The organism is Sulfobacillus thermotolerans, assembly GCF_039623705.1.
In the GTDB taxonomy this organism is placed as follows: Bacteria; Bacillota; Sulfobacillia; order Sulfobacillales; family Sulfobacillaceae; genus Sulfobacillus; species Sulfobacillus thermotolerans.
In genome coordinates this window covers 1,724,988-1,840,330 of the sequence record NZ_CP133983.1, presented here as the reverse complement: position 1 = coordinate 1,840,330, position 115,343 = coordinate 1,724,988, and the positions used below count along the sequence as shown (strand labels likewise).

Here is a 115,343-nt window from a genome sequence, read left to right as displayed (position 1 = left end):
GTTCGCAAAGATTTTCATTAAAAAATGCCGCAAGATGTGCTCTTGCGGCTCATTGGCTCTATCCCTCATAGCCCGCCCTTCTGAGAACGTCTGGGCCGGGCTCAATACCAAAACGGCGCTCCGCCTGCACAATGCGTTGCCAGATTATCCGGCGGTCCTCCTCGGACAACACCTGGTACACATCCATTTGCGGAAATCGACTAGCAGCGTTGCGAGCATGCTCAGGGGTGTCGATGGGCAGCGCATACCACTGCGGAATCGCATAGGCGCTGCGCTCAACAGGATATCCTTTGGGAGGCGTGCGGTGCGCTCCTTCCGGCAGCTTGTCATTGGCAGGCGGCACGGTCTCCGACTCTATAGGATCCCACATATCCTTATGGTGCTGCGATGGATGATCCATATTTCGTCCCTCTTTCTTACTCCCATCACGCGTTTTGGCCCGCCGCGGCCCTTGCCTCTTTTGACTGTGGAGGGGGCACAACGACGACGGGCAGAGCACTATGCGTGACTAACCAGCGAGGAAAACTTCCCAATAATCCTTCAATAAGATGCGATCCGCGGTGTTGTCCCACTAAAATCGCCTCCGCCTTCTCGCGTTGGGCAAATTTATACAACGCTTCGGCTGGCCCGCCTTGCCCAGGTTTCAATTTCAAAATGTGCCATTCGGCAGCAAGGTGCAAGTCAGACGCTTTGTGCAACACGTCTTCCTTTATCTTTCGCGCTTCTTTATTCCACTCATTGCGAAAGAACTCGGCGTCTTCTGCCATTTCACCCTCATAAGAATCGACCGCGTACTCCCGGTAAAAGGCCATAATATCCTCAACATCAACACACAACACCGTCCCTGACGGGGCAATCATCTTCGCTGCTACATCCAAAGCTTGCATGCAAGCCGGGGATCCATTAATTGCGACAACAACACGGTTCATCATATACACCCATCCTTTTAACCGATTCCCTCGCCTATCCTTCTTGGGCCTAGCAATGCCCATGACGTTAAAGAGGTCAAGCATCCAATGACAGAAGAACAGCACAGGGAATTTAATACCATTCCTGAAGCCATAGAAGATCTTCGGCAAGGCAAGATGATCGTGGTTGTCGACGATGAAGATCGTGAAAACGAAGGCGATTTGGTCATGGCCGCCGACTTTGTGACGCCTGAGGCCATCAATTTCATGGCACAATGGGGGCGCGGACTCATTTGTGTTCCCATGACCAAAGAACGGCTCGAAGAATTACAAATCCCCTCGATGGTAGGGGCACCCGATGAATCCATGGACACCGCGTTTACTATCTCCGTCGATGCCAAGAACACAACCACAACCGGCATCTCGGCCCATGACCGGGCAGCCACCGTTCGGGCCCTTATTGATCCTTCGAGCAAACCCGAGGATTTTGTGCGCCCCGGCCACTTGTTTCCGCTCCGTGCGAAAGATGGCGGTGTATTAAGACGCCCCGGCCATACCGAAGCCAGTGTGGATTTAGCGCGTCTTGCCGGGTTGACTCCGGCCGCTGTTATCTGTGAAATCATGGACGACAATGGTACCATGGCCCGCTTGCCACGCCTCCAAGAATTTCGGCGCGAACACGGGCTCAAGCTGATTACCATCGCCGACCTGATTCGCTACCGACGCCATCAAGAAACCCTCTTTATCCGCGAAGGTCGAGCCCAACTCCCCACCCTTTACGGAACCTTTACCGCCATTGCGTATACGGAAAAGGAAACGAAAGATACGCATTTGGCGCTCGTAATGGGTGACGTCGCCAATGGCGAACCGGTATTAGTCCGGGTCCACTCGGAATGCCTCACAGGTGACGTGTTTGGATCCAAACGGTGTGACTGCGGAGACCAGTTGGATATGGCTTTGCGCATGATCGCCCAAGAAGGGCGCGGCGTCTTATTGTACATGCGCCAAGAAGGCCGAGGCATCGGCCTGGCCAATAAGATCAAAGCCTATGCCTTGCAAGAAGCCGGTTACGACACCGTCTCCGCCAACCAAGCTTTAGGATTTCCCGCCGATTCCCGGGACTATGGCGTGGGCTCGCAGATATTAGCTGATTTGGGCGTACGGAACATGCGCCTTCTGACCAACAACCCGAAAAAGTATCACGCGCTAGGTGGCTATGGCTTACGCATTGTTGAGCGGGTTCCTATTCAATCCCCACCTCGCGAAGAAAATGCCTTTTATCTCGAAACCAAAAAAGTCAAAATGGGACATTGGATGGACTGACGGTTCCAGTCTCCCATCATTATACGAAAAGCGAGGTCTCATACTGCCGTGTCAGAACATCAAGGATTTCTCACCACGTATTCCAGCCAATCATGGGCGATTGTCGTGAGCCGCCGGCCCAGACGCCCGCGCCCAGCCGTTTGTTCTCGCGCTAACACGACTGCCCCTTCCGGAACGTGTTCGCGGCGCATCCGCTCGCGCAAGACCTGGTTTGTTGACCCCACACGAGCCAGCTGGGTCAAATCCGCTCCAAGCCACCTTGGCTCCTTACTTTTCATCGGATGCTCCCCCCACAAATCCAATTCATGAGCCGGGTGACCGGTTGATTAGCCACCGCAGCAAGCAACCCCTGGATGTGACCCACGCCCGGAATCGTGAGCTGCGGATCGATTTCCGCCAAAGGCTCTAGCACAAACCGCCGTTGAGCGAGACGGGGATGCGGCACTTGTAATTGCGGTTCGTCAATACGCTCTTCCCCCCACAACAAGATGTCAAGGTCTAACGTTCTGGGCCCAAACCGCTCACCGCGCTCGCGCCCGCAAGCCGCTTCAGCCGCCTGCATTTGGCCCAGCAAACGCTGCCAATCCCACAAGGTATCCAGACACAGAACAGCATTCAAATAATCGGGTTGGGACGGTCCACCTTGCGGAGCTGTCCGGTAAATCCCCGAACACCCCGTCACCCGCCCCGCGCCCTGCAGCCATTCCAATCCTAGGGCAAAACATCCTAACGGATTGCCCAAATTGCCCCCGAAGCCGATATACACCTTAGGCATCACGCCAAATCTCCACTTCTACGTGCCCCAACACGCCATCAACAGGCGGCGCCATTTTGCGAACGCGCACCCGCACTGCTATCACACGCGGCAATGCCAGTACCTCGTCAGCAATGCGTTGCGCCAGGGTCTCCAATAAATTGACCGGAGGAGCTGCCATCACGTGATTGATGCGGCTGACCACCATAGCATAGTTAATGGTTTCGGATAGCTTGTCCTGTAACGCCGCACTGCGCGTATCGAGCCCTATGTCGACATCGACTTGGAAGGGTTGCGGAATATTTTTCTCGTGGGGTAACGCGCCGTGTTTCGCTTGATATTGCAAATCCTTCAACCGAATCCAGTCACTCATGATATTGCCACCGATCGGCCACCGCGACCGCATCGCGCGTGAGCGCAACATTATGTACACGCATGACATCGACGTGGTGCATCGCTGCAATGGCACACACGGTGGCTGTGGCCACATCCCGCTCTACGGGAGGCTTCCCCGTGAGTGTGCCCAAGAAGCGCTTGCGACTCGGACCTAGCAACAATCCCGCTCCCATCCCAGACAACGCGGGTAAATGGCGCAAGACTGTCCAACTGGCCGCACCGCTATACGCAAATCCTAGACCAGGGTCAAGCAAAATCCGGTCGTCGGCGATGTGATAAGCCCGAGCGCGTTGCAAGCCTTGAACAAAAAATTCCTCCATCTCGCCAAGATCCACCACGCCATCGGGCCACGGAACGGGTCGGTTAAACATCATAATATAGCCGGCGTTGCTATCCGCCAGCACCCGAATCATCTCCGGATCCCCTTGAAAGCCTTGAATGTCATTGATAATATCCACTCCCAAGGCAATCGCCCGGCGCGCGACTTCAGCCTTTTGGGTATCGACGGAGAGTCGCACGGCAGGCCAACGGGCCCGGATTTGGCGCAAGGGCTCTTCCAATCGGCGCCATTCCGTTTCGACATCGACGGGCTGATATCCTGGGCGAGTCGATTCTGCGCCGACATCAATGATGTCGGCGCCGTCGGCAATGAGTTGAGCTGTCTGATCCACAGCTCGGACCGGATCGTCGTAGCGTCCCCCATCCGAGAAGGAGTCCGGCGTCACATTGACAATCCCCATCACATAAGTCCTTGAACCGAGATGTAAGGGACGGGTTCCACAGCGAAAAATGCGCGGGTTACTCTCCACGGCGCACCTCCTGGGCTCGTTGCCGATCATACACGACGCGCCCCGCCACAATGGTCTTGTCCACGACACTGCGGTACTCAAAAGGATGGCCACTCCAGATCACCACATCCCCATCTTTACCCGGATCCAAAGAGCCTAGGCGGTCACCGACGAGACAAAAATCGGCGGCATTTTGGGTGATGGCCCGCAGCGCCTCGACTTCTTCTAGCCCCTCCCGCACCGCTAGCGCCGCAGAGACCACCAAGTATTGCACCGGCACCACAGGGTGGTCTGTGATTAACGAAATTTTGACCCCAGCGCGGGCTAAGATGCCCGCTTGCGCAAAGCCCCGTTCGCGCACTTCGGGTTTGACGCGCGCGACAAGACCCGGGCCCAACGACACAGGGACGTTATACGCGAGCAATGCATCCATCACTTTGAAGGCTTCTGTACCATGTTCAATGATTTGCTGTACCCCAAATTCTTGGGCGATGCGCAACGCGGTTAAGATGTCGTCTGCTCGGTGCGCATGGGTCCGCAGTGGAATGTGCCTCTCCAACACTTGAACCATGGCTTCTTGATCCAGGTTACGCTCCGTGTGAGGATCATTTTCCAAGCGTTTGCGGTAATTGTCGGCAGCGATAAATGCCTCACGCAGAGCTTTAGCCACGCCCATGCGCGTCATTGGAAACTTCTTGTCGGTGCCGTAGACGCGTTTGGGGTTCTCCCCCATCGCACTTTTCATGCCCGAAGGTGCTTTCAAAATCATATCCATAACATTGTGTCCGACAAGCCTAAGCGTCGCACCTTGTCCCCCAACGACATTGCCACTGCCAGGCGTTACCCACGCTGCCGTGATGCCCCCTTGAATCGCATCGCGCAACGCAACATCCGCTGGGTTAAAGCCATCAATAGCCCGAATCCCCGGAGTCACGGGATGCGTCATTTCATTGCCATCGGCTCCCTCGCGTCCCTCACCGTCATTGAAGACGCCAAGATGGGTATGTGAATCAATAAATCCCGGCAATACGTATTGTCCATGCGCATCAATGACTTGGGCATGCTCTGGCACCCATACGTCTGTGCCGACGGCGACAATCTGTCCATCATCATAGCAGCAAGTCGCCTCCATCGGCTGCCAAGTGCCAAATTGCTTCAGTCTGCCCCAAAGGAGCCTGCAGTTGAATCACTTTGGTGATATGCTGGTCAGCGAGCCGGTAGACGGCCAGCTGCTGGTTATCCACAAAATATAACGCGCGGCGGACAAAAACCAAATCGTCAATGATAGTCCCGGGCACGCTCACAGTTTTCCAAGGATTAGTGGATTCGATAATCCGATTGCGGTAAGAATCAGCAATCCAAAAATCCTTGTGCGCATAGGCAAAGGCCAGAGGACCATATTGCTGACCGTCAAGGCCTCGTGCTACGCCCACATGGGTTGGGCCGGCTCCAAAGGGCGCCTGCCACACGATCCGCGCCTGATCATTCATTTTCCAAAACTGCACCCGGTGCATCCCTTTTGCTACGACTCCCATAGCCAGGCCCAACACCGCCACCGCAATTGCTGCCTGTCGCCGCCTGTTTGCCACCCGCCTCCCCTCCTCCTTCACGTTATGCGTGCATCCCAAAAGACATGTCCTCGTGGCAAAAAAGACATCACCCAAAATCCTTTGTTTTTTTGCTGCAACATCGTTACACTAGGAGAAAGGCCAAAGCTCACCGCGGTACTTTGAGACGCTTTGGCTGTTTGTTGCTGGAAAGAGGAGAAGAACAAACGCGTTACCGAAGACATCCAGCGCGACCCGGGGACCTACCCGCCCAAGCGCACCAGTGGGACGAGTTCTTCAATCTGCTAACCGACCGGATGCTTGTGGGCGTGGACTTGCATACGGACCGATTTCTTTATGCCAATGCGGCTTTGCAAAAAATGTTGGGCTATTCGGCCCAAGAATTGCAGTCGCTCTATGTTTGGGACGTCTTGCAAGAACCCTATAAATCCCAGATTCAGGCGTCCATTGCCCTAGGACTGCAAGATCCCAACCATGTCACAGCCACCCTCATTAAAGCCGTGCGCAAAGATCAACAGCCTATTTGGCTGCAAGCCTATGCCACTTCGGTGTTTTATCAAGGACGCATGGTACGCCTCGCCAACTATATCGATATTACCGAAACTATGGCCTTAAAAGAGCAAATGGACCAGGAAGCGGCCACCTTTTATCAAGTGCTAGATGCCATCCCTACTCCCGTCGTCATTGCTCGCGAAAAATTTCTTTATGTGAATCCCGCTACGGTGACGTGGTGTGGATATACGCCCGAAGAGTTCACACACATGCACTTATGGGATGTTCTCGCCGTAAGCGATGATCTGCGTCACCGCATGCAGATCAACATTCAAAGACGGCTAGCGGGCGAATCGTTTACCGAAGAATATCCCCCCATTCAAATCAAAGGGCGAACCGAGCGACCCATCTGGGCCCGGATAGCGTCTCGCACTTTGTGGCACAACCACCAGTGGGTCATCTTAGCGGTCGCTTCCGATGTGACAGAAACTGTTCTGCAAGAACATCAACTGTGGCAGGAAAAAGAACGCTATCGTACCTTATCGGAAGTGGATAGCCTCACCGGGATTTACAACCGCCGGATGTTTGACCGGGCCTTGCAAGCCATCTTACACGAGCACGCCTTAGGCCGCAGACGTCCCGTGCTGATCATGTTTGACTTAGACAACTTCAAACAACTCAATGATGCTCTCGGCCATCATACGGGCGACCGCGTGCTTCGCGAAGTTGTCCGGATCATCCGCAGCAATTTACGCAGCAGTGACATCTTTGCGCGCTATGGTGGAGAGGAATTTACCATTATTATTCCCGACACGTCTTTGGACGCAGCCTATCAGTTAGCCGAACGTCTTCGCACCGCAACACGCCAGCACGACTTTCATATTGGTACCGCCGTCACCATTAGCTTGGGCCTCACCGCACTAGAGCGTGAAGATACCCCGGAAACGGCCATTCACCGCGCCGATGCGGCTCTATATCAAGCCAAACGACTGGGCAAGGACCGGGTCGAGAATGGCTAATGCTTGGAAGCGCCCCAGCGGGGATAGAGATTCCACGCATTGGATTTATCAGGCGCATAGGTATCAATCACCACTAAATAATCGCGCGCCCGGGTCAATGCTACATAATACAAGCGTTCGCGTTCCGCGTCTTGGCGCACGCGTTCTTCTTGCTCTAATGCTTCCCAATCGCGGCTGAGAAGATCCTTACTGGCTAAGGCAATCCGCCCTTGGGACAAACGCAAACCCGGATGCGTTGCCCGAGGACGTGAGTGCCAATTGGCCACGATGACAATCGGCCACTCCAAGCCTTTCGCTCGGTGCACCGTGAAAATATGAACCGCATCATTCTCTGTGGGCAACGGCCCTTCCTCTTCTTTATCGCGTAGCTGAACCTTACGTTCCAACCATTGGCACAACTTATCAATACCCCAAAGATCCCCTAAGTCACGGCTCAAATCCGCAAGTTTTTCAAGATTAGCCAAAGCCCCCGCGTCTTGACGCGCGCTGAGGGCCGCAGGTAGTCCACTCCAATCATAAAGGGCCCAAAAAAAATCTTCAGCCCGCCATGCCCACCACTGTTGGTGCCAATTCCGCAATTGCGCTAAGGCCCGAAGAACCGCCGGATGGCCTTGGGCATTGGCCTCCAGATAAGCAAATGTTCCGCCTAAACGGCGATGCTGGGCCAACTCTCTATGCGAAATGCCCACCCATGGAGAACTCAGCCATGCGACAATGGGCAAGACAGCCTGCGGCTTGCGCAATGCCGAGAGAAACTGCTGAAATCCGCGCACTTCATCCCGTTCAAAAAACCGAATGCCGCCTTCGGGTGCCACCGCTAACCCCGCTTGTGTCAAGACGTCTTGATAAATGCTCATGCCCGTCCGGTTGGGAATCAACAGCGCCACATCGCCTAAAGTAGCCATGCGCGTGGCCCCATTTTGCGGATCTAAAATCGCCAGCTTTTCGCTGACCACCCACTGCTTTAGCCATTCAGCAATGAGGCGGGCTTGAAAAAGTCGTTCGTCATAGGCTGAACCGTCGGTAGGTCCCCCTTGAACGATAAACCGCGGGGCTTCATCAGCTGGCATGTACGGGACAAGGGGTGTATATGGAGCGACATAGGGACGGGCGGGGTCTAGTTGCTGTGGCCAATTTTCCGTAAAGAGGGTATTGACCGGTTCAATGATTTCAGGACGCGACCGAAAATTTTGCACAATATCAAGCAGCAAGGCCCCTTGCTGCTGCAACTGAGCACGTACCATTTGATAGGTTTCCACGCTGGCACCACGGAACCGGTAAATGGACTGCTTGGGATCCCCCACCACAAACAAAGAACCTGCAGGCACCGGTGCCTTTGTCCAATCGCCTTGCCATGATGGATTCAAGGTCCGGATGATAATTTCTGCCTGCACCGCATCCGTATCCTGAAACTCATCCACCATAATCATGTCGTAGTCCCGCTCTTCGCCACGCCCCCTCCGCAAAACGTGGCGAGCTTCCCACAACAAATCATCAAACGTGAGTTGCCCTCGCTGCCAGCGAAAATCTTTCCAAAATGGCAAGAACCCTTGCGTCATAAGCGATAAAAATTCGGCGAGGAGGTAGTCAGCGAGGTGCTGCCGAAACGCTGCCAGGGACTCTTTCAGGTCTGCCACCCACTCCTTTTGTTCCGCCAGCGCTGAGGCCTCGGCCCACTTCTTGCGGTTTCCCTTCGGTGCCCCCACTTGCCAACTGGCCAAGGCCTTATACCATGCGGCACGGTCCAGGGTTTTCAGCGAACGCATAAACCGCACAATGTCATAGATTTGCAGACGTCCTTGATCATCCTCCGCCGCCAGATCCTGAGCCCGCTGCATCCATTTTTCGCCCGTTGCCAATAGCTCATCGACCCAATCCAATCCGGGCTTGGTGGCTGAATAGCTAGGAATGTCCGGCTCTTGGCTAAGCATTTTCGCCATGGTATGAAACCGTTCAAAGGGCAAGCCCAAGCCTAAGATCGTACGCGTGCATTCCGCTGCTGTCCCATCCGACGCTAACCAGGCGCGAAAAGCCTGATCAAACAACTCATCTTGCTCATACGGATCCATGACCCGAAAATTGAGCGGCACCGCGGCACGAGGCCCCATGCGCTGCAAAGTCCGCATCGCAAATCCATGAATCGTGGTAATCGCGGCCCCAGGCAATTGCTCCAAGGCCCTTTGGGCTAATGCCGCCTCGAGAGGATCCCCCTCGCGGATGACGTCCTCAAGGCGCATCGCCAACCGGGAGCGAATTTCATCAGCAGCTTTTTCCATAAAAGTGATCAAGGCGATTCGGTCCAAAGACATCCGTTGGTGAACCACGGCGTAAACGGTGCGCGCCACCATGAGCGTTGTCTTGCCCGTTCCCGCTCCCGCTTCAACCACAATATTATGGCGGAAATCCGTGATAATGCGGTCGCGGGTTTCTTGATCCACGACGCGCGGACGCTGTGCTTGGCTCACCCTTGTTGATCCTCCCATAATGTCCAATATGCGCCCTCTGTCTCATGTTTGCGGCGCGCCTCTGCCTTAATGTCGCCTGGGCACAATCCCGTGTACGGACATAACCGGCACGGATCCGCCGTTAATTGCGGCAGGGGCAAAAAGTCGCCCGCCACCATGCGCTGCGCCATGGCTGCCAAAATATTTTCGACCCGCCCGCGCGGCATTTTCGCCACGTCTAAGACTTTTTCTTGGAATTGATTGTGCAAAGACACGCCGAATAGACGCGCGCTCACCGTAGCCCCCGGCACACTCTGCGCCAAGGCTTGGCGGTACAAGGGCATCTGCAAGTTGTCTGGACGCACATGATTGGGATCAGATAAGGTTCCCGTTTTATAATCTGTAATGAGAAGTTCTTGCGTTTTCCACCCATCAATGCGGTCAATACGCCCAGACAATTGCCATAACACATCTCTGGCCTGCACCGTAAACTCAACTGGATACTCTGTCAGAAACGGTTTAGATGGCCGTACCAAGGGCCATACTTGCCACAATTCGCGGACAATGTCGTCTCGCGCATTCTCTAGCACGGGCCCTACCGGAGATCCCGACCCCATATCCATGGCAGACACCTCATTGACCCACGCGTACAACACATCCAGCGTCAGCTCTTGTCCGTAGGTCACCATTTTCTCTAAAACCGCATGGACCCATTGGCCGCGTAAGGCCGCAGGCACCGCCAAACCATCTTCGGGGGAATCTGCAGGAATTTGTAAAACACGTCCATAAAAAAATGCCAAGGGACAGGTACCAAATGCCTCGAGAGCCGAGGGAGAGGCTTTCAAAGACACCAATTCTTGCGCAACGTCTGTGCCGATCCGCCCTGTATAGTCGTCAAATGCCTTGCTGTCATAGTGGCTGCGGTACCATAAAGCCGACCGCCCATCGTCTTCTGGCCTAACTGACTTTAGGTCTTTGGGGTTGATCGAGACGGGTTCTGGATTAATGCCTATAGGCCATAGGGCATTGCCGTCCTCATAGCCAAACCACCACAGTTCACGAGCCCCTGATTCTTGGAGCAAATGCATGAGATGCAGGTCTTGATCACGACCATGGGTAGATGCCGGCAACCCAAAGTCTTGGGCCAAATGCGCCGGCCATAAGGGATCGGGGCTAGGTGCGCGGGGAAATGTCCCCTCCTCGGCGGCCACCACCGTTATCACAGACGCCGTCAAGAGCCGGGCATTTAAGCCGTATGCCCACCTGAGCCCCTCCTGCGCGCGTTGAAAGGCTGGCTGAAAGGGCAACAAAGCCCACATCTCATCCAGTAAATCCGCATTGGGCCGCCATGGCCAGTGATCGAACAAAGCCCAATCATCTGCTCCTTTAAGCGACCGTGTCAGAGCCTCGAGTCCATGAAATGCGGCGGCTTGTTGCACCAACGCGACCACCTCTGTCCACGAAGAGGCTCGGTGAATGTCCTCCGACCACCGTTGTGCAAACTGCCCGGCTTCTTGGGCCCCGGTTCCGTGCACTGCCATCACTTCCAGCCAATTCCTGTGGTCCGCATCATCGTGGGTATGGCGGACAATGCGCCAAAACGCCTGCCAGACATTACGAGCAAGCCGATACGGCCCAGCGTCCTCCGCTACAACCACCCCGCGGCGCTTGGCAAATTGCAACAAAGGTTCAGGCTCTTGGCCTGTCACAATGAGCAGATGATCCTCTGCGCCTTGGGCTTGCAAATGGCCGGCCACCTTCTCCAACAACGGCGTCCCCTTTCTCACCCGTACCCCCAATTCCCGTGCAGAAGACCTGTGCGCGGGGATTTCCTCAATCACCGCGCCTTCCTCTCGCCACGCATTGACCCATGGCTCGGCAAGTTGATTGCTATAATGCTGCAGCCATGGTGTATAGACCGTAAGCGGATAGCGTGCAGCTAGGGCCTTGATAAATTGCCATTGCGCAGCATGAGCTTCCACATAGCCGTACAGGACTAAAGATTGCCAAGGGCGAACACTTTTCACGGTCTGCGCATATTGATATACCCTCAGTTCATCGTAAACCCGGGTGGGTATAACCCCTTCTAACCACTGTGTAATTCGGGGCCAGTCAATCCCACCTGAGGCGGGCAGAGAAATATGGCGACGGCGTAGTTCTAAAGCATGACGGACAATGCTAAGATAGATACCCGGGACATCAAGGGGCAAACTCTGGGCAAAATCACGCGCTAACAAAAAGGCGAGCGCTTTTTCCATCCCGATCGGTGCAACATGGACACCCTGAGGCAATAACGATCGCGCCAAGTCCCACAAACTGATGATTTCAGGGAGGTGACTCTCTTCAGGTTGGCGCAGTTGGTCAGACAAGAACACCGCGAGTGTCTGATTGGGCACGACAAGACCCCACGGCTGCGTCTGTTGGCGGGCTTGGTTGGTCAACCGTTCCAGTAAATCGGACGCAGAGCCTAGGACAAGTCTTACCACGGGCTTCCCCCTCCTAAGGTGTCAAGCTTTCTTTATATATACGCGGTATGAGACAGAATCCCTGCGCAATGTCGGGATAGAAAAGAGGCGCATGTTCATGATTCGGATGATTGCATGTGACTTGGATGGCACCTTGCTCGATGAGGCAGCACACGTGCGCCCGCAAGCCGCGCACGAACTGCATCAACTCTGGCTCCAAGGGCTGCACGTCGTCGTCGCGACAGGCCGAAGCTGGCGCACCGCGGTACGTGTTCAGCGCGAGCTTGGTATCTCAGGTCCCATTGTCGCGCATAATGGAGCGTATGTCTTCAACCCCGCGCTGCCCCAGCCTGATCTCTACCGGCACGGCGTCCCGATCACGAGAACGCAAGAAATGATGCGTTGGGGATTTCGACACCACGCGCACCTGCGCTGCTATTTGGGATATGCCAACCCTGTCCTATTCACGCAATTTCCTCCCGACTATGACGTATGGCAAAAACCCGAAGACCAAGTAATCACGGAGGACACCGCCATAGAAACTGAGCCTTTGGAAATTTTAATGCTAGGTAACCGCAAGGTCACACAATTTATTGATGATTTTGGCTATCAAGGCCCCGATTATGAATTGACAGTCTTTAGCCATATCGGTTACCAAGAGGTCAATATCTGTGCGCCGCGTGTGACCAAGGCCGAAGGCCTCCAACATTTAGCGCACCTATACCACATCAAGCCACATGAAGTGCTCGCCATTGGCGACGGCATGAACGACCTTCCTATGCTGCAATGGGCCGGCGTAAGTGTCGCGGTCGGCGAAGGGCTCGAAGCCTGCCATCAGGTGGCAGACTACATTACCCCTGTCCCTTGCTCTGATCCCGTCTCCGCCGCTCTCTCGTGGGCATGGCGAAAGCACTTGCTGCGCCCGCTTCCCACCTAGGGGCGGGAAGCGGGCCAGCATCATGAGACAATGATGCCACGCCCCAAGCCTAGTTCATTCAACACTTGCTGTCCTGATTCACTCAGCATCGCAGCGGCAACAACTTCGATATCGGGCGCTGGAGAACGGTCATCCTCAAGCGTCGGCACCATCGTGCGCACCCATTCATAGACCTTGCGGGTCGCAGGCGCCAGCAAGGTCGGTCCAATTAAATCCGCTGCCTGCGCACCCGCCAACAGCTCAATCGCCAGCACATAGCGCAAGTTCCCCACAATCGTTAACGATTTGCGCGCTGAGGTCGTCCCCATGGAGACATGATCCTCTTGGTTTGCTGACGTTGGGATGGAATCCACACTCGACGGATGAGCCCACACCTTATTCTCTGAGACCAGACTCGCCGCTGTGTATTGAGCTAACATCAGTCCGGAATGCAATCCCCCATGGGTGGTAAGAAATGCTGGGAGTCCGGACAACGTGGGATTGACCATGCGCTCAATGCGGCGTTCACTAATGCTGGCCCATTCTGCGGCCACGATCCCTAAATAGTCCAAGACCAATGCCAGCGGTTCCCCATGGAAATTGCCCGCCGAAATGACCATATCCTCGTCGGCAAAAAGAAGGGGATTGTCTGTCGCGCTATTCAACTCCGCGGTCACTACGTCAGCAATATGGGCTAAACCCTCGCGTGCGGCCCCATGCACTTGTGGTGTGGTTCGCAGGGAATAGGCATCTTGCACCCGCAATTGTCCAGGGCTCGTCGTCAATTGGCTACCGTGCAGCAAATCCCGCAGATGCTGCTGCACCAAAGCCTGGCCAGGATGAGGACGTACACGGGCAACGGCGGGATGAAATGCCAAGGGAATCCCTCTAAGCACATCGATACTCAAAGCCGCTGCCGCATCCGCCCAATCGGCCAATCCTGTGGCTTCGTGGACAGCTAACACCCCCATCGCTCCCATCGCCTGGGTGCCATTAATCAAGGCCAACCCTTCTTTGGCTTCTAACACTAAAGGTGTCAGACCAGCACGTTCCAAAGCTTTTGCACCCGGGAGCACCTGTCCTTGGTAGGTGGCCATGCCTTCGCCAATGAGCACTAAAGCAAGGTGGGCCAATGGCGCTAAATCCCCACTGGCCCCAACCGACCCTTGGGATGGAATCACGGGAACGACGTTCTTATTCAACAGGTTCACCAGTTGCTCTACGACCACGGGGCGCACGCCCGAATATCCCTTGGCTAAAGCATTAGCGCGCAGCGCCATCATGCCCCGAACGACCGTTTCAGAAAACGGCGTGCCCACCCCCGCACTATGACTGCGTAACAAGTTCACTTGAAGGGTCTGCCTTTTATCTGCAGGAATAACCACCTCGCTAAATCGGCCAAAACCGGTCGTGACGCCATAGACCGTACGCTCTTCATCCAGGTAACGTACTACCATATGACGGGAGGCCGCCATGTTCATGGCGGCCTCCGGGTCTAACTCCACAGGATCGTAATGTTTTGCAATAGCATAGGTTTGGGCTATCGTTAAGCCCTCCCCCGATAACGTGACATGGGGCATGGCTTTAGTCCTCTCTTCTCGATTTATGGATTTTGCGGACGAATCACCGAGACGGCACGCTGCGGTTCTTGTAGATGCGTGCTCCGCGCTTGTTGAATATCTTCCAGGGTAACGTGTTGGACGGTATCCATATAATCATAGATATCAATCCCACGGAAAAAGAGACTATTATACGCATAGGCAAGTTCTTCGGGGTTTTGAAACAATCCGATAAACTCTCCCATTTCCCGCCGTTTGGCGCGATCTAAATCCTCTTGGGTTAAGGGAGCCTTCACTAGCCCCTCAACCAACCTGGCTTCGAGTTTTTCGGGATCCGGCGTTTCTCCACCCAAGGCGCTAAACCCAAAGGTCGTAGATCCACCATAACGCGCATAAAAGCGGTCATTAATCAGACCCTCACGATACAATTCTTGAAACAACCCGGAACTTTTGCCACAGAGCATTTGCCACATCAAGCCATAGGTGATTTCCCGGTGCAAGAGAGCCTTACCAGTTAGCCCGACCTCAGCATCCTTATATCCCATCACAAACAAAGGCATCGAGACCACCATCGTTTTTTCCACATGCTTCTGATGGACGGTGGATGGTTCTTCCGGATACACCGCCACCACGGGACCTTGAAAGGCATATCCTTTTGGCTCTTGGTTGCTCCGCACCCAGTCGATAATCTCAGATGCATCGACATCGCCAATCACAAGAAGAATCATATTACTGGGGTGATAAAAAGTCTGGTAACACGTATATAAATCCTCTGGCGTAATCGTGCGAATCGATTCCACACTGCCCGCGATGTCAATACGCACGGGATGATTCACATAAAGCGCCTTCATCAAATTCGAATGCAGTCGATCCCCTGGCATATCCAGGTACATGCGAATCTCCTGCTCGATGATGCCCTTCTCTTTATTGACGTTGGCTTCTGTAAAATAAGGACTTTGAACAAAATCTAACAAAACCGTAAGGTTCTCTTTCACGTGGCTCGTCGTTTGAAAAAGAAAGGTCGTAGATGTGTAGTCCGTATAGGCATTAGAGGAGGCGCCAAGCCGCGCAAAATCATCAAACGCATCACCCCCGCCCTCTTTCTCAAACATTTTATGCTCCAAAAAGTGGGCGATGCCGTCCGGGACTGTAATAATATCGTGCGTCTTGGGATCATGAAATGCGTTGTCTATCGACCCATACCGGGTCGCAAAAGTCGCAAAGGTTTTGTGAAAGCCCGGGCGGGGAATCACAACGACGGTGAGCCCCGACGATAAGACGGTCTGGATGCGCTTCTCGCCAATCGCCGCATTTTCGAGCGTCTGATTCATAACACTCATTGGGCCTCCTCCTGTCTCTGTACGTCTTCGGCTTGGGTTAAAAAGAAAATCGTGTCGAGGCTCACGGCCTTTGCCACCTCTTGGACTTGTTCCCGTGTTACATTATGTAAGGCTTGAATGAGCGCCGTGCCCGATTGACCACCGCCCATGAGAATTTGTTCTAGTTGGCGTGCAATGATCTGACTGGGATTGTCTTCTTCAGACAAAATATCGTTTTCAAAAGCACGCAACGTAAACTCCCATTCTTGTTCGCTAATCTCGCCTTGCGCCATAGCATCGAGCTGTTCACCAATAATTTGAATCGCAGGGTCAAAATCCTCAAACTCGATCCCCGCTCCAATCAGCATCGCCCCTAAAGCAGCATCAACGCGGGCATATGCATAGTATGCCAACGACGCCTTTTCCCGTACATTCAAGAACAGCTTGGAATGAGGAAATCCCCCCAAAATGCCCGCGTACATCATCAAAGCCGGATACCGCAGATCCGTTAACGTAATTCCGGTATGGTATCCCATATTGACCTTGCCCTGTTGAACGTTTTGACGCTCAATCAACGTCCGGTCATGAAATCGTTGCGTGTAAGGAGCGATAGGTTCCAACATATCTGCTTGACGCGTTTGATAGCGGGCCATAAACCGCTCAATGGTTTTAGGGTCCACATCCCCTACGGCAAACAAGACAAAGGGTTTGTGCCCCTTGACGGCTTCATAATGGCGGAAGAGACTTTGCGGCGTGATGCGGTCGAGCTCGTCGATCGTCCCTAACTTCCGCAGACCAAAAGCCCGTCCGTCCGCCATTTGTTCAATCAGACGGGTTAAGGCATATTGTCCTTTATCATTAATCAACGATTGAATCTGCCGGCGCAATAAGTCTTTTTCTTGATCCACGATAGCCGGAACAAAGCTCTCCCCCTCCGTTAGCGGCTGTTCGAGCACCTCGTACAAAAATTCCAATCCTTGTGTTAGCGTATCGGGATGACCGGGCAAATACTTGCCGTTGACAATTTCCAAATGAAAGGACAACAACTGTTTGTCGCCCATCTTGCCCACGTCCGCTCGAAACGATGCCCCATATAACGATTCCAAAGTTTGCTCCATGCGTTGGAAGGTCGGCCAGCTTGTCGTGCCCCGCTGCATCACATGGGGCAACAACGCTCCTAAAGCGGCCTCCTGACGGCTTAATTGATTAATCCAAAAGGCATGCAAGGTAATTGTTTTGAACCGCTTGGTTGGAAAACAAAACCAGCCCGTGCCCTGCTCCATCGTGCCGATAAACGCTGTTGCTTCCGCTGTGGACAATCCATCCACTCCTTTCCGTCTTACCATAAGAATAGCCTGAAACCCCGTGAAATATCACGAGTTTTTCAGGCTACCCACTTAAATGGCCACTTCGCGACCTTTCACAATGGACTCGAGTTCATCGGCCAATAAGGTTTCCTTTTCCATCAAGGTTAAGGCCAGACGATTTAAGGTCACCCGGTGCGTCATTAAGATGTGCTTCGCGCGTTGATACTGTTCCGTGACAATTTGCTGCACTTCGCGGTCAATCGCCGACGCTACATCTTCTCCATAGTCGCGATCGCGTCCAATATCTCGTCCCAAAAACACTTGATCTTGCTTCTCCCCATAGGTCATGGGGCCCAACTCATCCGACATTCCATATTCGGTAATCATCTGCCGAACCATGGATGTGGACTTCTCGAGGTCGTTTTGCGCTCCTGTGGAAATCTCCCCAAAGACAAGCTCTTCCGCCGCTCGTCCTCCCAATGCCATCGCGACCTGATCGAGAATCTGCGACTTCGTGACCAAATACCGGTCCTCATCGGGTAAGGGTAGCGTGTAGCCCATCGCCATGCCTCGCGGAATAATCGTCACTTTGTGCACCGGATCCCCGTGGGGCACCAACATTCCTACCAAGGTGTGACCCGATTCGTGAAAAGCCACGGCCTTTTTTTCCTTTTCGGTGACGATCCGGCTCTTTTTTTGAGGCCCTGCCATAATGCGCTCCGCTGCTTCCTCAAAGTCACTCATGTGAATTGTGCGCTCCCGGCCCCGTGCCCGGCTTCTCCTGCCACCGCTTTGGCTAATAACGTCTTGCCGGTACCTGGAGGTCCCGATAACAAGATGCCTTTCGGAATACGGGCTCCCAATTCCAAGTACTTTTTAGGATACCGCAGAAAATCCACGACTTCCTGCAGCTCTTGCTTTTCTTCCTCTACCCCCGCCACATCAGCAAAGGTCACCCGGTTATGGTCATCGGTGTGCAATTTCGCTCGGGATTTCCCAAACTGCATGACCCGATTGCCCCCACCTTGAGTTTGACTGAAGAAAAAGTACAACATAAAGACAATCAAGAGCAGTGGCAAAATGTTGCCTACAAGGCTCAACCAAAAGGACGTCGTCGCAGGCTTCATAATGTTCACGGTGACATGGTCATTTGTCAGCGTGTTGGACAACGACGCGGTCCCACCCGTCGCGTATGTCGTTTGAAACTGTTTGCCGGTCGTGGTGGTCGCATAAACCACATGGGTTTGAGGATCCACACGCACGCTGCTGACCTGTCCGCTATGTGCCATGGACAGAAGACGGCTGTATGATTCCTGGGGCGTTGTAGACGATTGTCCACTCATTAATTCCCACAACGTAACAATGAAGAGCACCGCCAATACAATGGTCAGTCCTCCTCTAAGCCATCGATTTGTCAAGAAACGGCCTCCTCTCGCACGATTGCGCCGCAAGCGGCGTGCATGGGCCAAGTTGCGTTATTATACCACAATATTATATTCCTTCTTTAACCGGGAAATCCCCTTGAAAATACTCAATCTGATGACACCGGCCACCAATTTTGCATCGCGCTGCTTCCGCCGTTACCAATCCCGCTACCGCTAACACCTGACGGTCATCCTCTGCCGCCACAATGACGGGCCACAACCGTCGTTGGGACCAGGGAAGTTTGGCATCCACAAAAATGTCTTGCAGTTTCTTATGATGACCGGCCATCCCCAAGGGCTCGATACGGTCACCTGGTCGCCACGCCCTCACCTTTAATGCGCTCCATCGGTCCGCATTAATGAAAGTGGCCGATGCCTGGGGTTCCTTATAGAAGGTTTGTGAGACGACTAAGCGTCCTCCAGGCAACATGAGACTTCCCTGCAGCGGCAGCTCATGAGATGGCCATAACGTGTGGATAGCCGCACTATCCCCGGCAATTAGCCAATCACCCTGGGCATTTTGCCAGACGCGAAAGCGCTTAGGCCACTGGGCCATGCCATCACGCGCCTGTCTTATATGTTTTCGACTCAGTCTTAGCCCCCGAACTTGACCAATCCGCCGCATGACATCGGCCTGGACAGCAGGCAGCAACAGGCCAAAGGCTTTGGGTAAGAGCAGCGGTTCGGCACGCACATCGATATTCCAAGATAGCAGAAACTGCTCGGAGCTTTGGGCAATCACCTGATATTCTTCCTGCGCCCGCTCAGCCAGCTGCGCTAAGGTCGTCTCAATTTGCGGATTGAACCGAGTCTGTAAAAGCGGCAGTAATTGCCAGCGAATGCGGTTTCGAAGCCAATATGGGTCTTGGTTGGTCGGATCCTCCCGCCATGACACATCGTGCGCTTGCAAATAATCGCGCAAACTCCCTGGGCTAAATGTGAGGAGAGGACGCACAATATCTTGGGTTTTTTCTCGCATCCCCTGTAATCCTTGAATTCCTGTCCCTGTAATCAGACGCATCAGCACGGTTTCGGCTTGGTCGCGCTGGTGATGTGCCACAGCAATCCAAGCATCCGGTCCTGCCTGTTGGCGGTACGAACGCAAAATCCGGTAGCGTTCCCGCCTTGCAGCCATCTCCCATGATTCACCACGTTCGCGCACAATGTGAATCGCCTCTACTACCACGTCCATGCCCAAACGGTCGCGCACCACCTGTTGCACCCACGCGGCATCGTCTGCGGAATTCGGCCGCAGATTGTGATCGACATGGACGGGTTGCAACGTCACCGGCCACTGCGGATTAATTCGCGCCAGGAGAAAAAGCAGCGCTAAAGAATCTGCGCCGCCGCTGACGCCGACGATAATCGTAGCCCCTGGCGCCCATAACCGACGCGCGGTGTCCAAAAATCTTTGTTCGATTGACAACACACCCATCATTCGCAGTCCTCTCACGCAAGCGGCCTTCATCGACTTGTAGTATAAAAGTCGACCGCATTTGGTGCAAATGCACCCCTAGCGGCGTGAAGCTTTTAAAGGAACAGGAGGGATATGTTGCCATTCCCTAGGTTCTGAGATGCTTGGGATCCGGCTCGCTTGGCGATGGCCCTTTATCTGGACGACCATCACAGCGGCATCGTCGCGCCCGTCTTGATCGTGGCCCAGCATATAGCTCAAAATAGTTTCCGCCATGACTTGCGGATTGGCTGTAGGCATTTCTTGCAACAATTTGGACAACGTTTCCTCCGCATGCGCATCGGCACCTTCCAGCACCCCATCGGTCACCATGACGATAAGGTCGCCGGGATCCAGCGTATGATAAACAGGCTCCACGTGGACTTCTTGCAAAATACCAACAGGTACCGCGTGAGAACGAATGATTTCCACGCGGCGATTTCGGCATAGAAATGTGGGGGCTGCCGCCACCTTAACCATCTCGGCCCCCTTTCCCACGCGGTCAAGCACAATGCCCGCAATCAAGCCCACAGGCGCCAATCGCCATTGTCGAGATGCTAAGATTCCCGCAAGAAATCCTCCCACTACAAGGATCCCGAGCCCGCCGCCAGGACCTGAACCCCTGACGGCCAATGTAAAACCCAAGTCGAGAATATAACGACCCATAATGGCTAAAGGATGTTCTGGCGCAGCCTCGTAAGACGGTTTTTCGACGAGGTGAGAAACGCGGAAGGACCGCCCATCTGCCGCCCAATTCCCGTAAACGATACCGTAACGGCTCGCCTCTTCCCGCGTGACAGGCTGGACCGCTAGGACCGACAAACCGGGCTCCCAGTGGTCGATTAATTGCTTGAGCACAGGAGGCTGACCTTGCATCACATCATCCCCCAACAGAACCGCAAACGGCTCTAATCCCACGTGGCGTTTCGCCGATAAGACGGCGTGTCCTAGACCCAACGGCTCTTTCTGTCGAATAAAATGCAAATCCGCGAGCTTGGAGACATTCATGACAACGTCCAACAAGTCCTGTTTCCCACGGCTCTTTAAATACTGCTCTAACTCGGGGGTTCTGTCGAAATGGTCCTCAATACTCCCTTTATCGCGCCCAATGACGACCAACAAGTCGTCAATCCCCGACGCTACCGCTCATCGTCCCAGCCGATATCGGCGGGCAATACAAATACATTTTGCGCTTGCTCCATAATCCCGTGGTCCACGGAAATCTGAGGCAGGGCCGGAAATACCGTATCTAAGCGCTCCGGGTGCGCCCATAATTCTTCAATTCCCTGACTCAATTCGGGAATATGCTCTTCCACGGCAACCAAAAAGTCATTGGCCCGAAAGACGAACATTCCCGAATTCCACATAAAGTGTCCCGATTGCACCATCTCTTGGGCCGCCTCCACGGGTGGCTTTTCGATAAACCGCTTGACACGGAATATGCCGTGAGAGACTTCTGCCCCTTGTTCTATATAACCATATCCGGTTTCAGCGTGGGTGGGCACGATGCCAAACGTGTAAAAGCCGCCGTGAACTTCGGCGGCATTAAGCGCCATCTCGGCTAGTTTTTGAAACCGTTTCTGATATTTAATCATGTGATCGGACGGCAACACTAAAACAACCGCGTCCGCATCTTTTCCATAAATTTCGCGAACCGCCCATGCAATGGATGGCGCCGTATTGCGCCCAACCGGTTCTCCTAAAATGAAAGAGGATGGAACATCGGGCAAATTCGTCTGGACTTTTTCCACGTAATCCCGGCCCGTGACCACCAAGGTGTTTTCTGGTCCGATGAGTGAACGCACGCGGTCCCGAGTGCTACGAATCATGCTGTGATTGCCCATCAATGTCAAAAATTGTTTAGGATGCATCATCCGAGACAGCGGCCAAAATCGCTCGCCCCGTCCCCCTGCCAAAATAATTAACCAACGTGCCATAGTGTGTGCGACTCCTTAGTGCGCCACCGCCATTAATGCTGTTTGGCCTGCCGTCTTACCGCAATCGGTTATAGACGGTCTGCGCAATCCTTATGCTCCTTAACTAAATGTAACATATTCTCCCTCATGGCTCAGCCCTTGTCTCCGCCATTTTCGGTCATCGCAATAATCCGCGTCAAGAGCATGGACGATGGCGGCTAACAGTATATAATAAGAGATACTGTCTAGCGGAAGGGGGGCACGGGGTGTTTTTAAACAGCTATGACCGGTCATTGCAGTCGATTAAAGACCGGGTAAATCTTTTGGGACAAGAGGTTTCCCGCATGCTGGAACAAGCACTCGCGTCCCTCTATCATCAGGACCAAGAGCTGGCGACATGGGTTTTAAACCATGACGACAGCATTGACGATGAAACCAATCAAATCGAGGAAGATTCTTTGCAGCTTATTTCCTTGCAGCAGCCCCGCCAAAAAGACCTCCGAATTCTTGCCGCAGGACTACGCAATGTCCGCGACTTGGAGCGCATTGCCGATTATAGTTGTGATATTGCGGAAGTGACTCACCGATTAGCGCGACAACCCTATTTCAAAAAACTGGATGACCTGGCCCGCATGGGGCATAAAGCGCTTGTCATGGTCAACCGTGCGCAAGAAGCCGTGCGCCTGCGTGACCAAGACATGGCCCGGGACGTTTTTTGGCGGGACGATCAAGTGGATGACTTGTACCGCGCGTTGCACGACGAAATGTTGCAGGTTATGCGCCAAAATCCCGATGCTATCGAACAAGCCAGTAATTTATCATTAGTGGCTCGCTACCTTGAACGTATTGCTGACCATGCTGTGAACATCGCGGAAATGGCCGTGTTTGTGGAAACGGGCGATCGTCGTCCTTTTCGCCTGCTGCCACACCATAATCCCGAATACCCGAAGGACTAACCGATGACAGCCAGTTGGATTTCTCTTGTCGGCGGTATGGCGCTTTTTACTTTTGGTCTCTCTCAAACTAGTGACAGCCTGAAACGGCTAACCTCGAGTTGGCTGCGTTCTCTGCTCTTAGTCATGACTAAAAACCCTCTGGGGTCGATGGTTCTTGGGCTCGGCGCCACGATGCTAGCAGGCTCTTCGAGCGCTATTACTGTCATGGTGGTCAGTTTTGTCAGCGCCGGACTCTTGGAACTACGCCAAGCCCTGGAAGTTATTCTCGGCGCTGCGATCGGCACGACGTTAACCGTTCAGCTTATATCGTTCAACTTTATTCGCTATGCGCCCATTCTCGTTTTTGCGGGCGTGGTCATTGGCATCATTCAACGCGGACGGGACAACGCCTCGTTAGGTTCGCTAACATTAGGGTTCGGGCTCATTTTCTACGGCATGATGGTGATGATTTCCGCTGTGCATACGCTTTCCACCGTTCCCACTGTGCGCTTCGCCCTGGCCCGGCTTGATCATAATGGACTATTGGCATACCTGCTCGCGATGATCTTCACCGCCTTGATCCAAAACTCCGCCACCGTCATTGCGCTCGCCATTACGTTTCGCATTCATGGCCTTATCAGCTTGCCCACGGGGCTCATCATCGTGTTAGCCGCCAATGTCGGCTCCACAGCCGCCGCACTCTATAGCGCCTGGCTTGGCGGTTCCCGCAGCGCTAAACGCACGGCGGGTGCATATTTTCTGATGAAGTTGACAGCCTCTTTAGCGGCTGTCTTGGCACTGCCATGGTTGGAAACCGCTGTGCGGTTTATCGACCACAGCCCTGGACGTCAATTGGCTGATGCACATTCTCTCTTCAATGTGGCACTCGCCTTCATCTTTCTACCCTTTTTGGGGCCATTGTCACATCTTATGGAACGTTTGTGGCCCGACCTCAAACCCGAGCCTATCAGTGTCCTGCTCGAAGACGATGCGCTAGATGATCCCGCGGAAGCGTTAGCCCGGGCGTCTCAAGAAATTCTTCGCATGGCCCAGATCATTCATGAACACATCATCGCATTGCTAGCTGATTACTTAGAGAATCCTCAAGAGACCATCGCGCGCACGATGCGTCAAGCCGAGTCTGATGTGGACCTGCTGCACCACGCCATTACCCACTATCTTTTCCAGCTGGCCCAAGGGACCTATTTGACCGAAAGTGACCTCTCAGCTCAAGTTCGCTTCCTCTATTTGGCCAACCATCTTGAGCACTTATCCGACACCGCCATCAAAGTCATTAATACCCGCGATAAACTGGTGCGTCGCAATTTTGTCTGGCCTCCCTCTTTATGGGAAGATACCGCCAGGCTGCTTGACCGTTTGCACACCCAGTTCGACCGCTTAACGCAAGCTATTGCCCATGATGACGATGCCCAGGCACTTCAATTAGTGCAAGAAAATCCCGAGATCTTGCGACAAGAGGGAAAGATTCGCCTGCGCATCCTCACCCAAGTCGACGAATCGCAATTACCCTTTACCTCAGCACTGTTAGAACTCTCCGATGACTTATCCCTACTAACCGGACGGATTGCCGCGGTGTCACGGGCGTTACTGGGTATTATCTAATCCGCTCTGAGGCTGCGCATGAAACCATAGCGTTTTAGCCAACATATCCCCGAGGTGATATCACGTTGGCTTATGATGATCAAGCGGTTCTGCGCGATATTCAAGCCCTTGCCAAGCATTTATTGCAAACCCTAGACGCGTGGCTTGCTCTGCAAAGTGAAGGCCCCCTAGCATTAACGCATTACACCCCAAACGTCCACGCCGCTTACAACCGAATCAAATCAGGGTTTGGCACCAGCCCGGATGTCCTCTTGCGGTGGCTGCAAGTGCCCGCATGTGCCCCTGAAAAAGTCTTAATAGCCAGCATCGACGGGTTATCCGATACGCAAATGGTCGATCAGGATATTGTGGCTCCTCTGTTAACAACCCATGAGGATCCGGCGTCGTGGGGCGAAAACACCTTAACTCCTGGCCATATTCACGCTGAGGATTCTTGGGATACCATCATCCGAGCCTTAGCCGCGGGCAACACGCTGATCTTTGCCCCAGGTTTTCCAAAAGTTTGGATCGTGGACACCGTCACCTATAAACAACGGGCGATCTCGCGTCCGCAGACGGAAATTGGTGTTAGAGGGCCGGAAGATGCGTTCAACGAAGTCCTTTTAACCCAAATGAACCAACTACGTCAACGCATCCTAGATCCATCGTTGCGTTTTCATCAAATGGTTTTGGGCGAACGCCAGCATACCCCGGTGGCTATAGCCTATCTCGACGGCCTAACCAATCCGGCTCTCGTCGAAACGGGGATCGCACGGTTGGAACAAGTCAAAATTTCAGGAAGGGCTAATGCTACCATGATTTCGGGTCTCATTCGCGATCATCCCCGGTCCATATTCCCCACCATGCGTTCAACAGAACGTGTCGATGTGGCATGTTGGCGCCTTTTGGAGGGAAAAATTCTGATCTTGGTCGATGGCGATCCTTTTGTGCTGATTGCTCCCGCTCCCCTAGCCGATTTTTACCGTACGTCCATGGACTACGCAGAAGTATGGTACGATAGCTCGTTCGTGCGCATTATTCGTCTGCTAGGGTGGATTTTGGGGGTCTACTTCCCCGCGCTGTACATTGCCCTGACTCAAGTGAACACCAATTTGGTACCCGCACCCTTGCTGGCCATAACACTTGGAAGCCATGCGGCGCTGCCTTTTTCGCCCTTTGCAGAAGCCGTGCTAATGGTCATAATTATAGAAATCCTACGGGAAGCCTCTTTGCGTCTCCCGAAACCCATGGGCACCACCATCGGCATCATTGGAGCGATTGTCGTCGGCACTGCTGTGGTGAAGGCCGGTTTTGTCAGTCCCCAAATCATCGTCATCATCACGTTGACCGCTCTGAGCTTTTACACGGGGCCTGTCTACGATTTGACCGGATCCTGGCGGTTAATCAATATGGCGCTTTTAGTCACTGCCGACATCTTTGGCATCTTTGGGATCGTGCTGCTAACGATGACGCTCATTGGCTCCTTGATCCAGATGACGTCATTTGGCACGCCCTATTTTGTGCCCTATGCCCCATTTCGCATAAAAGACTTTAAAGACTATCTCGTGCGCGCTCCCTATGACATGTTGCGGCAACGCCCCAGCTCAGCTCGCCCGCTCAACACGGTGTTAAGCCGTCACGGCAGCGTCCAAGAAATTCCCCACTTACGTCAAACCCAAAAGGAACGGCCGTGATCCGGTTGATAAGAAAATGGCGCATCGCCATTTTAGTGACGCCACTGCTCTTTCTATTGACGGGTTGCTGGGATTCTAAGCCCATTGACCACCAAGGGATTGTGTTGATGCTGAGTATTCGCGCGTCCAAAACACCTGGGCAATACCATTGGCGATTCGTGTTCCCCAACGTCACCTTAACTCCTGGTGCTTTGAGTACGATAAAACCCGATGAGGAATATTACGATATTGCTGTGATGGCTCCTAATTTCGCGGATGCCGTCATGCACGCCCAAGAAAAATCAGCCCGCGCCCTTTATTTGGGACAGCTTCAGGGAATCATCTGGAATAATCGGCTCACTTTTCGCCAGCTGTGGCCGCAAATTAACGCCATCAATGCCGCGGGCACCATTCCTAAAACTTTTTGGGTGATGGGCGCGGACGGTCGCCCCTTAGCCGAATATATGAACTATGTGTCTCCTCAAATCGTTGCGCCCCGCATTGCGCTCGCCGCGTATTTTAACTGCATTCGGTGCTCCCCCATACAACTTGGCATGCGCGGGTGGAAATTCTGGTCCAGTGCGGTTTCGCAAGGCATTAGTCCTTATGTACCCATTGTGGAGTTGAAACAGCAGAGCTTAACCGTGCGCCAAATCGACGTCTATCCTCCCAGTGGCGGACCACCGGTAATGTATTCACCCCTACAGACCCAAGGATTCGGCTACCTAACTGGCAAGGTGCAACGTCTAACGTTGTCCGTTCCGTGGCATGGACAAACCGTGAGCATCAGCCGGATCAGCGATACAAGGTCCCTTCATACGTTTCAGACGGCAAGCGCTATCAACGTGCGTGAGACCTTGCACGTCAAAGGCTTCATTGATGATATTTCCGGTCAAAATCGGGTGACGTTGCAAGACGAACGCTCCATCTCGCACCGTGCCGAACAAACCCTTTTGCACTTATGTCTGTCCACTATTGCCTATGCAAATAAAACCCATACGGATCCCTTTGGATACGACCGCAGCGAAGCGTGGTTTCATCCCCACGCAGGGTTTCTCCCCATTCATGCCACGTTAACGGTCGTTGTCACCCTCTATGGGGAGGGATTAATGCGATGAGCCGTTTTGTCGAGTCTACGGTTGAACCGATAGGAGCGCTCGAATATTTCTTCTTGGTGGCGTCGTCCATTGTCACCGGCGCGGTGTACATTTGGCCGCAAGCCCTCATGACCGCCTCCCAATCACAATCGGATTGGGCGGTCGTAGGCAGCATCTGTTTGGCATTGGGCATGACAGGACTGGGGTTAATCTGGATTCAGCTCACACCTCCCGGCATTTTGGTCGACCGCCTAGGATACGCATGGGGACCCTTGCGGTGGATTTTACTGCTGATCCATGCCGTGTTATGCCTCGTATTGGATACGGCCGTCTTGACCTTATTCACCCAAATGCTGGCCGCGTCATTTTATCCCGCCACACCTTTATGGATGATGAAGGGATTGATTATTGCCGAAGCCGCTTGGTTCGCTTCGCGTTCCCTTTCAAATTTTTCTCGCAATGTGCAGTTTTGGTTTCCCGTCTTTGCCTTCACGTTTTTTATTTTAGCCGGGATGGGTCTAGGCCACGTAGAGGCGTGGTGGGCTTTTTTGCCCCATGCTCTCAAAGATACCGGTCCTGTAGGCCAAGGGATTGTAGCCACGTGGTTTTTATGGAAACAAAATGAAGTCACTGCCACGTTATCGCATTTTATCCGCCCCCAGAATATCGTCATGATTCGCCGTGTTACCTTAGGGGCCATTGCCTTTCAAACATTGGTGGTGATCTTAGTCTATCTCATTACCGTCGGCACCTTAGGCCCTCAAGCGGTCATCTTGTTACGGTGGCCACTCGTCTACGTACTCAGCAACTTGAATGTCTCGACCTTTTACTTAAGCCGGCCAGGACTCATCATTTTGCTGCTATGGACCGGCAGTATGGTCTTTTACCTCGCCAGCAACCTCTTTTGCATGGGCATCAATTTCTCCCGTCTCATAACGGGATCTTACAAGAGCACGATGCCCACCACTCTTATTATCGCCATCATCATGATGGTGGGGTCCTGCTTTATCCATACCCCGACACAATCCACCCATTTAGTGGTCGATTTCTTTGACCCTATCGATCTCGGCTACAGCTTCGTCGTTATTAGCTTGTCCATCCTTTTGACACTCATCGTCACTAGCTGGCGACGACATCACCCGAAATCGCCGCCCGCCTAAGCATCTGGCATGCGAATGTGGAGGAGCAGCAGATTTTACCGCCGCTCTCCTAAATCACTCAAAAGCGCCTCAAAATCGCGGACAATCCGCTCCTCCCATCCTGAGAGCAACTGGTGGAACCCTTCTTCAAGATAGCGGCGCATGTCTTGTGGCGGTACCACATTGCGCCCCGGTTCACGTTCTGATGACCGACCAGAGCCCTGGCGCCCTACCAGAGCCATTCCAGTCATCAGCGCCAACAGCACAACATGGGGCCAATCTTCTTCGCGGTAGGTTTGCAACTTCTCAACTACGCTGCGGTTAATAGGGACTTCCGTCAGCACGTACCTGTCATGCCCCGTGGATACGATCTTGATCGCCATCGCCCTCGTCCTCTCTTGCCACCACTGCTTCTAGGCTGTCATTCTCATAGGGTTCGGTGTTTTCGTCTGGTAAATCGATGTTCTCAACGACACGAGCTTCTTGCCCCTTGTCTTGATTCCACAAGGGTTCCAAATACTCCACCACACGGACGAGACGACTTTGCCGAAAGAGGAGAAACGACACAATCGCATCCTTGCGGTGAGATGACAGGCCCCAATCATGCGGCACCGAATCGACCAAGTCGATGAGAATCAAAGCGCTCAGGCGCTGCCATGGCCAGCACCGTTAAAGGCTTGACGGCGGGAAACTGACGACGAAAGCGATGCAAATCGGAGGGAAGCCATTTGGGGCCATAAGGAAAGATAAAGCCGTGATCGGTGACAACGAGGCGTTGATGGTGCGCCAAAATATGCGAGTATTTCAAGTCTAAATTGAACAACCATGACTCCAGCAAGGCCACTAAGGGCAATTTGTCGAGATTATGCAAAGTCCCCACGGTACTAGGCCTGACTGGTTCCGCATCCTTTAAAAACTGGGTCCCAAATTGCAAGCCCGGATGCCATCGAGAGCGCACCAAAAAGGGTAAATGCCCCAGTTGATCGTGCTCAATCCGCACCAACCGAACCGCCAAAAAAGGCGCGTCTAAGGCTTGCCCGAGTAAGGTACCAATCCAGTCGCCGGCTAAACTCCGGTTGGATTGCGGATTTAATTGCAGCTTGACGTGCACAATCTCCCCACTGTGGGTCCGCAATAGAACCGGGCGGGATCCGCCATGTCCTCCACTCCCCACGTATCCTACCGCCTCAACCACCGGAACATTGCGCCATACTGCGATCATATTGTAGGTCTCCTTTTCCAAGCCGGGGTGTCATAGAGTGTCAGGAGTCCGCATACCTATAAGGACGAGAAAGGAATGGTGCTGATGCCAAACAATGGACCGGATGAAGCCACAAAGCCCCACACCATGGCGTTTCCCAAAGAGGGGAATCTTTCCACCGACCATGCCCCGCTCCGGGGACGTTGGAGCGAGCGCACGGTGCCAGAACCCTCTGTCCCCGTGGAAGAAAGCCGTCAAGGCAGCCCGTCAGAACCAGTAGCGCCACCGGAACCGGAGTCTGCTGACCCTGAGCCGGAAATGCCTACGGACGAGATACAGACGCCGCCCACCATTCCCAATCCTGCGGTGCCGTTGGTGGAGGACCTCCGCCATTTGATTCGGACCCTGGATGCGCTCGCCTCCGCGTTCGAAACGATTGACACCTTGCTGCATCAAGACATTGGCGCACAAGCGCCCGCCTCCTCTAGTGAGGCCTCTGAGCCCCGTCCTACGACAGCTTTTGCGGACATCTTGACCCGTCCCAATGCACGACCCGATTTACACAGTGTTCTGCGTCAATATCTTCTGCGTTAAACCCATCAGATAACGTACCAGGAGGCCGAGGTTGCGGATGATGCCCCATCCGCATGACGGATTGAGGCACCGTCTCCGCAACCTCGGGTCTGACCACAGGCTTTACGACCGAAAGCGCAGCAATAGGGGCAAAATACCCTCAAGAAACGGAACCCGATCAATCCCGACCACATTCGAAATGGGGATAATCACCCGGTCTTTGAGCCCCAATGGAACCCCCGCAGCTGTCGCATCGCGCAACACGATGAAGTCGGTCCCCACTTCAGCGAGGTTACCGACTAGCGTCAAGGCATTGTCCACAGCGTTAGACACACTGACACGCACAACATCCCCCACTAATGAAGCCAAGTACGCATTAAAACTCGAGGGCACAGGATAATCGTCCGATGAACAGCTTTCGGACCGGGAAGATTCCCCGCGTTCCCCTAGTAGTAGCAATAGGGGCAACAGGTCGCGTTGGTTGTTCAACAGGAGCAGCGGCAAGATATCTTCGAATGGCATGCTGGAATTATAACTCACGGAAGTGCCTCCTTATTTCAGAACTAAACTGGATAGTGCGCCCAAGGGGAAGCGCTGATTTGTGGTGATGCTGTAAAATATGTGAGCCTTTGGCAAAAGGTGCACCGGCTGACCCTCTTGGTCATCCCTTCTGTTTTATCCAGGTGACTCAGCAAGCGTTGGACCGCTTCTGGCAACGCCTATTGGACGGTCGACCATGGGTCGTGGTGATGATCGATGGGTGACGTGTGGCCGACTATCTGGTCGTGGGGCCTTAGGGATGGATGCGGATGGTCACAAACGCGTCTGGGGATTCGTGGAAGGGCGAAAATCACACCGTGGTCACGGCGTTATTGCAGGATTTCACCACACGCGGCCTGACGGTCGCGGACGGGTTGCTCGTGGTGATCGATGGTGCGAAAGCGGTGCGTGCGGTCTGGGATGATTAGGTCCTGGTCCCACGTTGCCCAATGCACAAGCCACAGCATGGGCTCAACCCACCCACAGAGGTTCTGCAGTCGGTTCGTTGTCCTCATCCTTCCCATGCGCAGTTCGGGGGTCGCATCTTGGCGTAACCGGATTTCATCACCGAGTCAGTAGTCGACTCGTCACCGCCCCTTGGTGTTGTCTCAATTCGAGGTGTCCACAATTTAGACTAACATCCATTGAAGTCAATCGGTTAAGGCCAAGAGAGCCGTCGTGAGAGTCCCAAACGCCCGGGTCGTAGGTTACCATCGGGGTCAATACGGTGACGACAACAATCTTCTTATGCACGTCCAATCCCGCTCCTTGTGGGACGACACCCTCGAGATCCATCACGCTCACCCCTCCTTGGTTAGATCCGGAGCCATCAAGAACTCTCCTGTGCGTGCTACCCGACATCAGCGTAAGCCAACGGAGCGCAACAATCGGCGGTGCTCGTCCTTTTCCGAACACTAAACTTAGGAGAGGAATAGGGGCTTCTGCATCCTCCTGTCGCAATAAAACGGTCCTATTCAATCGTCACACTGTTGCCGCCCGTGAATATCATGCGAGTGTACCAGATTTTTCCCGGAAAGGAGGTGTTCCCCAATGAGCGACTCGTCGCGACATTCCTACAGTCACTCGCATCACAGCCGCCGCCACTGCCGGCGCGAACCCAGTTTTTTGATATGGTGGCTCTTGCTGTCCCAGCAACGGCCTTGCCACTCGCACCGTAGGAGCTGCTCTTCTTCTAGTCATATGATGCATGCGTAACACGACTAGAGGAGTGTCTTGAGGACTTGCGTGCAGGGGGGAGCGCCGATTCCTAAAAGACATTGCCGATAGGCTTCCGGGTCAGTACCAAAACCAGAGGGCATCACCCCTCTGGCTTTTTTCTTTCCCTCCGTCGTTGATGTCTGGAAATCCATTAGTCAAGGAGGAATCCCAATGACGCAACGCATCGCCTTAGCTCCAACAGATCGCCAGAAATTATGGCGGGGACACGGCCCCCAGATTTTGTGTCGACGTCCTCATCCATCTTGTCTTAATGGGGTCGACAATAACGTGGATTTAAGTGCCGTAGGCCCTTGTTTAAAACAGCATGGCTATTCCTTTGTGGGACGCTATTTAGGAGGGCCATGCTACCAGTTCACAGCGCTTTCTCTAAGAGAGGCACAGGCTCTATCTGAAGCTGGCTTATGGTTGGTCAGCATTTACGTTGGCGCCAATGCGGTGCGCCGTTTTTCATGTGGCATCCAGTCCGTAGAACAAGGACGTCATGACGGCCAAGAAGCGGCCGCCTTAGCCCAACAGGTCTCACAGCCCCGACATACCGCCATTTATCTTAATCTTGAACCCCAACAAATCACGCCCCTTGAAACCTGGCTCACTTATGTCGACACATGGATCCAAACCGTTGCCGACAGCGGCTATGTGCCAGGCGTCTATTCATCGACGTCGCAGCTCAAACGCATTCATGAATTGGTCGGAGTCAACGCAGCCGTATTGTATTGGGTAACAGGGGGCCGAATTAAGGCGCCGCATACACCGCCGCCTTGTCCCCAAGAATTTTTGTCCTTTGCTCATCTCTGGCAGTATGTTCATCAGGTTTCGGTCTGCGATATTCCTTGCATGGATATCGATAGCGCGGCCAGTCCTTTGGGCATGTGGTCGTTGCCATAGGCGCTCCAGTTTTGTCAAAGCCGGCATAAAACGAACCATGGGCGCACACCCTAGCGACAAAAGCGAGAGGAGTATGCGGGTGAGAGTCGTATTAATCGTAGGACTGTGCGTCATTTTGGCCACTCTTATAGCCATCGCCGCGGCGCTCGTCGGCACACGCCTGCTGGCTCGCCGTGTTGAACACCTCTTAGGATCCTCGCCACGCACTAGTATATTGGAACTCTTTTATAGCCTCCAGGCTTGGTCCTGGCGAGAGATTATCTTGACCATGCGGCGGGCGCAGTCGGGCAAAGTCGCCGAACACCCCATGGACTCGTTTGTCTTAAGTCCCTCGCTCCTAGACCAATTGGCGTTTGACCCTGCTACATTTCACCCGAACGCCCATCCGCATACCCACAATATTTCACTCACCACCCAGATAGGTCCCCGCGCCAAGCGTCCTCTGACGCTTCGGTTGCCCGTGTTAATCGCGCCTATGGGCTACGGCATTGGTCTGGCCGCCGACACAAAACTTGCTTTAGCCCAAATTTCTTCTGTCATTGGGACGGCAGCCTCATCAGGTGAAGGCCCCTTTCTCCCAGAAGAACGCGCCTATGCGCAACGCTGGATTTTGCAATGGTCTAAAGGGCCGTGGAACCATAGCCGAGCGGTGATTAAATTAGCCGATGCGATTGAGATTCATTTAGGGCAAGGCGCAGAAGCCGAAATTGCGGTCCACAAAACCCATCATCTTCCCCGACGTCTCAAACGGATGGCCGGCCAACATCAAATCGTTTTTCATTCCGGGATTCCCCGCGATTTTTTTCGGTTGGTCCCCTACTTACGCCGGATTAACCCAGATGTGCCCATTGGCGTAAAAATTCCAGCCAGTCAACATTTGGAAGCGGATCTGGCTATCCTCACCGCCCTCTCCTTAGACTTCATTACCATAGATGGGTCTGAAGCAGGCAGCGCAGGTAGTCCTGCCGTGATTTCTGATCATTTTGGCATTCCCACGGCTTCCGCTGTCAAACGGGCCAGGGATTGGCTCATCAGCCGACACATCGAGGGGGTAAGTCTCATCGCCTCTGGCGGCGCCAAAGGGGCTGCGGATATCGCCAAACTGTTGGCCCTTGGCGCTGACGCGGTCGATGTCGGGTCCGCCGTTTTATTTGCCATGAGTCACGGTCAAGTGGAACGGTTGGTGCCGACCTTTTTTCAAGGCCCCAGCGCGTTGGTTTTTGCGGATTCGCCGAAGCATCGCCACCCCCGCCTTGATATCGGCCAAGCGGTATTGCATGGCACACACTGGTTTGAAGCCACTGCGCAAGAGCTCCAAGTCATTTTACAGGCGCTAGGGCTGGGCGATGTCCACGATTTAAGCCGCCAAGCCTTGATTGCGCGCACCCTAGAAGCCCAAACTCTTTTGGAACTCCCCACCAGTCAACACGTACCTGGCGAATCCGGCCTTTCCCAACAAGTATCCTCGCTGGCCACGGAATATCAACGCCTTTTGACCAGTCTGACCGAACAATTTGCTTTACTCACGTCCCCACGGAGCGTACACCGCCATGCATAAAGTGGTGGTGTTGGGCGCTCGTTTTGGCGGATCGGCCACCGCCTATTGGCTACACAAGTTATTTCCCGCCCGCGAACTCGAGGTCACGGTCGTCGACCAATGGACCACCATGACCTATCGTCCCGCGCTTGTCACAGCCGCAGCGGGGCATCCTGCGTTGGCTGATCAGTGGCACATTGCCATGAAGCAGCGGTGTGAGAAAGCCGGCCAACACTTTGTCCGCGACACGATTATGCGTATTGACCCGCACCAGCAACAAGTCCATCTGGCAAGCCGTGCCCCATTGTCTTACGACACCCTATTTATTGCCACGGGCACCGATCCGGGATGGAAAACCATCCCGGGCTTAGGCGCTGAGCGCGGTGGAGTGTGCGAAGATTATTTGGCGCGGCAGTCGGGTGACCGCTTGCACCGTGCCGCGCGTTCCATCGTCTTAGCCGTGGGTCCTTTAGCCCAGGCCCCGGACGATACGCCGAGGCTGGCAGGGTCTTTAGATGCACCCGCGTTTGAAATCAGCTTCCTTACTGACGCTTGGTTGCGGCAACAAAATCGACGTCAGAATGTGAAGCTGACCATTATTACCCCTGCCTCCGTCCCCGGGGAAGCCTTTGGGCCTAAAAGCCAGGCATTGTTAGCGCGCTTCTTAGCCCAGCGCCACATCGACCTCATCACCCAGGCCCAATATCATCACGTGGAACATGACGCGATTCATTTGGTTGGTCATCTTGCAGTCCAAGCCGACCTCATGATCTGGATTCCTCCCTATCATGGGTCAGAACTCTTGCGCGTTAGCCAGTTAGACGATGGCTACGGCTGGTTTCCCGCCGACCCTTTTTGTGTCCATGAAAAGTGGCCCAATATTTACGGCGTGGGCGATATCAGCCGCACAGCATTGCCCAAACTCGGACATATTGCGATGATGCAAGCCCGCACAGCGGTTCATCACTTTTACGCCCTGCGCCATCATGGCACCCCTAAGCCGTTTAATCCCTACGTTTTGCATGTCGTGTGGATGGGACGGGGCCAAGGGCTGCTTACCCTGAGCAATTGGCTTTATGGTAAAGGGCATGAATGGGCCCATCCCGGCGTTTCCTCCGCCCTAGCCAAATCACTATTTGACTATAGTTACAAACTATTTTCGGGATGGATGCCCATTATGCCCTAATATCTTAGGGACTGACTAAGAGCAAAACGCTCGAAACCGCGACGACCCCTAAGACAACCCAGCGAAAGTAGCGGACATTAATCTTTTTGTGAAGATATTGACCGGTGCGTGCGCCTAAAATGATAGTGAGAATCGACGGAACGGCCATGCCAATCTCTGACCAGTGCAGCAGCCCTGTGAGACTAAAAGTCACCATCTTAAGAGCCGTCATCACGAGGTACAAAAAACTCATGCCTCCCACAAAATACACGGGAGGGGCATTCTCAGACAAAACATAAGGCGAAAGCAACGTGCCGCCAATGTTGGACAACGTACTCACGACGCCCGCCACCAAACTCAAGGGCACCCCAACCCACACGGGAAATGCCGCCTGTTTCTTCAACAGTACGCCCCCAAGCACGGTAAACAACAAAAAAAAGACCGCAACGCCACCTATTACCATCCGCAAGAGTTCCTCAGACAAATGCGCCACAATCCCGGTCCCGCCCATAATGCCGATGATAATCCCAGGCAGCACCCACAAGACCCGGCGAGTCCGAAAGGTACGGCGGTAAATCCAAAAGGTCACGATGGCGTTGGCTAAAAACATGGGCAATGTCGCCGCAATGATTAACCGGGCAGGGAAAAATAAGGCCAGCATGGGCATCACTAAAAGTCCGCCGCCCACGCCCAAAGTGGCTGTCGTCAGCGAGGCGAATAACCCCGCAATGGCAAGTACCACCACAATAGTTGCCATGAAGAGCCCACCTCTTTTCCCGCATCGCTCTAATTTTACCATGTCCCGCAAGACGACCCCTTACGGCCATTTCAGCCTGTATCGTTTTCCCCCAACCCACCTGGTCCAAAAAAGGGGGTCATGGTACACTAGCTAGCGTAAAGGAGGATGTTCGTGCCTATTTCTTTATCAGCAGCGCCTGATGACGCCATTCGCCGCGCGCTTTTGCAACGGCCCGCAGGATACTGGGACTTTCCGGCTGCCAACACGAAAGAATGGACCCACGGATATCACAGCTATCCGGCCATGATGATTCCCCAAGTGGCCAGGCATTTGATTCAGCTAATTCGCACGCATCAACCCCAGATCCGGACGCTCTTTGATCCCTTTATGGGCAGCGGCACAAGCCTTGTCGAGGGGATATTGCAACACTTAGCCGTGACCGGTTCCGATTTAAATCCGTTAGCGCGCCTTATCAGCCAAGCGAAAACCACCGTGTATGATCCCGGCTGGTTGGCACAGACGATCCCTGACGTGTTAGCGTATGCTGCAAGCTTGTCCGTATCAGAAGCCGATTGGCCAAAGTTCGCCCATCTGACGTTTTGGTTCAAAGAACCCGTCATCGCGGCGCTTATGAGGCTTCGCCGCGCTATTGACGACGTAGTCCCCGCCGGTCTTCAGCCGTTTTTCTGGGTCGCCTTTTCGGATACGGTGCGGTGGACATCTAACAGCCGCAATGCCGAATTCAAGCTCTACCGTCTCGATGCCAAACGCCTAGAGGCTTGGAATCCCGATGTTTTCGCGGTCTTTCGCAAAGTCCTTAACCGCAATGAAATCGGCAATCGTCAACTCGCATCACAAAAGCCATTGCCGCCTGTCAGACTGCATGCGGCCAACGCCATGAACCTGTCTGCGTTTGCTGATGCATCATTCGACTTAGTGGTGACGTCTCCCCCTTACGGAGACAGCCGAACAACGGTGGCCTATGGCCAATTTTCTCGTCTTTCACTGCAGTGGCTAGGCCTTGACGCAAACGAGGAGCGTCCGGCTCCCCACCAGTTGGATCGATCCTTATTGGGCGGGCAACCGACCGATGCGCTTGCCAACACCTTACCCTCACCAGTCCTCCAAAAAGCCTTAGGCCAAATTGCGGCCCGTGATCCACGCCGCGCCCGCGAAGTGTTGGCCTTTTATCAAGATCTCGACCAAGCTCTTGGTGAAATCGCCCGCGTACTGCGTCCGGGAGGCTATCAATGCTGGGTGGTCGGCAACCGTATCGTCAAAAACGTTCAACTGCTCACCGACCACATCATTATCGAACTATCAGAGCGGTACGGTCTAAAACCCATCGTCAACGTTACCCGGTCAATTCCTCTGAAACGCATGCCCAAAGAAAATAGCCCGACGAATACTGCCGGGCAAAAAGTGGCGACCATGAATGGCGAGCAAATCTTCATCTTGCGTAAGATCTAGAGGTGTATAATCAAGATTGCTTCAAGCGTTGCCCTTACCGTTCTCAGTTTCCATCGGTTTTTTGTTGGGCACGGGGCATCCTGGCATTCATCACCACGTGTTCTGGTGTGCCTACCCCTTCGCGAACCCTGTACAAACGCCGATCAGTCAGTGAATATTTTTGTTGAATTCTGCCTTCTTTCTGTCATCTTGGATCACTTGAGGCGTAACACCAACCGCCCATGTCGGGGCGATTCCGACTAAGCCTGCTACGTTTTTGTAATTGTTGGTATACGTTCCCATCCTTCCGCATACAATAACCGTATTCGATGGTTGACAAGATCGGAAAGATAACACATGATGCAAAAAACGGAATCATCCGCTGTATTGTAAAGAACATGGAATGCCACTCGCAGATTGTGAATGGGCCAGTAAGCGATTTCAGTAAATAATCTGAGAACACACAGGTACAGCTTGATTTACCGATCACACGCCATGTGATAGCAGTAAGGGGGATGTCATATGCCGCAGCGCGTGAATATTCCTGAACGCTTGCCGATCTCAATCGATCCGGACAGGTTGACAACTCTTTGCCATCGCTATGGGATTCGGGAATTGGCGCTTTTTGGTTCGGTATTACGGGATGATTTTACGTCTCAGAGTGACATCGACGTGCTCTATGACGTGGAACCCACATCACCCATCCGATCTCTGTTTGACGTCGGGCGTTTGGCGTTAGACCTAGAAGAGCTATTGGGGCGGCGTGTCGATGTGGCCAACAAGCAACGCCTCTATCCCGTGTTGCGCGACGAAATTCTTGCGACACGGCGGGTGATTTATGCCGAAACGTGACAACGTCAGGACGTTGACCCATATCGAGGAAGCGGTCCAACGGATCAAGCGCTGGACGGAAAGAATCTCGCACGAAGAATTTTTGGATGACGAAATCCGGCAAAGCGCGGTCATACGTCAGCTTGAAATTATCGGGGAAGCAACGGGGCGACTAACGGTGGAATTTCTACGTGCTTATCCTAATCTGCCATGGAATGTCATGAAAAGCATGCGCAATCTGCTCATACATGGGTACGACGAGGTCGACATCGATATGGTATGGACGACAGCCACCACGGACATCCCCCAGATTCATCCACCACTCCAAAAGCTTATATCAGAGGTTCGCGACGGCTAATCTCTATTCGTGTAACTCCATCATTTTGCAACGCACATGGAAACCCTAATACACGCGCATCTTCTCTTCCCTCAATCCAGAGCAGAGTCCTCCATATTCATAACGGCTTTCCCTCAGACCCGATGTAAAAGAACAAGAAGAAAAGGACGAAGAATGGATCGCCGTCTTTCGCCTCTACCTACCGCCCACATCCCCCCTCTCAACCACCCATCTGACCGCGGATGGCCCCATGCATTGCATGATTTCTTGTAGTTCAACAACGAAAGCGCCCGGGTCACATCGAACACGGACGCTTTCGTCACTTCTTGCACCATGGCCACGTCGTACGTCGAAGCGACGACCAGGTGTAGCTTATATCCGAACCTCTAGCTGCCATAACCCGTATCCCCCGTCATGTGATGGGGCAAAATTCTTCATGGCTTACTTTGTATCCCCTATCCCTCACGATTTCCCAGCGAAAAACTTCATCTCGCCAAAGACGAGGCTTAGGTACATGGCCCGTTGGTAGCGAGCAGAAGACATTTCGCCCACCCTACGAGTTGTCGTGACCATCACCGAAGCGGATGGGTCCGGCGCATGGGACGAGATATAACCTTCTCAGGTCCTTTGGCGTGGGCCTTGGCGGTATGGGATTGTTGATGGCGCCAATACCGACGCAACATGGGCCGAATCCTTGAAAACTTCAATATACACACTTTACCCTGTGAGGAGTACAATGCATGAAGCACCATGCGTCCCCTCCACTGCTCCCACGCCGTCCACAACCGTTCCACATTGACGGTCAGCCATGCCAACGCAATCATCCCGACAATTAAAAGACCCACCATGGCAAGACCAGGCCAGATATGGGTGGTAGACGGATTATATGAGGAAAATGCTTCCGCCATCCTCGAACACTCCCTTGCATTCGTATATATTTAGCATAGTCCGTGCAACACTAACGCAATACGGCCACTGTGCCTGTCATCGAAGGTCCAATGAGACCGTTCACGGCATGCATCGTGCCCGGTCTGCCTGGTTCCAAAGCACTAGGCCCAAATGCACTCGTCTGGACTATGTAGTACGGGTCGACAAACGGAGTATAATCAATGCAATTGCAAGCAGGTTGCAAAAAGGAGGATGTTCCCATGGCTGATGTTGTCATTGCAGGGAGTGGCTTTGCCGGACTCACCGCTGCCATTAAGCTCAAACGGTTGCTGCGACACAGCGGGCACCGTATCACAGTGGTAGCCCGTGATGCCACCTTTGTCTATCGCCCATCTTTAGTCTTATTAGCCTTTGGTAAAAAGTCGCTAAAAGATATTACTTTTGATTTGCGTACAATTTATAAACGGACTCGTATTCATTTTGTCGAAGCCGCCATCACCTCCATCAACCCCGAAGCGCAAACCCTTATGACGGATCAAGGGCCTATCAAATACGATAAACTCATCGTGGCCTTAGGGGAAAAACTCGCCTATGACGAAGTACCGGGCTTGCGCGAATACGGCTATAACGTGTGCACACCGGACGGTGCTTTGGCCCTTAAAGACGCTCTCACCCGCTATCACGGCGGACCGACTGTGGTGGGATGGGCCCAAAACGTGCAAACCGGCGGACCCGCCTTTGAGGTGGCCTTAGAGCTCGAAGAATGGATGAAAGACCACAAAGTGGCGGGGTCCATCGATTTTGTTGACCCTTTACCCAAACTCTGGGCCCCTGCAGGACCAGAAGCCACAGAATTTTTAACCAAAGTTTTTGCTGAACGTCACATCACGCGGCATGGTCCCGTTCAAATCAAAGAAGTCAAAGCCGACCGGGTGATCTTAAGTAATGGGGAAGAACTGCCTTCCGTTTTAACGATTATTACGCCTCCCTTTCGCGGAGAGGATGCCCAAAAATCCTTGGCCGGAGATAACCCCCGCGATTGGCTAGAAACCGGTAAGGATATGCAAAGCGTGCGTTATCCTGATATTTATGTCGCGGGTAGCGCTGTGGCCTTTGAAGGGCCCAAACAAGGCCACACCGCGATGCTGCAAGCCGAGACGGCGGTGTACAACCTCACCCAAGATTTGCTAGAAACTGGTAAACCCCATAAGCTTTATGACCATGAAATGAGTTGTGTGCTAGATCTTGGTACGGGTGAAGGTTTATTTGTGCGGCGTTCGTTGTGGTCACAAGAACATCAAGAATTTAAAATCGGCCGACAATGGCCGCTAGCGAAAGCCGCCTTGGCTTACACGTTTGTGCACACTCCCGTGTTCAAAAAATGGGGCTTGTCCATGCCAAAATAGCTGTCCGAAAATCGAGCCGCCCTGGGTGTCCGTGGCGGCTCGCTCCTTAGAAACCCCAAAACCCGGTGGTGAGGCCCCGGCCATACATGGCCCAGAGAAACAAGTTTAAGCCAAAAAACCACCACGCTTCATTAAATTTGCCGTGGCCATAATCATGCGCCAGCACTTCGCGCAATTGCCTGCCTGGACCCAAACCTCGCTCCACGAGGACCGTTAACAATGCCATGAGGCCATAGAGAATATGAAAGATCACTTTCGGACGGCCCCCCATTAAAAACAAGGTCATCCCAAAGAGCCCTAAAAGCACCGTAATGATTTGTACGTACGCCTGATATTGCCAAAACTTCGCCGGCAATTCCCCCGTTTTACGCTGACGATATGCCGCGACGACAAGGCCTGTAGCGCCCAAAAACCCGGTGATGGCACAGGTGACGTGGGCTACTAAAACGATCGTATAAACTGTTGCCGTATCTATTCCTTCTTTCTCAATACGCATGCTTATGACCTCTTTCATCATACGCCATTAAATACAGTCTCTGAAAGAATAATGCAGGCTTTGTCTAGTCCATGAATTGCTAGGATTCGATCCCCTCGGTTTTGGACAGATTAGGGTTAGTAGCGTATTGATAGGAGGTGGCTTATCTGTGGGAAAACCGCACGTTGTTGTGCTGGGTTCGAATTTTGCCGGACTCGGCGCAGCCCAAAAAATCCGGGAGTTTGCCCGCGATTCCGTTGATATTACGGTCATTGATCGCAAATCCTACTTGTTATTTGTACCGAATATCGGGATCGAAGTCTTAGAAGATCGTAACCCGATGTATTCCATGCATATGCCATTAATTCCTGCGATGAAGGAAGATCATTTGGACTTTATTCTAGGTGATGTCCAAAATGTGGACGTGGATGGTCAATGGGTAGAATATCTCCCGGTGGAGCGCCTAGGCGCTACGGTGGCAAAAATCCACTATGACTACTTAGTTATCGCCGTCGGTGCCCGTCTGGCCTATGACAAAATCGAGGGGTTTGCCGAATATGGTCATACCGTCAGTGATACATACTACGGCAACCGTCTGCGCCATTATCTCTATCATGATTATCAAGGAGGCCCCATCGCCGTCGGATCCGCCCGCTTTCACCAGGGCACCAAAACTCGTGATTTGATTCCCACCGCCGAAGCCGCTTGTGAGGGTCCGCCCGTCGAAGTGATGCTCAGTATGGGGGCTTGGCTTGAATCTCATAATCTCGGTGGGCCTGATAAAGTGACCGTCTTTACTCCGGCCGAATGGATTGCGGAGGACGCCGGCCAAGGCATTGTCCATGCCCTGTTGTCCAAAGCCGGGACCATGGGCTTTCACTATGTCAACAATACCCACGATATTAGCCGTATTACCCAAGACGGCATTGAGTTTGCCCATGGTCCCAGTATCGAAGCGGAGCTAAAAATTGTTTTTCCTGACTGGGTGCCCCATGCCTTTTTGAAAGACTTGCCCATTTCCGATGACGTTGGCTTTGTTTTAACGGATATGACCATGCGCAACCCCAAATATCATAATGTCTTTGCCTGTGGCGACGCTGCTGCGGTCACTGTACCGAAACTGGGGATCCTCGCTCATATGGGAGCGGACGTTGTCGCGCATCAAATTGCCAAGGACCTGGGCATGATGAATGCCCGTAAAGCTGACGAACCAATGCGTCCAATCGTGGACTGTATAGGCGATATGGGCCACAATCAAGCGTTTTATATCAGTTCCAACACCTGGTACGGTGGAGACCGGGAAGTCTTCCGTATGGGCCACGTACCTTTTTTGCTGAAACTGCAGTATAAAGAAATGTTTTTCCGGACCAAGGGTAAAGTGCCCGACTGGGGGATTCCGGTGGCCGACTTTTTGACCGAAATGCTGACGAAGGGGTGATATGATGAGTGATACAGCCACCTTACAGGCCAAAGACATCCCCAACCTAACCCAGGACCAATGGCAGGGTTTGGCACAGCTCGGAGATCTTGTCACCGTCGTCAACAAGCTTTTAGCAGGACCTGCCGGCGCCGTAGCGACGGAATATCTCGCCCAAGGAGCAACCTTCCTGCCAGATGGGGCTCTGCCCGCCCTACGTGAAACGATGGAGGTTTTAGCGAGTCTACACGAGCAAGGCATTATCACCCAAATTGGCACGCTGCTTGGCCTTGCGACCACGATGTTGACGCAAGACAACCTCAACCAATTCTTCGTTTCGCTATTGGATATGGCCCAAGAAACATCCTTTGCGGAAGTCTTAAAAGCTTCCATTAAGGACGCTGCGCGCCAATCGGCCCAGGAGAGCGAGCATTTGGGCGGCTTTTTGGGGTTAATGCGCGTGATGCAAGACAAAGAAGTGCAAACAGGATTGCGGATGATGGGGGTTATGGCGGGCAAGCTCGCGCCTCTCTTCCGACACCGAGCACTTCCGCAGCAAAAACACGAACACAAATAAAATGAGCCCAGGCGCCCCTTACGGGGCAGCCTAGGCTCCTCTTTATTCTTCTACCATTTCACTGGAAGCCCCTAATCCAAAAGCGGTATGAATAGCCTCAAGCGCTTGTTCGGCATGTTCACGGGCAATGATGCATGAAATCTTAATTTCAGATGTTCCGATCATTTGAATATTAATTCCTTGGCTAGCCAGGGCTTGGAAGATACGCGCGGCAACTCCAGGCCGTCCTAGCATTCCTGAGCCAATGGCGGAGACCTTGGCCACATCGGTGTCAATGACAAGCGACTGACCTCCTAGTTGACGGAGGCAGTCCTCTACAATGGGCTCAGCACGCCTAACATCTTGCTCTTCAATCGTAAAGGCAATGTCATTGAGCTGATTATGGGAGACAGCTTGAATGATGAGTTCTACATTCACCCCATGCTCAGCCAATTGCCCAAAGAGCAAGGCCGCCACGCCGGGTGCATCCGGCACGCCGATTAAACCGATTTTCGCAATATGGCGGTTTAACGCCACCGCGGTGACAGCCGGTTTCTCCATGTTGTCCGCTTCCGCTATCACAGTGCCGGGGTCATCACTGAACGTCGACCGCGCATAAATGGGCACCTGCTGGCCCTTGGCAAATTCCACGGCTTGCGTTTGCAATACTTGCGCGCCTTGACTGGCGAGCTCCAACATTTCATCATAGCTTAACGTTCCCAGGGGCGTTGCGGATGGTACGATACGTGGATCGGCCGTGTAGACTCCCGCTACATCGGAATAAATTTCACACCGGTCGGCGCCTAGCGCATTGGCCACCGCAATGGCGGTCAAATCTGAGCCCCCGCGCCCAAGCGTAGAAATGTCTCCCGCCTCCGTAATCCCTTGAAAGCCCGCGACCACTGGTGTTAGGCCTACCGCTAAGGCATTGCGTAACTCTTTGGGGTCAACGTGTTCAATGCGAGCTTTGCCGTAGTCATATGTGGTCACGATGCCTGCTAGCCGTCCAGAAAACGACTTAGCCGGAATCCCCATGTGTTCGAGCGCCATCGCCATCAGCGCACTCGACTGCGTTTCTCCTGTCGAGAGCAATTGGTCCATTTCACGGGCAGAAGGTACCGCACTCATTTGTTCTGCCAAACTGACTAAAGCGTCTGTGCTGTCCCCCATCGCGGATACCACCACCACCACTTGATACCCTTGGTCCACCGCCTGTTTCACTTTGCGCGCCACGTTGAGCAAATGTTCAGCGCTGCGCAAGGAGCTGCCACCGTATTTTTGCACAATAAGCATGTCATTCGTCACCCTTTACAAACTTTTCGTCTATAATAACAAAGTTAGAGCCTGACATCGCATGACTTTGCATATTTTTTCACATCAACAGCCATATATTGCGACGCTGGGTTGGGACGTTCTCTTCTCCCGCATTATTGGAGCGGAATCAGGATGGGTTAAACCGGATCCCCGAATTTTTGCCCAGGCTCCTACCATTGATTGCCATATCGGCGATAAAGTGGCGCAGGATGTTCTGGGCGCACGGCGTGCCCATATTACGAGTATTCACCTAAGCCGTCGGTCAGGCGATCTCGGAGGATGGGAACCCCTTTCGCCATCCGTACTCCGCCCGGATTTCACCATCTCCTCGCTCCAAGCCCTTCCCAATTTGCTAGAATCATGGAGTGGGATTCATGCCAATAATTCAAATTAAAAAGGGAGGAGCGGGAAGAAGGGGTCACTCTTCCCCGTACATGCGATGAATGATCTGGTGATTGGCGGCAAACGTTTTGTGCATGAAACGATAATACGCGTGCGGTTTTGTGAAACAGATGCGAACCGCCACGTCAGTCAAGTCTCTTATGCCATATACTTTGAACAAGCCCGCACAGAATTTTTTGATGCGCTGATGGACGAAGGGTTTGATTGGTGGTCGTCGCAGTTCTCGATGGTTCTCGCCCACCAATCCATTACGTACTTAGCCCCTGCCTTTTATCGTCAAACCTTGCGCATCTATACGGGAGTCAGTGCCATTGGACGGTCCTCGCTTGGTCTATATCACCTCGTGGTGGATAGCGAATCGGGCACGCTCATTGCTAATCAAGATAGCACGGTCGTTCTTGTGGATGCTCTCACCCAAAAAAGCCACTCGTGGCCAGATTCCTTCCGTACTAAGATAACCCCCTTATTGCCCGAATCATGAGGCGAGAAGGACAGGCCAATCCTCGATACCGTCCAAAACATGTGAATAACCTTGGGAGGAAGCCCGTGCTGCGTAAATCCCAACGCCCCACACGCCGCGCGACGATATCATTTTAGGGTGTTTCCAAGACATCGCAGATTGACGAGAGTTCATGATTCATTACCTTAGGAAGGTATCCGGCAAGATACCTTCCCAGGTAATGAATAACACCGCCTAGGAAAATCCTTGTCAATCATATAACGGCAACTGCGGCAGGAACTGGACCTTATAGTTGATGTAGGAAGGATCACGGATTCTAGGATTGAGCGGACTCGTCATTACTAAGCGTTCTATCGTAATCGAAATGGGGGCAGGATATGATTGTGATGCCTTACCGCTACGCGTTTATCGTTTACGGGGCCGCGGCAATTATGATCGTAGCACTGCTGTTGCCGACGCGACAGGGGTTGCGTTCGCGGTACTGGAGAACTCGGTCTCAGACCACGAGCAAAAGAGTGACCTCCATGGTATCAAAGGTCGCGCTGATCGGTCTCGTCGCCTGGGCGGCCTTGACTGGAATCGCAGATTATAATCCTCATGGACAGCCCACCCGAATTCACGGCATATTCAGGGGGGAGTCGAGTTCCCAGTATTTTTGGAACTGGAACGATCCCGTAAGCTACAAAATCGGCGATACATGGGTGTCGTTCAAGCACACGACCTTTGATCCAACATCAGTGGATCGCGTATGGTTGGGGACCGACGGTACGGCGACAATCCTGAAGGCCTATCCCGTTCTTGGGAGCCCAGTGCCGGTGGTCACCTCCTTCAATCAATACCCCGCACGCAACGAAAAATGAGGCAACGTGATGAACGATCAGGCTGAAATCAGACGCGTTCATATTCATCGGCGGGATACCCTACATTAATATTTAGGCGCCGCGGGCTTTTGATACCCAAACGGCCACTTCCAATTTAACCCATAGACACTCTGGAAGAGCGGCTGGGCTTTGGGATCTTGAATCTTGAAGTACTGATCATAAATGGCGCGTGCAACAAACCCCGAATCGGCTCCCCAGTTGCCTTCCCGGATATACACTAAAATCAAAATGGTTGGGTGAGGCATGGGACCATACGTGAGGAAAAAGGCGTTATAGTTGTTGGACTGGCCCACCACCTGCGCCGTTCCGGTTTTGGAAGCGACGGGCACGGGAAGACCCGCAAGCGCCCCATACCCGGTTCCGGACACTCCCTTAGCGATGTTGGGATCTTGGGCTGACATCTCCATGCCAACATGAACCGTATGAAAGTCTGAATAGGGAACATTCACCTTGCCCTGCACAACGGGTTTAAAGGTCTTAACGACTTTCCCGGTAGGAGTCGTAATTTCACTGACCAAATGCGGCCAATACAATGTCCCCCCATTGGCAATGGCCGAGTCGGCTCGGGCCAAAGCAATCAGCGTGTAGCGGGCAATCCCCTGGCCGATGACGGTGTTTAAGTTCCATCCCCACGTCCAAGGTCCCTGTCCTGATGCCGCCAACCGCTTCGGTGTCGGAATCTGGCTCGTTATTTCATCCGGCAAGTCAATCCCTGTGGGCTTATTCAGCAAAAATGTCCGCATCCAGTGGTCCATAGTCTGAATGCCCATATCATAGCCCATGTAGTAGAAAAATACGTCGTCTGACAGTCCTAGCGCTTGCTCGATATTTAACCATCCAAAGCCTGGCGCATACCAGTTGCCAAAGGCATGGTCTTTCGGGAAATAGCCGGGATCAAAAATTTCCGTCGTCGGGGTCACCACGCCTGATCCTAAGGCTGCAATCGCCATAATCGGTTTGAAGACGGAACCCGGAGCAAACCATCCCGAAATGGCCTCATTGATAAAAGGGCTAATGCCTTCTTTCACGAGCGGACTGGACATTAACTTAGCATAATAGCTGCTGTATTCCTTGGGATCAGTCGGAATCAGCTTATTCGGGTTATACGTGGGCAAACTCGCCATCGCCAAAATGTCCCCGTTATTGGGGTTCATGGCAATCACCGCGCCTTGCACTGCGCCCGTACTATGGGAAAATGGCACGCGTGAATTTTGCATCGCCTTCATGACAAACGCTAAGGAGTTTTGCGCTGTCTCCTCAAGTCGCCAGTTAATAGTCAAATGCAGGGTATCCCCAGGAACCGGTCCCGATTTGCTTAACAGCTTCTGCAGTTGACCTTGACGGTTAACCTCGGCATACTCGCCTCCCGCATGCCCATGCAAATATTGATTGTATTCTTGTTCAAGCCCGGCCGCGCCCACAATGGACGTCATCGAAAACCCTTTATTTTTTAACTGCTGATACTCCGCCGCATTGATACGTGACGTATAGCCAATAATATTCCCCATGAGATTGCCGTAGGGATAATAACGAACCGCAATCGGCTGGATGCGTAAGTTCGGCAAGTTATTGATATTCTCTTCGATCTTGGTCATTTCCGCCGCCGTCAGTCCAGAGGTAATGACCAGAGGATCATAAGCTGGCAACTGAGCTAGCTGTTGGGCAATGACCTTTTTGAGAGAAGCCGGGGATTGCCCCAACTCTTGGCTCAGCAAGTTGAGTTCCGCAGACGGCATTGGTTGTCCGTTGGCGAGGTAGTACAGTGTCCAGGACGGCCGAGACGTGGCGACTACCTTGCCGTCCGCAGTCACAATATTACCTCGAGGCGCTGGAATAGGTAGCTTGCGTAACGTATCAGCTTGCGCCAACGTCTGATAATGGGCGCCCTCTTTGACTTGCAGATACCAAAACCGCGTTCCGACCACTCCAAATGCGGCCGTAACCAACGCCATCAAGACGATACTGCGGTTACGGGTCTGACGGTTGACCATGCGTGGTGTCCCCCTTGTTGTCTTCTCTACTTATTGTAAACGGTTTGTCTTCATTCTTGTTGGCCCATAAAAAATTACCACCAATCCCATTTCTCAACGTTGATAACCTTATACAAAACCAATATGAGAAATTCCTCAATGCCATAAACCACAACAGGCCCAAAGTAAGAAGTCTTTGCCCAGACAGCAACCGAGGCAGGAGAAACTCACCGCCGAGCTTAACCCGGCATTAATAGCCCGTAATCACTGTTATCCGTTGCACTAGTACGACGGTTGCTCCGTACGCAGCAGACAATTTCCGGAAAAATGCAACAAAAATTCCCGTTTAGCAGGAATTCTTTAGTGCTTTAGCGAATTACCGACAATCCACAGAGAGTTCTCACAAGAGCTCCCGAAGGAAAGGAGGAGGATCTATGCGCAAATGGACTATGCTGGGAGCTCTCAGCATTCTATCATTGGTTGCCGCTGGTTGCGGATCCGGGTCGGACTCGACCCCTACCACCGCATCTCCGCAATCAGGCGGCACCGTCGTCATTGCGCTGGCCGCGCAAACGTCACCTAACTGGTTTTTTCCTGAATTGTCCTTGACCGCGGACACAACGGTTAACTCGGAAATTGATGATATGAGCTACGAGCCTTTGCTGTACTTTAACAGCAAAGACCAGTTTGATCCCCGTCACTGCCTGGCATCCTCTGTCACCTGGAATCGCCAGGGCACTGTGTATACGGTGAAATTGAACAAGAAGTGGCATTGGTCCAACGGGCGTCCGGTGACCGCCAAAGATGTGGTCTTCACATGGCAGGTCATGAATGCCGGCAGCCAAAGCAATGTCAATTACGCTTGGTCTTTTGCCGGGTCAGGATCGGGCGGTGTACCTACCCTATGGAAAAGCGTCGTAGCCACAGGTCCTTACACCATACAATTCACCCTGCAGCATCCCAGCAGCCAACAATGGTTTGTTCGCAACGGAATTGGTCAAATCTACCCAGTGCCTGAGTCAGTGTGGGATAAGTATCCAAATAATATGAGCAAGGAAATGCAGTTCATCCAAAACGTGTCGAATGCCCCCAATAACGCCGTTTACCAAGTCGTGGATGGTCCCTACCAATTTCACTCCTCGGCGACCAATAGTTATTGGGCTTATGTTCCCAATCCCCATTACGATGGCCATAAGTCCTATGTCAAAAAGGTCATCTTTCAATACGAAACGTCCTCATCGGCGGAATTTACTGCACTCAAAGAAGGCACCGTCAACTACGGCTATCTTCCTGCCGCTTTGTTGGGTGTACGCAATGAATTGACCAATGACGTACTGACTCCTTTATATTCGCTAGGATTTAACTACATCCAACTCAATATGAGTCCCAAAGCCCCAGACGGCGTTGGAAAGGCTTTTGATGAACTGCCTGTCCGCCAGGCGCTGCAATTAGGTGTCAATCAGCCGGGGATCATTGACGCCGTCTATCACGGCTACGGTGTGATTGATGACACGACCTTGGCGCCCAAGCCCCAGAACATGTTTGTCGATCCGGCATTAGCGCATGACCCGTATGCCTACAATCCAGCGCGCGGCAGAAAGATTCTAGAAGCAGCGGGGTGGCACGAAGTCAACGGCGTGATGACTAAACATGGTATCAAGTTGGAGTTCACGATGTTTGCCGCGTCCGGCAGCACCAGCTACGACCATATCGACCAAATCCTACAGCAAGGCTGGGCTCAGGAAGGCATCGTGTGCCATATCGAATATCAGCAGTTCAATACGGTGGTCAGCTATAGTCCTAGCAACGCCTCTCAATGGCAAGTCTTGAACTGGAATGGCGGATGGGGATACGCTTCCGGCTATCCTTCTGGGGGTGTGCTGTTTAAGACAGGAGCGGCCGAAAACTCCGGTAGCTATTCCAGCCGAACCATGAATCATCTGATTGACGCCACCTATGCTCCCGGAACAACCAAACAAGCTATTCAGCGGATGTATGCCTATGAAGATTATGCGGCTAAGCAGTTACCCGCAGTGATTTACTTGCCAGAGTTTCCCGCGTTGGTGGTGCATGCCAAGAATTTACACGGAACATTGACAGACTACAACCCGATTGGGGGCGTGATCTTTCCCAGTCATTGGTGGATTTCGCATTGACGTTCGTTGCAGTATGCGCGCCCTCAGAGTGTTTCTGAGGGCGTGTACTTTCGACCTTACGCCGTAGGTCTCCTTATTCCGCGCTGTGAAACCCTTCGGCACCGTAAGCGCAGCCCTGGATTCCCGTGTTTAGGCCCGCTGGCTCAAAACCCACCAAGTCGGCCTCCGCATCACTGATCCTGCTCAATACCTGCTCCCCACCTGGCAAACCATCGATCAATGCGTGCTAAACGGTCTATGGCCCGAGCAGGCTGCGAATCAGCTTCATGATGCTCTTTAGGATAAATCACCAGCTCCGTGGGTACGCCTCGCTTCTTTAACGCCACATAAAGCTGTTCGGCCTGGCTCAACGGACAACGCCAATCCCACTCTCCTGCGGTAATCAGCAGAGGTGTCTTGATTGCTGTCAAGGCACTAGCCGGGGAGGAGTCATAGTATTGTTGCGGATTTTGCCAGGGAACGCCCATGTCATCTTGCCACCACAAATGGCAGTCGTCGGTACCAAAGGCCGAGCGATAGTCAAACAAGCCATGTTCGGTAACAGCCGCACGAAATCGGTTCGTGTGGCCAACGGCCCATGTCGTCATAATGCCTCCCATGGAAAATCCGGTGCAGTAGAGACGGTTCGGATCAACCCATCCTTGTTCCACCACATAGTCGACACCACACATCACATCATCATGCTCTTTGGGTCCCCATACGCCTTGGATTGCCTGGCAAAAGGCTTCTCCATACGACGTAGAGCCCCGGTAATTGACCTGAAGGACCACAAAACCGCGCCCCGCCCAATATTGGCTGTCAAACTCAAACTCCGGCGCATCATAAGACATCGGGCCCCCGTGAATGGATACTAATAGAGGAGCGGGGCCTTCGCGACGGTCAAAATCTGGTGGGAACAGCACTAAGGCCTCAATCATCGCTCCATCGTGATCCGGATAGCGAATCCATTGAAAGGTTCCCAATTTGCGCTGCGACAGCCACTGGCTGGATCCTTGACTTAATTGCGGCCCTAGACCGTCTGGCCCCCAGACAAAAATCTCCGGCCCCGTGTGGGGCAAGCCCATAAGCAGCACCACCGTTTCGGAGCACACATCAAAGCTATAGACTGTACCCATACGTTCTGTAGGATACAACACGTCCCAGGTGCCATCCATGGAGAACGCCACCAATTTTGCTTGACCAGCCATCGACGCCACCGTCAACAGCCGTCCGTCGCGGTGCCAACGCAGCGGTCCATCCACGGTGCCATCAAAAGACGGCGATATCTGTATCATGGCACTATGTTTCACGGGCACGGGATAGACACGCGCATTGGCGACAGGATCTCCGTTCCAAACATCGGGGACAATTCCGCCAATCGTCCGCCATCCTTGTCCAATATACTGTGACAAATCCTCCACCCGTTCTGCCTTCTCTAGAGAAATGCGCCATAGCCGCGGCAGCACATAGTTGTTTTCCGGTTCGGCGGACGAGATGAACCAAACCTCCTGCCCGTCGGGACTAAAGATGCCTTGCTGGGCGTCGACATCACCCCACGTCAGTCGGTAAGTTTGGTCCTCGTGGAGATTCATCAGCCATAAATCGGTGCGTCGATTGTTATCCGCGTCACCCGTTCGATTAGATTGAAAAAGAATCCATTGCCCGTCGGGCGACCACCGCGGCTCCAGTTCACTCGCCTGGCCAAAGGTTAGCTGGCGCACCGCGCCAGTCTCGCACTCGAGAAGAAACAGGTGGGTCTGCACCCCATCAAGGTATCCTTCCCCATCGTACTTATGTTGCACACGATCTAGCACCCAAGGCCCGGGTCCTTTCTTGTCTTTGAGACTTTTAAGATAAGCCGCCTCCTCCTCAGAGGGATCTCGGCTCGCAAATACGATGCGGCGGCTGTCGGGAGCCCAATCAAACGAGGCCACTCCTTGGTCCCGGTTGGTCAATTGCCGTGGCTCGCCGCCCCACTGCATGTCGTACACCCAGATTTGGTCGACGGCGTCCTTGGTCTGCTCCTCCCCACTAGACCCCCTCTTATAAGTCAGATCCGGCGAACGTTTTGACAAAATCGCGAGATATCGGCCATCGGGAGACCATCTGGGCATCCGGTCAGTCACATGATGACGACTCAATTGATGGGGCCTTTCCTGTCCATTCGTGGCTGTCACCCACAAATTGTTTGTATAATCGTTTTCATCTTTAAGAACCTGCTGCTGGATATAGGCCACCAAGCGCCCATCCGGTGATAATGCAACTTCTTTCACCGGCTTCAATAAATAGAGGTCATTTAGCGTGAGGGTCCGCATCATCATTGTCTTTGTCATAAATCGCCTCGCTTTGCGTGGGTCAGCCAGCTAGCCGTCTATGAAGACCATGCGAGTGTCGCACCGTCCCTGTGATTTCCCGCACAGATTAAGCGGCTAACAAAAAAACCCGCTCAAACTCCGCGGGTTAAACTTTTAAAAATATGGTGCCGGGAACCGGACTTGAACCGGTACGACCATCCCTGGCCGGAGGATTTTAAGTCCTCTGCGTCTGCCTATTCCGCCATCCCGGCAGGTGCCTAGTGGCTTGCGCCGCGGCCACCTCGTTTAGATTCTGTATTTCGGCGCAAATCCTGCAGACGATCTTCACTGTCTTTCATAAATCGCTGCATCTTGTCTTCAAAAGTGACTTGAGGAGCCGCACGCCGTTCACGGTCCCTGTGCCCGCCACTTTCGCGAGACGATTCACGGTGAGCGGGTTTAGGCTGCGCTTGGCGAATAGATAGCGCAATCTTGCCATTAGGATCCATTGAAAGAACTTTGACTTTAACCTTGTCATTTTCTTTCAGATAGTCCTTAATATCCTTGACGTATGCATCAGCAACTTCCGAGATGTGGACTAACCCTGTCTTTCCCGTGGGTAAAACAATGAACGCTCCAAACGGTGCAATTCCACTGACCGTTCCTTCAACAATCTGCCCAACTTCAAGTTCAGACGGCATACGTCGTATATTATCCTCCTATAACTCTCAACTCACCGATCAATGGGTTCATTATACGGTGTGGAGCTTCTGGTGTCAACGCATGAAGAGCTGGTAAATCCTTTATTGTTGGCCTATTTCCGGATTCGGAATCGGCACTGTGCCTGTAATCATGCCTTTTAGGACGGAGGGATTTTTAATTTGGCTAATGTCTGCACGCAAGACATTGTTTTTCGCTTGGGTTTGAGCGATTTGCTGTCGCAATACCTGTTCATCGTGATTCAACACCCAAATATGCAGGACCGATTTGATCGACCAAAACATCAAATAACTTAAAACAAAAATCGTCACAAATTTTTTCCAACGAAACCTTATCCGCTTATGTGGGACCACGGCCATTACAATTCATCCTCCTCCATCTCCTCATCACCGCCCATCACCCCGAGCGGGTCGCCGGCAATAATCAGCACCACTTGATAGCCTTTGGTTTTGGCGCGGTTATACAAAGTCGCAACCGTCGCTGGCGCCAACCCCAGCCGTTTGGCGATAGCTTCGCTTGAGACCCCCGTTTCTTTCAAGGCCACGACTTGGCGTTCACGAAAAGACAACTTCTCCATACCGCGAATTTCTATTTGCATAGTAAATCCCCAAGTTATCCACAGATTGTGCACAAACTGTGTACAGATTTATTACAAAACAATGACAGGTCTATTATAAGGGAGCTTGGCCATCCATGCACTACATTTGGGGTGGATTAGCGGGAGGTAATTTTTTTGACCGTCTAACACGCCAATGTCGCCCTAATGCTGTCAGCCGCTGTCCTATAAACCGGACGGGCACCGTAAGATAAAAGACCACGCGGGCCTGAAAAAAAATCACCGGCGACACGATCTTGAGGACCCAAGGGGCAGCAAGCCATGCCCATAAGCCATAACCTATGGCAATAAGGAGCAAGCTCCACACATGGAATACACCCCAGTCCGTCCACAAATAGACGGCTAAAATGATAACCGCCGCCAAGACAAACCACAGCCAGTCCATAATGTGCCCAAAGATTTTCCACCAGTGCCATTGGATGCGAAAAGCGCCATAGACGGTTGATAACAAGCCTAGGGCCATGCCGGTTAAGAGCCAAGATGCCATCACTGCTGCTGGATTCACCGTGGTACACCCCCCTTTAACGCCACAGGCGGGTCCATGTGTTTTCGGATTTCCCTGGGCGTTTACGGGAATAACTCAACGCATCGACTTCTCCTTCTGCAACGAAGTGGCCCGATTCGAGATCCAACTGTAAGATGCGCAAGCCTCGGCCCTTTACCGTCATCATGCCCATATCCGTAGAAAGAATAATGGCATCGTCATCAAAGTTTTCCACGTGCTGCACACCTTCAATCGTCAGTTGCGCACGATTGACCAATTGAACCAGATGCGCACGGTTCTTCTCATGCCTGTCTTCAGCCATAGGGGGCCCCCGCTTTCCATAGTCGGTGTCATTTTGACGTTATGCCCCCACAAGGCACTTTAGACCTCCCGGTATAATTCCGCAGCAGCTTTTGCAGGCACGTTCTCGGCAATTTTTTCAATGACAACCCGGCGCACGCCTGAGGGAAGTTGCAATTCCAACTCGTCGCCGACATTCACCTCATGGCCCGGTTTCACCACTTTTCCATTGACGATCACATGCCCGTGTTCACAGACTTCTTTCGCCAACGTCCGGCGCTTGACCAACCGGCTGACCTTTAAATATTTATCAATGCGCATACGTCCACGTTGCTCCTTCCCGAAGAAAAAAGCCCTGCCGTAGCAGGGCTAGCACACCAAGACAATTATTTAGCAACCGAGTCTTTTAAGGCTTTCCCTGCCTTGAATGCGGGCACTTTACCTCCGGCAATTTCCAAGGTATCTCCTGTCCGAGGATTCCGTCCCACACGGGCTGCGCGCTCCCGCACTTCAAACGTGCCAAATCCCACCAACGACACTTTTTCTCCCTTGGTTAGCGCATCTTCAATAGATTCCACCATGGCGTTTACGGCACGCTCCGCGTCCTTTTTACTCATCCCTGCGCGCTCTGCTACATCTGTAACCAAATCTGCCTTGTTCACTCTAATCCCTCCTGCAAATTCATAAAATCATCACGGCTTTTCCTGATCCGTCACCGGGTGACTGTCTCTTTCCTGACTGGCGAAGGCCAGACGTTTCCACAATGCCCACTCAGCATCCTGCTGATGCTGACGAGCCACATCTGCCACAGCCCATGCGGCATCGGCCAGAATTTCTTCTAGTGTCCCCTCTTGATTGGAAATATATACCTTCAAAAGCTCTGAAACCGCTTGAAATACGCGCGTTTGCGGCTTAAGTCCTCGCTTGGATAGACGCTTTGCCCAGACCAAACCAGGAAATGTCCACTCCGCGTCATGCGGTCTGGAAGGCTCTAAGGCCTTTAAACGTTCCCACCGGTCGTTAATGGCCTCGACGCTTTTCGCCGGATCCTTGGCAAACACATGTGGATGCCGCCTCACCAGCTTAGCCACTTGCGTTTGCACCACATGGTCAAACACCTCAGGCGAAGCGAGGGCACTATGAAAGACCACTTGAAATAACACATCGCCCAACTCGTCGTAAAACGCCTGACGGTCTCCCGCCACCAAAGCTTCAGCAGCTTCATAACTCTCGTCGAGCAAGTAGCGGAGTAGGGATAGGGAGGTTTGTGACTGGTCCCACAGACATCCCCCCTGAGGATCAAGCAGCCGCTGCATCACATGTTCCAAGGGGCCACACGATGTGGGATTGCCCGGCAATTTAAGTCGGTCATGCAAATGAAGGGTTATGTGCTGTACGTCATGCCAGGTAATAGGATACGGATCGCCCTGGTGGGGAAAAACTATCGCTGAGGAATCGCCGGGAAAACGGTCACCAAACAACACCTGGATATCTGGACCAGAGAATGGGCCTTCAATGAAAAACCCGTCAGACACACTATCTGATGTGCGTAGTGCCCATTCAGACAAGTTCCAGGCTCCTCTCCCTGAGCGATAACTCAGTATACCAGGTTATCCCTGACATACCAAAGAATATAGGGTTTTGGGCTATTCCCGCAAGCTTTTTAGCACATTTAACTCTCCGACCATGGCCATGAGTAAAAAATAAATGACAACGCCGATGCCCACAGCCGTCGCCACCGGCCATATGAGCCCTGTCGTCCAACCCATCCGCATCCACGTTTGCACCCCCATCGCCATCACCACAGTCCCCACTAATGGCCACAAAGCCCCCATCCACGGGTTTTGGCGGGCCCCAACGAGTCGACGCCAATCGCGCCAATTCAGCCAAGCCGCACCAAAACTCGCCGCCACTGTGCCAAAAGCCGCCCCTTGAATGCCTAACACCGGTATGCCGGTCAGACGCCATGTCAGCACAAACTTGATGACCGCCGCGATTAAAAGGTTTTTGACAGGAATCCACCCATGGCCACTGGCTTGGAGGGAAGACCCTAGCACCTGTTGAATGGCTAACACAGCGCTCCCTATCGCCAACAATTGCAACGAACGGGTCGCACCGGTATGTCCATAGAGAAGCCGCGTCAAGGGATGCGCCAACACAATGAGTCCTCCCGCCATCGGTAAGCCCAAAAGCCAGATTAAGCGAATCGCCACATGAACCCTTCCCGCAGCTGCCTCGGTATCATTGCGTGCCATCGCTTCTGCAATGGCGGGCACCAACGAGACCGCCAAAGCGGCCCCTACCACCATCGTTAAATTAATCAACGGCATGGCCTCGCCACTTAATTGTCCAAATTGGGCTGTGGCCTGCCTTAACGACAAACCGGCTTGCATGAGTTGGCGCGGGACAAACAAGGAATCGGCCAAAAACATCAGTGGAAACAAAAGCCCCGAGAGAGACATGGGTAAAGCCACTTTAACCAAGCGCCATAAGGCTTGCCATGGCACAGGCCAGCGCAGCGCGTAAGAGCGGCGCCGCCACCGCATCACCATTAAAAACACCATGCCCACCATCGCTCCAGCAGGAGCCCCAAGCGTCGCACCGGCAGCCGCCCAAGCGGTCCCTTTAGGCAGCCATAACAGCGCCAAGGGAAACATCACGGCCACGCGCGATATTTGTTCAAACACTTGCGACAGGGCCGTCGGGGCCATTTCTTGATACCCCTGGAAGTATCCCCGAAAGCCCGCTTCCACCGCGACAAAGGCTAAGGCTGGCGCCAGCGCGCGAATCGATAACGTGGCCGCTGGCTCATCAAAAACTTGTCGTGCGATCCACGGCGCCGCAAGCTCTACGGCTAAAGCCATCAAGATCCCCATAAGACCTAAAAATAATTGTGCCCATGACGCCAACACTTCGGCGGCCATGTAGTCGTTGCGTGAGAGGTTTTCGGCGGTTTGCTTGGACAATGCGGTCGGAATACCATTGACTGATACAGCGAGAATCAAGGCATATAAGGGATACGCCATTTGAAAGAGACCGACCCCGTAATCACCCAAGACCCGAGGCAAAAAAATTCGGTACAACGCCCCAATCATTTTAGAGACCAGAGCCCCAATGGACAGCCAAAAGGCTCCTTGCCATAGTACGTTTTTTTTCATTTCATCCACCTTAATCCGTCGTGACGTCCTTACAGCAGGATATTCGGAGGATCAAATGAAAAAGACCAAGCCCGGTAAGATCGTTTCCGAGCTTGGTCCAAGAACTTTAAGCCATTTGGGCAAAACTCTTGCGGCAGGCCTCGATGGTCTCATCAATATCGCTTGGCTGATGAGCTGCAGAGACAAACAATGCTTCAAAGCGACTAGGGGCCAGATAAATACCTTGGGCTAACATCAACTGATGAAAACGGGCAAATTGGCCCCCGTCCGCTTGTTTGGCGGTGTCATAATCATAAACCGCTTGCGGCCCAAAAAATACGGTCAGGGCAGAGCCTGCACGGTTAATGGTTATCGTCTGCCCATAGTCGTGGGCGGCTTGGAGGATCCCCTGTTCAAGAGTTTCGGCCAATTGCTCCATCCGTGCATACGGCTGGTCCTCGCGCAATACGTCGAGCGTCGCTAGCCCTGCGGATGACGATAGGGGGTTCCCCGCAAAAGTGCCGGCTTGAAACATTCCTCCCAGAGGCGATACATATTGCATCACATCAAAACGCCCGCCATAAGCTCCGGCTGGCAATCCCCCCCCAATTATTTTGCCCATGGCATAGAGGTCAGGCACCACGCCCAATGCCGGTCCCACCGCGCCATAGCCAAAGCGGAACGCGGTAATCACTTCATCGAAGATTAATAAGGCACCCACCTTGTGGGCAGCGTCTCGCATCGCTTGCAAATACCCCTCGCGCGGCGGGACGATGCCCATATTGCCCACGATAGGCTCCGCTAAAATGCACGCCACCTGGTCTCCTATCTGATCCATCGTTCGGGTCAAGATCTCCACGTCATTATAGGGTAAGCTGATCACGTCCTGAACCACGCCAGCGGGTACGCCTAAGCTGTCTTGCGTGCCTACGGTGGAAGCGCCGGATCCGGCTTTGACCAACATCCCGTCACTATGCCCATGATAGGCGCCTTCAAACTTGACCACTACGGATCGGCCCGTAAAGGCTCTCGCCAAACGGATTGCCGACATGACCGCCTCAGTGCCTGTTGTGGTCAGGCGTACCTGATCGAGACCTTCCACATCATGGACCAGCCGTTCTGCCAACAAAATCTCAAAGGGCGCGGGCGTTCCCCACATCGCCCCATCTGCCGCGGCCTGACGAATCGCATCCAGCACCCGAGGATGGGCATGCCCCAACACTAAAGGGCCAAACCCGGCCAAATAATCAATATACCGATGTCCATCGACGTCAAAAAAATACGCACCTTCCCCACGCGCCATCACGATAGGAGGGTCTCCACCGACCGCGCGAAACGACCGTGCTGGTGAATTCACTCCTCCCGGTATGACGTGTCTTGCGCGCTCAAACCATGTGGCGCTGCGTGAAGTGTCTTGCATAAGTTTGGTAGCCTGCCTTTCTGGCGTCCTGTTCCAGGACAATGTCATCAAACGCTTTTTATCATGCCTCAAAATTTCCAGAAAGGGAATTCACCTAAAGGCCTGGTTGTGTCGACAAGCTAGGCTGGTTACTATAGAAAAAGACTACCGAAGGGACAGATTTACCGTGGATCGTATTCGCCTCATTAGTCTCATCTTAGGGAGTTGTGCCATCGTGGCGTTAGGCGTATTCGTTCATAGCGACCTGGTGGCTACACCCCAAGCAGCCGTCCTCCAAACCTCGCGTGCCGTGTTAAACGCCGAAGTTGGCATGAATCCTCGTGAACCGCAGCAATTAACGCAGTTAACGCGTTTCCTCGTTCCCGGAAGTCAAGCTCAATTCCTTACGACGTGGTTATGGCAACAAACCGCCCGAGGCGATACTTTAAGCGGGCTTAAGCCAGTCTTTACCCACATCGCGATGCAGAGCCAACAAATCGATGCGCTGTCGTCGACGCGCGCGGTTGTCGATTACCGCATCACGGTGACGCGCCAATTTTACCCACGCGGTCGTCAAACCAGTCAAGAAATCGCCACCTTTTGGTTGGAAAATACCCAAGGGCAGTGGCGCGTCTACGGCGTATCCTTTAACTTTGATCCCATTGATTTGCCAGGACGGCCAGATTCTTTAGGCTATGATACATGGCACCTCAATCCGGCGCCCGCCCCCCCTCATGGCATTTAACTATAAGAAAACCGCAATGATCCGAAGATCACTGCGGGCTTCCTACCGAAAAAGATCAGGACGTGTGGAAATGAAGGCTATTGTTCCATCTGCTTCGCCAGGAAGCCCGCCGCCGTTTCCGCCAGTTTGACCTCCATCTCACCCATTTTTACATCGGGCTCGCGCGTACAGATAATTACAGCGCCTATCGGGTCGCCTTCGGAAATAATCGGCGCGATCACTTCGACTAGAAATTTATCTTCGTCCTCATCCCCGACCAGGCTGCCTTTAGGCTTGTGGTCACCTTTGTTATAGAATGCGGTTTTACGCTCTTCCATCGCCTTCTCAACCAAAGCCCCTAATGGCTTATTTAAAAACTCCTTTTTCGGTGCTCCCGATACCGCAATAATCGCATCACGGTCGGCAATCAGCGCAATATGTCCCACAGCCTCATACAGAGAATCCGCATATTCTTTTGCAAAATCGCCGAGTTCTCCAATGGGGGAGTACTTTTTGAGAATGACTTCGCCATCGCGATCGACGAAAATTTCCAATGGGTCTCCCTCTCGGATTCTTAGGGTTCGGCGGATCTCCTTGGGAATCACCACACGACCCAAGTCATCTATTCGGCGTACAATGCCGGTAGCTTTCACTAATGGCCCTCCTTTCGCCTGCGGCCTCTCAGGGGTAGTATATCGATCGGCCTAGACGTTTATGCATTTTTTCCAAAACTGCCGGATGGTAGTAACTTCCCGATCAAAGCAATGTCACGTGGGCTCGACGGATAATAGGCGCTGACCACTGGTCAAACACATTGGACCGCGAGGCTTGCCATAACTGCTCCTTGGCCCCGTTAAATGCTGTACTCAAGGGAAGCGGCGTCCCGCCCTGAACCGCTTGAACTTCGATGATAGCGTAGCCTAAACGCGTGTGAACTATACCACTGTGTCCAGGCGAATGTTCCGCTAAAAAGACTTGGCTTGGCGATGTGACATCGCCCTTGACCCAAACCCATCCCATTGTCCCGCCCGCCATGCGGTTCGCGCGGTCAATGGAATATTTTTGGGCTAACGCCGCAAAATGCGCCCCATGGGTCCACTGATACATGACCGACGCCGCCTGACTACTCGAGGGCAAAACAATCTCACGCGCCAAGACCTCCTTGGGCGTTTGGAATTCAGACAAATGATGCGCGTAAAACGCTTGCACGGCGGTTGCCGAAGGGGCTGGCACCTTTTGGGTCACGTGATGGAAGGCTGCCATGAGCCACATTTGGCTTTTGACATAGCTCATTAAATCCCCTGGACCTATCTGATACCGGTGCAGCACGGCAAATAAAGCCGCCCGGTTCCCAAAATGAGCCCGGACGGCTTGTGCAATCGTGGCCGACGCTTGAGTGGTCGCCGCTTGCGGTGTCAGCCAGTGGTGATGTTGACTATATTGAATAATTGCCAACTGGTTAGCATAGGTACTCAGCTGTGGTTTTTGCCACCTGGGATCGAAATTGGGTGTTTGGCCCGTCATCAGCGCATTGCTTCGCAGAATCGTGTCCCACTGCGCCTGCGTAATTTTTTCCCCGTTGACAATCGCGAGCGTCTGCGAAGGCGATGATCCACATCCTGCTAAGGCTACCCCCAAGGCCAGCCCCCATATGACTTTAGCCGCTTTCTTGTTTCCCATTGGCACCTGCTCCTCGGATGGTCAGCAACACGTCTTCCGCAACATCCAGTGCTTGATCGACACTGTGGCGTAAAGGGAGTCTGACACTGAGTTCCGGAGCTTTAGCGGCCCCTGGGACAAGACGTCCAGGGTAGGCGCGCGCCAAACGATGCAGCGCCTCATTGTCGATGGGAGCATCAGGCAAGCTCTTGAGATAAATTCTGTCCTTTTTGTGACTGACTTGGACGATTTTCATGTCTTTGGCCATCACCCGCACTCGTCCCAATTGAAGCAAGCGGGCCACTGGTGCTGGCACTGGACCAAACCGATCGACAAATTCATCCGCTAACGCTTCGATTTCCTCTAAGCTTTGCGCAGATACCAACCGTTTATACAAAGACACTTTAAGGCTTGCCGCATTCACATAGGTATCCGGTAAATAGGCATCGACGGCTATGTCGATCGCTGGGTCAACGTCTTGAGGCGTTTCTTCGCCCTTTAATTCGCGAACCGCTTCGGCGAGTAACTGTGTATACAAATCAAATCCAACCGATGCAATAAATCCGTGCTGTTCCGAACCTAATAGATTTCCTGCTCCCCGAATCTCTAAATCGCGTAAAGCAATTTGGTACCCTGCTCCGAGTTCTGTAAATTCGCGAATCGCTTCCAGCCGTTTTTCCGCTTGGGGCGTCAACGTCTTATCCCGACGATAGGTAAAATAGGCATAGGCCAAGCGCGCCGAACGTCCCACCCGCCCTCGAATTTGATACAACTGAGCCAGTCCCATGCGGTCGGCATCTTCAACAATCAAGGTATTCGCATTGGGAATATCTAATCCCGATTCAATAATACTTGTCGCCACTAAAATATCGTATTCTTGCTCAATAAACCGCGCCATCACGTCTTCAATGCGTGTTTCGTCCATCCGGCCATGAATCACCCCAATGGCCGCTTCCGGAAACATTTTCATCAGACGTGACACCGTCTGGTCAATCGCCAAGATGCGGTTCTGTACATAAAAGACTTGACCCCCGCGGTCCAATTCGCGGCGAATGGCTTCTTGAATCAACGCCTCATCAAATTCTGCTACGACCGTCTCTACAGGCAGGCGGTCCAACGGTGGGGTCTCAATGAGGCTCATATCACGCACACCCACCATTGCCATGTGCAACGTGCGGGGAATTGGCGTGGCAGACAACGTCAAGACATCAATGTTCTCGCGCAAAGCTTTAATGCGTTCTTTGTGCGCGACACCAAATCGATGTTCTTCATCAATAATGAGCAAACCCAAATCCCGAAATTTCACGTCCTTGCCTAAGAGACGATGGGTGCCAATAATCAGGTCAACTTGACCTTGTGCCAACTGCGCGAGGGTCTGCTTCTGTTGCTTCGGCGTACGAAATCGGCTTAGCACGTCGACCGTTACCGGGAATCCCGCAAATCGGGCTTTTGCCGTGGAAAAATGTTGGTCCGCCAACAACGTCGTCGGCACCAAAAATGCCACTTGCTTACCGGACATGATGGCCTTAAACGCAGCACGCAATGCTACCTCGGTTTTCCCGTAGCCGACGTCTCCACAAAGCAGCCGATCCATGGGCCGCATTTTTTCCATGTCCCGCTTTATTTCTTCGATAGACCGGAGTTGGTCATCAGTTTCCTCATAGCCAAAGGCCGATTCGAAATCTTTCTGCCATGGCGTATCTTCCGCAAAGCTGATGCCAGGCCGCGACTCCCTTACGGCATACAGCCGGATTAATTCTTTGGCCATTTCCCGTACAGAGGCGCGGACTTTGTCTTTAACCCGCGACCATTCCTGCCCGCCCATTTTGGACAGTTTAGGATCTTGCCCTTCGACGCCAATGTATTTTTGAATTAATCCCAATTGGTCCGTTGGCACATAGAGCGTATCCTGCCCTGCGTACTGCACATGCAGGTAATCTTTATGCTGATTTTGAATTTCCAGCGTGACCATACCCAGGTAGCGTCCAATGCCATGCGTAATATGCACGACATAGTCCCCCGGCTTCAAATCGGCCAAGCGGACCGTCTGCTTCGGTTCTTGGGCGCGGCGTAAACGCGGCTGTTCCCGTCCTGACAGTTCGGTCTCGGCTAATACGGCAATCCCGAGTTCCGACAAGATGAAGCCATGAGCCAATTGGCCCGTCAACAAACCTACTTCGCCTACCGCTCCCATCCCCTCGTGGGCGGGAATCCCGAAGTCCATCAGCTGCCGCTGCATAACCTTAATGGCCGCCTCGTCACGCAAAATTAAGGCGACTTTCAGTCTAGACTTGCGTAAACGGGTCACTTCGGCTTTGAGCAAATCGATCTGCCCATGAATCCGGGGCGCCGGCCGCCCCGTCAAATTTAAATGAATCCCATTTTCCTTGCGGGGATGTGGCATCAATGACAAAGTGAGCTCGCCCAATCCCTTTAACCGCGCAAAGAATTGGTCCTGCGTTAAGGTCGACTCCGCTTCCACTGGCAAAAAATCTCCCCGCTCCAGTCGCCTTACGCGCTCTTGCGCCTCGTCCAAATCCCGTCCCCTTAGGGCTTCGGTAATGCGCGGCACATCATGATATATCACCAATGGTGGCGTGGTAAAAATTTCGGTCACGGCCTTAAGCGGATAAAAGGCCGCACCGTACCGCTCAAGGCCGGGGAAAACTCGCCCTTCTGCAAGATCGGCTAACCAATGCCCAAAGCGCTCTTTCGTCTTGTGGGCGAGATCCAATTGCCCCATGGATTCTAGATTGTGATAAAGTGTGGATGCCTCATGGGCTATGCGCTCAATACCACGGTCCCGTTCGGCCGGTGTCAACAAGACTTCTCGTGCCAACCCAATTTGCGCCTGCTGCCGCATTTCCACGGTTTTCTGTGAAACCACGTCAAAAACGCGGATGGAATCGATTTCATCTCCAAACCATTCGATGCGGTAAGCAGGGCCTCCGGGCACATAGACATCGATGATGCCGCCTCGCACCGCATACGTCGCCTCTTCGCCCACTTCCACTTCGCGGCGATACCCGAGCTGGACCAACCTACCCATCACCACCTCAGGGTCCACCACGTCGCCGACGTGGAGATGCAAGGCCTTTTGCAACACCGGCATCACTAATTGGCGCACAGCTTCCACTGGCGCCACCAAGATGGTCCGGGGATCATTTGCCGCCTGGTCAAGCGCTTCAAGCCGGCGCAATGTCCATTCATGGCTTTGGGCCTGAACCTCGCCCACCACATGCGGTCTGGGCGGCAACAGGTGAATGGGACGACCGGGCAAAAACTGTACCAATTCCGCTTCGAACGTCTGCGCTTCCGCAAACCCCACGGTCACTACCAAGACGGGACGGGATATACCGTCCACTACGTGGGCGGCAAGAAAGGACGGCAAAGAGCCCGACAATCCGAAGACGTGGGCTGTTTTTCCGGAACGTAAGGCATCCGTTAACTCTTGCACTGGCGCATACCCGGACCACAGCGTGCGCAGCGAACTCAAATCGGCCATGACAATTCCTTTCATGCCTAACAATGCTAGAAAAATCGCCGGGATGTCAGCTTTGTTCCTAGTTATACCATAAGCCCTCATCATAGGGAACGGGCAGGCAATGCTCACACAAGATCCGGACTTCCGTCACATCCGCACTCACGGGCGCAACAAAGGCCCTTTGATCTTCCGCAGACAATTGCACGAGTCCCAATAACGGATCGTCCCATGCCCCCGGATATTCGCCAATACGGCGTCCACAGCGCCGACAACGGTATACAACCACCGCGTATCCTCCTCGTTTGCGAAGATACCGTTAGTGTTCCCGTCGTCGTCTCTTTCCACCCCAAATCAGTGGCTGTTAAAGTGATTCATCGCATCCACGGGCCCTTTCACCACAACCCATTCCGCGGCGTCGCTAGCCTTTTCCAAAGCAGGTTGGAGCACCGTCCAGTCCGCCGCTGTAAATCGGCTGAGTACCCAATCTATCACCGTCATCCCTTGCGTCGGGCGCCCAATCCCAATCTTGACGCGTGGAAAATTCTCCGTCCCTAACGCGTGAATAATGGATTTCAGACCGTTATGGCCGCCGCTAGAACCGCGGGCACGCACTCTAATCGTTCCCAACGGCAGGTCAAGATCGTCAGAAATCACCAAAATCTCAGCGGCCGTAATTTTATAAAACCGTGCGAGCGCCCCGACTGCGTCACCACTTAAGTTCATAAATGTTAGAGGTTTGAGCAAAAAAATGTTGCCCCACTTCGCTATGAGCCCAAAGCGATTGCGCATAAATACCGCATTGTGCTTTTCAGCCAAGCGGTCTAATGTCATAAATCCCACATTATGCCGCGTCTTGGCATACTCCAGTCCCGGATTGCCTAACCCCACGATGACGCGAATGCCCTCCTTGTTCATTCGAACAATTTGGACACCGACAGATCCTCATGGACCCGCATGATGGCCTCCGCCAATAATGTGGCCACGCTAATCACCGTCGTACGCGCCATCGGTTCTTGCAACGAAATCGTGTCCGTCACAAAAAAGTCCTCAATCACCGAATCCCGAAGAATTTGCGCAGCCCGTCCCGAGAAAACGGGGTGCGTACACGCGGCATAGACGGCTCTCGCCCCTAAATCCATAATCGCTTGTCCACAGGGATATCAAAAAAACCTTGAATTTGTGGCGCGTGCAAATCCATCGTCAACACACGCCTAGCGCCAGCCACGGTAATCAAGTTGGCGACGAGTTTGGCGGATATCGGCTCGCGTCCCTGTTCCTTGCGGTCTTGGCGTGCGTAACCATAAAATGGCACAACCGCCGTGACCCGTCGAGCCGATGCCCGGCGGGCCGCATCGATGAGCAGCAGCAATTCCATCAAGTTTTCGTTTACGGGCTGCGATGTCGGCTGCACAATAAACACATCGGTGCCGCGGACATTTTCGAGGAGCCGTACGCGAATCTCCCCATTGGAAAACCTCCCGACGTCTGCCTGGCCAAGGGAAATGCCCAGGTGCGAGACAATCTTTTCCGCCAGCACCCGGTTGGCCGTGCCGGTAAATATCTTCAGTTCCCCTTCCCGTTCAAAGCTCATTGGAACAATGATCCCCTTCCTGCTGCATTAACTTCTCGCCGCGTTTATGATTTTCGGCGCGAGCTCGCCCACTGCGCCTTGTTTTCTTGCCGCGCACGGGCAATTCCCAAACTATCGGGTGGCACATTCTGTGTGATAGTCGATCCTGCCGCGACGTAAGCCCCGGACCCAATTTCAACGGGCGCAACTAAATTGGCATTGCACCCCACGAACGCCCCATCGCCAATAAAGGTCGGATGTTTCGCCTTGCCATCATAATTCACAATGACGGTGCCTGCCCCAATGTTCACCCCGCCACCTATCGTCGCATCGCCGAGGTAGGAATGATGCCCCGCTTTGGTCCCTGTGCCGACTCGGGTATTTTTCAATTCGACAAAGTTCCCGATTTTCACATTATGATCTAAAGAGGTCCCTGGACGCAAATGACTAAACGGTCCTACTGAGGAACGACTCGCAAGCTGACTCAGCTCCACGACCGAGCGGTCGACGCGCACCCCGTCCCCTAAACGGCTCGATACAATTGAGGTCATCGGCCCAATATGGCATTCCCGACCGATTTTCGTGTGGCCGCGTAAGAATGTCATGGGATAAATAACGGTATCTTGTCCTACTTCCACATCAATGTCCACATACGTGGAATTGGGATCAACAATGGTGACACCCTCGTCAAACAGGCGATTCAACGTCAGTTCCCGAAGATAGGCTTCCGCTTGGGATAAATCACGACGCGTATTGACACCCATCACGCGCGCCGCATCAGGAGCCGTATAAACATCCACCCGCTTCCCTTGAGCCACAAGAGCTTCCACCGCGTCTGTCAAATACCGTTCATCTTGATGCCAAGGCAGTCCCTGCAAAATTTTGGACAAACCCGCGACGGACCATACCCCGATGCCGGTATTGACTTCCGTAATTTGATATAAGGCTGGATCACTGGAAGCCTCTCGGTCTTCGACAATACGGCTCACCCTCCGGAAGTACTGTATTCGCCATAGACACAGAGAATTCCTTCATATTTTCAAAAATTTAGTATATATATTCACTCCGTCAGCTCTGAATCGACACATTATATCCATCTATCCGCAAATTCTCGACAATTTCCTGAACATGTTCACGGTTTCTTGTCTCCAGCACCATTTGAATGGCCACTTCCGCGGGAGATAGCGTGGGACTCCACCTTTCATGCTCAACCCGAATGACATTGGCATGCAATTCAGCCACCCGCCGTAGTACCTTCGCCAATTGTCCCGGACGATCTCCTACGGTAGTTTTCAAGTGGACTTGACGCCCTTCTTCCACGAGGCCTTTCTCAATGATCCGGTTGAGCAGCGTCACATCAATGTTGCCGCCACTCACCACCACACCCACGGTTCCCATCCCTAGGGGGATCTTGCCCGCTAGCATGGCGGCCAAGCCGACGGCTCCAGCCCCTTCCACGACAAGTTTACTGCGTTCCAAAAAAATGAGAATCGACCATTGCTGGCAGGAACAAGCCGCCCCGCCTTGCGCGATTGGGCCATTGCGGGCACAGATTCTGTTTGCACGCCAATGACTTTGACACGGCAGTTTTGAGCCTTGGCCGCCATCGCGATACCGCCAATTAACCCCCCACCACCGACCGGCACCACCAAGACGTCCAAGTTGGGCCGTTCATCGAGCATTTCCAGCGCAACAGTGCCTTGCCCGGCAATAATCATGGGATCGTTAAAGGCGGGAACCATAATGCGCCCCGTCGTCTCAGACACCCGCAAAGCTTCTTGATAGGCATCATCAAAGGTTTCCCCAAACAGACAAATCTCCGCGCCATAATTTCGCGTGGCCTCAATTTTGGTGAGAGATGCGCCTTCGGGCATATAGATTCTCGATGTCGTTCCCACCAGCCCCGCTGCCAATGCCACACCCTGGGCATGATTGCCGGCCGATGCGGCTATCACGCCTCTTTTGAGTTCTTCTGGGGTTAATTGGCGCAACCGGTTATACGCCCCCCGGAGCTTGAACGACCCCGTTCGCTGTAAGTTTTCGAGTTTGAAAAATACCCGGGCCCCAAGCAAATCATTAATGTACACCGACTCCTGCAAAGGGGTCACGACCGTCACGCCTTGTAAGGCTTGGGCCGCTTGGCGGACGCTTTCGAGGGTAATACTATCAATGTCGGTCATCAGTGTCTCCCTTTCTTTCTGCGCATAAGTCCTTTGCCCATACGCTGGGAACGACCGTGGACAGAGTCTCATCCCATTCTAAAAGGCTCCAAAACTTTCCAATCAGTTTATGCGTCGGTTCCCTCGTGGCGACTAAAACTCCCGCCCCCACGACCTGCGCCCCAAATTCCCCTAAGAGGTCTGCTGCCGCGCGTGCCGTTCCCCCGGCTTTCATAAAATCGTCCACAAACAGCACCCGACTCTCTCGCCCGAGAGCCCGCCTGGCCAGTGACATCGATTGAATACGCCGCGAAGACCCGGACAGGTAGTTGATAGAGACCGCCGACCCCTCCGACAAGCGGCTATCACGCCGAATCAACACCACGTCCGTGCCTAGGGCTTTGGCACACGCCATCGCCAACGGAATGCCCTTGGTTTCCACTGTCGCCACCACATCCACTTTTTGCTGGCGGAATGGAAAGGCCAACAGCTCTCCCATGGGCTCTATCATCCGGGGTTCGAAAAGCAAATCGGTCATATAGAGAAATCCATCGGCGGTCAATCGGTCTGGCTCTGTTAACCGCGCCGTCCATGCCGCTAAGGTTTCTGATGCCCGCACTCGGTCGAGGGCCGGCACAAACATGACGCCCCCTTGCGCTCCCACATGAGTCACAACAGTTCCTTGCCCCGTCTCTTCTAAAATGCCTTTAATAAATAATAAGTCCTCGGACAGCGTTGACTTTGCTACGTGCAAAGCCGCACTCAGTTCCGTAAGACTCCACTGTGTATGAGGATGTGTGAACAAATAGCTCGTCAGGGCTAAAAGCCGTTTGTACCGGACCTGTATCCGCCCTGATGCCTTAATATCCGTCGTTGTGTCTCCCTCTCGCATAATCTCTCCTTGGCTCTTATGGCTGTTGCACTGAGGCCGGAGCGCTCTGCCCATTGCCCAACAGGCGGTCTGCCATTTCCCAGTCCTGGGGTTTGTCAACATCGACGCCCACTTCAGGATAGTCAAAGATTAATGCTTGCCCCTTAATCCCTAACAACTGCGCCACCCGCTTTTGTGCGTCTTCGATGCCTAAGCGGCCGATTAACCACTTCACCAAAATTCCTAGACCGATATCTCCAGCTAAACGCCTGGGGGATTTGCGATGTTCCAGCAATTCGGTTACAGCCGTACGGCTCCGCAATACCGCTTCTTTACGGACCATGAAGATATTCCCCCCTGTAAAGGTGCCATCCACTAGTCGCACATAGGTCCTTTGCGTTTGCGGAAACCGCGCCTCTACTAAGGATTTTTCGATGATAGGATAGACCACGTCGTAGTGGTCGTCCGCCGCGTCGACAAAAGCGCTGACCGCCTCAGGCGTTAAAAACGGCACGTCTGCCGTCGCGATTAAAACCGGTCCGTCCCCCACACAATCCAAACCGCTAATGACATTAGCAAACATTTCATCATGGACAGGCGCCCAGATTACATCGTGCAGTGGCAACGACGAGGGTCCTACCACAACAATCGGCGCAATGCGGCCCGATTGTCGCAAAGCGTCCACGACGTATTCCACCAGAGCGCGACCACCCACCCTGATTTCTGCCTCCCATTGAAAGGCAGATAAGCTGGCCAGGCGACCATCGTTGCGTTGTCCTGCTAGCACAATTGCCGGACGCTGATTCATGATGTCCACTCCTTTACCGGCACAGCCGGCGCAAACTGCGTCACTTGTGTCCATGGTATGCCATGCTTGCGCAAAGTGCGATGTGCACGCTGCAACAACTCTAAATCCCGATGCAAGGTGAAATACGCCGACCCACTGCCCGACAACGTCCAGATTAAGCCCGTCAGTTGCTGCAATCGTTCTTTGAACGCATGCACTGCTGGCTCGATAGCCCATGCCGCGCGCTCTAAGGCATTGTAAAATGCCGGTACTGGCGCATCTTGGCGCAGGGCCCGAACCCACATCTCCGGATCGTTGTCGCTTCCATCGTTTGCTGCCGGCAATTCGTCGAATGCTTGGTAAGCGCGGGCCGTTGAGATACTGACATTCGGGAATGCGAGCAACACGCCCCAGGTCGGCAACGCCGGCAAAAACCGCACCTGCTCGCCATATCCCTCCGCGATGGCTGTACCTCCCTCGAGAAGAAACGGCACATCCATACCTAACTGAGCGGCTTCTCCAGCCAAATGGGTTTGTGGTGCGACCTCGTGAATCCAGCGCAGCATCGCAGCCGCATCGGCACTCCCACCCCCAAGCCCCGCTCCTGTTGGAATATGCTTGCAGCACACGACGGCCACAGAAGGAACCTGGCCGGGAGCATACTGTTGGCCCATCCGGTAGGCTTTCGTGATTAAATTACCCTCAGGATCGCCGGTAATCTTGGGCGCTTGAAGCTGATAGTGGTCAGCCACTTCAATGTCTATGGTATCCGCAAGTCCAATGGTCTGCATCAGCGTGCGCACAGGATGATAGCCCCGTGCGTCACGGGGCCCCACCCATAGTCCTAAATTAATCTTGGCATTGGCTCGAAGCCGCCAACTACTTCGCGGCGTGGCCGTCCCCTCCCTCACGCGTACTGGGAGTATCTTACACCAAAGTGCCCGCGAGCTAAAGATGACCGCGCCAAGGATTGTCACGCCAATGATTTGACCGATTCCTGGGCTCTCGTGCCTAACGCCTCGAGAGCCGCTTGCCGGGCCCCTTCATAATGCTCAAACAAGGCGACCACCAGGCTGCCTGACGGAGCCATGGTCACTGCTTGCTTGACCGCCTCCGCTTCATTCAACACCACCGTCCATTGATTGGCGGAGATATGGTCGTTCTGTAACGTTTCGACCATTAATTGCGCCATCTCTCCCGGCCTACGCCCCCTCAAATCTTCATCTTCTCGGATGACCAGATAATCGGAGAAATTTTGCGCTTCTTGGACCGCGTGCATGAGGTCTTGGTTGCGTCGGTCTCCTGGTAGCCCCAAAACTGTCGTCACATGAGGGTATCCTAAAGCACGTACGACATCGCCCAGTGCCGCCAATGCCGGTTGATTGTGGGCATAATCCAATAGGACATCTACCATCTCCCCCTGCATCAACTCCAAACGTCCCGGATTTTGCCGCTCCTGGCCCACATCGAAAGAAGCGAGGCTCCGCCCAATAAATGCCGGCTCCAGTCCCATGGCTAAAGCGGCAGCGGCAGCGGCCATGGCATTTTGCACGTTGAAAGTCACACGTCCTCGCCAACTCGCTGGCAACGCGCGTCCGCCAATAATGCGCCGCGCCTGGGTCCCGTGGCGGTAGACCAAAAACCCCCGGCTCAACACCACTGCTTCCCCTCCCGATGCCAAATGGTCCAGTACAATCGGATTATCCTCGCGCAAAGAAAACCAGACGATACGTGCCTTCGTCCTATGCGCCATCGACGCCACCCGAAGGTCATCCGCATTCAGCACGCAAGCGCCTGTGGGTCTGGTCACGTCCACTATCAAAGCTTTTAAGTGGGTGAGATCGTCTAGCGTGTCAATGTCATCCTGACCGAGATGGTCCGCCCCAATGTTCGTCACAACGGCGACGTCGCAATCATGAAAGCCCAGTCCATACCGAGCCATGCCCCCGCGGGCCGTTTCCAATATCGCCACTTCCGTCGTCTTGTCGCCCAACACCACATCGGCTGACCAAGGACCAGTTAAATCGCCCGACTGAATCTGGCGATCGCCAATCATAATCCCGTCCGTCGTCGTAGCACCCACAATTTTTCCGGTCTGCCGCCAAATATGAGCCAGCATACGCGTCACTGTGGTTTTCCCGTTGGTGCCGGTAACAGCGCACACGGGAATACGTCCATCATGGCCCTTAAATAGGGCATCGACAATCGCCTCGCCCACGGCCCTAGACGCCCCTTGAGAGGGATAGAGATGCATTCTTAATCCGGGTGCCGCATTAATTTCAATGACCCGTCCGCCCGTAGCCGTTAAAGGTTTTTGAATATCGTCTGCTATGACGTCCACTCCAGCCACATCCAGCCCTATCGCCCGTACAGCTCGCACGATATCCTCCTGGAACTCCGCGCCTAACTCGTCTGTCACATCACAGGCGTCCCCTCCGCTAGACAAATTCGCCGTTTCACGTAGCAATACGACTTGTCCCGCCGCAGGAATGGATTGCAATGTGAGATCTTGATGCGCCAATGCCGTCCATAACCCCTCATCTTCCCCAATAAAGCTCAAGGGTCCTAAGTGCTCAGCGCGCCGCCGCGGATCGCGATTGGCCTCTTCTAGCAGAAAAGAAATCGTATGGATGCCGTCGCCTTCGACCGTGGGCGGGCGACGCAAACTTGCTGCCACCACGCGGTCGTGCACCACCAATACGCGGTAGGGAGCCCCAAATATCTGTTCTTCAATCAACACCTGGCTCTGTTCTTGCTGAGCCCAATCAAACGCCTTATGCAGTTCCTCCTCCGAACGCACGCCCGTTGTCACGCCCCGGCCCTGTTGTCCAGCATTGGGTTTAACCACCAAGGGATACCCTAAATGGGCCGCTGCCTCCCTAGCCTGTTGCCAAGAGTTCACCACATAGCCAACGGGTACCGGAATGCCTTGGCGACCGAGCAACTGCTTCGTTAACCCTTTATCTTGACACACATCTGCCGCGATCACGGAGGTCTGGTCCGTCATCGCGGCCATCACCCGCCGTTGAGCGGCGCCGAGCCCTAACCGCAGATAGTTCGCATCATTAAGACGCTTCACCGGAATGTCTCGCGCTCGCGCTGCCTCAATAATGGCTTGCGTCGACGGTCCAAACTGAAAGCCACGAATGGCCTCGACCACACTGGTCACTTGCATGGCCAGTTCATCATCCCCAGTCCTGTCGTCCCATAAAGCGCGTATGATGTGGACCGCAGCGCTCAAAGCCTCAGCTCCGCCTGGCTGGGTTCCACTTTCAAAGACAATACGAACAAGGTCCGTTCCAGTAATTTGCCGCGTCTTTCCGTAATGCCCATCCTCTCCCGCAAGAAACAGCAACTCTAAGGCTAAATGCTCCACCACATGGCCCAGATAAGTGCCTTCATGAAGCCGGTCCACAAACCCGCCTGGGTATCCTTTCGAACAGACATGGTCTTGCAATCCGGGTGCTAGACGCAGCAATCGTTGGGTAAAATCCGGACGATGGTTCGTCGGATACTCTCCGTACCCGCCGAGTTGCACAATCGCCTCTATGGCACTATGCAGCGTATGGCGATTGGGCCCGTCATAAAATCTCAGTTGTTCAATCTTCACCGCGTTCCTCCTCCTGCAGATGTCCGGCCCGGTGCGCAAATGGCTGCCGGGAACTAAGGTGAAGGCCATACCCTTGCGCCAACACATGCAGCCTCACATGGGTCAGAGTCAGGGCTTGCGTGGGCCCTGATTCTTGCACATTGGTCTCTTCCACAAACCGCCCGTCAAGAATCGTGACATTTTGCGAGCCGTAGACCGTCATGTTTTGGGTATTCAGATCGACCAACAAAGCGGTATCCTCATCAATGCCTACGCCCAACACAGCAGGATTTTGAGCTACCGCCGCAAGCAGACGGCCGATACGCCCGCGCTGGGTAAAATGCTGATCAATCACCACGTTATCCCACAGCCCCATTCCCGCTGCCATACGCACCACAGCACGGGACGGCGGGGCTTGGGCGAATCCTTCCACAATCATGGTCGATGACATCATGGAAGCACCCGCTGATGTGCCTGCAATAATTAAGCCCTTGTCCCACTGACCCCGTAACGCTTGGTGAAAGGCCGTTCCCCCTAAAAGGCTTGTAATCCGCAGCTGATCGCCTCCCACAAAGAAAACCGCGGCACACCTTTCAAGGCGCGTGGACCACTCATGACTCTGGGCTTGAAGGCGGGAACTGATAAGAAATGGCACCACATCGTGGACCCCTAATGCACTAAAGGCGTGTTGGTACGTCGCATAGGCGTCTTCCCCCATTGTGGATGCCGTTGTCACGACACCAATGCGCTTCGGTCGCTCAACTTCTCGTACCAAATCTGTCAGGGTCAAGAGAACGTCTGGTGTCGTTCTCTTGTCTTCTTTTCCGCCGATAATTAGTAACGGACCAATAAAGGTCTCCCCCCATCGCAAAACGTAAAAAGAGAACGCCTCAAGGCGTTCTCTATTGTGTTCAGCCCAACAAATTTCTATGCGAAAATTTGGTCTCGTCACGGAGACCCCAAAACTTGATTAATTGGACAGAGATTCAGGAAGTATAAGCTCTACCGTTTCGGTTAACACGTCCGTATACGAATACGACACGCGCCGTTCACCTCGTTCGGAAAGGTGTTCCTCTTCGATCTTGACGATAAAGATATGGGGGTAGGTTTTTTCTAAAATCCCTTCCTTTTCGTCAACCTTCTTGCGGCCTTTATTGGCCTTTACACGAATCTTTTCTCCCACATGAGAGTCGAGTTCCTTTTTTATATCTTCGAGGACGCTTTTTGCCGCCACGCGCTCACTTCCTTCCTCAACTGATGAAGGGCAACAAAGATATCCTAACATTTATTTCTTCGCGTGTCAAGTAAAGATAACTATTCTACCAACTCTATCTAGCCATGGTCAAGAGAAAATTTGGCTATGCCATAAACTTTTTGTCGCCTTCGCTATTTCGTATACTTGTCAGCGACTTTAGAGGCACCAAAGGAATAGGGCTTAATGGCCGCATGGTAGCCACTGCCCGTTACCATTCCTACAATCTCGCGAATCAATTCCTTGGTGTCGCCTTGCTGACCCACGTCAATATGGATTTCCACATCGAGATCGGGAAGACCAGACTTTTCCAAAAGCCCTGTCAGTTGAGCTGCCACATTCAGGCTTAAAGAGGTCTCGTACATGATTTTTTGACGCAAGCTTTTAATGGCGCGACGGTGGGATTTATTAAAAAAGTACCGACCCCCTTTGCCCATGCGGTGTATGACGACAGCCGTCACAAAAACGGTCTCATGGCGGGTGTGGGAATCGGAACCAATAATCAGTTTGTAGCGCGCATTGGGGGCCTCAGCGATATAACTCAAAATTTCGCCGTACATACTCTCGAGCGTCAACCGTCCCTTGGAGGGACTCTCGAACACCACAAGGACCACCTCACTTGGTTGCAACCAGTTTGGCTAACGCAATCCACTCCTGCCAGCTAAGGGCTTCTGGACGTTTCGCTGCGTCCAGACCCGCATGCTGCAGCACTTCGGTCCAGCCTTGAGCATTCCACGCCGATCCGGGCGCCATGGCTAACGACTGCCGTATCATTTTGCGGCGATGTGAAAAGGCCGAATGCACCACCCATTGCAAAGCGGTCAACGGCACCATAGGCGACGGTCTTCGCGTTAATTGTATCACAAATGAGTCAACATCTGGAGGGGGTGAAAAGGCTGCACGCGCGACAGGCATTAATGCCTCAACATGGGCCACATAGCGCAGCAAGACACTGAGCGCAGAGGTTTGACGCTGGCCAGGCTCAGCCACGAGCCTTAACGCCACTTCTTTTTGCAACATGACGATGGCCGTATCCCATGTCGTCACATCCTCGAAAAGCTTAGCCATGAGCGCCGAGGACACATAATACGGCAAATTCCCACAAATATTAAATCGGCCTTGACGTGCAAGCGCTAAGCCTTGCCATGACGTAGTCACCGCATCAGCATGAATTACGCTCAGCTGTTCCGGAAATTCTTTCGCTAAGGAGTCCTGCAGCCACCTAGCCCATGCCCCATCTAACTCCACGGCAACCACGTTCAAACCTTTTTCCAATAAAGAAACCGTGAGCCCGCCGGGCCCTGGACCAATTTCTAGCACCCATTGAGGATGGGTGCTAGCCACTTGAGCCGCCATTTTCTCAAACACTGTCGGGTCAGTCAAAAAATGCTGACCCAGTTGTTTATTCGGCCGCAACCCAACATGCGCTAGCACCTCATACAGGCCTTGTGGAGAGCGTGGGTCTATAAACTTCGCCGTCAACGCCCACCTTCTTCATCTAATTTCCGAGAATATCCACCATTAAAGGCTGTACTCCCCAATCCATAGCTTGCCCTTGATCATTGAAACATAAATCAATGCGGTTGCCGATAATCGCAGACCCCGTGTCCAAAGCCACAGCATAGCCATAACCCGGAATATAAAGCTGCGTTCCTAACGGGATGACACTCGGATCGACCGCCGCCACTCCATAATGGGCCGGTGTGCCACTCGCTGTGAGACCAGTAGACCATGAGGGATTAGGCCAATAACCCGTGCTGACCATGTACATCTGCTTTGTGATCATCATGGTCTGCCCGTTAATGGTGATGGGCTGAGCCGTGCCATACGCAACCACCTCAGGCGACGGGGGCTGAATAAGTTTTTTAGCCACCACTTTGTTATGCAGCGGCGTACCATCTTGGACAAGATATTGTACCGTCGTCGCCACCAAACCTTTGCGGCCGTTCTGTAAGATTTGGCGATGCCCCTTGATAAGATTGGGATCAGGACGATATGTAACGCTAAAAGGCAAACTTGACGTGATCGTCTTATTTTCCAGCCATTGCCGGATAACATCCACATGCGCTCCAGCCACAAGCGATGCGGTCAACGGGGGCCGGACTTTGTCTAATGGACCGAGTTTGATGCCAAGCGCCGACAGAACACTGCCAACGTGATAATCTGTGGTCCAATATTTGAAATGGTGATGGGCTGTACGCACCCAAACCGGTATGGCTTCGCGAATCGCAATGGTTTTAGTTCCCGCCGATGAGGTCTTTACACGCACCACATCGCGTGCACTCGCGGCAATTTTAGCCTGAGCCAGAATATTCCGGACCTTCGAGCGGAAAGTCCAAAGTTTAAGGGTCCTCGCACCCGCCGGACTGTAGACTTGAATCTCCACCGGCCTATATTGCGTAGTCACCAGCCCCGTGCCAATGGCTGTCGCCGCGAGGGCCCCAAATAACCAAGGACGCATCGCCTTAAAACTCCATGTAGCCAAAAGCTGTCCTCCTTTATCATCCTTCTTTTCTCTTCGGTGAATCAGCCAACTTTCGTCAGCGTTCCTCCGCTACCATTCACCTCCATAATATCCAATAATTGGAACTATCCTCCGATAAGAGGAAAAGCATTTAATATATTCGCCGTGGTCTGCGCAAATACCTGCTGTGTCGAAAAATTTTTTTGAGCGGCTACCACTTCCGCCACACGAATCACCCGCAAGGGCTCATTGCGTTGGCCACGCCACGGCGCAGGCGACAAATACGGGGAGTCGGTTTCAATAAGGAGTCGGTCGGACGGCACCTGTGTGACGACTTGACGCAGAGCATGCGCACTTTTGAACGAAATGGGCCCCGCAAAAGAAATGTAGAAGCCTAACGCCAAAAGATTGGCGGCAAAGGATTCATCTCCTGTAAAACAATGCAGGACTCCTTGAATTCCTGGCACTTGGCGCAAAATCTCCACCGTGTCTGATTCTGCCTCTCGCGAATGCACCGAAACAGGGAGCGCTGTTCGCTTCGCCAACTCGACTTGTGCCAAAAACACCTCTTTCTGCGTCTCTTTAGGACTATTCATATAATGATAATCTAGACCGATTTCCCCAATCCCCACCACTTTCGGTTCAGAGGCGAGCCGCTCTAATTCCTTTAAGTCGTGAGCTGTAAACGTTGCGGCATCGTGCGGATGCACGCCCACCAAAGCCCAAACCCCTTCGTGGGTTTGGGCAAATTGCACAGCTTGAATGGAGGACTCAATCGTATAGCCTGGGACAATCATCCCGATGTTTTGTGCCCGGGCGCGGTGATACGCCTCTTCTCGGTCCTCCTGAAACGCTTCATCTTGCAAATGGCAATGCGAATCAAAACAAGTCAACGTCACTTTACGCGCGCTCCTTCCGGCAACGGCCTGGCGGGACTGACAATGCTTAACTGCTGACCCTGAGATCCCGCTAACAGCATGCCTTCACTTAAAATCCCACGCAATTTCACCGGCTTTAGATTCGCCACCAAGACCACTTGCTGCCCAATTAACGCTTCGGGCTCATAATAGGCTTTAATGCCCGATACAATGGTCCGTTCGCGCTCGCCATCAAACACGGTCAACTTCAGCAAGCGATCGGCGCCTTTTACGGGTTCTGCCTGACGAACAGTGCCTACGCGCAGCTGGATCTTCTGGAAGTCTTCCAACGTAATGAACTCCTCAGACGCCGGAACCTCAGCCGGCAGCTTAACCTCTGCTGCGGTCTCTTCGCGCAAATCCAAGCGGGGAAACAGCGGATCCCCTCGGCGAATGCGCTCGCCCCCTTGAAATCCGCCATAAATCGCTTCCCGGTAGGATTCCACGGGCTGGTCTACCCCTAGCTGCGCACGGATTTTCTGAGGCGTCTCAATCAGGAATGGGGTCAACAGGACTGACACCACACGCAACGACTCGGCCAAATTATATAAAACATTCTCCAGCTCCTCTTTTCGTGCCGGATCTTTCGCCAAACTCCACGGCGCCCGTTCCTCAATATACTTATTAGCGGCGTGCACCAAACGGTAAATCTGACTTAAAGCGTCCGAAATCAAGAGCTGATGCATTGCCTTGTCGACCTGCTCATAAATTTCCGCGGCGATTTGACCAAGCCGTTTGTCCTCAGGGCCAAAGGCATGGGGCTGGGGAATTACCCCATTGGAAAATCGTTCAATCATTGCCGTGGTACGGCTTAAAAGATTGCCTAGGTCATTGGCCAAGTCGACATTAAACCGCAGCCGTAAAGCATCTTCGGTATAGCTACCGTCGGCCCCAAACGGGACTTCCCGGAGAAGAAAATAGCGCACGGCATCCACGCCGTAGGTCTGGCTCAACACAATGGGATCGACCGCATTGCCACGAGACTTTGACATCTTGGTATCACCAATCAAAAGCCAGCCATGGCCAAACACCCGCTGCGGGAGGGGAAGATTTAACGCCATTAGCATGATGGGCCAAATAATGGTGTGGAAGCGAACAATTTCCTTTCCCACAATTTGCACATCTGGCGGCCAAATCTGGCTAAACCGTTCCGGATCGGTGAGGTAGCCGGCAGCCGTCAAATAGTTAGACAGCGCATCAAACCACACGTAAATCACATGATCCGGGTCGTTGGGCACCGGAATTCCCCACGCGAGACCCGTGCGCGATATCGACAAATCTTCCAATCCCGCCTCCAAAAAACTCAACATTTCGTTACGTCGGCTAGCAGGCTGGATAAAGTCGGGATGGTCCAATATGTGCTGAATCATGCGATCTTGGTATCGACTCATCCGGAAGAAGTAACTGGATTGTTTGACGCGCTCCACAGGCCGTCCACAGTCGGGGCACTTTCCATCCACCAACTTGGATTCTGTCCAAAATGTTTCATCGGGCAAGCAATACCAGCCCTCATATTCGCCCTTATAAATGTCCCCCCGCTCTTGCAGCGTCAAGAAAATTTGCTGCACGACCTGATAATGGTCGGGGTCAGTGGTCCGAATAAAACGATTGTAAGAAATACCCAAAGAACGCCATAAGGGGTCTTGAATGAAATGAACAATCTTGTCAACAAATTGCTTCGGACTCACCTGGGCCTCTTGAGCCTTTTGCGCAATCTTTTGCCCGTGCTCATCTGTGCCCGTTACAAACCACACAGGTTCCCCTTTAAGACGGTGAAACCGTGCCAACGCATCGGCTGCCACGGTTGTGTAGGCATGCCCAATATGCAGATTATCGCTCGGATAGTAAATGGGCGTCGTGATATACCAGGTATTCTTATTCGTCATCAAAAGCCTCCATTCGTCGATCTGAAATCTCCGTCACCCCAAAAAAAATGACCCACCATCAAGGGGCGGACATCATGCCGCGGTACCACCCTTGTTTACCCTGGGGCCTTTTTGTCGGATAACGGCGACACCGGGAACGCTACTGACTTCACGTCCCTGCTCAAGGGCCATAACTTATTGAAATCCGGCCGAACTCACACCCTCTCCGGCTCGCTTAAGCGGATACAACAATAAGCGCTCCCTGTCGTTGCAAGTAACCGAATTATACTGAAAAGGACCCATACCGTCAAATACGGCGGGTGTTGCCGTGAGAACAGACGACCCAGCGCTATGCTAAAATAATGCCATTGTTGGTTCCGACTCATCATATGGAATAGATAGGAGCTTTCTCTTGTGAATCCGATGCGCTCAACAACTCGCCCCCTCCTTGCTCTGGCACTTTTGACCCTTATTTGGGGATATAACTGGGTCATCATGAAATCGGCTCTTGTTGATGCGCCGCCGCTCTATTTTGCGGCGTTCAGAGTCTTGGGCGGCGTCATCGTCTTGTTCGGGGTTGGCATTGCCACCAAGCGCCCCCTAAAAGCCCCCACGTGGCGTTATGTCATTCCTTTAGGCTTGCTGCAAACGACAGGATTTGTTGGGTTTGCCTTATGGGCTCTCCAATTCGGTGGAGCCGGGCAGACGGCCATGCTCGTCTACATGATGCCACTTTGGCTGATTATTTTGGCCTGGCCGCTTCTCGGCGAACGCGTGCACGGACTCCAATGGCCCGCCTTAACTTTGGCACTAGTCGGATTGGTCTTCATTCTCAAGCCATGGCATACACAGCCCCATACCTTAGGCACTCTCTTAGCCCTGCTCTCAGGGGTCTTTTGGGCCGCCTCAGCGGTCTGGCAAAAACGCGCCGCCCCGCCACAAACGGACATCATCGCCGTCACGGCATGGCAAACCGCCGTGGGGGGACTGGCTTTGATTCTGCTCGCGTTTTGGTTAGAACCCTTGCGCATTCATTGGACCCCTCTATTCATCGGAGCTCTCCTCTATAATGCGATTCCCGGCGGGTTGTATTGCCCATCGAATTGCGGCGCACCTTACGCATTGAGGACAAAGATTCACTTGAAATCTATGTCGACGGGGAAATGATTGTACTCCGGAAGTACGAGCCCGCTTGCATTTTCTGCGGCAACGCTGACAACATTGAAACCTTCCGCGGCAAGAACATTTGCCATGACTGTCTCACGAGCCTTCACATCGAAGCGGTCTAATTGTTTCGCCGCATACTTTGAATGCGATTATATAGCTCTCGGCGTGAGACGTGATGGGTTGAGGCGATATATTCTATCGCCTCTTTTGTTTTTTCTCCGGCCTCAACCCGCTCTTCTACCGCGCGCATACACGCTTCCCAATCGGTTTCTTGCACCACTTCCCTAGGCGGCGCCAGCACAAGGACAAGCTCCCCGCGCCACATGCGCTCTTGTGCTAACAAATCTCCCAGAGTTCCTTGCCAAAATTCCTCAAAGCGCTTCGTCAATTCTCTACCAACGGTCACTTGTCGATGAGAGCCTAGGGCTTTGGCCAAGGTTTCTAAGGTCTTCTCCATATGGTGCGGTGCAATGTACAGCACACCCGTAAATGCCGAGGCCGCAATCTCCGCCACGCGCTCGGCACGCGCTTTACCAGCGCTGGGCAAAAACCCCCAAAAGACATAGGGATGGGGATAGCCGGACGCCGCATAGGCCACCACTTGGGCCGACGGTCCAGGCACTACCGTAAAAGGCCATGCGTGTTGGTACAAAAACGCGACCAATTCTTGTCCCGGATCGGAGACAGCAGGCATGCCTCGATCGGAGACCATCGCCAAACTTTGGCCCTCTGTTAACCATTGGGCAATCAACGGCAAGCGTTTTTGTGCATTATGCGCGTGAAATGACACGAGCGGTCGAGTGATGCCAAATTGGCGGCACAAAATCTCTGTTTCGCGGGTGTCCTCACATAAAATACGGTCCACCTGCCGCAATACGGCTTGTCCTCGGGGAGAAAAATCTTCTAAATTACCAATGGGAGTGCCCACCAAATAGACATGGCCTGGCTCCACCCACCTGCGTTCTTCTGCGTTAGCCAATCGCTTGCAAGGCCTCCTTGGCATGATGGGATAATTTTTTTAGCCGTCGTTCTTCTTGTAAGGCGAGAGTGTGAGAATAGGGCCCAAATTGACACCAAACTTTAACAGGTCGATGCGCCCTTGTATAGCGGGCGCCTCGTCCTTTCTGATGCGCAGCAAATCGTTTCGCGACATTGCGCGCAATGCCCGTATAAAAAGAACCATCTTCACAAAGCAATATATAAACCCACCAGCTTGCCTCTTGCTTATCGCACATGGCTATAGACACTCGCTAAAATTTCGCGCGCAATCTCGGCATTGCCGTTCGATTCCATATGGTGAAACGCTTGAAACGCGGCATCCCACAGTGATAAATACCCTGGGTTTCCAGTCTCTCGAAATCGTGCTTTAGCCCAGTAGGCCAGATCAATCACACCTGTCGGGGTTAAAGGATTTTGTTCTAGCAGCTTGTCAGGTGAGAAGTTTTGGTCCAAAGCGTTTTGTTCGGGGGTCCTGGGCGCACGCACGATCTGACAGCGACTGCGGACTGTTTCCAGTAATCCCGCAGGCTGGTTAGTGGCTAGAATAAATGTCACATAGGGCGGTGGCTCTTCTAAGCTCTTTAAAAGGTAATTCTGGGACGCTTCGGTCATGCTGTCAGCTTGCTCAATCCACACCACTTGGCGTGGGGCCCATAACGGCAAGCGAAATAGACTGTGCAACACGGGCACCAAGCGCTCGCGACGAATGCGCATCTTTTCGGGTTGCACATGGACGAGATCGGGGTGCTCTTCCAATTTTCGAAGGCAGGAACGACACGTGCACCCGACCTCGCCCGTTGCTTCACATAGGAGCTGGCGGGCTATGGCCTCGGCTAGACGACGCACGTCATCGTCCGTTCCCATCAGAAGCAACGTCTGTCCTAACACCTTGTGCTGCCAGGCTTGGGCCACAGCAGGCCATGACGCTACATAAAGGCTGTTAAAACTTTTCATAACGGTCAATGTCGACAACAAAAATGGTGGCGCCCCCCACCGTCACTTCCACTGGAAAAGGAATATACGGTTCACCGCTGTGGCTCGGCGTCTGTGGCGTCAGCGTTTCCTGTCGTGCGGCCGACGTGCGCTTCAGAATGTGAATGACCGCTTCGACATCCTTTTCCTCAATCCCCACTAATATGGTGGTGTTGCCTTCCCGCAAGAATCCTCCCGTACTGGCTAGCTTCGTGGCGCGAAATCCCCGTCGGTTCAATTCGGTCACCGCTTGGGACGCGTCCTTATCTTGTAAAATGGCAATCACCAATTTCACTCCATCCAGCCTCCTCTCAATGTTCGCTCCACATATGGTGGAGTATGCTTTGAATGTCTTGACCGACAACCTCCACCGGGCGCTGGCTATCAATAATCTGCCACCGCGTAGGGTTTGCCTGTGCCAACGCTAAATAGCCCTGCTCAACCCGAGCAAAAAATTGTTCGTCTTGACGCTCCATGTTGTCTTCCCCGCGAGCAAACGACGGGCCTCGCAACCAAAATGTCACATCGGGTTCAATCCCTTGCATCACTTGCTGATTGACCATTGTAATCCATTTTACATCTAAGCCGCGTCCAAAACCTTGATATGCGACGGAGGAATCTGCAAACCGGTCCACAATGACAATATGGCCTTCTGCCATCGCCGGAGCAATAACCGTGGCCACCAGTTCGGCTCGCGCGGCAGCAAAGAGCAAAAACTCGGCATGTGGGCTATGTATCTGTACGGTATGCAAGAGCATGCCCCGAAGTGTTTCGCCGAGCATCGTCCCCCCAGGTTCGCGTACGACTGTTACGCTATAGTCAACTAACACGGTATCGCCTGGCCGACACGCCGCCAAGATGGAGGCCATAACAGGCAACGTCGCTCCTTGAACCGAGTACCATGTGCGCAGCGTCCCAAAAGTTTTGGCCATCAAATCCTCTGAGGTATGCAACGGATCGCGGCGGTGGGATTTAGGGGTCAACTCCCCAACCTCAGTCACATCTGATGCCCCGTCGACGAGCCCCATGGGCGCTTGCCCTTTGTGACCCGGCGTGTGCCACCGCGCTTTCCTCTCATCTTTGTAACGCTGCAGCGCCGCAATCAATGGCTGCTCAGCCGACACAGTCTTTCCCCCTATGCGTGCCATAATCCCCGGTGCTGGAATAAGATAGCAGTTTTCGTCCGGATTACCACCCTCCAATGGGCGGGCTGGCTCAGTAAATAGGTCGCCAGCGCCGTGCCTGGAGCCCACAGCACATAGCGAATATTATAGCGTGTCCACAGGTTAGTGGGATTAGTTGTCAGGTTTTTCACATCCATGTATTGGGTAATTTCCGGCCCTTGGAGATAAAAATCTGTGCGGCCATCAATAAAGACCGGAATGTGTCGATAAATGAGGTATCCTCCCCAATGATACATATTAAAGACATGTCCGGAGTGGTGTTGCAGATAGTTCGCGGCAAGCACAGGTTCCCCGCTTTCCACTCCAGCAGAAACAATCGGGTGGGCCAACACGATGACAACACTTAATGCGGCCACAAAAGGCGCTCCAATCCACCCTGAAGCGCGCCGAAATTCCCAGGGGGCCACCATCACTCCCAATAACACAGGCCACTGTAGATCCCAGTAGGGAAGAAATCGTACCGACTTCATAGTGGCATAAAAGAGCCCCGCTGCCAAAAAGAAATCGGGCCAGGGCATAGGCGTGTCTCCAAATAATGACCATAGCACCAGCACAAACATAGGAACTAAGATCAGAAGCACCATGGACACATCGTGAAAATCCGGCGATTGCCATTCCGCAATGATATCTGAAATACGGTGGGAAAACGTGACGTGCCATGAGTAGGCCCAAAGGCCAGGACCATTGGGATTGAGAAACGACAACAACAACGCCACAACGAACACCGTGGCCCACTGTTTGCCACCCACTTGCGTCGGCGGGGTCATCACGCGCTGGGTATTAACAGGTAAGCGTCCCCACAGCCCCTCCAACCCTAGCGACAAGAACCCTAAGAGAAAACTGCCATGCACATTGGTCCAAAACCATAGCAAAGGAACCGCGGCCCATAAGATATGAGGGTTCTTACGGGATTTCGTTAAAATAATAAGCATGAGGACAAAGAGCGCATAACTCAGCGTTTGCGGGCGGTCTTTGACAAATACTAAAAGTCCGGGGGTTGCCATCAACACCAACAAGCCATTCTTAATCCCATGCGTGCCCCGAAGATGTAATAACCATGATAAAAGAACCACCGTTGCCGTGCCCACGCCCGCCGATAGTAACCAAAAGCCAACAGGGCCAAAACCCTTGACCACGGCGGCCAACAACACTTCATAACCCCATTCTTCGGTCACCCACGGCTTATGAAAAAGCGTATAGGAAAACACATCCCGATGCAAAACCATGTGGTGTGCCAACATATAACGTCCGGCCTCCCACTGCCAATACACGTCCCCACTGAGCCCCGTATGCATATCATGTGCCCAAATCATACTCGCGGCTAATAAGACCAACATCCACCCTAATACTCGATGATCAATTCGCGTCGGCATTGGCATACTCCTAAAGTTTTCTTACTGAGGTTGTTCGCAACTCGGACTAAAAACTCCTGCTTACGAATATCTCGTAACACAGGAGGGATGGACATGAAGCAAAAATTTTCGATGTCCCGCAGAACCGCTGGCTGGCTGATGGCGCTTCTTGTCGCGTTTGTTGTGGTGCATTATGCCTCAAGCGGATCAACCGCGGCGCTATCGCGAGCGGTGACAGGGCAGCCGGCGATTCAAGTCGCCATGCGCGGAGAAATCACTAGTTACAGCGACCATTCCGTGTCGTTAGCATTAGAAGATCCTCACGGCAACCTCACCACCTTATCCCGTAACGTGCAGCTTACAGACAAAACTCAATACGTCACACCAGGCGAACCGCCGATAACGGGTCCCAAAGGCATGAAATATCTAAAACCCGGGTACCGCGTCTATGTACGCGGCCAAGGCACCGCCGACAACCAGGTTATCGCCCAATTGGTCCACGTCTCCTTCCCCCCTATCACGGGCACAATTAGACAAATTAGTCCGTCTGTGATTACCGTATCAATCCCTAACCAACCGCAAGCGGCCAATATTGCGCTGACGAGCCATACCGCTATTTACGTGCCCCAAGGCGACTGGTCCAAACTGACCCCAGGCGCCACGGTTCGTGTTTGGGTTATGCCCCAAGCACATAGCGAATCCCAAGGTCTCGTAGCGCTTTCCGTCATGGTGCTTTCGCAAGAAACCTCGTCGGCCAACCCCAAAGTCTAATGGGAATGACGAGGAGCCAACCACTCATCACCTCGCTGTGAGCCGCAGGGGGTTCATACCAGGCGACGCCCTATACGCAAGGGTCCCGCGGCCACCCGGCCACGGGCCCTTGCGTATAGGGCGTAAGACAAGCCTAAGCATGTCTGAGAGCGCGGTTCAGATGGCATCATCAGGTTATCGATCAGCGCGCCTAAAAACACTCCTCCGGTAGCCTGGTTAAAAAAACCTACGATAATCTCTTTCGGCTTTTCTCGGCCCCTAACGGGACCCGCAGTCCTCACAGGATTCGTCTGCTCGGGGGTGGCTTCCGCTCCATCGCGTGGGGATGTTTTTCCCCCACGCACCGCTCAAGATCCCGGCAGGAGAAGGATGGCAGGAAACTCCCATCGGTGTCCCGTCGGTGGTGCCCTGAGCCCCAGTGTTACTGGGCCCTCATCAAGATGCCCCGTCGCTCCTTTCGCCACGTGGTGGCGACAGGGGAATGAGATGTGGGTCATTCGGAGAATAACGTCTTGCGATACCCTAACCAGGCACTCAAATACTGATGGTGCGATGCCAACGTCTTCGTCATGATCCGTTTAATCCGAGCCCATGCACTCCAATCATTTTTCCGATAAGTGGGGTCGTTCCATTGATCGCGGTCTTGCATCCAGAGCCGCAAGGCTTTCGGGACGTTTTCTCGGCGGACTTTCAGTCCGCCTCGTCGTCCGATCACGAGGGCCGCGGCGTGATGCACGCTCATCCCGTATTGCGGCTGATACTTGAACCGCCCGATAATCGAGGTATAAGCTGGTTTGACTTTCCGCAAGGCGACGCCTTCCCGCGCGGCCTGTCGTTCGACCGCTGTCAGCAAGGCCCGGTAATTAAACTGGTGCGTCACGCGGTTAAACTTGGCGCTCACATCCCGATCATGGATGAACTGCAAGTCTTCCACGACCAGTCCCGCTCCACGAGCCTTAGCCCACTGAACGGTCTCGACCGCGAGACCTCCCACCAACGCGTCGCGTTGGGTCGATCGGACATCGAAGAGACGGGGGTCCCCGATCGTCGCGAAGGCGCAGGCGTTGCCGTTCGGCAACACGTGACAGAGCGCCAAAAAGGTGCTGTTGGTATCCACTCCCACCCAGCCATGACGAGGATCGGTCTGGATGGGCGCGGGGACTTCTTCGACGGTCACGCGGACCTGATACCGTCCTTGACGTCGGAGCATTTCGACTTGATAGGGGTCGCCGGCGGCGAGCACCCGACGCAGCAGCCCCTCATAATCCCGGCCATGGACTTGGCCAGTTTTCTTGGACACCTTCCGCGCAATATAGAGAGGGATCTCCAGTTTCTCATACCGAGGGACTTTGGCGTCGGGGTTGCCCGGTTTGAGGCAATCGAGAGAGATTTCTACGATCCAATGGTCGGTTCCTGCGCGGACGCGCAGGAGGGGATTGCCCCTTTTGGTTCGATCCCCACGCGCTGACAGCCGACCATTCCGGCTCTCGTCCCATTCTTCCCGCCACGCCTGCTGGCGTTCCTGTTCGGCGAGGGGGTCATCGAGAGTCTTGAACCGATCCAACCACCGTTTTTTTGTGCCAAACACCACGGGAGGAAAGGTGCCTGCCTCGACATGCTGTTGATAAAACGCTTGCTGGGCTTCTTGATGCGTGAGCTTACGTTCTTGTCCCGCAATGCGGCGGGCATTCGGATGCGGGGAGGCCCGGAGTGCGGTCAACCGTTCTCGGGTTTTTTTCACGCGTTGCGTCCATAAAGTCGCCCCGTCTTTCATGGCTTGATGGCGGGCCCGCATGAGGTCTTGCGCTTCTTGCACCGCATCTTTGGCGTAACGCAGCGGCAACTCCGTTTCACTGGCACAGTGACGTTCCAAACCACCGATGTTTTGTAGTCCTCCAACCAAGCGTTGAAAGGCAAACCGTAGCATGAACCCATATTTGCGCATCAAACGGCGTAACGCCGTGTCCTGATCGGGCGTGACATCGAGCAAGACACCCAAAATGGTCGTCTTCATTCGGGGACTCCTTCCTGAGCTAAGGTCGCCATCGCTTGACGCACGGTCGCACCCATCTTTTTCCCTCCGCGTTTGCCATAAATGCGGGCCGAGAACGACGTGGTAATGGCAATCAAGTCCTCCACGAGTTCCTGCTGATCGTCTTTCACCGTGTGTTCCATGACGACAACACGCACGCCAAAGGCGTGCAGGTAACTTTCCAGATAAGTAAACCCGAAGCGCGCCAATCGATCCTGGGATTCCACAGCCACGATGCCCGCTTGGTGTTGCTGAGCAAGCTCCAGCAACCGATGGAGACCCCGCCGTTTTTCATTCAAGCCGCTCGCGACATCGGTAAGAGCCGCCACCACAGTCCATCGCTGCTCCGCAGCGAACGCGGTTAACCGCCCGAGTTGACGATCCAAGTTCCCCGCGTCTTGTTGTTTTGTGGTCGAGACGCGGGCATAGAGGAGACAACGAGTATCCTTAGCACCATCAGGCGCATCCTCGTGCATTAGGGCGCGTAAGTCCGCGACCCGATAGCGCCGATGATTCGTCACGGTACGCACCGGAATCAGGCGCCCTTCGCGTTCCCACTTCCGGAGTCCGTCGATGCTCATGCCGAGCATCTTGGCCGCCTTGCCGATACTGACAAACTGCTCATCCATAATACCATCACCTTATTATATTATAACATATTATCAGAGATCATCATAGATTGACAGCAAGCAGCTTAAACCTCCTCGACGGCTCTCAGCGCAGACCAGCCACACGCGCCTCAGCCCAGATCCTGTGTGGCTAGGACCTGGGCTGAGGCGATAAAAACGTCTGTTATCCCTGAGCCGAACGGGATGCAGCCATACGGGACTCCGGGCGACTCAACCATCCGTAAACTACGGCCGCGACCAGAAATCCTGCATAATACCCGGTATCCCCATTATCCAAGATCCGTGCGATGGGCCCTTCAAACAACGTCGTAGACATAAACGGAACAACCGCAATCAACCCTGCCACAAACGCCCACAGTGCTGGCCATCTCCAGCGAGGAGCTCCCAAAGCTTGGTCTTTGCTGATATAGCCCCGAGCCTTAGCAACCAACACAATGCCAATCCACGGGGCAACCCAGTAGCTTAAAAGGAGCAAAAAGTTCTCATAATCACTTAATAAATGGGCATTCGCGCTCCACGCCAATATCCATCCCGCAACTCCCAACGCTGCCGCGGCATGGGTACGGCGCACACGAATATCGAGGGTCAAAAAGGACAAGGTCGCCGTGTAGACATTGACCGCATTCGCCGTCATCGTCCCAAAGGCTATCGCCAAAAGCGCCCACACGGTTAACGCTCCCATCCACCGACTGACCATGGCAACAGGGCTTAAAGCCCCCCATCCCATCGCGCCTGCCACTGCACCTAAAAGTTCCACCCATAACGTGGCCGCAAATGATCCGGTAAATGTTGCCCAAAAAACATGACGGGGCGGCGTGGTTTCGGGCAGATAACGACCATAATCGGATGCATAAGGGGCCCAGCTGAAAGAATAGGAGGCCACCGCCGCCACTTCTAATAAGAAAGGTCCGTAAGAGGCCGGGCGCGCCGCCGGAAGGTGCGCCACCAAGTGCCATCCGATAACCGTCATCAGCAAAAACAAGACCGCTTGAACAGCGGCCATAATGCGCTCAAACCGCACAATGACGCCGTAGCCCAAGTATCCCAACGCCACCTGAGCTGCGGCCAACAAGGCCAGACTCCATCCTAAAGGCCACTGCAGAAGCCGAGATACCGCTTCACCACCGATAGCGGTATTAATGGTGTACCATCCCGTCGCCGATAAGGTGTTCAGAAACGAAGGCACATAGTTTCCCAGACGCCCAAAAACGCTCCGCACAAGCGGAAGCTGCGCTAAGCCTTGTCCCGTTCCTGCTTGTGCCACCAACGCGAGCAGGGTCGACGCCAGGAGATTGCCCAATAAGACCGCCCAGAGAGTCTGGCCGATACTCAGGCCAAGTACCGGGCCTAACACGCCGACAAGCAATGCCGGCATCCCTAAATTAGCCGAAAACCATAACGTAAATAATTGCGATGGACGACCATGGCGCTCTGAAGCGGGAACCCACTCAATGCCACGAGCCTCTACAATATCCTCCGCCATTGCGACACCTCCGATTAGGATATATCATCTGTCATGACATATGTCAATCAAAGCGTGACAGGCCTTGTTTTCCTATGCTAGCAGGACGTGTGCAATGATAAGATGTGTTTCGTGGCCATCAAAGAGGTCAGCGGTTAGTCACCATTCGTATTGGCCTTTAATGACAAAAAACGAACCCCGAATCGTCCCCGCAAGTTTGGATTTTTGCCGAGCAAACCGAAATGTCCCCTCTAACTCTGCGGGAACAGGCATCGTTTCGGCCAGTTTAAATCCCACCGCACGCTTCTTAGGATTATCTACGGAATACATGACGTTCACCTCAAGCCCATCTTGATAGAAGACATAGGTCCACCAAATATTGCCCAGCTTAAACCGCGATGTCTCCAAGGGAGTGGCTGCCAATTCAATGTTACGTTCTTCTTTTAGAATGCGGCGCACATAGCATATGGTATCCTGACTGTTCTGAGCCGGGATGACTGTAAAATCATGGTTGTACTTATTTTTAAAATACCGCGCTTCATGCGCCCGCAAGCCCGCTAAGGCATCTGCCACCGGCGAACACTCCAATCCCCTAGACGAAACCTGAAGAAAATCCACAACATACGCTATGTTCATGGGCCCAACCTCTCTCTACTGAGTGCGAAACGGGTTATTTCTTTGTGCTTTTGCAGTCCTTTCCAGTCACTGACAGTTTCTCCGAGAACTCATAGCACTGTGCACGACAAAACGTTAATATGATAGGAGCACTGGAGTTGTTTTGTTCTCACCATCATTTTCTATCTTAGGCGTTTCGTTATGCAAGGAGGCAGAGACAGCGATGTCGGCTCAACCCGATTACTGGAACTTTGGACGCGATGTCATCGACCATTTGGCGTCCACACATCCCAATGATACCGCGCTTTATTTTCTGAATTTTGAAGATAGTCGCTCCTATACCTTTTCCGATATATCTCGCATCTCCGATCAGACCGCAGCCTGGTTGCGCGACCAAGGGGTGTCGCCCCAAGACCGCGTGCTTATTGTTCTCGGCAAAGATCTGGCGTTTTGGCCCGTGATGGTCGCCCTCAATAAACTAGGAGCCGTTGCGATGCCCGGCACCACGCAACTAACCGCTAAAGATTTACAGTACCGCCTTGAAACGTCGCAGGCACGGTGCGCCATCGTATCGCCTGATGCCGCCGAAAAAATCGATGAGCAGCAAGCCCCCGTAGATATCCGAATTATTGTCGGCGCCACTCGTCCAGGATGGGCGACATTGGATCCGTATTCTTTATCCCATGAGCGCTTCTCAGGAAATCCCACGCTTCGCTCCGATCCCACCCTCATTTATTTTACCTCCGGGACCACGGGTTACCCGAAAATGGTTCTGCATAATCAAGACTATCCACGTGCGCACACCATCACGGCCCGTTATTGGCTTGGATTAAGCGAATCTGATTTACACTGGAACGTCTCTGACACAGGGTGGGCAAAAGCGGCTTGGAGTTCGTTGTTTGGCCCCTGGATGGTGGGCGCTGCCATTGCGGTGGATAACATGGAAGGCAAATTCAACCCGACAGACTTCTTAAAAATTTTGTCAGCGCATCCCATCACCTCAGTCTGTGCGCCGCCAACCGTCTATCGTCTGGTGGTGAAAGAAGACCTCACACAGTGGCACTTTCCGACTTTACGTTCCGCTGTCAGCGCTGGTGAGCCGCTAAATCCCGAAGTCATCGAATTATTCCGCCGCGCCACCAACCTAGAAATCCGTGATGGCTATGGCCAAACAGAGACTGTCCTGCTCATTGCCAATACCCCTGGCCTTCCCGTTCGCCCAGGCTCCATGGGCAAACCCGCCCCAGAATTTGAGATGACAGTCATTGATAGCGCAGGACAACCGTTGCCCCGCGGTCAAGAAGGCGATATCGCCATCCGCGTTCGACCCACACGTCCACCCGGCCTCTTCCAGGGATACGTCAATGACGAAGAAGGGACGGCCAGGCGATTCGTTGGAGACTACTACATTACAGGGGATCGTGCCGTCATTGATCAGGACGGCTATTATTGGTTTGTCGGCCGTTCTGATGACGTCATTATCAGTTCCGGATACCGTATTGGCCCCTTTGAGGTGGAATCGTTGTTAGTTGAACGGCCGGAGGTATTGGAAGCAGCCGTCGTGTCCTCTCCCGACCCCGTGCGCGGCGAGATCGTGAAAGCCTTTGTTGTGTTAAGGCCGGGCATTGCTCCCTCACCAGAGCTAGCCCACACGCTCCAGGAACACGTAAAAACCCAAACGGCCCCCTATAAGTACCCACGCGCGATCGAATTTGTGACAGATCTTCCTAAAACCGTCTCAGGGAAGATCCGCCGCATCGAACTGCGCCAAAAAGAGTGGGCCAAAGACTCTTAAATTGCCTCATGTGAGACCCACGGATTGTTCGGCGTGACGATCCGTGGGCTTGTTGTATCCGTGCAAAATCGCTGGGCACAAGCCATTCGTTTGCAATGGCCTAGAACTTTTGGTAACGTTTTGGAAGGCGCTGCTTCAGCGCAAAAGTTTCCCCTTCCACATGTCACGAAGCAAGAAGCCTGGCATGATTCTCGAAAGGATGGTCGCTGGTGATAAAAGTTTTCCCACGTTTTGACGAGGATCTTTTGGTGCGCCTCTTCCACAAAGGAGTGAAAGCCCAGTGGTCAACGGCCGACGTTGACTGGAATGATCCCATTCAGTTTTCTCCATCCCAATCACTAGCGTTAGCCCGCATGCTCACCCCTGTGTATCTAGGCGAGCAGTCCGCAATGATTGGCGCCAGCGTCGTTCTGCCGCAAATGGCCAACGCGGGCGAAACCAGCGCCCAGCTCTATCTCAGCAGTTTTCTCATGGATGAATATGCCAAATGCTGCGCTATCATAACCGATTGCGCAAAGGGGATCGTCTAGATTGGGTGTGGGGCATCCTCATTAGTGACATTTTCGCCAAAAACTTTTATACCCTGTATGCCAAAGCACAGCCTGAAGCTCTTTTTGGCAAACTATCGGGGCGCATCTTGCGCGATGAATCACGCCATCAAGCGTTTGCCGAATATTATCTCAAGCGTTCGATCCCGCAGGTCTCTGGAGAACGCGTGCAAGCCCTTATGGGCATGAAAGACGAGCTGCTCGGAATTATGGAATCGATGTATCAACGGCTATACGCTGATGCCGAAGAAGTCGGCATGGATGGTCGGGGATTTCTAGACCGTCTGCGCACTGATATTGAAACCAAAGCGCGCCGTATTGGGCTTTACGATGCACTCCCCCCCAGCGGACGTGGCCCCGCGTCAGTCCGCTTCAGTACGTCCTCTCCCGAGCCGTCTGCCAATCCCACCCCACTCTCGTTTCGTGGGCTCAAATCGTCACGCTGTTCAACCTGCTTTCTGGCGCTCTTGTGCCAAACCCCGTTATTTCAACGCGCACAATGTGTTTAAAGCACGAGGGCCCCTACCGGAGCCCACCGCGCTGCCAGTGCGTGCGAAAAAAATTTTCACTGCCCCGACTCGCCATGGAGGCGGCAGCGGAAATCTCGAGCGCTAAGGCGGACGCCCCAATAATCTGGGCCAAGCGCTTAGAAGAACCCGGTCCTTGGCATTGCATCATTTGCAAGTATTGTTGTGCATGGGGCAACTGTGTGCCGCCGCCGACCGTGCCGACCTCTATCCCCCCTAAGGTAATGCTAAAAGCAGTTCCTTCAGGGGTCCGTGACACGGTGGCCTGAGCCATGCTACTAGTTCCCACCATCCCCAAATCTTGACCTGTCGCAGCAAAAATTGCAGCGATAGCGGAGGCGGGCGTAAATCCAAATGACTGCATCCCGGACGCATGCGCCCCGTGCAAGCCCACCCATTCGAGCATCTGCAGCCCTTGAGGCGTGGTATGCAAGTGACGCGCTACCACGTCATCCGGAAGCACCACTTCCGCCACCACGGTTTTGCCGTGTCCGCCCGCAAAGTATTCATAACTCGGTTTTTTGTCTCCGCCTAAATTGGCCTCTAAAAAGATCTGGTGCGGGACAAGCCCCTCGGAACTAAGCGCATTGACAATATACTCATTTAAGGCATAGGCGTTACGCGTCATCATATTCGGCCCACACGCTTCTTGCGTGTCAAACCCATAAAGAACATGACAGACAGGGCCCACAACCCGGGTGCGAATCCGCAACAATTGCGCATGGCGCGAAATGGCCGCCCGCACCGCACCTTTATCCTGATGATCAGGATTGTTAATCCATGCTTTCAAGTGAGATTCCTCTTGGGCACACCACCGCGCCAATCGGACAGCTTCCGCAGCGGTTGAAAAAACAAAAGCGCAGTCTCGAGTCATTTCATCTTGTAAAAGCCATGTTTTTACACCACCCGCCAAATCGATAACCCGCATGCCGCGCAGCATCGATTCAGACAGTCCGCCTTCCGTATGCGCAACCGGTACAAAAACACGATCGGCGTGGCGCCCTATTTCCTGCAATTGATGGGCTTCATCACGTTCATAAATCCCCATATCAATTACGAGGGGACCGATGACCCCTACAGGCAAGACCATTTCCCCCGTGAGACACTCTTGAAAAGAAGCTAATCGCTCAGGACCCAAAGACCACGAAAAGATCTCTTGACCGCTCTGCTCCATCTGCGGCAACGCGCGGAGATAGGCCTGGCGTTCCGCAATCGCCTTCGCATGATTCCGGTGCGGCCACCGAAATTTCATCCATCCATCGTTCCCTTCTGCTAGACATTCTGTCCTATTGTATCAAACAGGAGGACAATGTCACCGAGAAAGTACCCCTTAGCATAAAACACACAGCCTTACGGCTTCGGTGCAGGATGCGGGGGAGACACCTTGGGAGGGCGCGTCTTGGATTCGAGCATCTCGACCGAACACGCGGCGCTAATAAAGCCGTTAAACAAGAGGTCAGGAAGTCCACTCCAGCGAAACTGCTGCGCAAACACAGCAGCTAAACAAATTAAGGTTTCGGCAATGATGAAAACGGCCCGCGGAATCGATAGACAAGGATAATGGATGAGCAACAGTTTCATAATGCCACTTGTCGCCAGCGTAATGCTGCCTAGGGAAACCAATTGGCTTGTAGAATTCACATGCATCGCCTCCTTCACAACTGGTATAACTGAGGCGTGGGGTGATGAGGAAGGGGGAGATCGAGGTGATTTTGTCATAGCCCCCCGGGGGATTAAAGAATATGCCAACATCCCCCGCGGACTAGCTTTCTTTGGAATCGTCCAACCCCAGTTTCTGGCGGATATGTTGCACGTGGGTTTTCACTGTACTTCTCTCAATATGCAACTGGTCCCCGATCTCTCGCTGACTCAACCCCGACTGCAAAAGACCATAGACTTCACGTTCTCGACTTGTCAGACTCCCCAAGGCATCGTGAACTTCCACGACAGACGCGCGATGCCGAAGCGTTGCCGCAGCGGACAGAACAAGAAAATTGACAATCAACCAAAAGGCCATATGACTAACGGCTAGACTCGTCAAAGGACGGGACGGAAAAGGCCATAACGTCAAAACCGCAATACTGCAGTAGGTTACCGCAATCCAGTAGCCTACACCATTGTAGTAGGCGATGAGTTCAATGCCAATGAGAGGCAAGAGGGCGGGAGCATTCGATGCCAGCGTAATCGAAAATTCCGTAAGGACCACGAGACCTAAGACCAAATCAAAAACTGTTGTAATAACCGCCAATAAAATAACGGAACTCGCGTGGTGCCGATGCAACAACCATGCCAAAATGTCGGCAGCCGAGACAACAAAAGCAGACAGCCACGCATGGGGAAGGCTCTTTCCGGGAAACGCCATGATATTCCACCACAAAAAGATGGACACAATCCCGCGTAATGCTAAGCCCCGTGAAAAAATCCAATAGAAATCCCCGGGCGGAAACTCCACTGACGAAGAAGATCCTCCTGGATGCATATGCGGCAGCACGGCTGTCATGGCCCCCTTTCAACGGGACGGTAGACCCTGTGGCTTTGCGAACCGAGTTTTCACTCGGGGTGCCTTTATCTATTCCGTTTCATCGTTAAGATGCATCAAATCATGTGCCTGTCCTAGGTCTCAAGGCCATTGAGCCTATCTTACGCTCGGAAGAAAATCTTAAGGAAAATTATACCTTCTGATAATTTTTTGGTCAATTAAGAATATGCGGACGGATGATTCCTTATTCCTCAGACTTCTACCACGTCGAAGTTTAAGACAACGTGGATCAAAAAAAGCCTCCGCGCCCGAACCGGAGGCAAAAACCTGTCTTGTTAGCGACTCGGAACAACCGCCGTGTCATCCAAATACTGGTCGACCCACTGCTTGGTATAACTCAGAGCTTCTCGGCAAGGTTCCCCAAGGGAGCCGGGCCACACATGTGGCAATCCTGGAATACGGTGATAGTCCCACCGCTCTGGCCACTTGCTGACGCCCGTCGCCAATAAGAAAAATTCTTCAGCCCAATTGGCCCGTATCTCGCTATCATTGTCGCTATGGATCAAGAGCACCGCCCGCGATCCAATGCGCGGCACCTTATAACTCACATCCCAATCGAGGAGTGCCTTTTTCACCTCATCTGCGGGCCATCCATAATGGGGATGTTTATCTTTCAAGTAATCTAAATTGGGCGTGCTGGAAATGGACACGACACATTGGATCGGCGCGGTCCGGTTATCTGCCGCCGCCCAAAGGCCTACCAACCCGCCCAGACCCCGTCCAATAATAGCAAAGCGCCGACCTGGTGGACTGTCCGCCAATTTCTGCGCAATGTATTGCCGAGCCCGTTGCATCGTGGCCAAATAGCCTCCAAAAAACAAATCGCGGTAAAAATCTGGACCTTGTGTTCCTAGCGAGATGTATTCCCAGTCAGCTCCGGGACGAATCGCCGCAAGATCTCGCAACCCTTGTTCCGGATGATGATCAGGAAAATCCCCAATAACGAGAATCTCTTCACATTTAGCCTCAGTCATCGTGCCGTTCCCCCTTCTCAGTCGTCGCCATATCCGTACGCAGAGGGACAAAGAACTGGCAGACACCTCGCTCTCCATCGGCCAAATGAATCACCGGCGCATCGAGATGATGCGCAAACGCCCGTGCTTCCGCATCGCAGACGGACTGCGTTCCACGCCAATAAGGAAAGGGGCATCGCTGCATAGTAATCCACCAGCCATTCGGGGTCTTATTCCAGCTCATCATTAAGGACTCATCACGCGACACATCGTCAGGTGTGTGGTCCATGCGCCCGCGGTAATAATCATCAATAAAAATTTCTAAAATACGATCCCGCAAAGCCGGCCCTCCGGCTTCTTGAATCGCACTGAGCAACCGATTCACCGGTTGCATGGCCGTACTCTCTTTCGGAACCAAGCGATATTCTCCCGTATGGCGCGATCCCGGTAACAAAGACATGCGCACCACCCCTTCGCTCACCAGTTGGTGCAGGGTTCGTTGCACATGCCGTCTGGAAACCCCCATTTCCTGCCGCAATTCTTCAGTGGTCACCACGGGATGGTCTGTCAAATAGAGCACAATTTTTTCACGCAACCCCGACGGCATATTCAGGCCCCCCTTTGGGTTCCCCCTTCAGCCATTGCCGCTTCCTCTAAGTTCGCCCGATGTAGAAAGGCTTGAACGATATCATCAGCGGCAATACCTTTCACCTTGCCTTCACGAAACAAGCGCTCCACAAAATCGGGCAGGTCTTGCACAGACAAGGACGCCTGGTTAATAGCATCTTGCAGTGCTTGCAGCGCCTGGGCAGGCTCAATCAAAAAATCTCCCCCAAGCCACGCACTTTCAATAAGGCCTTCCCGCTCCCGCCAAATGGCTCGCACCAATCCGGTTGGCGCCTTGTAAAGACCTTCATACAAGTAAACGTCCCCGGTAATTTTCGTGCCAGGCACCGTCCAGCCTTCGTTTTGAAAGACAAAATCGGGATCAAACAACTGAACGGCGAACTGCTTGGCCGCTTCTTCCTCATTCTCGCGCAAGTCCTCATAATGCGCAGGTGTATCGAGCATGTTAGCAAACTCTTGACTTAAAATGTCAATCGCTTCCTCCGCTGACGGAACCCCTTGTGGCAACTGCTCTGTCATTGTCGTCATGTAATCTCGCATCGCCTGCACCGTCTTATCACGGAATTTTTCGGAAGGCACATTGAGGACATGCGCCATTAGCTCCCGATCAAAATCATACATCAAACTTCCCACAAAAATCAGACTGTGCGCAATCGTCGCGGCACCCGTGCCGCCAATTTTGCGCGACCCCACAACAATGTCATTCAGCGGCCGGATCGCCGCATTAATCCCCATGCGCTGGTATGCAGCGACAGGAGCGGGCAGCAACGCCTGATACAAATCTTTGACCGATGCATGCGCCCCCGGCATAATCAGGTGCCAAAACACCTGATTATGGTCGAGAAGCACCGCCCCTCCACCGACTAACCGCCGCGCAATGGGAATGTTATGAGAGCGACAATAGGGCACGTTCAATTCCCGGCTGGCCAACTGATGATATCCCACCGAGACAAACGCTTCTGCAGGCCGCGCAAACACTAACGTCATTTCATCCGAAGGCGCTGCTTCTTGCGCCACTGCATGAAAAACGGCTAAAGACCTGGGCACGGACACCGTCCCTAAATTGACCACGCGCATAACGCGACCCCCTTTTTTCCTGCGCCTAGGTGGTGACCCTAAAAGGAAATGACCAGATCCGCCTCTAACGCTTCTTCATTGACAAAAGTTCCTCCCACCACGTCAGTGACCGCATCAATTAAGTCGTCTTTCGTCATGTCATTCAAATCCAAGCTAGGCGTGCACACTAAGAACTTGACACCCGCCTCTAGCGCTTGGTCGATAAAATATTGCAGGGTTTGGCCCCCTTCTTTGACAAACACCTGTTCCGCCACACCTTTTTTCATAAGTTGCGTTCCGTGCATCGTAAAAAGCATCGTCACGTCATGGTCTAACAAACACCCCGCCGTGGCGAGAAAAAAAGGCGACGCCATACGCGCCGGCGTATCCGGACCAGACGTCTGAATGTACAGAATCTTTTTCGTCTCCATCTATACCGCCTCCTAGGATGGCCGTTCTATTAGACCTTTTCCAACTTGAAATGAAATTCTTTTTCCACTTGCTCCGCCTGCAACAACTTATGACCCGTGCGCCGCGCATACGCCTGAAAATCTGCAACGGCGCCAGGATCTGTGGCCAACACTACCAACGCATCCCCCGGCTGAATTTGATCCATCGCCTTCTTGGTTTTAATAATGGGCATAGGGCACGAGAGTCCCCGCACATCCACCACCTGTTCCATCCCTGTCCTCCCCTTTCACCACATCCGATTAATGACCACAGCGAATCCCGTCTTGCGCGATCTTCTCGCGATATTCCTGCACTCCTTGAGACCCTGTTACCAGTTCCTTGGCATCTTCCGCCCAGTTACTAGGAGCCATTCGAAAGAGCCAGGCTCCGTAGGGATCGCGGTTCAACGCCTCGGGATCTTTTTCAGGCACATCGTTGACCTCTTTAATAACACCGGACAACGGGGTCGAAACGCCGCCCACCCACTTGCCGCTCTCCAGCGTCGCAGCGCTCGCGCCCCGTTTGAGCTCTCGGCCAGCGCGCTTAATGCGACACACCAACATTTTACCTGCCAACCCTTGTGCGGGGTCCGTTATGCCCACTTCCACTAAATCTCCGAGGGGCCGCGCCCACACATGTTTCTCAATCCAGTAATACCGATCTTCAGGAATAATACATTCGGATTCAGCCACGATTATTCTCCCTTCCGCGCACCGCCTGACCGTTAGACCACGGGTTCAGGCACTACGAGGCGCTACAGTCATTGTTGGCTCTAAAGCCATAACGCAGTAGGACCGAATGGCCCTCACAATATGGACCACATGGCCCTATCTCCCCTACATTGTGAGGCATTTCACCAAACAAAAGCGGCGAGCCGGTGGCGTTTTTGTCGTACTTGGGATAAGCGGTGTTGGATTTGACCAAGCAGTAGTAAAGACGCTTGGTCGCTGTACTTTGTAATGATCGGAGTAAAATGCATACGCAATTCATGCGCACGGATTATTTAATCGCAATTCAATCGGTGCTAGGATGACACCAATCAGCCGTTGGCTCTAAAGAACCAGCCCGATTGATGCGAAAAGCAAAGGAGAGAAGATCAAATGGCGCGATTTGTGTATGTCCAAACACGTGGTCGGGAACAGCCAGAGCGCTGTTTTACGGTCTTTTTCATGGCTACCGTGGCGCGGGCCCTCGACCATGAAGCGGCCATTATTTTCACTCAAAGCGGGCTGTCAATCTTTGAGCCAGGGTTTGCCGAAAACACCTTAGCACTGGATGGCAGTGGCAAGCGGCTGATGGATTTCATCCACACCGCGCAAGAGCAGTCGGTCACATTCTATGGATGTCGGTTGAGCTTACCTTTGGTTCATCTGGATCCCGAGGCGGTCATGTGGCCGATGGAGTGGATCGGAGCCGCCGATTTTCATGAATTGCTGTTATCGGCTGATCGGCTTGTGTATCTCAGCTAGACAAAGCGGCATCTGTTCGCTTAGAGGAGGTGACTATTGATGAGTCATGACAACGACACCGTCACCCATCTCCGGCTTGATCCCGATGATGTGGGGCAGCAAGACGCGCAAAGTTTGCTAGAGGCGATTCAAAGCGACTTGCGTTACGAGGAAGTGATTCATGGCTGTCTCAACTGTGGTGTGTGTAGTGGGTCGTGTCCATCCCACCGGTTCTTTGACTATTCTCCACGCATCGTCGTGCAGACCGTGTTATCGGGTGACGCGGAAGCCGTCAAAGCCATGATGGATGAATACATTTGGGCGTGCGCTCAGTGTTATACCTGTGCTATGCGTTGCCCGTTCCACAATTCCCCAGGCGGCTTAGTGATGATTATGCGGGAAGTCGCTGTATGGCGCGGCATGGAGGCCGTCCACCGTCTATTGAAGCCCTATGGGCGTGTATTGCTCAAAGTGCTGTCCATCGGGAACCAGTTGACGCCGGATATGATTCAGCCGGACTTCTTCCCCGACTGGGGTCCAAAAATTCCTTGGAGTTCGACCGATTTGGCCATTAAGCGTAAAGCGATTCCTGTTTACACCCTGCAGGTCACGACGTCAGCATGGCGGGTTTCACCGGAGACATCGTATGAGCTGTATTCCATTTACGAAGAAACTGGCGTGTTTCGTCTGATTGAAGAAATCGACCCCAATCTCTATGAAGTCGTGGCGGATATGGTTGAGGATCTCCGGGATATGGTGGAATCTAGCCGCTAATCCCAGAAACGGAGGAAAAAAGATGGCGACGCACGAAACGCATCCCCACAAACAAACTATGGCATCACAAATCGTGTGGGCAATGCGGCAATATCCCCGGATACCCGACGAGCATCATGTGGTTCATGAACAAAATGGGGTTAGAGTATCTGGACGAAACGCACCAAACAAGTTGTACCGCATGGAACTACCATGGTTCGGGCACGTCCAACTTGGTCGCCTTAGCGAGTGTAGCGGTCCGGAACTGGCACCGCGCCTATGAAACCGGCTATTTCCCACTGATTCACTGTGGCACGTCCTTCGGTAATTACAAAGAGATGCGCAATCTCTTAATTGAGCACAAAGACTTGCGCGATGAAGTGCGGCGGATTATGCATAAAGTCGGCCGGGAACTGGTGATTCCTGAAGAAATCGTACATTACAGCGAATGGCTGCACGTTTTACGCGACCGTGTCGCAGCCATGCGCATTCACGACGTGTCAAACATCGTGACCACGGTACATCCCGCGTGCCACGTGTGGAAGTTGATTCCTGAAGACGTCATCTATGACCCCAACATCTATGGTGGCGAACGCCCAGCGCCCACGACCGCTATTTTACTCGCTTTGGGGGCTCAAGTCGCTGACTATTCCACTTGGTATGATTGCTGCGGATTTGGCTTCCGCCACATCTTGACCGAACGCGAATTTTCCCGCTCATTCTCGCTCGAACGCAAAATCAAGGTCATGGTCGAAGAAGCGCATTCCGATGTCGCGATTACGCAAGATACGGGATGCACGACCACGCTTGACAAGAACCAATGGATTGGCAAAGCCCATGGCTACAACTATGATCTGCCGGTCATGGCCGATGTCCAATTTGCGGCCTTAGCCGCAGGCGCCGATCCCTATAAGGTGGTGCAAATTCAATGGCACACCTCTGGATGGCAAAAACTCCTGGATAAGATGGGCATTGACTGGCAGTCTTCAAAAGCCGCCTATGAAGCATACCTAGAAGAATTACGCGCCGGCAAGGAACCGGAACAACTTTATATTCCCCCGGTCGAACAGCCGGTATAGCCCCAAAACAAGGAGGTTGCGAGATGTCTCATTCAGTGATCGTCATCGGAGGGGGCCCGGCGGGACTTCAAGCGGCGGCAACCCTAGGAAATTTCGGATTTGATGTGACCTTGGTCGAACAGCATGACTATCTCGGCGGCGCCGTGGCAAAGCATCAATACCAAGTCTTGATGCCGGACTTTAGTAGCGGTCCCGCATTAGTCGAGCGGCTCGTTGGGTCGGTTAAAAATAATGCGCACGTGAAAATCCTGACCAACACGACTGTCGGTACGGTAGAAGAAGTGAGTGACGGTTATCAAGTCCAACTCGAAGGCCCCAAACCGCAACAAATGGTTGCACAGGCGGTCGTCTTAGCGACCGGATTTGATCACTTCGATCCGACCCGTGATGGCAAATACGGTTATGGTTTGTTCCCGGATGTGATTACGGGGGCAGAACTCGAAGAGATGTTTGCCAAAGGACCCATTCGTCGTCCTTCTAATGGCGAAGTCCCGCAGTCCGTCGCCTTTATCTATTGCGTCGGATCCCGAGACCGGCAAGTCGGCAATACGTACTGTTCCCGCGTTTGCTGTGCGGTTTCTGCCAAGCAATCGATCGAAATTCGCGAACAATTGCCGAAAGCACGCATCAGCATGTTTTACATGGACGTTAGGACCTATGGGCTTTGGGAAGACACTCTGTATTGGCGGTCTCAGGAAGAAAGTGGGGTCGTCTACGTGAAAGGCCGTATTGCGGAAGTCACCCAAAAAAATGGGCAGCCGGTTTTGAAAGGTGAAGACACCTTAGTGCGTGGTCCCTTTGAATGGCCGTTTGACTTAGTCGTGTTAGCCGCAGGTATGGAACCTAGTCAGGGAACTCGGACCTTGTCGCAAAAGTTTCATATCGACCTCGAGCCGCACGGCTTTGTGCAACAAGCTGAACCCATGAAAAATGCGAGTCTCACGAGTCGACCGGGGGTGTTCGTGGCGGGCAGTGCGAGTGGTCCGAAAGCGATTGAGGATGCCATAGCCGAAGGGGACGTGGCGAGTCTTGCCGTCATGCAGTATCTGAAAACGAAGGTGGTCGTATGAGCGAGTTTGAAGACTTTATGGAGCGCCTCCAGAGCCCGAGAATGCAAGAGACGTGGCGCGGCGTGCAAGAGAACTTGGATCATATCCCGTTGGAAGAGACTCTCCAAGAACTAAATCAGACGTCTCGGCTCTTGCACCATATTGCCAATCCTCTGTCCGTTGCGATGACAACGGATGCCGAATGGGAAAGCGCCTTACGGCGCCTTCGCAGCTGGCGGCGCGCATTGCCCACCATCCAGTCTCAAATGCCTCTCAGTCAGGTGAAGCTCTACTTGGTGACCTTGTTGGAAATGGATGACGATGTCGATGACCAAATCCGTGCCTTGGGGATGAGTTTGCCCATGGTGGCTAAAGAACAGGCTCATGACCTCGCCATTGAATTTCTTCATTTCTACGCGCCGCGGCGATATCCATTGGGGCCGCAGTGGGTCTATTCGTGGAAGACCGCAACCGGGGCTCTGCCCTATCTTCTCGAATTCACGAATGAGCCGGGGCTTAACGGGCATGACCGATTTCATGCGTATGGTGCGAATTACGCCGAATTGTTTGCCCGGATTAAAGGCTTAGACAGCGTGCTGCAAGACCAAGGATTGCACCGCTGGGGCGTGTACTCAGTCGATTTAGTTCTGGCGTACATTTACGCAGACTATCTTTACAAGATGTATTTCACCACGTCTAAGTCTATTTTCTCGACCATTCCGACTGTCCTCGGCGTCGTCAGCTATCTTCTGGGTCTGCCGATCCCGCCGGAGGCCGTTCCCACGGGGCAAGAAGTGGAAGCTCCGGATTCGTGGATGCAGTCATAACGACTTTAAGGAGGTGACCCTAAAGTGGCCAAAGGCTCTGGTATTATTGAACGTTCGTTGCTCGAAGATGACCAAATCATGGAGGAAGAAAATCTGGTCATGGACGGCATTGACATCTCCGGGCGCTGGAACACCATGCTCAAAACACGCGTACATTCTCAACGAGATTTAGATTCTTGGGACGAAGTGCGCGCCAGTGCCATCGGAGAAAGCATCGACAACTGCATTCAATGCGGGATGTGTACCGCGGGATGCACTGTAGCGCAAGAGATTCCGGCGTTTAATCCACGTCAGTTCATCTACTGGGTCCGTGTCGGGCGCAAAGACGACCTCATCAAAAATGCTGACGTGATCTGGAGGTGTGTTGGCTGCTATATCTGCACCAATCACTGTCCAAAGGAAGTCAATACGGCCGAAGTCATTGAGTCCATTGGCCAGTGGTTGCGCACGCAAGTTCCCGAAAAGATGGATCCTGCCTACCGCGCTAACCACGAGGCTTACCGTCATCAACTGGAAACGTATGGACGCCTTAGCTTGCCGCGCTTGCAGGCCGAATTCTTAAGCAAACTCGGTCGTCAAAAAGAATTGTTTGGTCCGGACCTGCGCCAAGCAGCGGTCAAAATGCTGAAGGACGGACGCGCCATTAAAACCTTGTTGATTGGGCGGCCACGCCACTGGAACCGTAGCCGTTTTGTCTTGACCGATTCGGCCAGGGCATAGGCCAAGAATTCCGTCAGACACTAAGGAGGCATATGAGATGAAAACTGCGTACTTTCCCGGATGTTCGTTGAAAACCATCGACCGGGCATATGATGTCAGCACACGCGTCATCGCGGAAGACTTGGGCATGACCTTGGTGGACGTGGAGGATTACTCGTGTTGCGGCGCAGGAGAACTCAAAGGGGAAGGCATCAAAAGTCACTTTTTACCCGCGCGCAATCTGGCACACCTCATTAATCAAGGGGAAACCGAGGTCATGGTCTCGTGTAATGTCTGCTACCACGAATTATCTCGGACCGCGTACGCCGTCCAAAAGGGCGGCAAGAATCTGGAAGACATTCAGGCCATGCTGAAGGATGCTGACGAGCCTCTCATTAAAGAGCAGCCCACGGTGCGCAACACACTGGAGTACCTGGTCAACGTGGTAGGGCTCGACACGATTGCCAAACATGTTAAGGTGCCGTTGACTGGGTTACGCGTCGCTCCCTACTATGGCTGCTTGTATCAAAGGCCTGCCAAAATGGTTAGCTCTGTGCAGATTGCTGGCGAAGACACAGAACATCCCCACTTTATGCATGACTTAATGGCCGCCCTTGGCGCCACCGTGGTCGAACACCGGGCCGAGACCACCTGCTGCGGCGGGAAAAATCTTCTGTCCGATGAAAGAATTTCTGGAAAACTCACGGGTCGCATCTTATCGACCGCCAAGACCAGTGGTGCAGACGTTTTGGCTCTCATGTGCCCCAAATGCGCTGGCGGACTTGACGCACTGCAGTTTCGTGCAGTCGGCATGGTAGGGGATACTGCCAAACTCCCTGTCATGTATTATACCCAGTTGATTGGCATCGCCTTTGGCCACCGCCCCGAGGAACTCCTTCTCGTATTCTCTTTGTTCGTCCCAAACGGGTTGGTGCAGTGATTGAGCAAGGGAAGTCTTTAGCATCGCTGGAAAGTGGCAAGTGGGCAGGCCCGTTGGTCTGCCCAGTTTCCGGTACGATTGTGGAGACCAATGCCACATTATTGCAAGAACCTGCACTGTTGAACATTGATCCCTACGGTGCAGCATGGATTGCAAAGTTATCGTATGATCCGCAGCAAGACTTGCATCATCTGGTTACGGGCGATGAGGCTTTGCGTCTGTACCGGGAAAAGATTGTTCGCGACAAAATTCAATGTATGCGGTGCAGCTAAGGAGGCGAGTCCTATGCCCGAAGTCATTGTCGCGACCTCCCAGTGGTGCCGTACATGTCCCGCTACGATTCGGCAATGGAAACAACTCGCCGATGAGTATAAATTCACGGTACGGGAGGTGGATGTCGGGACGTTGGAAGGCCGCGAGTTGGCGGTGAAACTATATATTCGCAGTGTTCCAAGTACCATTATCAACAATCAAGTTGTGCATGTTGGGGTGATCGACAGAAATACGGCGATCAATCTCCTCAAAACTCATGGTCTCACCGCGTAACGGCGAACAACCGAGACCTTGAAAGGCTGAAGCACAAGAGCAGGCGTTCTATTTCCGCGCCTGCTTTTTATATCCGTTCCACTTATTACCAATTATTCATGAAATTTTCATGAATCCTCCATGGCAAGATCACAGACTTTTCGTATGCTCTCAAAGGATTCCCCTCATCTACCCTACGTATTTCCATAGGAAAGGATGATCCGTCCATGCAACGTGTTCGTCGCCGCGTTTGGGCTTTAACCGCGGCCACTGGTATAGCAGGGTTGCTGATTAGTTTTTGGAGCTCCCCACCCCAATATGCGGCGTCTGTTAACGCGCCGTCTTCAAGCGCTCCTCCTATCCACCACGTGGTGGAAATTATGTTGGAGAATCACACGTTTGATAACCTCTTTGGCCACTTTCCCAATGCCAACGGATTGCCCTCTAATCTTACCCTGCCTAATCCCGACACAAACTACGAAGCGCCAGGCGTTTCCCCTATGAACGCACCGGGCAATGTCGGCGACACCGTGGACATTAACCATAACCGGGCCCCGGAAATCATGATGATGCACAACGGCGAAATGAATTATTACACCGTGTATCCTGATAACGGACTAGCTGCCATTACCGAATTTGGCCGCGCCAATATCCCTAACGAATGGCAATTAGCCCAACACTTTGTCTTGGCGGAAGACAACTTCCAACCCGCTACAGGACCCACCCAGCCCAATCGAGAATACGCCATTGCCGGTACGGCAGGTGGATGGATTTCGGACAGCCCGCCGAATTTTACATTTTCCTTTCCCACCATATACCAAGATCTCGCGAGTCATGGGAAATCTTGGGGCATTTTTCAAGGCGACTACGTATCTCGCAATGACGCGCAAAATGGCTTAGGGTTTGTCCGCCATTGGAATACGTTATGGTACACCCCGATTTATCAGAATTCGGCCGAGTGGAACGCCCACGTGCATAACCTCAACACCTTTATGAACGACGTGGTATCGAACCATCTCCCGTCTTTCTCATTTGTCGTCCCCACGTGGCTCTATAGTGAACATCCGCCTACCGAAATCTCGTTAGGTGATGCCTGGATGGGACAACTTGTCACGGCCTTGATGCAGAGTCTTGAGTGGAAATCGACCGCCATTTTCATCACCTATGATGAAGGCGGCGGGTATTATGATCATGTCAGTCCTCCCCAAAACTATCGCTATGGATATGGAACGCGCACGCCCATGGTAATCATTTCGCCTTGGGTCAAACCCGGATTAGACGATGCATTGACATCCAATGTGTCCATTTTAGCTTTTATGGAACACCTTTGGCAGTTGCCACCGCTCACGGCCCGCGATGCGCAAGCGAATGACCTCTTCTCAGTTTTTCAGTCGACGCATCCGATTTCAAAGGTCAGTCTACCTAACGTGCCCGTCGATACCTTAGAAATCACCAATAAACCTAGTGAATCGCAAGCGGCTCAACCTGGACAACGTATGACGCTGACGATAGAGGCCAAAACCGTTGCGCTACAAACCGATCCGACGTTTAACGAGCCCATCGCATTGCAGTTAGTCGCGCCGCAAGGGACGCAACTGCCGCTAGGGTGGCAAGACCATGTCATGCTCGTCCACGGAAAAGCGTCTTTAACGCTCACGTTCCCGGACGCAGGTTATTATCAAATTCATGCCTGGTCCCTCTCATCAACACACACGGCTAATGGGGGAGCCACCCTCGACGTCGGCGTAGGACCGGACACAGTGCTTAATACGCAAGTGACGACAATCGGCCCCACGGCGGTGCTCCCTATGACCACAGCCCAGTTTACCACCGCACTTCCGGCTCATTCACCGACGCCGCGTGGCCCTACAAGCCCTCAAGGTTTTGCCCATCCCCTAGACAGCGATCCGTCTTAACAACCCAAAGAGGGCCCGTTAATTGCATGGGCCCTCTTTCTGCTTGCAACACCAATCCATGTGAGCTTTTTGGTTAGCCCCCGGACAAAGCGAAATGGGAGAGTTGGCCAGCGAGACTCATAGCAAAGTGCATCCCTTTTTGCACATCGGGGTCGCGCATCAGCGCCATCATCCCCTTCATACCTCCAAAGGTTGATGTTTTTCGCTTGTTCTCTTCAGCCACATTTTGAATCACTTTCACCATACCGGGCCAGTTGAGATGACCATCCGTTCCCATCAGGCCCGGGAATAACGCGGACCAATCAACGGCGTCTTTGACCTTCTGCACCATGTTTAAGAGGTCCTGCACTAAATCCCAGGCATGCATGTCGCTTAGCATGGTCAAGAGTTGTCCGGTAATGCCAATCAAGCGGGAGAACGTGTCTTGCGGTACCTCTTCTAGGAGTTGCACCGCCAAACGCAGCACCTGCACCATCGCATCTCCACTGGCTATTTGTGTCACCGTGATCAGATTGGCCCAATTGGTCGCGGCAGCCGTATCAACAATTTGAGAACGCTCAAGCCACTGCCCCAATCGGTCCGCCGCCTGCATTCCATCAGCCGCTTCAGGCAACGCATCTAAATACTCTAATCCTAATAGGACGGTGTCGAGCAGCCCATGTTCTTGGAGCCGACCTACCATGTCCAACATCTTGGGCAAGGCCTCCAACACTTCGGGTTGACCCATTGTATCGACCAACTGTTGCAGTGCCCCGGCTTGTACAAAGGCCTTCAGCAACGCATTTGTGGGTTCCGTAATCGCTTGATTGCTCAGGGACTTGGTCAAGCTCAGCAAGTTGTCTACTTGCACTGACTGTAATTCTTGAACCCAATCCGCATGGGTCTCATAATAGCTCCACAGCTTATCCACCACGTCAGCGGGATCGGCATCCGGCATCAATCCCGCAAATTGCATCATGGTCACGACAATATCTAAGATGCCACTTTCGTTCATAATGCCCAGCATTTCCAGCATTTTCCCCACGCCATCAAGCACTTCGGGGTTGTCCATCCGGTCGGTCACTGATTCCAGCAAATCGCTAGTCCAATTTTCGTGGAGGGTTTGCTGTTCCCGCGTCGCTACGACCACCGTACCTGCCTCCTTTCTCCCTTGCCCTACGAATACTGATTAAAAGGTCACCGTGCTATCCGCGTCGAGAGCGTCTTCCATAAAGGTTGCGGCACCCGCCGTCACAATATCATCCATCAGTTGCTCGGGACCAATGCCCATCAAGTCCATGGTCATCTGGCAAGCAATGAATTTCACGCCCATATCCATAGCCATTTCGCGTAATTCTTTAATCGAAGGCAAGGTGGCAGCGCGTTCTTTAAAGGGTTCCATACCGGGACTCAGCGGATATTGGGGATCTTTCATAAGCATTTGTAGGCCCCCAAAGGTGCAAAATACACTAACTTCAGCATCCATCGCCGCCGCCGCATTGGCGACGTTCAGCGTCTTGTATGCACCCTCAATATCACCAGCACTCGAAATAATCGCAACTTTTTTCATCATAGGCCTCCTTAATCGTACGGCTCATGTGTCAGGACCAAGATGGGAGATGGATTCGCGAAGCATGACAGAACAACACCTGTCACAGTGGACCGAATCTCAATTTATTATTTTCTAGTCGCAACCCCACTACTAGGAACTTCTGGCCCGCGTAAAAAGGGTCATATGGCCCTCGATTATTATTCCTGTGAACGAAATCACCAAGTAAAACGGTGGATTTCTGTCGCTTTTTCCTCAGAGTCCAACCATATGAAACCCTATGCTCAAAGGCCTAGATTGACGGCACCAGACCAGAAAAAAAATACCGCCCGCCCCAACGTCGTCAAGGCGCGTTGGATAGCCACGGGCGTCTCATCCCGCATCTGCTCCTGGGGATAGCGGCTGATAATAAACACGGCATAGTCCACGATGACGCCAAGGCCACTCATGCTGATGGCATCTGTGTATTGTCAAGAAAAAATGGCTCTCCGGCACTTTTGCTGATCAGGAGGAATTTGGCGGTTGATGGTCGAAGAAGAGGACATGCTTCCAACCCCCTTGACAAGGAGAGAACATGTCCCATGCATATTTTACCAAAAATTCCGGGTGCACGGTGTACCGAGATTACCGACGAGGGGCCGACAATCATACTGCATTTTACCCGGACGACACCGACCGGTCTCTGCCCTGGGTGCGGACAGGCTGCCGATCAGATCCAGAGCCACTATCGGCGCACCGTCAGCGATCGACTGTGGCGCGGATTCCCCGTGCGTGTGGAACTCAAGGTCCGCCGCTTTTGCTGTCGCAATCCGTCCTGCGACTGCGAGATTTTTTGCGAACGGTTGGATCCCTGGGTGCCGGCCTACGGCCGGCGATCCATGGATCTGACAGATCGGATAGAGGACTGGGGCTGGCACCTCAGCGCGGAAGCCTTAGCCCGATTAGTGTTGAAAGACGGTGTCAAGGTCAGCGCTACCACGATTCTTCGGGTTTTACGGACCGCCCCGGATCCAGTATGGGAGGCCCCCCGCGTGGTCGGCATTGACGACTGGGCGCTGAGGAAAGGGCACACGTATGCCACCGTGATTGTCGATCTCGAACGGCATCATATCGTCGATGTGCTGCCCGACCGCCAGCCAGAAACTGTAGCCCAATGGCTCATTGCCCATCCCGGCATCACGGTGGTGAGCCGCGACCGGGCGAAAGGCTATGGGAAAGCGATTCGTGACGGGGCGCCGGGCGCCCGGCAGATTGCGGATCGGTGGCACCTGTTGGAGAATCTGAGCGACGCGATCCAGGACGTCGTCACGCGCGTTCCTCCGCCGATTCGGGCTCCCACCGCGCCGAACCCTCTCAGCGACTCGTCCACCTCTCTCCCTCGGGGGGTGATGCACCAACAGGAACGCTACGCCGAGATTCACGCACTCGCGAGCGCGGGTTACCGGGTCGCCGAAATCGCACGCTGTACCGGCTATGATCGCAAAACGATCCGCAAATATCTCGACGCACAGGATGCCCCGGTGACCTCCGACCGCGCTTCGTCCCCTCATATGCTGGATACGTGTACTCCACTCCTGGAACGGCTTTGGGCTGACGGCACGCGAACCGCGAAAGCGGTGGCCGCCGCTTTACATGACGCCGGTCATCCGGTGAGCCCGTCGACCGTGACCCGCTGGCTGCGCCAGCGGCGCACCCAAGATAAGACGGCAGCTTCGCCGCCTCGTCGTCGGATAACCCGGCGGACGTGGGTCGCCTGGTTTATGGTGCCCTTCCCGGCGTGGCCGCGCAGTGCGACCACTCTCTTGAGTCACCTGATGGCTGCCTCGCCCGTCTATCGCCAGGTCTGGACCTTAGTCCATCAATTTCACACGATGGTGACCCATCGGCATGGACAAGCCTTGGCGGCCTGGATTCGGGGAGCCAAGGCGAGTGCCATTCCGGAGATCGTGCGGTTTGCCAAGGGGCTCGAGGCCGATTGGGCGGCGGTGCACGCGGGTCTGACAGAATCATGGAGCCAAGGAATGACTGAGGGATTTAATACCCAGATCAAGTATCTCAAGCGCGTCATGTTTGGTCGGGCCGATTTCGATCTGTTACGGGCGCGCATTTTACACAACCAATCGTAGGACAACGCTAAACAATCCATGGGGACTCGGCGTTGCCCTGGGATAGACGGCGGCAGCGCGTGAACTTCCACCGTCATGGGCCGCACCGAGAGGGGCTGACGAGATCCTCGTCGACCTATTCGGCACCATTCGAACCACACGGCAAGGACCATGCTCCCATTCTGCCTATCTTTCAGCAAAAGTGCGGGAGAGCCGAAAAAATCCTCATTCTTGCCAATAAAAATCCCCATGGCTATGGGGATTTTTATTTGGCAATTATGGTAGAAGATGGTATGGCCGTAACGCTGTGATCGTGATTACGACTCCCTCATTAACGCGTGCTGCATGCGATAGCTTTCCCCTTCGAAGAGGAGCAAGTGTCCGTGATGGGCGAGACGATCGATCATGGCGGCCGTCATTTGGTCATCCGTGAACACCGCTCCCCACTTGGAAAATTCCAAGTTTGTGGTGAGAATGAGACTGCGGGTTTCATAACTGTCCGCGACGACCCGAAACAGCAATTGGGCCCCTTCCCGGTCGATGGGTAAATACCCCCATTCGTCCAGGATGAGGAGGTCTGTGCGCTGCAACTCCATGAAGACGCGTTCTAAGGTTCCGGCCTTCAGCGCCTCGGTGAGGCGCACGACTAAACCCGTCACCGTAAAAAAGCGCACGATCTGGCCCCGGTCACAGGCCGCCATCCCTAAGGCGATGGCCAGATGCGATTTCCCCAAGCCCACGCCTCCAAAAAACACGAGATTGCGGTGATCCGCGATAAACGTCCCGTGTTCGAGATCCGCCCAGCTCAACACGCTCGGTAAGCGAACCCCCTGACGATCAAACTCCGCCAACGTCTTGTGCGCGGGAAATCCCGCGCGCGACAACAGGCGGGCGCGGCGCCCCACTTCCCGGTTGGCCAACTCCGCGGCCATGACCTGCTCCAGGAAGACTTCCTGCAACGGCGTCGCCTGTTCACAGAGGGTGACGGCGGTTTGACTCCACGACAGCCGCTTGCAGTAGCTGGCAATGACCTCGCGGCGCGTGCGGCGCGCTTTCGAGAGCATCATGGCGCGGACCGCCTTTCGAGCAAGGCATCGTACGGGTGCAAATCGACGACGGGAGACGGGGTAGAGTCCGGCGCGAGCGCGATCCGCCGGGCCATGGCCACAATATCGGCTGTTTGGATGCGACCGGCTGCCACCGTCTCTTCTAGCGCACGGACGGCGTGCTCAAACCCCCATCGCTCCGTACAATGCGCTAATCCTTCCAGGGCGGCTTGGAGATCCGTGCGCCCGGCGCTGTCCAAGGCGGTGCGCACCGCTTCCGGTAAGCCCGACCGGAGCGGGCTATTGCGCCAGGCGCCCGGCCTTTGCGCCACGCGATAAATCGTGGTACGGTAGTCCTGAGAGTCGGATCGGTGGGGACCATAGACGCGATCGTGACGCGTCAACAGGCGGCCATCGGCCGCCAAGGGTTCGACCGAATGGGCCCCGACGCGCACAATCAAGGCTTGTTGGGCATACTCCGGTGCGGAAGAATACCAGTGTTGGCCTTCCAAACAAAAACGGCCTTGTCGGTCGGTGCGCACTGGAGTATAGCGATACGGCG

119 protein-coding genes, 1 tRNA gene, 4 pseudogenes and 1 riboswitch (1 of these 125 only partly in view) are annotated in these 115,343 nt (G+C 53.4%); of the genes and pseudogenes, 41 read left to right on the top strand and 83 right to left on the bottom strand.

Annotated elements, in window-relative coordinates; genetic code table 11:
* Positions 1–58 precede the first annotated feature (58 nt).
* Entirely contained in the window at positions 59–400 is a 342-nt protein-coding gene (locus ORD20_RS09425; protein ID WP_103376125.1) for a DUF6582 domain-containing protein, read from the bottom strand.
* 25 nt (positions 401–425) lie between these two features.
* Positions 426–932: a universal stress protein gene (locus ORD20_RS09420; RefSeq protein ID WP_158246333.1), complete on the bottom strand. Its 507-nt coding sequence runs from the start codon at positions 930–932 to the stop codon at positions 426–428.
* Between the two features lie 84 nt (positions 933–1,016).
* Here ORD20_RS09420 and ORD20_RS09415 point away from each other — a divergent pair, with 84 nt between their 5' ends.
* A complete protein-coding gene (locus tag ORD20_RS09415; RefSeq protein ID WP_103376121.1) occupies positions 1,017–2,231 on the top strand; it encodes a bifunctional 3,4-dihydroxy-2-butanone-4-phosphate synthase/GTP cyclohydrolase II in 1,215 nt (404 codons plus the stop codon).
* Positions 2,232–2,290: 59 nt separating this feature from the next.
* Here ORD20_RS09415 and ORD20_RS09410 read toward each other — a convergent pair whose 3' ends face one another.
* The 6 genes from ORD20_RS09410 to ORD20_RS09385 are packed head-to-tail and all read right to left on the bottom strand — an operon-like array spanning position 2,291 to position 5,758.
* Complete coding sequence (locus ORD20_RS09410; protein WP_430626126.1) at positions 2,291–2,509, bottom strand: hypothetical protein; 219 nt, start codon at positions 2,507–2,509, stop codon at positions 2,291–2,293.
* Positions 2,506–3,006 (bottom strand): 2-amino-4-hydroxy-6-hydroxymethyldihydropteridine diphosphokinase, encoded by a 501-nt coding sequence (folK, locus tag ORD20_RS09405; protein WP_103376118.1) that lies wholly within the window; start codon positions 3,004–3,006, stop codon positions 2,506–2,508. Before folK ends, ORD20_RS09410 begins: the two co-directional genes overlap by 4 nt.
* Complete coding sequence (gene folB / locus ORD20_RS09400) at positions 2,999–3,358, bottom strand: dihydroneopterin aldolase (RefSeq protein ID WP_158246332.1); 360 nt, start codon at positions 3,356–3,358, stop codon at positions 2,999–3,001. The genes folK and folB overlap by 8 nt, the downstream gene beginning before the upstream one ends.
* Complete coding sequence (folP, locus tag ORD20_RS09395; protein WP_242968586.1) at positions 3,351–4,190, bottom strand: dihydropteroate synthase; 840 nt, start codon at positions 4,188–4,190, stop codon at positions 3,351–3,353. Before folP ends, folB begins: the two co-directional genes overlap by 8 nt.
* The gene (locus tag ORD20_RS09390) at positions 4,180–5,301 is read right to left on the bottom strand and encodes an amidohydrolase (RefSeq protein ID WP_430626125.1); all 1,122 of its coding nucleotides are present in this window, start codon (positions 5,299–5,301) and stop codon (positions 4,180–4,182) included. The genes folP and ORD20_RS09390 overlap by 11 nt, the downstream gene beginning before the upstream one ends.
* Positions 5,279–5,758: a hypothetical protein gene (locus ORD20_RS09385; RefSeq protein ID WP_430626124.1), complete on the bottom strand. Its 480-nt coding sequence runs from the start codon at positions 5,756–5,758 to the stop codon at positions 5,279–5,281. The genes ORD20_RS09390 and ORD20_RS09385 overlap by 23 nt, the downstream gene beginning before the upstream one ends.
* Before the next feature lie 161 nt (positions 5,759–5,919).
* Here ORD20_RS09385 and ORD20_RS09380 point away from each other — a divergent pair, with 161 nt between their 5' ends.
* A complete protein-coding gene (locus ORD20_RS09380; protein ID WP_158246331.1) occupies positions 5,920–7,248 on the top strand; it encodes a sensor domain-containing diguanylate cyclase in 1,329 nt (442 codons plus the stop codon).
* On the opposite strand, the gene ORD20_RS09375 is transcribed toward ORD20_RS09380, so the two are convergent.
* Positions 7,245–9,713, bottom strand: coding sequence for a UvrD-helicase domain-containing protein (locus tag ORD20_RS09375; protein WP_158246330.1), 2,469 nt, complete (start codon positions 9,711–9,713; stop codon positions 7,245–7,247). The genes ORD20_RS09380 and ORD20_RS09375 overlap by 4 nt on opposite strands.
* On the bottom strand, positions 9,710–12,178 hold the full coding sequence (locus ORD20_RS09370; RefSeq protein WP_103376113.1) for a RecB family exonuclease: 2,469 nt from the start codon (positions 12,176–12,178) through the stop codon (positions 9,710–9,712). The genes ORD20_RS09375 and ORD20_RS09370 overlap by 4 nt, the downstream gene beginning before the upstream one ends.
* Before the next feature lie 97 nt (positions 12,179–12,275).
* Here ORD20_RS09370 and ORD20_RS09365 point away from each other — a divergent pair, with 97 nt between their 5' ends.
* Positions 12,276–13,094: an HAD family hydrolase gene (locus ORD20_RS09365; protein ID WP_158246329.1), complete on the top strand. Its 819-nt coding sequence runs from the start codon at positions 12,276–12,278 to the stop codon at positions 13,092–13,094.
* Positions 13,095–13,114: 20 nt separating this feature from the next.
* On the opposite strand, the gene hutH is transcribed toward ORD20_RS09365, so the two are convergent.
* From hutH to ORD20_RS09330, 7 genes and pseudogenes are all read right to left on the bottom strand, one after another.
* Positions 13,115–14,653 (bottom strand): histidine ammonia-lyase, encoded by a 1,539-nt coding sequence (hutH, locus tag ORD20_RS09360; protein WP_103376111.1) that lies wholly within the window; start codon positions 14,651–14,653, stop codon positions 13,115–13,117.
* 23 nt (positions 14,654–14,676) lie between these two features.
* Positions 14,677–15,972 carry an EF-P 5-aminopentanol modification-associated protein YfmH gene (gene yfmH / locus ORD20_RS09355; protein WP_103376110.1) on the bottom strand — a complete coding sequence of 432 codons (1,296 nt, stop codon included), beginning with the start codon at positions 15,970–15,972 and terminating at the stop codon, positions 14,677–14,679.
* Complete coding sequence (gene yfmF, locus ORD20_RS09350; protein WP_173677106.1) at positions 15,969–17,279, bottom strand: EF-P 5-aminopentanol modification-associated protein YfmF; 1,311 nt, start codon at positions 17,277–17,279, stop codon at positions 15,969–15,971. Before yfmF ends, yfmH begins: the two co-directional genes overlap by 4 nt.
* A gap of 69 nt (positions 17,280–17,348) precedes the next feature.
* Positions 17,349–18,676 (bottom strand): annotated as a pseudogene (locus ORD20_RS09345) (ATP-dependent metallopeptidase FtsH/Yme1/Tma family protein).
* 73 nt (positions 18,677–18,749) lie between these two features.
* The gene (gene tilS / locus ORD20_RS09340; RefSeq protein ID WP_158246328.1) at positions 18,750–20,120 is read right to left on the bottom strand and encodes a tRNA lysidine(34) synthetase TilS; all 1,371 of its coding nucleotides are present in this window, start codon (positions 20,118–20,120) and stop codon (positions 18,750–18,752) included.
* 75 nt (positions 20,121–20,195) lie between these two features.
* Positions 20,196–21,266 (bottom strand): SpoIIE family protein phosphatase, encoded by a 1,071-nt coding sequence (locus ORD20_RS09335; RefSeq protein ID WP_430626702.1) that lies wholly within the window; start codon positions 21,264–21,266, stop codon positions 20,196–20,198.
* 8 nt (positions 21,267–21,274) lie between these two features.
* On the bottom strand, positions 21,275–22,072 hold the full coding sequence (locus ORD20_RS09330) for a mannose-1-phosphate guanylyltransferase (protein ID WP_430626123.1): 798 nt from the start codon (positions 22,070–22,072) through the stop codon (positions 21,275–21,277).
* A gap of 245 nt (positions 22,073–22,317) precedes the next feature.
* On the opposite strand from ORD20_RS09330, the gene phoU reads away from it, so the two are divergent.
* The 5 genes from phoU (at position 22,318) to ORD20_RS09305 (ending at position 28,518) form a co-directional block, all read left to right on the top strand.
* The gene (gene phoU, locus ORD20_RS09325) at positions 22,318–23,007 is read left to right on the top strand and encodes a phosphate signaling complex protein PhoU (RefSeq protein ID WP_103376104.1); all 690 of its coding nucleotides are present in this window, start codon (positions 22,318–22,320) and stop codon (positions 23,005–23,007) included.
* 3 nt (positions 23,008–23,010) lie between these two features.
* Positions 23,011–24,609 (top strand): Na/Pi cotransporter family protein, encoded by a 1,599-nt coding sequence (locus ORD20_RS09320; RefSeq protein ID WP_103376103.1) that lies wholly within the window; start codon positions 23,011–23,013, stop codon positions 24,607–24,609.
* A 65-nt stretch (positions 24,610–24,674) separates the two neighbouring features.
* Complete coding sequence (locus ORD20_RS09315; protein ID WP_242968585.1) at positions 24,675–26,282, top strand: spore germination protein; 1,608 nt, start codon at positions 24,675–24,677, stop codon at positions 26,280–26,282.
* Positions 26,279–27,379: a Ger(x)C family spore germination C-terminal domain-containing protein gene (locus ORD20_RS09310; protein WP_103376101.1), complete on the top strand. Its 1,101-nt coding sequence runs from the start codon at positions 26,279–26,281 to the stop codon at positions 27,377–27,379. Before ORD20_RS09315 ends, ORD20_RS09310 begins: the two co-directional genes overlap by 4 nt.
* Positions 27,376–28,518, top strand: coding sequence for a GerAB/ArcD/ProY family transporter (locus ORD20_RS09305; RefSeq protein WP_103376100.1), 1,143 nt, complete (start codon positions 27,376–27,378; stop codon positions 28,516–28,518). The genes ORD20_RS09310 and ORD20_RS09305 overlap by 4 nt, the downstream gene beginning before the upstream one ends.
* A gap of 35 nt (positions 28,519–28,553) precedes the next feature.
* Here the strand turns inward: ORD20_RS09305 and ORD20_RS09300 are convergent, their stop codons facing one another.
* The 3 genes from ORD20_RS09300 to ORD20_RS09290 are packed head-to-tail and all read right to left on the bottom strand — an operon-like array spanning position 28,554 to position 29,719.
* Positions 28,554–28,880: a hypothetical protein gene (locus ORD20_RS09300; protein WP_103376099.1), complete on the bottom strand. Its 327-nt coding sequence runs from the start codon at positions 28,878–28,880 to the stop codon at positions 28,554–28,556.
* The gene (locus ORD20_RS09295; RefSeq protein ID WP_430626122.1) at positions 28,849–29,064 is read right to left on the bottom strand and encodes a hypothetical protein; all 216 of its coding nucleotides are present in this window, start codon (positions 29,062–29,064) and stop codon (positions 28,849–28,851) included. The genes ORD20_RS09300 and ORD20_RS09295 overlap by 32 nt, the downstream gene beginning before the upstream one ends.
* 34 nt (positions 29,065–29,098) lie before the next feature.
* Positions 29,099–29,719: a HipA family kinase gene (locus ORD20_RS09290; protein WP_430626121.1), complete on the bottom strand. Its 621-nt coding sequence runs from the start codon at positions 29,717–29,719 to the stop codon at positions 29,099–29,101.
* Between the two features lie 75 nt (positions 29,720–29,794).
* Between ORD20_RS09290 and ORD20_RS09285 the strand changes: the two genes are divergently transcribed.
* Positions 29,795–30,292 carry a hypothetical protein gene (locus ORD20_RS09285; protein WP_103376098.1) on the top strand — a complete coding sequence of 166 codons (498 nt, stop codon included), beginning with the start codon at positions 29,795–29,797 and terminating at the stop codon, positions 30,290–30,292.
* A gap of 102 nt (positions 30,293–30,394) precedes the next feature.
* Here ORD20_RS09285 and ORD20_RS09280 read toward each other — a convergent pair whose 3' ends face one another.
* A complete protein-coding gene (locus ORD20_RS09280; protein WP_242968584.1) occupies positions 30,395–30,811 on the bottom strand; it encodes a hypothetical protein in 417 nt (138 codons plus the stop codon).
* A 134-nt stretch (positions 30,812–30,945) separates the two neighbouring features.
* Here ORD20_RS09280 and ORD20_RS09275 point away from each other — a divergent pair.
* A pseudogene (locus ORD20_RS09275) lies at positions 30,946–31,236 on the top strand (transposase); the annotation flags it as partial.
* Between the two features lie 228 nt (positions 31,237–31,464).
* Here ORD20_RS09275 and ORD20_RS09270 read toward each other — a convergent pair.
* Positions 31,465–31,606, bottom strand: a pseudogene (locus tag ORD20_RS09270) (IS110 family transposase); the annotation flags it as partial.
* 594 nt (positions 31,607–32,200) lie between these two features.
* On the opposite strand from ORD20_RS09270, the gene ORD20_RS09265 reads away from it, so the two are divergent.
* The 3 genes from ORD20_RS09265 to ORD20_RS09255 all read left to right on the top strand — a co-directional run bounded on the left by ORD20_RS09265 (position 32,201) and on the right by ORD20_RS09255 (position 35,658).
* Positions 32,201–32,935: a glycoside hydrolase domain-containing protein gene (locus tag ORD20_RS09265; RefSeq protein WP_103376097.1), complete on the top strand. Its 735-nt coding sequence runs from the start codon at positions 32,201–32,203 to the stop codon at positions 32,933–32,935.
* Between the two features lie 79 nt (positions 32,936–33,014).
* Positions 33,015–34,493 (top strand): FMN-binding glutamate synthase family protein, encoded by a 1,479-nt coding sequence (locus ORD20_RS09260; protein WP_158246326.1) that lies wholly within the window; start codon positions 33,015–33,017, stop codon positions 34,491–34,493.
* On the top strand, positions 34,486–35,658 hold the full coding sequence (locus tag ORD20_RS09255; protein ID WP_103376095.1) for an NAD(P)/FAD-dependent oxidoreductase: 1,173 nt from the start codon (positions 34,486–34,488) through the stop codon (positions 35,656–35,658). The genes ORD20_RS09260 and ORD20_RS09255 overlap by 8 nt, the downstream gene beginning before the upstream one ends.
* A 4-nt stretch (positions 35,659–35,662) precedes the next feature.
* Here ORD20_RS09255 and ORD20_RS09250 read toward each other — a convergent pair whose 3' ends face one another.
* The gene (locus tag ORD20_RS09250; protein WP_158246325.1) at positions 35,663–36,394 is read right to left on the bottom strand and encodes a sulfite exporter TauE/SafE family protein; all 732 of its coding nucleotides are present in this window, start codon (positions 36,392–36,394) and stop codon (positions 35,663–35,665) included.
* A 153-nt stretch (positions 36,395–36,547) separates the two neighbouring features.
* Here ORD20_RS09250 and ORD20_RS09245 point away from each other — a divergent pair, with 153 nt between their 5' ends.
* The 3 genes from ORD20_RS09245 to ORD20_RS09235 all read left to right on the top strand — a co-directional run bounded on the left by ORD20_RS09245 (position 36,548) and on the right by ORD20_RS09235 (position 39,014).
* Positions 36,548–37,846, top strand: coding sequence for a DNA methyltransferase (locus ORD20_RS09245; protein ID WP_103376093.1), 1,299 nt, complete (start codon positions 36,548–36,550; stop codon positions 37,844–37,846).
* Between the two features lie 501 nt (positions 37,847–38,347).
* Entirely contained in the window at positions 38,348–38,677 is a 330-nt protein-coding gene (locus ORD20_RS09240; protein WP_103376092.1) for a nucleotidyltransferase family protein, read from the top strand.
* Positions 38,664–39,014, top strand: a complete 351-nt coding sequence (locus ORD20_RS09235; RefSeq protein WP_103376091.1) for a HepT-like ribonuclease domain-containing protein — start codon at positions 38,664–38,666, stop codon at positions 39,012–39,014. Before ORD20_RS09240 ends, ORD20_RS09235 begins: the two co-directional genes overlap by 14 nt.
* 551 nt (positions 39,015–39,565) lie before the next feature.
* On the opposite strand, the gene ORD20_RS09230 is transcribed toward ORD20_RS09235, so the two are convergent.
* Positions 39,566–39,901, bottom strand: a complete 336-nt coding sequence (locus ORD20_RS09230) for a hypothetical protein (protein WP_103376090.1) — start codon at positions 39,899–39,901, stop codon at positions 39,566–39,568.
* 240 nt (positions 39,902–40,141) lie between these two features.
* On the opposite strand from ORD20_RS09230, the gene ORD20_RS09225 reads away from it, so the two are divergent.
* A complete protein-coding gene (locus tag ORD20_RS09225; RefSeq protein ID WP_103376089.1) occupies positions 40,142–41,287 on the top strand; it encodes an NAD(P)/FAD-dependent oxidoreductase in 1,146 nt (381 codons plus the stop codon).
* 46 nt (positions 41,288–41,333) lie between these two features.
* On the opposite strand, the gene ORD20_RS09220 is transcribed toward ORD20_RS09225, so the two are convergent.
* A complete protein-coding gene (locus ORD20_RS09220) occupies positions 41,334–41,783 on the bottom strand; it encodes a hypothetical protein (protein ID WP_103376088.1) in 450 nt (149 codons plus the stop codon).
* Positions 41,784–41,931: 148 nt separating this feature from the next.
* On the opposite strand from ORD20_RS09220, the gene ORD20_RS09215 reads away from it, so the two are divergent.
* Complete coding sequence (locus ORD20_RS09215; protein ID WP_103376087.1) at positions 41,932–43,200, top strand: NAD(P)/FAD-dependent oxidoreductase; 1,269 nt, start codon at positions 41,932–41,934, stop codon at positions 43,198–43,200.
* A 1-nt stretch (position 43,201) separates the two neighbouring features.
* Positions 43,202–43,756, top strand: coding sequence for a DUF1641 domain-containing protein (locus ORD20_RS09210; protein WP_103376086.1), 555 nt, complete (start codon positions 43,202–43,204; stop codon positions 43,754–43,756).
* A 42-nt stretch (positions 43,757–43,798) separates the two neighbouring features.
* Here the strand turns inward: ORD20_RS09210 and ORD20_RS09205 are convergent, their stop codons facing one another.
* Positions 43,799–45,028: an aspartate kinase gene (locus ORD20_RS09205; protein WP_103376085.1), complete on the bottom strand. Its 1,230-nt coding sequence runs from the start codon at positions 45,026–45,028 to the stop codon at positions 43,799–43,801.
* A 61-nt stretch (positions 45,029–45,089) separates the two neighbouring features.
* On the opposite strand from ORD20_RS09205, the gene ORD20_RS09200 reads away from it, so the two are divergent.
* From ORD20_RS09200 to ORD20_RS09190, 3 genes are all read left to right on the top strand, one after another.
* Complete coding sequence (locus ORD20_RS09200; RefSeq protein ID WP_430626120.1) at positions 45,090–45,443, top strand: HAD family hydrolase; 354 nt, start codon at positions 45,090–45,092, stop codon at positions 45,441–45,443.
* Between the two features lie 57 nt (positions 45,444–45,500).
* Entirely contained in the window at positions 45,501–45,932 is a 432-nt protein-coding gene (locus tag ORD20_RS09195) for an acyl-CoA thioesterase (protein WP_430626119.1), read from the top strand.
* 356 nt (positions 45,933–46,288) lie between these two features.
* Entirely contained in the window at positions 46,289–46,771 is a 483-nt protein-coding gene (locus ORD20_RS09190) for a hypothetical protein (protein ID WP_103376082.1), read from the top strand.
* Positions 46,772–46,836: 65 nt separating this feature from the next.
* On the opposite strand, the gene mrdA is transcribed toward ORD20_RS09190, so the two are convergent.
* Positions 46,837–48,783, bottom strand: a complete 1,947-nt coding sequence (gene mrdA, locus ORD20_RS09185) for a penicillin-binding protein 2 (RefSeq protein ID WP_103376081.1) — start codon at positions 48,781–48,783, stop codon at positions 46,837–46,839.
* 413 nt (positions 48,784–49,196) lie between these two features.
* On the opposite strand from mrdA, the gene ORD20_RS09180 reads away from it, so the two are divergent.
* Positions 49,197–50,918 (top strand): peptide ABC transporter substrate-binding protein, encoded by a 1,722-nt coding sequence (locus ORD20_RS09180; protein ID WP_103376080.1) that lies wholly within the window; start codon positions 49,197–49,199, stop codon positions 50,916–50,918.
* 170 nt (positions 50,919–51,088) lie between these two features.
* Here the strand turns inward: ORD20_RS09180 and ORD20_RS09175 are convergent, their stop codons facing one another.
* The 12 genes from ORD20_RS09175 to hemL all read right to left on the bottom strand — a co-directional run bounded on the left by ORD20_RS09175 (position 51,089) and on the right by hemL (position 59,868).
* Entirely contained in the window at positions 51,089–53,230 is a 2,142-nt protein-coding gene (locus tag ORD20_RS09175) for a S9 family peptidase (RefSeq protein WP_103376079.1), read from the bottom strand.
* A 144-nt stretch (positions 53,231–53,374) separates the two neighbouring features.
* Positions 53,375–53,463: transfer RNA gene (locus ORD20_RS09170), tRNA-Leu, on the bottom strand.
* A 6-nt stretch (positions 53,464–53,469) separates the two neighbouring features.
* Positions 53,470–53,892, bottom strand: coding sequence for a S1 RNA-binding domain-containing protein (locus tag ORD20_RS09165; RefSeq protein ID WP_103376078.1), 423 nt, complete (start codon positions 53,890–53,892; stop codon positions 53,470–53,472).
* A 102-nt stretch (positions 53,893–53,994) separates the two neighbouring features.
* Positions 53,995–54,270 carry a hypothetical protein gene (locus ORD20_RS09160; protein ID WP_103376077.1) on the bottom strand — a complete coding sequence of 92 codons (276 nt, stop codon included), beginning with the start codon at positions 54,268–54,270 and terminating at the stop codon, positions 53,995–53,997.
* Complete coding sequence (locus ORD20_RS09155) at positions 54,270–54,509, bottom strand: sigma factor-like helix-turn-helix DNA-binding protein (RefSeq protein WP_103376076.1); 240 nt, start codon at positions 54,507–54,509, stop codon at positions 54,270–54,272. Before ORD20_RS09155 ends, ORD20_RS09160 begins: the two co-directional genes overlap by 1 nt.
* 100 nt (positions 54,510–54,609) lie before the next feature.
* Positions 54,610–55,032: a spore cortex biosynthesis protein YabQ gene (yabQ, locus tag ORD20_RS09150; RefSeq protein WP_103376075.1), complete on the bottom strand. Its 423-nt coding sequence runs from the start codon at positions 55,030–55,032 to the stop codon at positions 54,610–54,612.
* A 16-nt stretch (positions 55,033–55,048) separates the two neighbouring features.
* Positions 55,049–55,333, bottom strand: coding sequence for a sporulation protein YabP (gene yabP / locus ORD20_RS09145; protein WP_103376074.1), 285 nt, complete (start codon positions 55,331–55,333; stop codon positions 55,049–55,051).
* A 59-nt stretch (positions 55,334–55,392) separates the two neighbouring features.
* Positions 55,393–55,632 (bottom strand): RNA-binding S4 domain-containing protein, encoded by a 240-nt coding sequence (locus ORD20_RS09140; protein ID WP_103376073.1) that lies wholly within the window; start codon positions 55,630–55,632, stop codon positions 55,393–55,395.
* 65 nt (positions 55,633–55,697) lie between these two features.
* Entirely contained in the window at positions 55,698–55,973 is a 276-nt protein-coding gene (locus ORD20_RS09135; RefSeq protein WP_103376072.1) for an HU family DNA-binding protein, read from the bottom strand.
* Positions 55,974–56,003: 30 nt separating this feature from the next.
* Positions 56,004–56,879, bottom strand: a complete 876-nt coding sequence (locus tag ORD20_RS09130; protein WP_103376071.1) for a MazG nucleotide pyrophosphohydrolase domain-containing protein — start codon at positions 56,877–56,879, stop codon at positions 56,004–56,006.
* Positions 56,880–56,957: 78 nt separating this feature from the next.
* Positions 56,958–58,469: a putative polysaccharide biosynthesis protein gene (locus tag ORD20_RS09125; RefSeq protein WP_103376070.1), complete on the bottom strand. Its 1,512-nt coding sequence runs from the start codon at positions 58,467–58,469 to the stop codon at positions 56,958–56,960.
* 106 nt (positions 58,470–58,575) lie between these two features.
* Positions 58,576–59,868, bottom strand: a complete 1,293-nt coding sequence (gene hemL, locus ORD20_RS09120) for a glutamate-1-semialdehyde 2,1-aminomutase (RefSeq protein WP_103376069.1) — start codon at positions 59,866–59,868, stop codon at positions 58,576–58,578.
* A 166-nt stretch (positions 59,869–60,034) separates the two neighbouring features.
* On the opposite strand from hemL, the gene ORD20_RS09115 reads away from it, so the two are divergent.
* Entirely contained in the window at positions 60,035–60,592 is a 558-nt protein-coding gene (locus tag ORD20_RS09115; protein WP_103376068.1) for a hypothetical protein, read from the top strand.
* Positions 60,593–60,669: 77 nt separating this feature from the next.
* Here the strand turns inward: ORD20_RS09115 and spoVT are convergent, their stop codons facing one another.
* The 20 genes and pseudogenes from spoVT to metG form a co-directional block, all read right to left on the bottom strand.
* The gene (gene spoVT / locus ORD20_RS09110; RefSeq protein WP_103376067.1) at positions 60,670–61,224 is read right to left on the bottom strand and encodes a stage V sporulation protein T; all 555 of its coding nucleotides are present in this window, start codon (positions 61,222–61,224) and stop codon (positions 60,670–60,672) included.
* 103 nt (positions 61,225–61,327) lie between these two features.
* Positions 61,328–62,251 (bottom strand): peptidylprolyl isomerase, encoded by a 924-nt coding sequence (locus ORD20_RS09105; protein ID WP_103376066.1) that lies wholly within the window; start codon positions 62,249–62,251, stop codon positions 61,328–61,330.
* Positions 62,229–65,750: a transcription-repair coupling factor gene (gene mfd / locus ORD20_RS09100; protein WP_242968582.1), complete on the bottom strand. Its 3,522-nt coding sequence runs from the start codon at positions 65,748–65,750 to the stop codon at positions 62,229–62,231. Before mfd ends, ORD20_RS09105 begins: the two co-directional genes overlap by 23 nt.
* A gap of 43 nt (positions 65,751–65,793) precedes the next feature.
* Positions 65,794–66,000: an anti-sigma-F factor Fin gene (locus tag ORD20_RS09095; RefSeq protein ID WP_103376064.1), complete on the bottom strand. Its 207-nt coding sequence runs from the start codon at positions 65,998–66,000 to the stop codon at positions 65,794–65,796.
* Between the two features lie 65 nt (positions 66,001–66,065).
* Positions 66,066–66,602, bottom strand: coding sequence for an aminoacyl-tRNA hydrolase (gene pth / locus ORD20_RS09090; protein ID WP_369825273.1), 537 nt, complete (start codon positions 66,600–66,602; stop codon positions 66,066–66,068).
* 23 nt (positions 66,603–66,625) lie between these two features.
* Positions 66,626–67,305, bottom strand: a pseudogene (locus ORD20_RS09085) (ribose-phosphate diphosphokinase).
* 44 nt (positions 67,306–67,349) lie between these two features.
* Positions 67,350–68,273 (bottom strand): bifunctional UDP-N-acetylglucosamine diphosphorylase/glucosamine-1-phosphate N-acetyltransferase GlmU, encoded by a 924-nt coding sequence (locus tag ORD20_RS09080; RefSeq protein ID WP_430626118.1) that lies wholly within the window; start codon positions 68,271–68,273, stop codon positions 67,350–67,352.
* A gap of 79 nt (positions 68,274–68,352) precedes the next feature.
* Positions 68,353–68,718, bottom strand: coding sequence for a hypothetical protein (locus tag ORD20_RS09075; protein WP_430626117.1), 366 nt, complete (start codon positions 68,716–68,718; stop codon positions 68,353–68,355).
* Positions 68,703–69,464, bottom strand: coding sequence for a threonine ammonia-lyase (locus ORD20_RS09070; protein WP_430626116.1), 762 nt, complete (start codon positions 69,462–69,464; stop codon positions 68,703–68,705). Before ORD20_RS09070 ends, ORD20_RS09075 begins: the two co-directional genes overlap by 16 nt.
* The gene (gene purR / locus ORD20_RS09065; RefSeq protein ID WP_242968580.1) at positions 69,451–70,335 is read right to left on the bottom strand and encodes a pur operon repressor; all 885 of its coding nucleotides are present in this window, start codon (positions 70,333–70,335) and stop codon (positions 69,451–69,453) included. Before purR ends, ORD20_RS09070 begins: the two co-directional genes overlap by 14 nt.
* 16 nt (positions 70,336–70,351) lie before the next feature.
* Entirely contained in the window at positions 70,352–71,122 is a 771-nt protein-coding gene (locus ORD20_RS09060) for a nucleotidyltransferase family protein (RefSeq protein WP_158246323.1), read from the bottom strand.
* Positions 71,119–72,012, bottom strand: a complete 894-nt coding sequence (gene ispE / locus ORD20_RS09055) for a 4-(cytidine 5'-diphospho)-2-C-methyl-D-erythritol kinase (protein ID WP_158246322.1) — start codon at positions 72,010–72,012, stop codon at positions 71,119–71,121. The genes ORD20_RS09060 and ispE overlap by 4 nt, the downstream gene beginning before the upstream one ends.
* Positions 72,013–72,074: 62 nt before the next feature.
* Positions 72,075–74,711, bottom strand: coding sequence for a cyanophycin synthetase (gene cphA, locus ORD20_RS09050; protein WP_242968579.1), 2,637 nt, complete (start codon positions 74,709–74,711; stop codon positions 72,075–72,077).
* Complete coding sequence (locus tag ORD20_RS09045) at positions 74,701–75,561, bottom strand: cyanophycinase (RefSeq protein WP_242968578.1); 861 nt, start codon at positions 75,559–75,561, stop codon at positions 74,701–74,703. Before ORD20_RS09045 ends, cphA begins: the two co-directional genes overlap by 11 nt.
* A 99-nt stretch (positions 75,562–75,660) precedes the next feature.
* Positions 75,661–75,924 (bottom strand): Veg family protein, encoded by a 264-nt coding sequence (locus ORD20_RS09040; protein WP_173677105.1) that lies wholly within the window; start codon positions 75,922–75,924, stop codon positions 75,661–75,663.
* 152 nt (positions 75,925–76,076) lie between these two features.
* Positions 76,077–76,547: a ribonuclease H-like YkuK family protein gene (locus ORD20_RS09035; protein ID WP_103376057.1), complete on the bottom strand. Its 471-nt coding sequence runs from the start codon at positions 76,545–76,547 to the stop codon at positions 76,077–76,079.
* A 10-nt stretch (positions 76,548–76,557) separates the two neighbouring features.
* The gene (gene rsmA, locus ORD20_RS09030; protein WP_103376056.1) at positions 76,558–77,424 is read right to left on the bottom strand and encodes a 16S rRNA (adenine(1518)-N(6)/adenine(1519)-N(6))-dimethyltransferase RsmA; all 867 of its coding nucleotides are present in this window, start codon (positions 77,422–77,424) and stop codon (positions 76,558–76,560) included.
* 16 nt (positions 77,425–77,440) lie between these two features.
* On the bottom strand, positions 77,441–78,427 hold the full coding sequence (locus tag ORD20_RS09025) for a 3D domain-containing protein (protein WP_103376055.1): 987 nt from the start codon (positions 78,425–78,427) through the stop codon (positions 77,441–77,443).
* 104 nt (positions 78,428–78,531) lie between these two features.
* Positions 78,532–79,305 carry a TatD family hydrolase gene (locus tag ORD20_RS09020; protein ID WP_103376054.1) on the bottom strand — a complete coding sequence of 258 codons (774 nt, stop codon included), beginning with the start codon at positions 79,303–79,305 and terminating at the stop codon, positions 78,532–78,534.
* Positions 79,302–81,209: a methionine--tRNA ligase gene (gene metG, locus ORD20_RS09015; RefSeq protein WP_103376053.1), complete on the bottom strand. Its 1,908-nt coding sequence runs from the start codon at positions 81,207–81,209 to the stop codon at positions 79,302–79,304. The genes ORD20_RS09020 and metG overlap by 4 nt, the downstream gene beginning before the upstream one ends.
* A gap of 402 nt (positions 81,210–81,611) precedes the next feature.
* On the opposite strand from metG, the gene ORD20_RS09010 reads away from it, so the two are divergent.
* Complete coding sequence (locus tag ORD20_RS09010) at positions 81,612–82,355, top strand: DMT family transporter (RefSeq protein WP_430626701.1); 744 nt, start codon at positions 81,612–81,614, stop codon at positions 82,353–82,355.
* Positions 82,280–82,477 carry an AbrB/MazE/SpoVT family DNA-binding domain-containing protein gene (locus ORD20_RS09005; protein ID WP_430626115.1) on the top strand — a complete coding sequence of 66 codons (198 nt, stop codon included), beginning with the start codon at positions 82,280–82,282 and terminating at the stop codon, positions 82,475–82,477. Before ORD20_RS09010 ends, ORD20_RS09005 begins: the two co-directional genes overlap by 76 nt.
* Here ORD20_RS09005 and rsmI read toward each other — a convergent pair.
* The 6 genes from rsmI to ORD20_RS08975 are packed head-to-tail and all read right to left on the bottom strand — an operon-like array spanning position 82,474 to position 86,883.
* A complete protein-coding gene (gene rsmI, locus ORD20_RS09000) occupies positions 82,474–83,334 on the bottom strand; it encodes a 16S rRNA (cytidine(1402)-2'-O)-methyltransferase (RefSeq protein WP_242968577.1) in 861 nt (286 codons plus the stop codon). The genes ORD20_RS09005 and rsmI overlap by 4 nt on opposite strands.
* Positions 83,327–83,590: a GIY-YIG nuclease family protein gene (locus ORD20_RS08995; protein ID WP_103376049.1), complete on the bottom strand. Its 264-nt coding sequence runs from the start codon at positions 83,588–83,590 to the stop codon at positions 83,327–83,329. Before ORD20_RS08995 ends, rsmI begins: the two co-directional genes overlap by 8 nt.
* Positions 83,580–84,329, bottom strand: a complete 750-nt coding sequence (locus ORD20_RS08990; protein ID WP_146039077.1) for a DNA polymerase III subunit delta' — start codon at positions 84,327–84,329, stop codon at positions 83,580–83,582. The genes ORD20_RS08995 and ORD20_RS08990 overlap by 11 nt, the downstream gene beginning before the upstream one ends.
* Complete coding sequence (locus tag ORD20_RS08985; protein WP_103376047.1) at positions 84,295–84,621, bottom strand: cyclic-di-AMP receptor; 327 nt, start codon at positions 84,619–84,621, stop codon at positions 84,295–84,297. Before ORD20_RS08985 ends, ORD20_RS08990 begins: the two co-directional genes overlap by 35 nt.
* 16 nt (positions 84,622–84,637) lie before the next feature.
* Positions 84,638–85,450: a dTMP kinase gene (gene tmk / locus ORD20_RS08980; RefSeq protein ID WP_430626114.1), complete on the bottom strand. Its 813-nt coding sequence runs from the start codon at positions 85,448–85,450 to the stop codon at positions 84,638–84,640.
* A gap of 11 nt (positions 85,451–85,461) precedes the next feature.
* The gene (locus ORD20_RS08975) at positions 85,462–86,883 is read right to left on the bottom strand and encodes a hypothetical protein (protein ID WP_103376044.1); all 1,422 of its coding nucleotides are present in this window, start codon (positions 86,881–86,883) and stop codon (positions 85,462–85,464) included.
* Positions 86,884–86,976: 93 nt separating this feature from the next.
* On the opposite strand from ORD20_RS08975, the gene ORD20_RS08970 reads away from it, so the two are divergent.
* A complete protein-coding gene (locus ORD20_RS08970; protein WP_103376043.1) occupies positions 86,977–87,633 on the top strand; it encodes a DUF5666 domain-containing protein in 657 nt (218 codons plus the stop codon).
* 493 nt (positions 87,634–88,126) lie between these two features.
* Here the strand turns inward: ORD20_RS08970 and ORD20_RS08965 are convergent, their stop codons facing one another.
* From ORD20_RS08965 to ORD20_RS08950, 4 genes are all read right to left on the bottom strand, one after another.
* Positions 88,127–89,647, bottom strand: a complete 1,521-nt coding sequence (locus ORD20_RS08965) for an IS200/IS605 family accessory protein TnpB-related protein (RefSeq protein ID WP_430626113.1) — start codon at positions 89,645–89,647, stop codon at positions 88,127–88,129.
* Positions 89,644–90,294, bottom strand: coding sequence for an IS607 family transposase (locus tag ORD20_RS08960; RefSeq protein ID WP_430626112.1), 651 nt, complete (start codon positions 90,292–90,294; stop codon positions 89,644–89,646). The genes ORD20_RS08965 and ORD20_RS08960 overlap by 4 nt, the downstream gene beginning before the upstream one ends.
* Before the next feature lie 163 nt (positions 90,295–90,457).
* Complete coding sequence (locus tag ORD20_RS08955; RefSeq protein ID WP_103374088.1) at positions 90,458–91,777, bottom strand: purine-cytosine permease family protein; 1,320 nt, start codon at positions 91,775–91,777, stop codon at positions 90,458–90,460.
* A 138-nt stretch (positions 91,778–91,915) separates the two neighbouring features.
* Complete coding sequence (locus tag ORD20_RS08950; RefSeq protein ID WP_103374111.1) at positions 91,916–92,386, bottom strand: phage tail protein; 471 nt, start codon at positions 92,384–92,386, stop codon at positions 91,916–91,918.
* A 208-nt stretch (positions 92,387–92,594) separates the two neighbouring features.
* Between ORD20_RS08950 and ORD20_RS08945 the strand changes: the two genes are divergently transcribed.
* The 3 genes from ORD20_RS08945 to ORD20_RS08935 all read left to right on the top strand — a co-directional run bounded on the left by ORD20_RS08945 (position 92,595) and on the right by ORD20_RS08935 (position 95,223).
* Complete coding sequence (locus tag ORD20_RS08945; RefSeq protein ID WP_103374089.1) at positions 92,595–94,166, top strand: acyl--CoA ligase; 1,572 nt, start codon at positions 92,595–92,597, stop codon at positions 94,164–94,166.
* Positions 94,167–94,375: 209 nt separating this feature from the next.
* Positions 94,376–94,696: a hypothetical protein gene (locus ORD20_RS08940; protein WP_430626111.1), complete on the top strand. Its 321-nt coding sequence runs from the start codon at positions 94,376–94,378 to the stop codon at positions 94,694–94,696.
* Positions 94,654–95,223, top strand: coding sequence for a hypothetical protein (locus ORD20_RS08935; RefSeq protein ID WP_430626110.1), 570 nt, complete (start codon positions 94,654–94,656; stop codon positions 95,221–95,223). Before ORD20_RS08940 ends, ORD20_RS08935 begins: the two co-directional genes overlap by 43 nt.
* Before the next feature lie 13 nt (positions 95,224–95,236).
* Here ORD20_RS08935 and ORD20_RS08930 read toward each other — a convergent pair whose 3' ends face one another.
* The 9 genes from ORD20_RS08930 to ORD20_RS08890 form a co-directional block, all read right to left on the bottom strand.
* Positions 95,237–96,493, bottom strand: a complete 1,257-nt coding sequence (locus tag ORD20_RS08930) for a 3-hydroxy-3-methylglutaryl-CoA reductase (protein ID WP_103374092.1) — start codon at positions 96,491–96,493, stop codon at positions 95,237–95,239.
* A gap of 98 nt (positions 96,494–96,591) precedes the next feature.
* Entirely contained in the window at positions 96,592–96,882 is a 291-nt protein-coding gene (locus ORD20_RS08925) for a hypothetical protein (protein WP_103374093.1), read from the bottom strand.
* 121 nt (positions 96,883–97,003) lie between these two features.
* The gene (locus ORD20_RS08920) at positions 97,004–97,741 is read right to left on the bottom strand and encodes a response regulator transcription factor (RefSeq protein WP_430626109.1); all 738 of its coding nucleotides are present in this window, start codon (positions 97,739–97,741) and stop codon (positions 97,004–97,006) included.
* Positions 97,722–97,815: riboswitch (cyclic di-GMP riboswitch) on the bottom strand. (Overlaps the previous gene by 20 nt.)
* A gap of 240 nt (positions 97,816–98,055) precedes the next feature.
* Positions 98,056–98,754 carry an alpha/beta hydrolase family protein gene (locus ORD20_RS08915; protein ID WP_103374094.1) on the bottom strand — a complete coding sequence of 233 codons (699 nt, stop codon included), beginning with the start codon at positions 98,752–98,754 and terminating at the stop codon, positions 98,056–98,058.
* Positions 98,747–99,340: an HTH domain-containing protein gene (locus ORD20_RS08910; protein WP_103374095.1), complete on the bottom strand. Its 594-nt coding sequence runs from the start codon at positions 99,338–99,340 to the stop codon at positions 98,747–98,749. The genes ORD20_RS08915 and ORD20_RS08910 overlap by 8 nt, the downstream gene beginning before the upstream one ends.
* Before the next feature lie 2 nt (positions 99,341–99,342).
* The gene (locus ORD20_RS08905; RefSeq protein ID WP_103374096.1) at positions 99,343–100,437 is read right to left on the bottom strand and encodes a lipoate--protein ligase family protein; all 1,095 of its coding nucleotides are present in this window, start codon (positions 100,435–100,437) and stop codon (positions 99,343–99,345) included.
* A gap of 38 nt (positions 100,438–100,475) precedes the next feature.
* The gene (locus ORD20_RS08900; protein ID WP_103374097.1) at positions 100,476–100,847 is read right to left on the bottom strand and encodes a DsrE/DsrF/DrsH-like family protein; all 372 of its coding nucleotides are present in this window, start codon (positions 100,845–100,847) and stop codon (positions 100,476–100,478) included.
* A 29-nt stretch (positions 100,848–100,876) separates the two neighbouring features.
* Positions 100,877–101,098 (bottom strand): sulfurtransferase TusA family protein, encoded by a 222-nt coding sequence (locus tag ORD20_RS08895; RefSeq protein ID WP_103374098.1) that lies wholly within the window; start codon positions 101,096–101,098, stop codon positions 100,877–100,879.
* A gap of 28 nt (positions 101,099–101,126) precedes the next feature.
* Entirely contained in the window at positions 101,127–101,558 is a 432-nt protein-coding gene (locus ORD20_RS08890; RefSeq protein ID WP_242968202.1) for a glycine cleavage system protein H, read from the bottom strand.
* Positions 101,559–101,966: 408 nt separating this feature from the next.
* Here ORD20_RS08890 and ORD20_RS08885 point away from each other — a divergent pair, with 408 nt between their 5' ends.
* From ORD20_RS08885 to ORD20_RS08840, 10 genes are all read left to right on the top strand, one after another.
* Positions 101,967–102,335 (top strand): DsrE/DsrF/DrsH-like family protein, encoded by a 369-nt coding sequence (locus tag ORD20_RS08885; protein ID WP_103374100.1) that lies wholly within the window; start codon positions 101,967–101,969, stop codon positions 102,333–102,335.
* A gap of 39 nt (positions 102,336–102,374) precedes the next feature.
* Complete coding sequence (locus tag ORD20_RS08880) at positions 102,375–103,088, top strand: 4Fe-4S dicluster domain-containing protein (RefSeq protein WP_173677050.1); 714 nt, start codon at positions 102,375–102,377, stop codon at positions 103,086–103,088.
* A 125-nt stretch (positions 103,089–103,213) separates the two neighbouring features.
* A complete protein-coding gene (locus ORD20_RS08875; protein ID WP_430626108.1) occupies positions 103,214–104,146 on the top strand; it encodes a heterodisulfide reductase-related iron-sulfur binding cluster in 933 nt (310 codons plus the stop codon).
* A 23-nt stretch (positions 104,147–104,169) separates the two neighbouring features.
* Entirely contained in the window at positions 104,170–105,216 is a 1,047-nt protein-coding gene (locus tag ORD20_RS08870) for an FAD-dependent oxidoreductase (protein ID WP_103374102.1), read from the top strand.
* Positions 105,213–106,022, top strand: a complete 810-nt coding sequence (locus ORD20_RS08865) for a hypothetical protein (RefSeq protein WP_103374103.1) — start codon at positions 105,213–105,215, stop codon at positions 106,020–106,022. Before ORD20_RS08870 ends, ORD20_RS08865 begins: the two co-directional genes overlap by 4 nt.
* 24 nt (positions 106,023–106,046) lie before the next feature.
* A complete protein-coding gene (locus ORD20_RS08860; RefSeq protein WP_103374104.1) occupies positions 106,047–106,742 on the top strand; it encodes a 4Fe-4S dicluster domain-containing protein in 696 nt (231 codons plus the stop codon).
* Positions 106,743–106,779: 37 nt separating this feature from the next.
* A complete protein-coding gene (locus ORD20_RS08855; protein WP_430626107.1) occupies positions 106,780–107,661 on the top strand; it encodes a CoB--CoM heterodisulfide reductase iron-sulfur subunit B family protein in 882 nt (293 codons plus the stop codon).
* Positions 107,658–107,933, top strand: a complete 276-nt coding sequence (locus ORD20_RS08850; protein ID WP_430626106.1) for a hypothetical protein — start codon at positions 107,658–107,660, stop codon at positions 107,931–107,933. The genes ORD20_RS08855 and ORD20_RS08850 overlap by 4 nt, the downstream gene beginning before the upstream one ends.
* A 13-nt stretch (positions 107,934–107,946) precedes the next feature.
* Positions 107,947–108,207 carry a thioredoxin family protein gene (locus ORD20_RS08845; RefSeq protein WP_158246124.1) on the top strand — a complete coding sequence of 87 codons (261 nt, stop codon included), beginning with the start codon at positions 107,947–107,949 and terminating at the stop codon, positions 108,205–108,207.
* Positions 108,208–108,413: 206 nt separating this feature from the next.
* Positions 108,414–110,102, top strand: coding sequence for a phospholipase C (locus ORD20_RS08840; protein ID WP_103374108.1), 1,689 nt, complete (start codon positions 108,414–108,416; stop codon positions 110,100–110,102).
* A 73-nt stretch (positions 110,103–110,175) separates the two neighbouring features.
* Here the strand turns inward: ORD20_RS08840 and ORD20_RS08835 are convergent, their stop codons facing one another.
* The 3 genes from ORD20_RS08835 to ORD20_RS08825 form a co-directional block, all read right to left on the bottom strand.
* Positions 110,176–111,231: a DUF1641 domain-containing protein gene (locus ORD20_RS08835; protein ID WP_103374109.1), complete on the bottom strand. Its 1,056-nt coding sequence runs from the start codon at positions 111,229–111,231 to the stop codon at positions 110,176–110,178.
* Between the two features lie 39 nt (positions 111,232–111,270).
* Complete coding sequence (locus ORD20_RS08830; RefSeq protein ID WP_103374110.1) at positions 111,271–111,654, bottom strand: DsrE/DsrF/DrsH-like family protein; 384 nt, start codon at positions 111,652–111,654, stop codon at positions 111,271–111,273.
* 260 nt (positions 111,655–111,914) lie between these two features.
* Positions 111,915–112,079 (bottom strand): MMPL family transporter, encoded by a 165-nt coding sequence (locus tag ORD20_RS08825; protein ID WP_242968205.1) that lies wholly within the window; start codon positions 112,077–112,079, stop codon positions 111,915–111,917.
* A 132-nt stretch (positions 112,080–112,211) separates the two neighbouring features.
* Between ORD20_RS08825 and ORD20_RS08820 the strand changes: the two genes are divergently transcribed.
* A complete protein-coding gene (locus ORD20_RS08820; protein WP_430626105.1) occupies positions 112,212–113,756 on the top strand; it encodes an ISL3 family transposase in 1,545 nt (514 codons plus the stop codon).
* Between the two features lie 296 nt (positions 113,757–114,052).
* Here the strand turns inward: ORD20_RS08820 and istB are convergent, their stop codons facing one another.
* Together istB and ORD20_RS08810 are read right to left on the bottom strand one after the other, a co-directional pair.
* Positions 114,053–114,802 (bottom strand): IS21-like element helper ATPase IstB, encoded by a 750-nt coding sequence (istB, locus tag ORD20_RS08815; RefSeq protein WP_103373960.1) that lies wholly within the window; start codon positions 114,800–114,802, stop codon positions 114,053–114,055.
* Positions 114,799–115,343 carry the 3' portion of a transposase gene (locus ORD20_RS08810; RefSeq protein WP_242968166.1) on the bottom strand. The gene runs 190 nt beyond the window's last position, so the window shows 545 of its 735 coding nt (coding positions 191–735); its start codon lies beyond the right edge, outside the window; its stop codon occupies positions 114,799–114,801. The genes istB and ORD20_RS08810 overlap by 4 nt, the downstream gene beginning before the upstream one ends.

Coding starts and splice junctions, on each gene's coding strand:
- ORD20_RS09425 (WP_103376125.1), bottom strand. CDS start 400: ATGGATCATCCATCGCAGCACCATAAGGATATGTGGGATCCTATAGAG.
- ORD20_RS09420 (WP_158246333.1), bottom strand. CDS start 932: ATGATGAACCGTGTTGTTGTCGCAATTAATGGATCCCCGGCTTGCATG.
- ORD20_RS09415 (WP_103376121.1), top strand. CDS start 1,017: ATGACAGAAGAACAGCACAGGGAATTTAATACCATTCCTGAAGCCATA.
- ORD20_RS09410 (WP_430626126.1), bottom strand. CDS start 2,509: ATGAAAAGTAAGGAGCCAAGGTGGCTTGGAGCGGATTTGACCCAGCTG.
- folK (WP_103376118.1), bottom strand. CDS start 3,006: ATGCCTAAGGTGTATATCGGCTTCGGGGGCAATTTGGGCAATCCGTTA.
- folB (WP_158246332.1), bottom strand. CDS start 3,358: ATGAGTGACTGGATTCGGTTGAAGGATTTGCAATATCAAGCGAAACAC.
- ORD20_RS09390 (WP_430626125.1), bottom strand. CDS start 5,301: ATGGAGGCGACTTGCTGCTATGATGATGGACAGATTGTCGCCGTCGGC.
- ORD20_RS09365 (WP_158246329.1), top strand. CDS start 12,276: ATGATTCGGATGATTGCATGTGACTTGGATGGCACCTTGCTCGATGAG.
- hutH (WP_103376111.1), bottom strand. CDS start 14,653: ATGCCCCATGTCACGTTATCGGGGGAGGGCTTAACGATAGCCCAAACC.
- yfmH (WP_103376110.1), bottom strand. CDS start 15,972: ATGAGTGTTATGAATCAGACGCTCGAAAATGCGGCGATTGGCGAGAAG.
- tilS (WP_158246328.1), bottom strand. CDS start 20,120: ATGATGGGTGTGTTGTCAATCGAACAAAGATTTTTGGACACCGCGCGT.
- ORD20_RS09330 (WP_430626123.1), bottom strand. CDS start 22,072: ATGGCACGTTGGTTAATTATTTTGGCAGGGGGACGGGGCGAGCGATTT.
- ORD20_RS09320 (WP_103376103.1), top strand. CDS start 23,011: ATGACAGCCAGTTGGATTTCTCTTGTCGGCGGTATGGCGCTTTTTACT.
- ORD20_RS09305 (WP_103376100.1), top strand. CDS start 27,376: ATGAGCCGTTTTGTCGAGTCTACGGTTGAACCGATAGGAGCGCTCGAA.
- ORD20_RS09300 (WP_103376099.1), bottom strand. CDS start 28,880: ATGGCGATCAAGATCGTATCCACGGGGCATGACAGGTACGTGCTGACG.
- ORD20_RS09290 (WP_430626121.1), bottom strand. CDS start 29,719: ATGATCGCAGTATGGCGCAATGTTCCGGTGGTTGAGGCGGTAGGATAC.
- ORD20_RS09285 (WP_103376098.1), top strand. CDS start 29,795: ATGGTGCTGATGCCAAACAATGGACCGGATGAAGCCACAAAGCCCCAC.
- ORD20_RS09265 (WP_103376097.1), top strand. CDS start 32,201: ATGACGCAACGCATCGCCTTAGCTCCAACAGATCGCCAGAAATTATGG.
- ORD20_RS09255 (WP_103376095.1), top strand. CDS start 34,486: ATGCATAAAGTGGTGGTGTTGGGCGCTCGTTTTGGCGGATCGGCCACC.
- ORD20_RS09250 (WP_158246325.1), bottom strand. CDS start 36,394: ATGGCAACTATTGTGGTGGTACTTGCCATTGCGGGGTTATTCGCCTCG.
- ORD20_RS09240 (WP_103376092.1), top strand. CDS start 38,348: ATGCCGCAGCGCGTGAATATTCCTGAACGCTTGCCGATCTCAATCGAT.
- ORD20_RS09235 (WP_103376091.1), top strand. CDS start 38,664: ATGCCGAAACGTGACAACGTCAGGACGTTGACCCATATCGAGGAAGCG.
- ORD20_RS09230 (WP_103376090.1), bottom strand. CDS start 39,901: ATGGCGGAAGCATTTTCCTCATATAATCCGTCTACCACCCATATCTGG.
- ORD20_RS09225 (WP_103376089.1), top strand. CDS start 40,142: ATGGCTGATGTTGTCATTGCAGGGAGTGGCTTTGCCGGACTCACCGCT.
- ORD20_RS09220 (WP_103376088.1), bottom strand. CDS start 41,783: ATGCGTATTGAGAAAGAAGGAATAGATACGGCAACAGTTTATACGATC.
- ORD20_RS09210 (WP_103376086.1), top strand. CDS start 43,202: ATGATGAGTGATACAGCCACCTTACAGGCCAAAGACATCCCCAACCTA.
- ORD20_RS09205 (WP_103376085.1), bottom strand. CDS start 45,028: ATGCTTATTGTGCAAAAATACGGTGGCAGCTCCTTGCGCAGCGCTGAA.
- ORD20_RS09200 (WP_430626120.1), top strand. CDS start 45,090: ATGACTTTGCATATTTTTTCACATCAACAGCCATATATTGCGACGCTG.
- ORD20_RS09190 (WP_103376082.1), top strand. CDS start 46,289: ATGATTGTGATGCCTTACCGCTACGCGTTTATCGTTTACGGGGCCGCG.
- mrdA (WP_103376081.1), bottom strand. CDS start 48,783: ATGGTCAACCGTCAGACCCGTAACCGCAGTATCGTCTTGATGGCGTTG.
- ORD20_RS09180 (WP_103376080.1), top strand. CDS start 49,197: ATGCGCAAATGGACTATGCTGGGAGCTCTCAGCATTCTATCATTGGTT.
- ORD20_RS09175 (WP_103376079.1), bottom strand. CDS start 53,230: ATGACAAAGACAATGATGATGCGGACCCTCACGCTAAATGACCTCTAT.
- ORD20_RS09165 (WP_103376078.1), bottom strand. CDS start 53,892: ATGCCGTCTGAACTTGAAGTTGGGCAGATTGTTGAAGGAACGGTCAGT.
- ORD20_RS09160 (WP_103376077.1), bottom strand. CDS start 54,270: ATGGCCGTGGTCCCACATAAGCGGATAAGGTTTCGTTGGAAAAAATTT.
- ORD20_RS09155 (WP_103376076.1), bottom strand. CDS start 54,509: ATGCAAATAGAAATTCGCGGTATGGAGAAGTTGTCTTTTCGTGAACGC.
- yabP (WP_103376074.1), bottom strand. CDS start 55,333: ATGGCTGAAGACAGGCATGAGAAGAACCGTGCGCATCTGGTTCAATTG.
- ORD20_RS09140 (WP_103376073.1), bottom strand. CDS start 55,632: ATGCGCATTGATAAATATTTAAAGGTCAGCCGGTTGGTCAAGCGCCGG.
- ORD20_RS09125 (WP_103376070.1), bottom strand. CDS start 58,469: ATGAAAAAAAACGTACTATGGCAAGGAGCCTTTTGGCTGTCCATTGGG.
- hemL (WP_103376069.1), bottom strand. CDS start 59,868: ATGCAAGACACTTCACGCAGCGCCACATGGTTTGAGCGCGCAAGACAC.
- ORD20_RS09105 (WP_103376066.1), bottom strand. CDS start 62,251: ATGGGAAACAAGAAAGCGGCTAAAGTCATATGGGGGCTGGCCTTGGGG.
- mfd (WP_242968582.1), bottom strand. CDS start 65,750: ATGAAAGGAATTGTCATGGCCGATTTGAGTTCGCTGCGCACGCTGTGG.
- ORD20_RS09070 (WP_430626116.1), bottom strand. CDS start 69,464: ATGACCGACATTGATAGTATTACCCTCGAAAGCGTCCGCCAAGCGGCC.
- purR (WP_242968580.1), bottom strand. CDS start 70,335: ATGCGAGAGGGAGACACAACGACGGATATTAAGGCATCAGGGCGGATA.
- ORD20_RS09060 (WP_158246323.1), bottom strand. CDS start 71,122: ATGAATCAGCGTCCGGCAATTGTGCTAGCAGGACAACGCAACGATGGT.
- metG (WP_103376053.1), bottom strand. CDS start 81,209: ATGACGAATAAGAATACCTGGTATATCACGACGCCCATTTACTATCCG.
- ORD20_RS09010 (WP_430626701.1), top strand. CDS start 81,612: ATGCGCTCAACAACTCGCCCCCTCCTTGCTCTGGCACTTTTGACCCTT.
- ORD20_RS08995 (WP_103376049.1), bottom strand. CDS start 83,590: ATGTGCGATAAGCAAGAGGCAAGCTGGTGGGTTTATATATTGCTTTGT.
- ORD20_RS08975 (WP_103376044.1), bottom strand. CDS start 86,883: ATGCCGACGCGAATTGATCATCGAGTATTAGGGTGGATGTTGGTCTTA.
- ORD20_RS08970 (WP_103376043.1), top strand. CDS start 86,977: ATGAAGCAAAAATTTTCGATGTCCCGCAGAACCGCTGGCTGGCTGATG.
- ORD20_RS08965 (WP_430626113.1), bottom strand. CDS start 89,647: ATGAAGACGACCATTTTGGGTGTCTTGCTCGATGTCACGCCCGATCAG.
- ORD20_RS08960 (WP_430626112.1), bottom strand. CDS start 90,294: ATGGATGAGCAGTTTGTCAGTATCGGCAAGGCGGCCAAGATGCTCGGC.
- ORD20_RS08955 (WP_103374088.1), bottom strand. CDS start 91,777: ATGGCGGAGGATATTGTAGAGGCTCGTGGCATTGAGTGGGTTCCCGCT.
- ORD20_RS08945 (WP_103374089.1), top strand. CDS start 92,595: ATGTCGGCTCAACCCGATTACTGGAACTTTGGACGCGATGTCATCGAC.
- ORD20_RS08935 (WP_430626110.1), top strand. CDS start 94,654: ATGCTGCGCTATCATAACCGATTGCGCAAAGGGGATCGTCTAGATTGG.
- ORD20_RS08930 (WP_103374092.1), bottom strand. CDS start 96,493: ATGAAATTTCGGTGGCCGCACCGGAATCATGCGAAGGCGATTGCGGAA.
- ORD20_RS08920 (WP_430626109.1), bottom strand. CDS start 97,741: ATGACAGCCGTGCTGCCGCATATGCATCCAGGAGGATCTTCTTCGTCA.
- ORD20_RS08915 (WP_103374094.1), bottom strand. CDS start 98,754: ATGACTGAGGCTAAATGTGAAGAGATTCTCGTTATTGGGGATTTTCCT.
- ORD20_RS08910 (WP_103374095.1), bottom strand. CDS start 99,340: ATGCCGTCGGGGTTGCGTGAAAAAATTGTGCTCTATTTGACAGACCAT.
- ORD20_RS08905 (WP_103374096.1), bottom strand. CDS start 100,437: ATGCGCGTGGTCAATTTAGGGACGGTGTCCGTGCCCAGGTCTTTAGCC.
- ORD20_RS08900 (WP_103374097.1), bottom strand. CDS start 100,847: ATGGAGACGAAAAAGATTCTGTACATTCAGACGTCTGGTCCGGATACG.
- ORD20_RS08895 (WP_103374098.1), bottom strand. CDS start 101,098: ATGGAACAGGTGGTGGATGTGCGGGGACTCTCGTGCCCTATGCCCATT.
- ORD20_RS08885 (WP_103374100.1), top strand. CDS start 101,967: ATGGCGCGATTTGTGTATGTCCAAACACGTGGTCGGGAACAGCCAGAG.
- ORD20_RS08880 (WP_173677050.1), top strand. CDS start 102,375: ATGAGTCATGACAACGACACCGTCACCCATCTCCGGCTTGATCCCGAT.
- ORD20_RS08875 (WP_430626108.1), top strand. CDS start 103,214: ATGAACAAAATGGGGTTAGAGTATCTGGACGAAACGCACCAAACAAGT.
- ORD20_RS08870 (WP_103374102.1), top strand. CDS start 104,170: ATGTCTCATTCAGTGATCGTCATCGGAGGGGGCCCGGCGGGACTTCAA.
- ORD20_RS08865 (WP_103374103.1), top strand. CDS start 105,213: ATGAGCGAGTTTGAAGACTTTATGGAGCGCCTCCAGAGCCCGAGAATG.
- ORD20_RS08855 (WP_430626107.1), top strand. CDS start 106,780: ATGAAAACTGCGTACTTTCCCGGATGTTCGTTGAAAACCATCGACCGG.
- ORD20_RS08845 (WP_158246124.1), top strand. CDS start 107,947: ATGCCCGAAGTCATTGTCGCGACCTCCCAGTGGTGCCGTACATGTCCC.
- ORD20_RS08840 (WP_103374108.1), top strand. CDS start 108,414: ATGCAACGTGTTCGTCGCCGCGTTTGGGCTTTAACCGCGGCCACTGGT.
- ORD20_RS08830 (WP_103374110.1), bottom strand. CDS start 111,654: ATGATGAAAAAAGTTGCGATTATTTCGAGTGCTGGTGATATTGAGGGT.
- ORD20_RS08825 (WP_242968205.1), bottom strand. CDS start 112,079: ATGAGTGGCCTTGGCGTCATCGTGGACTATGCCGTGTTTATTATCAGC.
- ORD20_RS08820 (WP_430626105.1), top strand. CDS start 112,212: ATGCATATTTTACCAAAAATTCCGGGTGCACGGTGTACCGAGATTACC.
- istB (WP_103373960.1), bottom strand. CDS start 114,802: ATGATGCTCTCGAAAGCGCGCCGCACGCGCCGCGAGGTCATTGCCAGC.